The organism is Stenotrophomonas sp. YJH_SMC_64, assembly GCF_059371375.1.
On record NZ_JCAFUN010000019.1, the window covers coordinates 1 to 91,027 of the forward strand.

Annotated in this window: 87 protein-coding genes, 4 tRNA genes and 1 pseudogene; 43 read left to right on the plus strand and 49 right to left on the minus strand. The window is 67.4% G+C overall.

Features of this window, described 5'->3' with window-relative positions; translation table 11 throughout:
• The 6 genes from AC5P9L_RS18765 to AC5P9L_RS18790 form a co-directional block, all read right to left on the minus strand.
• Nucleotides 1-315, minus strand: a 315-nt coding sequence (locus tag AC5P9L_RS18765) for a GTP-binding protein (protein ID WP_258010329.1), incomplete at its 3' end; no start/stop codon positions are given.
• Nucleotides 316-356: 41 nt separating this feature from the next.
• Nucleotides 357-432: transfer RNA gene (locus AC5P9L_RS18770), tRNA-Thr, on the minus strand.
• Nucleotides 433-481: 49 nt separating this feature from the next.
• A tRNA-Gly gene (locus AC5P9L_RS18775) sits at nt 482-555 on the minus strand.
• Between the two features lie 24 nt (nt 556-579).
• Nucleotides 580-665: transfer RNA gene (locus AC5P9L_RS18780), tRNA-Tyr, on the minus strand.
• A 137-nt stretch (nt 666-802) separates the two neighbouring features.
• Complete coding sequence (locus AC5P9L_RS18785; protein ID WP_024957319.1) at nt 803-1,819, minus strand: isoaspartyl peptidase/L-asparaginase family protein; 1,017 nt, start codon at nt 1,817-1,819, stop codon at nt 803-805.
• Nucleotides 1,820-1,924: 105 nt separating this feature from the next.
• Nucleotides 1,925-2,944 carry a cyanophycinase gene (locus tag AC5P9L_RS18790; RefSeq protein ID WP_012479232.1) on the minus strand — a complete coding sequence of 340 codons (1,020 nt, stop codon included), beginning with the start codon at nt 2,942-2,944 and terminating at the stop codon, nt 1,925-1,927.
• Between the two features lie 170 nt (nt 2,945-3,114).
• Between AC5P9L_RS18790 and AC5P9L_RS18795 the strand changes: the two genes are divergently transcribed.
• On the plus strand, nt 3,115-5,853 hold the full coding sequence (locus tag AC5P9L_RS18795; protein WP_065183691.1) for a TonB-dependent receptor plug domain-containing protein: 2,739 nt from the start codon (nt 3,115-3,117) through the stop codon (nt 5,851-5,853).
• A gap of 604 nt (nt 5,854-6,457) precedes the next feature.
• On the opposite strand, the gene ychF is transcribed toward AC5P9L_RS18795, so the two are convergent.
• The 8 genes from ychF to AC5P9L_RS18835 form a co-directional block, all read right to left on the minus strand.
• Entirely contained in the window at nt 6,458-7,549 is a 1,092-nt protein-coding gene (gene ychF / locus AC5P9L_RS18800; RefSeq protein ID WP_005408193.1) for a redox-regulated ATPase YchF, read from the minus strand.
• A gap of 100 nt (nt 7,550-7,649) precedes the next feature.
• The gene (gene pth, locus AC5P9L_RS18805) at nt 7,650-8,228 is read right to left on the minus strand and encodes an aminoacyl-tRNA hydrolase (RefSeq protein WP_005408192.1); all 579 of its coding nucleotides are present in this window, start codon (nt 8,226-8,228) and stop codon (nt 7,650-7,652) included.
• Between the two features lie 48 nt (nt 8,229-8,276).
• On the minus strand, nt 8,277-8,894 hold the full coding sequence (locus tag AC5P9L_RS18810) for a 50S ribosomal protein L25/general stress protein Ctc (protein WP_005408191.1): 618 nt from the start codon (nt 8,892-8,894) through the stop codon (nt 8,277-8,279).
• A gap of 109 nt (nt 8,895-9,003) precedes the next feature.
• A complete protein-coding gene (locus AC5P9L_RS18815) occupies nt 9,004-9,963 on the minus strand; it encodes a ribose-phosphate diphosphokinase (RefSeq protein WP_005415400.1) in 960 nt (319 codons plus the stop codon).
• A 140-nt stretch (nt 9,964-10,103) separates the two neighbouring features.
• Nucleotides 10,104-10,180: transfer RNA gene (locus tag AC5P9L_RS18820), tRNA-Gln, on the minus strand.
• Between the two features lie 11 nt (nt 10,181-10,191).
• Nucleotides 10,192-11,061 carry a 4-(cytidine 5'-diphospho)-2-C-methyl-D-erythritol kinase gene (gene ispE / locus AC5P9L_RS18825; protein WP_005408190.1) on the minus strand — a complete coding sequence of 290 codons (870 nt, stop codon included), beginning with the start codon at nt 11,059-11,061 and terminating at the stop codon, nt 10,192-10,194.
• The gene (gene lolB / locus AC5P9L_RS18830; RefSeq protein WP_227416036.1) at nt 11,058-11,717 is read right to left on the minus strand and encodes a lipoprotein insertase outer membrane protein LolB; all 660 of its coding nucleotides are present in this window, start codon (nt 11,715-11,717) and stop codon (nt 11,058-11,060) included. The genes ispE and lolB overlap by 4 nt, the downstream gene beginning before the upstream one ends.
• Nucleotides 11,714-13,399 carry a tetratricopeptide repeat protein gene (locus AC5P9L_RS18835; protein ID WP_197569482.1) on the minus strand — a complete coding sequence of 562 codons (1,686 nt, stop codon included), beginning with the start codon at nt 13,397-13,399 and terminating at the stop codon, nt 11,714-11,716. Before AC5P9L_RS18835 ends, lolB begins: the two co-directional genes overlap by 4 nt.
• 63 nt (nt 13,400-13,462) lie before the next feature.
• Here AC5P9L_RS18835 and hemA point away from each other — a divergent pair, with 63 nt between their 5' ends.
• From hemA to ppk2, 4 genes are all read left to right on the plus strand, one after another.
• Entirely contained in the window at nt 13,463-14,746 is a 1,284-nt protein-coding gene (gene hemA / locus AC5P9L_RS18840) for a glutamyl-tRNA reductase (RefSeq protein WP_005408187.1), read from the plus strand.
• Entirely contained in the window at nt 14,724-15,806 is a 1,083-nt protein-coding gene (prfA, locus tag AC5P9L_RS18845; RefSeq protein ID WP_024957328.1) for a peptide chain release factor 1, read from the plus strand. The genes hemA and prfA overlap by 23 nt, the downstream gene beginning before the upstream one ends.
• A 5-nt stretch (nt 15,807-15,811) precedes the next feature.
• Nucleotides 15,812-17,524 (plus strand): O-linked N-acetylglucosamine transferase, SPINDLY family protein, encoded by a 1,713-nt coding sequence (locus AC5P9L_RS18850; protein WP_165710206.1) that lies wholly within the window; start codon nt 15,812-15,814, stop codon nt 17,522-17,524.
• 190 nt (nt 17,525-17,714) lie between these two features.
• The gene (gene ppk2, locus AC5P9L_RS18855; RefSeq protein ID WP_005408184.1) at nt 17,715-18,497 is read left to right on the plus strand and encodes a polyphosphate kinase 2; all 783 of its coding nucleotides are present in this window, start codon (nt 17,715-17,717) and stop codon (nt 18,495-18,497) included.
• Between the two features lie 575 nt (nt 18,498-19,072).
• Here the strand turns inward: ppk2 and AC5P9L_RS18860 are convergent.
• The gene (locus tag AC5P9L_RS18860) at nt 19,073-19,642 is read right to left on the minus strand and encodes a TlpA family protein disulfide reductase (protein WP_111193810.1); all 570 of its coding nucleotides are present in this window, start codon (nt 19,640-19,642) and stop codon (nt 19,073-19,075) included.
• Nucleotides 19,639-20,913 carry a YihY family inner membrane protein gene (locus AC5P9L_RS18865; RefSeq protein ID WP_005408182.1) on the minus strand — a complete coding sequence of 425 codons (1,275 nt, stop codon included), beginning with the start codon at nt 20,911-20,913 and terminating at the stop codon, nt 19,639-19,641. The genes AC5P9L_RS18860 and AC5P9L_RS18865 overlap by 4 nt, the downstream gene beginning before the upstream one ends.
• Nucleotides 20,914-20,990: 77 nt before the next feature.
• Here AC5P9L_RS18865 and wrbA point away from each other — a divergent pair, with 77 nt between their 5' ends.
• The 3 genes from wrbA (at nt 20,991) to AC5P9L_RS18880 (ending at nt 22,481) form a co-directional block, all read left to right on the plus strand.
• Nucleotides 20,991-21,584 (plus strand): NAD(P)H:quinone oxidoreductase, encoded by a 594-nt coding sequence (gene wrbA / locus AC5P9L_RS18870; RefSeq protein WP_005408181.1) that lies wholly within the window; start codon nt 20,991-20,993, stop codon nt 21,582-21,584.
• Nucleotides 21,581-21,916, plus strand: coding sequence for a DUF2069 domain-containing protein (locus AC5P9L_RS18875; protein WP_005408180.1), 336 nt, complete (start codon nt 21,581-21,583; stop codon nt 21,914-21,916). The genes wrbA and AC5P9L_RS18875 overlap by 4 nt, the downstream gene beginning before the upstream one ends.
• 79 nt (nt 21,917-21,995) lie before the next feature.
• Nucleotides 21,996-22,481, plus strand: a complete 486-nt coding sequence (locus AC5P9L_RS18880; RefSeq protein WP_010481766.1) for an asparaginase domain-containing protein — start codon at nt 21,996-21,998, stop codon at nt 22,479-22,481.
• 120 nt (nt 22,482-22,601) lie between these two features.
• Here AC5P9L_RS18880 and AC5P9L_RS18885 read toward each other — a convergent pair whose 3' ends face one another.
• The 3 genes from AC5P9L_RS18885 to sufT form a co-directional block, all read right to left on the minus strand.
• Nucleotides 22,602-24,344, minus strand: a complete 1,743-nt coding sequence (locus AC5P9L_RS18885) for a S8 family peptidase (RefSeq protein WP_165710205.1) — start codon at nt 24,342-24,344, stop codon at nt 22,602-22,604.
• A 452-nt stretch (nt 24,345-24,796) separates the two neighbouring features.
• Nucleotides 24,797-25,891 (minus strand): branched-chain amino acid aminotransferase, encoded by a 1,095-nt coding sequence (locus AC5P9L_RS18890; RefSeq protein ID WP_005412326.1) that lies wholly within the window; start codon nt 25,889-25,891, stop codon nt 24,797-24,799.
• A gap of 59 nt (nt 25,892-25,950) precedes the next feature.
• On the minus strand, nt 25,951-26,502 hold the full coding sequence (gene sufT / locus AC5P9L_RS18895) for a putative Fe-S cluster assembly protein SufT (protein ID WP_012479222.1): 552 nt from the start codon (nt 26,500-26,502) through the stop codon (nt 25,951-25,953).
• A 122-nt stretch (nt 26,503-26,624) separates the two neighbouring features.
• Here sufT and AC5P9L_RS18900 point away from each other — a divergent pair, with 122 nt between their 5' ends.
• Nucleotides 26,625-27,044, plus strand: a complete 420-nt coding sequence (locus AC5P9L_RS18900; RefSeq protein WP_012479221.1) for a hypothetical protein — start codon at nt 26,625-26,627, stop codon at nt 27,042-27,044.
• Nucleotides 27,045-27,334: 290 nt separating this feature from the next.
• Here AC5P9L_RS18900 and AC5P9L_RS18905 read toward each other — a convergent pair whose 3' ends face one another.
• Both AC5P9L_RS18905 and AC5P9L_RS18910 read right to left on the minus strand, forming a co-directional pair.
• Nucleotides 27,335-28,795 carry an NAD(P)(+) transhydrogenase (Re/Si-specific) subunit beta gene (locus tag AC5P9L_RS18905; RefSeq protein ID WP_032130084.1) on the minus strand — a complete coding sequence of 487 codons (1,461 nt, stop codon included), beginning with the start codon at nt 28,793-28,795 and terminating at the stop codon, nt 27,335-27,337.
• Nucleotides 28,792-29,112: an NAD(P) transhydrogenase subunit alpha part 2 gene (locus tag AC5P9L_RS18910; protein ID WP_005408173.1), complete on the minus strand. Its 321-nt coding sequence runs from the start codon at nt 29,110-29,112 to the stop codon at nt 28,792-28,794. The genes AC5P9L_RS18905 and AC5P9L_RS18910 overlap by 4 nt, the downstream gene beginning before the upstream one ends.
• A gap of 98 nt (nt 29,113-29,210) precedes the next feature.
• Between AC5P9L_RS18910 and AC5P9L_RS18915 the strand changes: the two genes are divergently transcribed.
• From AC5P9L_RS18915 to AC5P9L_RS18925, 3 genes are read left to right on the plus strand one after another with little or no spacing between them, the layout of a single operon-like run.
• A complete protein-coding gene (locus AC5P9L_RS18915; protein WP_262101800.1) occupies nt 29,211-29,795 on the plus strand; it encodes an RNA polymerase sigma factor in 585 nt (194 codons plus the stop codon).
• Nucleotides 29,792-30,118: a hypothetical protein gene (locus AC5P9L_RS18920; protein WP_032130086.1), complete on the plus strand. Its 327-nt coding sequence runs from the start codon at nt 29,792-29,794 to the stop codon at nt 30,116-30,118. The genes AC5P9L_RS18915 and AC5P9L_RS18920 overlap by 4 nt, the downstream gene beginning before the upstream one ends.
• 3 nt (nt 30,119-30,121) lie before the next feature.
• Nucleotides 30,122-30,583: a DUF3106 domain-containing protein gene (locus tag AC5P9L_RS18925; RefSeq protein ID WP_111205160.1), complete on the plus strand. Its 462-nt coding sequence runs from the start codon at nt 30,122-30,124 to the stop codon at nt 30,581-30,583.
• 179 nt (nt 30,584-30,762) lie between these two features.
• Here AC5P9L_RS18925 and AC5P9L_RS18930 read toward each other — a convergent pair whose 3' ends face one another.
• Nucleotides 30,763-31,842: an NAD(P) transhydrogenase subunit alpha gene (locus tag AC5P9L_RS18930; protein ID WP_012479216.1), complete on the minus strand. Its 1,080-nt coding sequence runs from the start codon at nt 31,840-31,842 to the stop codon at nt 30,763-30,765.
• Between the two features lie 51 nt (nt 31,843-31,893).
• A complete protein-coding gene (gene pacR, locus AC5P9L_RS18935; protein WP_012479215.1) occupies nt 31,894-34,215 on the minus strand; it encodes a PacR family protein in 2,322 nt (773 codons plus the stop codon).
• Between the two features lie 331 nt (nt 34,216-34,546).
• Between pacR and AC5P9L_RS18940 the strand changes: the two genes are divergently transcribed.
• Genes AC5P9L_RS18940 through AC5P9L_RS18955 form a run of 4 tightly spaced genes read left to right on the plus strand, consistent with a single transcriptional unit; the run spans nt 34,547 to nt 37,401 of the window.
• Nucleotides 34,547-35,128: a nitroreductase family protein gene (locus AC5P9L_RS18940; protein ID WP_005412319.1), complete on the plus strand. Its 582-nt coding sequence runs from the start codon at nt 34,547-34,549 to the stop codon at nt 35,126-35,128.
• Nucleotides 35,125-36,060: a 5'-3' exonuclease gene (locus AC5P9L_RS18945; protein ID WP_005408166.1), complete on the plus strand. Its 936-nt coding sequence runs from the start codon at nt 35,125-35,127 to the stop codon at nt 36,058-36,060. The genes AC5P9L_RS18940 and AC5P9L_RS18945 overlap by 4 nt, the downstream gene beginning before the upstream one ends.
• Complete coding sequence (locus AC5P9L_RS18950) at nt 36,057-36,611, plus strand: NUDIX hydrolase (protein WP_062607743.1); 555 nt, start codon at nt 36,057-36,059, stop codon at nt 36,609-36,611. The genes AC5P9L_RS18945 and AC5P9L_RS18950 overlap by 4 nt, the downstream gene beginning before the upstream one ends.
• Nucleotides 36,604-37,401 (plus strand): N-formylglutamate amidohydrolase, encoded by a 798-nt coding sequence (locus AC5P9L_RS18955; protein ID WP_062607744.1) that lies wholly within the window; start codon nt 36,604-36,606, stop codon nt 37,399-37,401. The genes AC5P9L_RS18950 and AC5P9L_RS18955 overlap by 8 nt, the downstream gene beginning before the upstream one ends.
• A gap of 135 nt (nt 37,402-37,536) precedes the next feature.
• On the opposite strand, the gene AC5P9L_RS18960 is transcribed toward AC5P9L_RS18955, so the two are convergent.
• Nucleotides 37,537-38,955, minus strand: a complete 1,419-nt coding sequence (locus tag AC5P9L_RS18960; protein WP_005408163.1) for an MFS transporter — start codon at nt 38,953-38,955, stop codon at nt 37,537-37,539.
• Nucleotides 38,956-39,045: 90 nt separating this feature from the next.
• On the opposite strand from AC5P9L_RS18960, the gene AC5P9L_RS18965 reads away from it, so the two are divergent.
• Nucleotides 39,046-39,945, plus strand: a complete 900-nt coding sequence (locus tag AC5P9L_RS18965) for a LysR family transcriptional regulator (protein WP_495230691.1) — start codon at nt 39,046-39,048, stop codon at nt 39,943-39,945.
• A 173-nt stretch (nt 39,946-40,118) separates the two neighbouring features.
• On the opposite strand, the gene pip is transcribed toward AC5P9L_RS18965, so the two are convergent.
• Complete coding sequence (gene pip / locus AC5P9L_RS18970; protein ID WP_014646006.1) at nt 40,119-41,060, minus strand: prolyl aminopeptidase; 942 nt, start codon at nt 41,058-41,060, stop codon at nt 40,119-40,121.
• A 48-nt stretch (nt 41,061-41,108) separates the two neighbouring features.
• Nucleotides 41,109-41,966 carry a peptide chain release factor N(5)-glutamine methyltransferase gene (gene prmC, locus AC5P9L_RS18975; protein ID WP_043033785.1) on the minus strand — a complete coding sequence of 286 codons (858 nt, stop codon included), beginning with the start codon at nt 41,964-41,966 and terminating at the stop codon, nt 41,109-41,111.
• 354 nt (nt 41,967-42,320) lie between these two features.
• Between prmC and ahpC the strand changes: the two genes are divergently transcribed.
• From ahpC to AC5P9L_RS19000, 5 genes are all read left to right on the plus strand, one after another.
• Entirely contained in the window at nt 42,321-42,884 is a 564-nt protein-coding gene (gene ahpC, locus AC5P9L_RS18980) for an alkyl hydroperoxide reductase subunit C (RefSeq protein WP_005408159.1), read from the plus strand.
• A 223-nt stretch (nt 42,885-43,107) separates the two neighbouring features.
• Entirely contained in the window at nt 43,108-44,700 is a 1,593-nt protein-coding gene (ahpF, locus tag AC5P9L_RS18985; protein WP_495230692.1) for an alkyl hydroperoxide reductase subunit F, read from the plus strand.
• Nucleotides 44,701-44,785: 85 nt separating this feature from the next.
• Nucleotides 44,786-45,748: a LysR substrate-binding domain-containing protein gene (locus AC5P9L_RS18990; protein ID WP_005412310.1), complete on the plus strand. Its 963-nt coding sequence runs from the start codon at nt 44,786-44,788 to the stop codon at nt 45,746-45,748.
• A gap of 123 nt (nt 45,749-45,871) precedes the next feature.
• Nucleotides 45,872-46,276: a nucleoside diphosphate kinase regulator gene (rnk, locus tag AC5P9L_RS18995; RefSeq protein WP_005408156.1), complete on the plus strand. Its 405-nt coding sequence runs from the start codon at nt 45,872-45,874 to the stop codon at nt 46,274-46,276.
• Nucleotides 46,277-46,326: 50 nt separating this feature from the next.
• Nucleotides 46,327-47,283, plus strand: a complete 957-nt coding sequence (locus AC5P9L_RS19000; RefSeq protein ID WP_005408155.1) for a transaldolase — start codon at nt 46,327-46,329, stop codon at nt 47,281-47,283.
• A gap of 671 nt (nt 47,284-47,954) precedes the next feature.
• Here AC5P9L_RS19000 and msrA read toward each other — a convergent pair.
• Together msrA and AC5P9L_RS19010 are read right to left on the minus strand one after the other, a co-directional pair.
• Entirely contained in the window at nt 47,955-48,620 is a 666-nt protein-coding gene (gene msrA, locus AC5P9L_RS19005; protein WP_049418682.1) for a peptide-methionine (S)-S-oxide reductase MsrA, read from the minus strand.
• Nucleotides 48,621-48,650: 30 nt separating this feature from the next.
• Nucleotides 48,651-48,914 (minus strand): putative signal transducing protein, encoded by a 264-nt coding sequence (locus AC5P9L_RS19010; RefSeq protein WP_005408153.1) that lies wholly within the window; start codon nt 48,912-48,914, stop codon nt 48,651-48,653.
• Between the two features lie 259 nt (nt 48,915-49,173).
• Here AC5P9L_RS19010 and AC5P9L_RS19015 point away from each other — a divergent pair, with 259 nt between their 5' ends.
• From AC5P9L_RS19015 to AC5P9L_RS19040, 6 genes are all read left to right on the plus strand, one after another.
• Complete coding sequence (locus AC5P9L_RS19015) at nt 49,174-50,922, plus strand: glutamine--tRNA ligase/YqeY domain fusion protein (protein ID WP_012479204.1); 1,749 nt, start codon at nt 49,174-49,176, stop codon at nt 50,920-50,922.
• A gap of 43 nt (nt 50,923-50,965) precedes the next feature.
• Nucleotides 50,966-51,619: a hypothetical protein gene (locus AC5P9L_RS19020; protein WP_262101802.1), complete on the plus strand. Its 654-nt coding sequence runs from the start codon at nt 50,966-50,968 to the stop codon at nt 51,617-51,619.
• A gap of 51 nt (nt 51,620-51,670) precedes the next feature.
• Nucleotides 51,671-52,393, plus strand: a complete 723-nt coding sequence (locus AC5P9L_RS19025; protein WP_262101797.1) for a DUF6348 family protein — start codon at nt 51,671-51,673, stop codon at nt 52,391-52,393.
• A 97-nt stretch (nt 52,394-52,490) separates the two neighbouring features.
• The gene (locus tag AC5P9L_RS19030) at nt 52,491-53,051 is read left to right on the plus strand and encodes a nucleoside deaminase (protein WP_004154307.1); all 561 of its coding nucleotides are present in this window, start codon (nt 52,491-52,493) and stop codon (nt 53,049-53,051) included.
• Nucleotides 53,035-54,102 carry a 23S rRNA (cytidine(2498)-2'-O)-methyltransferase RlmM gene (gene rlmM, locus AC5P9L_RS19035; RefSeq protein ID WP_005408149.1) on the plus strand — a complete coding sequence of 356 codons (1,068 nt, stop codon included), beginning with the start codon at nt 53,035-53,037 and terminating at the stop codon, nt 54,100-54,102. The genes AC5P9L_RS19030 and rlmM overlap by 17 nt, the downstream gene beginning before the upstream one ends.
• A 51-nt stretch (nt 54,103-54,153) precedes the next feature.
• Nucleotides 54,154-54,549, plus strand: coding sequence for an EF-hand domain-containing protein (locus tag AC5P9L_RS19040; RefSeq protein WP_005408148.1), 396 nt, complete (start codon nt 54,154-54,156; stop codon nt 54,547-54,549).
• A 143-nt stretch (nt 54,550-54,692) separates the two neighbouring features.
• On the opposite strand, the gene AC5P9L_RS19045 is transcribed toward AC5P9L_RS19040, so the two are convergent.
• Entirely contained in the window at nt 54,693-55,874 is a 1,182-nt protein-coding gene (locus tag AC5P9L_RS19045; RefSeq protein ID WP_262101796.1) for a UbiH/UbiF family hydroxylase, read from the minus strand.
• Entirely contained in the window at nt 55,871-57,079 is a 1,209-nt protein-coding gene (gene ubiH / locus AC5P9L_RS19050) for a 2-octaprenyl-6-methoxyphenyl hydroxylase (RefSeq protein WP_005412303.1), read from the minus strand. The genes AC5P9L_RS19045 and ubiH overlap by 4 nt, the downstream gene beginning before the upstream one ends.
• 106 nt (nt 57,080-57,185) lie before the next feature.
• Here ubiH and AC5P9L_RS19055 point away from each other — a divergent pair, with 106 nt between their 5' ends.
• The 10 genes from AC5P9L_RS19055 (at nt 57,186) to AC5P9L_RS19100 (ending at nt 67,093) form a co-directional block, all read left to right on the plus strand.
• Nucleotides 57,186-57,770, plus strand: coding sequence for a hypothetical protein (locus AC5P9L_RS19055; RefSeq protein WP_005408145.1), 585 nt, complete (start codon nt 57,186-57,188; stop codon nt 57,768-57,770).
• An 8-nt stretch (nt 57,771-57,778) separates the two neighbouring features.
• Entirely contained in the window at nt 57,779-58,333 is a 555-nt protein-coding gene (locus tag AC5P9L_RS19060; RefSeq protein ID WP_227415930.1) for a cob(I)yrinic acid a,c-diamide adenosyltransferase, read from the plus strand.
• Nucleotides 58,334-58,342: 9 nt separating this feature from the next.
• A complete protein-coding gene (locus AC5P9L_RS19065; protein WP_227415929.1) occupies nt 58,343-59,281 on the plus strand; it encodes a histone deacetylase family protein in 939 nt (312 codons plus the stop codon).
• Between the two features lie 89 nt (nt 59,282-59,370).
• Nucleotides 59,371-61,872, plus strand: a complete 2,502-nt coding sequence (gene lptD / locus AC5P9L_RS19070; RefSeq protein WP_080052387.1) for an LPS-assembly protein LptD — start codon at nt 59,371-59,373, stop codon at nt 61,870-61,872.
• Entirely contained in the window at nt 61,869-63,212 is a 1,344-nt protein-coding gene (locus AC5P9L_RS19075; RefSeq protein WP_005408141.1) for a peptidylprolyl isomerase, read from the plus strand. The genes lptD and AC5P9L_RS19075 overlap by 4 nt, the downstream gene beginning before the upstream one ends.
• 3 nt (nt 63,213-63,215) lie before the next feature.
• Entirely contained in the window at nt 63,216-64,196 is a 981-nt protein-coding gene (pdxA, locus tag AC5P9L_RS19080; protein WP_005408140.1) for a 4-hydroxythreonine-4-phosphate dehydrogenase PdxA, read from the plus strand.
• Nucleotides 64,193-64,996, plus strand: a complete 804-nt coding sequence (rsmA, locus tag AC5P9L_RS19085) for a 16S rRNA (adenine(1518)-N(6)/adenine(1519)-N(6))-dimethyltransferase RsmA (protein WP_180856194.1) — start codon at nt 64,193-64,195, stop codon at nt 64,994-64,996. Before pdxA ends, rsmA begins: the two co-directional genes overlap by 4 nt.
• A 13-nt stretch (nt 64,997-65,009) precedes the next feature.
• Nucleotides 65,010-65,393: a Co2+/Mg2+ efflux facilitator ApaG/CorD gene (gene apaG / locus AC5P9L_RS19090; RefSeq protein ID WP_005412297.1), complete on the plus strand. Its 384-nt coding sequence runs from the start codon at nt 65,010-65,012 to the stop codon at nt 65,391-65,393.
• Nucleotides 65,394-65,408: 15 nt separating this feature from the next.
• Nucleotides 65,409-66,434, plus strand: a complete 1,026-nt coding sequence (locus AC5P9L_RS19095; protein ID WP_111189399.1) for a symmetrical bis(5'-nucleosyl)-tetraphosphatase — start codon at nt 65,409-65,411, stop codon at nt 66,432-66,434.
• Entirely contained in the window at nt 66,431-67,093 is a 663-nt protein-coding gene (locus AC5P9L_RS19100) for a DUF1287 domain-containing protein (protein ID WP_062607764.1), read from the plus strand. Before AC5P9L_RS19095 ends, AC5P9L_RS19100 begins: the two co-directional genes overlap by 4 nt.
• Nucleotides 67,094-67,218: 125 nt before the next feature.
• Here AC5P9L_RS19100 and AC5P9L_RS19105 read toward each other — a convergent pair whose 3' ends face one another.
• The 9 genes from AC5P9L_RS19105 to AC5P9L_RS19145 all read right to left on the minus strand — a co-directional run bounded on the left by AC5P9L_RS19105 (nt 67,219) and on the right by AC5P9L_RS19145 (nt 74,571).
• On the minus strand, nt 67,219-67,710 hold the full coding sequence (locus AC5P9L_RS19105; RefSeq protein ID WP_024958640.1) for a dihydrofolate reductase: 492 nt from the start codon (nt 67,708-67,710) through the stop codon (nt 67,219-67,221).
• 5 nt (nt 67,711-67,715) lie between these two features.
• A complete protein-coding gene (locus AC5P9L_RS19110; protein ID WP_012479193.1) occupies nt 67,716-68,510 on the minus strand; it encodes a thymidylate synthase in 795 nt (264 codons plus the stop codon).
• Complete coding sequence (gene lgt / locus AC5P9L_RS19115; RefSeq protein WP_012479192.1) at nt 68,507-69,394, minus strand: prolipoprotein diacylglyceryl transferase; 888 nt, start codon at nt 69,392-69,394, stop codon at nt 68,507-68,509. The genes AC5P9L_RS19110 and lgt overlap by 4 nt, the downstream gene beginning before the upstream one ends.
• 51 nt (nt 69,395-69,445) lie before the next feature.
• Complete coding sequence (locus AC5P9L_RS19120) at nt 69,446-69,940, minus strand: TPM domain-containing protein (protein ID WP_032966445.1); 495 nt, start codon at nt 69,938-69,940, stop codon at nt 69,446-69,448.
• A complete protein-coding gene (locus tag AC5P9L_RS19125) occupies nt 69,940-70,827 on the minus strand; it encodes a TPM domain-containing protein (protein ID WP_100443153.1) in 888 nt (295 codons plus the stop codon). Before AC5P9L_RS19125 ends, AC5P9L_RS19120 begins: the two co-directional genes overlap by 1 nt.
• A gap of 3 nt (nt 70,828-70,830) precedes the next feature.
• Complete coding sequence (locus AC5P9L_RS19130; protein ID WP_065183608.1) at nt 70,831-71,451, minus strand: LemA family protein; 621 nt, start codon at nt 71,449-71,451, stop codon at nt 70,831-70,833.
• Nucleotides 71,452-72,007: 556 nt separating this feature from the next.
• Nucleotides 72,008-73,168: an MFS transporter gene (locus tag AC5P9L_RS19135; protein WP_012479186.1), complete on the minus strand. Its 1,161-nt coding sequence runs from the start codon at nt 73,166-73,168 to the stop codon at nt 72,008-72,010.
• Nucleotides 73,169-73,392: 224 nt separating this feature from the next.
• Nucleotides 73,393-74,142, minus strand: a complete 750-nt coding sequence (locus tag AC5P9L_RS19140) for a TerC family protein (protein ID WP_005408127.1) — start codon at nt 74,140-74,142, stop codon at nt 73,393-73,395.
• Between the two features lie 33 nt (nt 74,143-74,175).
• Nucleotides 74,176-74,571 (minus strand): diacylglycerol kinase, encoded by a 396-nt coding sequence (locus AC5P9L_RS19145; RefSeq protein WP_005408126.1) that lies wholly within the window; start codon nt 74,569-74,571, stop codon nt 74,176-74,178.
• A 212-nt stretch (nt 74,572-74,783) separates the two neighbouring features.
• Between AC5P9L_RS19145 and AC5P9L_RS19150 the strand changes: the two genes are divergently transcribed.
• Entirely contained in the window at nt 74,784-75,485 is a 702-nt protein-coding gene (locus AC5P9L_RS19150) for an SGNH/GDSL hydrolase family protein (protein WP_099523284.1), read from the plus strand.
• A gap of 311 nt (nt 75,486-75,796) precedes the next feature.
• Here AC5P9L_RS19150 and AC5P9L_RS19155 read toward each other — a convergent pair whose 3' ends face one another.
• From AC5P9L_RS19155 to AC5P9L_RS19165, 3 genes are all read right to left on the minus strand, one after another.
• On the minus strand, nt 75,797-77,068 hold the full coding sequence (locus tag AC5P9L_RS19155) for a sensor histidine kinase (protein ID WP_005412286.1): 1,272 nt from the start codon (nt 77,066-77,068) through the stop codon (nt 75,797-75,799).
• A 156-nt stretch (nt 77,069-77,224) separates the two neighbouring features.
• Nucleotides 77,225-77,938 carry a response regulator transcription factor gene (locus AC5P9L_RS19160; protein ID WP_002811889.1) on the minus strand — a complete coding sequence of 238 codons (714 nt, stop codon included), beginning with the start codon at nt 77,936-77,938 and terminating at the stop codon, nt 77,225-77,227.
• A gap of 87 nt (nt 77,939-78,025) precedes the next feature.
• The gene (locus AC5P9L_RS19165) at nt 78,026-78,670 is read right to left on the minus strand and encodes an arylesterase (protein WP_043035719.1); all 645 of its coding nucleotides are present in this window, start codon (nt 78,668-78,670) and stop codon (nt 78,026-78,028) included.
• 81 nt (nt 78,671-78,751) lie between these two features.
• Here AC5P9L_RS19165 and AC5P9L_RS19170 point away from each other — a divergent pair, with 81 nt between their 5' ends.
• Both AC5P9L_RS19170 and AC5P9L_RS19175 read left to right on the plus strand, forming a co-directional pair.
• Nucleotides 78,752-79,399 (plus strand): ABC transporter ATP-binding protein, encoded by a 648-nt coding sequence (locus tag AC5P9L_RS19170; RefSeq protein WP_060381120.1) that lies wholly within the window; start codon nt 78,752-78,754, stop codon nt 79,397-79,399.
• Nucleotides 79,396-81,912, plus strand: a complete 2,517-nt coding sequence (locus AC5P9L_RS19175; RefSeq protein ID WP_087802801.1) for an ABC transporter permease — start codon at nt 79,396-79,398, stop codon at nt 81,910-81,912. The genes AC5P9L_RS19170 and AC5P9L_RS19175 overlap by 4 nt, the downstream gene beginning before the upstream one ends.
• A gap of 78 nt (nt 81,913-81,990) precedes the next feature.
• On the opposite strand, the gene AC5P9L_RS19180 is transcribed toward AC5P9L_RS19175, so the two are convergent.
• The 6 genes from AC5P9L_RS19180 to AC5P9L_RS19205 all read right to left on the minus strand — a co-directional run bounded on the left by AC5P9L_RS19180 (nt 81,991) and on the right by AC5P9L_RS19205 (nt 88,408).
• On the minus strand, nt 81,991-82,407 hold the full coding sequence (locus AC5P9L_RS19180) for a hypothetical protein (RefSeq protein ID WP_087802802.1): 417 nt from the start codon (nt 82,405-82,407) through the stop codon (nt 81,991-81,993).
• A gap of 529 nt (nt 82,408-82,936) precedes the next feature.
• Nucleotides 82,937-83,863: a DUF6607 family protein gene (locus tag AC5P9L_RS19185; protein ID WP_049397451.1), complete on the minus strand. Its 927-nt coding sequence runs from the start codon at nt 83,861-83,863 to the stop codon at nt 82,937-82,939.
• Between the two features lie 73 nt (nt 83,864-83,936).
• On the minus strand, nt 83,937-84,536 hold the full coding sequence (locus AC5P9L_RS19190; protein ID WP_005408118.1) for a ChuX/HutX family heme-like substrate-binding protein: 600 nt from the start codon (nt 84,534-84,536) through the stop codon (nt 83,937-83,939).
• A gap of 4 nt (nt 84,537-84,540) precedes the next feature.
• Nucleotides 84,541-86,784, minus strand: a complete 2,244-nt coding sequence (locus AC5P9L_RS19195; protein WP_278252950.1) for a TonB-dependent hemoglobin/transferrin/lactoferrin family receptor — start codon at nt 86,782-86,784, stop codon at nt 84,541-84,543.
• Nucleotides 86,785-86,937: 153 nt separating this feature from the next.
• Nucleotides 86,938-87,132 carry a hemin uptake protein HemP gene (gene hemP / locus AC5P9L_RS19200; RefSeq protein WP_005412278.1) on the minus strand — a complete coding sequence of 65 codons (195 nt, stop codon included), beginning with the start codon at nt 87,130-87,132 and terminating at the stop codon, nt 86,938-86,940.
• Nucleotides 87,133-87,436: 304 nt separating this feature from the next.
• On the minus strand, nt 87,437-88,408 hold the full coding sequence (locus AC5P9L_RS19205; RefSeq protein ID WP_024957304.1) for an aldo/keto reductase: 972 nt from the start codon (nt 88,406-88,408) through the stop codon (nt 87,437-87,439).
• Nucleotides 88,409-88,601: 193 nt separating this feature from the next.
• Between AC5P9L_RS19205 and AC5P9L_RS19210 the strand changes: the two genes are divergently transcribed.
• The gene (locus AC5P9L_RS19210; RefSeq protein WP_005408115.1) at nt 88,602-89,900 is read left to right on the plus strand and encodes a NupC/NupG family nucleoside CNT transporter; all 1,299 of its coding nucleotides are present in this window, start codon (nt 88,602-88,604) and stop codon (nt 89,898-89,900) included.
• 25 nt (nt 89,901-89,925) lie between these two features.
• Nucleotides 89,926-90,891: a ribokinase gene (locus tag AC5P9L_RS19215; protein ID WP_005408114.1), complete on the plus strand. Its 966-nt coding sequence runs from the start codon at nt 89,926-89,928 to the stop codon at nt 90,889-90,891.
• Between the two features lie 11 nt (nt 90,892-90,902).
• Here AC5P9L_RS19215 and AC5P9L_RS19220 read toward each other — a convergent pair.
• Nucleotides 90,903-91,027, minus strand: a pseudogene (locus tag AC5P9L_RS19220) (IS110 family transposase); the annotation flags it as partial.

Sequence of the window (91,027 nt, forward strand, 5' to 3'; positions counted from 1 at the left end):
CACCAGGATCGCGCCGTCCATCTGGGCGGCACCGGTGATCATGTTCTTGACGTAGTCAGCATGGCCCGGGCAATCGACGTGGGCGTAGTGACGGACCGGGGATTCGTATTCGACGTGCGCGGTCGAGATCGTGATACCACGAGCCTTTTCTTCCGGAGCGGCGTCGATCGAGGAGTAGTCCTTGAACTCGCCACCGAAGCGCTCGGCACCGATCTTGGTCAGTGCGGCGGTCAGCGTGGTCTTGCCGTGGTCGACGTGACCGATGGTGCCGACGTTGACGTGCGGCTTGGTGCGCTCGAACTTACCCTTGGCCATGGCTGCTTATCTCGAATTCGTCTGAGAGGTGATGCTTAAGATGGTGCTCACGAAAGGAATCGAACCTTCGACCTCTTCCTTACCAAGGAAGTGCTCTACCGACTGAGCTACGTGAGCCGAGTTTTGCATTATGACATGAACTCGATAATATTCAAAGTTCATTCAATGGAGCGGGAGACGGGAATCGAACCCGCACCATCAGCTTGGAAGGCTGAGGTTCTACCATTGAACTACTCCCGCGCCGGGAATGTCACAACGTGAAACTGGTGGAGGGAGGTGGATTCGAACCACCGAAGGCGTAAGCCAGCAGATTTACAGTCTGCCCCCGTTGGCCGCTTGGGTATCCCTCCTTACCACCCCATTCCGTTGCCGCCGAAGCGTTGCGGTGTGTGGTGGTGAGCCGCTTATTCTGCTGATGGGACGGGGGGCTGTCAACGCTTTTTTCCATTTTTTTCACACGCTGTCGCAAACCCATTGATACGCAAGGTTATTGCCCGGGAACCGGCAGGGTCTCGTTGGCGAAAATTGCGACATGAGGGACGCCGTCGCCGCCGATCCAGCCCCGATACATGCCCTGGGTGTTGAACGGCGTGGCCATTTTTCCGTCTGCGCCGAGCACGATCGCACCGCCGTCGCCGCCCATCTGCGGAATCGTCTCGTTGATCACGCCCTTGCCGGCCTGCTCCGGGCTCTGCCCCTGGTAGCGCATGCGCGCGCAGATCTCGTGCGCGGCCGCAGTGCGGATGTAGTACTCGCCCCACCCGGTGCCGGACACCGCGCAGCGTGCGTCGGCCCAGGTGCCGGCACCGATGATCGGCGAGTCACCGACCCGGCCGTAACGCTTGTTGGTCATGCCCCCGGTGGAGGTGCCGGCGGCCAGATGCCCCTGCGCGTCCAATGCGACCGCACCAACGGTACCGAAGTGCTTTGCAGTCTCCAGGTCAGCATGCGCCTGGCCGCTGGCCTCTTCCTTCAGCGCGCGCTGCAGCTGCTGCCAGCGCTTCTCTGTACGGAAGTAGGAGGGATCGACCAGAGGAATGCCCTGCTCGGCCGCGAAGGCTTCGGCGCCCTGCCCGACCATCATCACGTGGCGGGATTTCTGCATCACGGTCTGCGCCAGCAGGATCGGGTTGCGCACCCGCTGCACGCCCGCCACCGCGCCCGCCGCCTGGTTCGCGCCATCCATGACCGCCGCATCCAGCTCGTTGTGGCCGTCGTGGGTGAACACCGCGCCCTTGCCGGCGTTGAAGGTGGGATCGTCCTCCAGCACGGTGATCGCGGCGGTGACTGCGGCCAGCGCGGGGCGCCCCGCCGCCAGTTCCGCATGGCCCTTCAGCAGTGCCGCCCGCAGCGCGTCACGTGCGGCCTTTTCCTCGGCCGGCGACAGGTCCTTGCGCTCGACGCCGGCGCCGCCGTGGATGACCAGCAGCGGTGAAGCGGCCGGTGCGGCCTGGGCAAGCATGGGCAGGGACAGCAGCGCAGACAGCGCCAGGCGCAGTTTCATCGGATACGTCTCCAGCAGTAGCGGGGAATGGATTGCAGGGTAGTGCCGGCCGCTGGCCGGCGGGGGGCGTATCAGGGAAGGTGGGTTGCCGGCGAGCGGCCGGCACTACCGAAGCGTGAACTCAAGCTCACCGTCGCTGACGTCGGCCACGGCCTGATAGTCGGCCTCGGCCTGGACGTCATCCAGGCGCATGCGGCTGCCGCTGGCGACCACCGTTACCGGCACCGCGCGGAAGCGCAGCGGCTCGCCCTCGACCAGGCGGTCGGCATCGCGGCCAGGGTTGACCACCCAGACCTTGCCCTCGCCGTCAGCACTGTAGACCTGCGCCTGGCCATCAGGCTCCACGCACAGGGCGGTGTCCTCGTCGACGCCGATGCCGACGATGTCGGGGTCGCCACTGTCCTGTGCGGCACGCGCCACGAACACGATCAGGCGACCGAGCCGGTCGCGCTTGTCGAAGTGGGTGTCGGTGACCACGCGCTGCAGGTAGGGCATCTGCAGGAAGCCGCTGTCCATGGTCACCGCGCTGCCCATCGGGTCCGCCAGGGCGCCGGCAGAGGTGATGCTGCCGCCGTCCATCGCGCCGTAGGCATAGCCACCGAGGATGGCGAGCCCCGCACTGGTACCGGCAATCGGCTTGCCAGCGCGCACGTGGGCGTTCAGCGCGCGGTTGAGCGCAGTGCCCTTCCAGAAGCGGATGTAGCGCGACTGGTCACCACCGGCAATGAAGATGGCATCAGCTGCGGCAACCACGCGCAGCACGGCCGGATCGTCGGCGCCGCGGCGGCTGTCGAACACCAGCGTCTGCACTGCGGTGGTACCGCCGATCTCGCGGTACAGGCGGTCCTGCAGCTCATCACTGCCAGAAGCGCGCAGGATCAGCACACGGCCATTGCCAGCCTGCTTCAGCCACCAGTGGAAGGCCTCCGGCACCCATTCGCCACCGCCCATCAGCATCATGGCCGGTGCGCGCGGACCGGGCCGGGGCGCGTCGAGATCGCCGGCTTCGTAGTAGGCGAAGCCCGGGCCCTGCAGGTCCTGCGCAAGGGCGACCAACGGCACGGCCAAGACCAGCAGCGCCAGCCAGGCGAAGGGGGCACGCAGGGTCCGATGGAGGCGTCGCATCTTGATCTCCCTGAACAAAATCGACTTGCAAGCGTTTCCACTCTTTGCCAGATAGGGACCCAGTAGTCAAGGACATGAAAAAGGCGTTAAATGCGCGCGCCCGTTCCGGAAATCTGAATGGGGGACAGGGCCCCTCCTCTGCGGGCCGGCTTCATTTCCGAGAATTCCTCATGCGTAGAAAGGCGATGGCGTGGTCGATCCAGCTGGCGTTGATGGGCGTGGCTGCTTCCGCGGCGGCCCAGGCACCGGCTTCCTCCCCGGTTCAACAACTGGATGCGGTGCAGGTCACCGGTTCGCGCATTCCGCGCGCCCAGGTGGAAGGCCCCGCCCCGATCACGGTGATCAACGCCGAACAGATCCGCTCCAGCGGCTTCACCAGCGTGCCGGACGTGCTGCGTGCAATGACCCAGAACGGCGGTGAGACCCAGAGCCAGCAGTCTTCCAGCGGCGCCGACTTCTCGCCGGGCGCCCAGCAGGTGGACCTGCGCGGCCTGGGCCCGAACCACACGCTGGTGCTGGTCAATGGCCGCCGCATCGCCGACTTCCCGATGCCGTTCAAGGGCCGCAGCAACTTCACCGATGTCTCCAACATCCCGCTGGGGATGATCGAGCGCATCGAAGTGCTGACCGGCAGCGCCTCGGCCATCTACGGCTCGGACGCGATCGCCGGCGTGGTCAACTTCATCCTGAAGAAGAAGGCCGACGGCACCACGATCGACATGCGCATGGGCACCACCAGCGAAGGCGGTGGCGAGTCGTTCGACATGAGCCTGGCCAGCGGCTTCAGCCGCGGCAACTTCAACGCCGTGTACAGCGTCGAGCTGCAGTCGCAGACCCCGCTGTGGGCCTATGAGCGCGACATCCAGGATTCGACCCAGGACGGCCCCACCGAGGGCTCGCGCATCGCCCGCCGCGCTTACCTGCGTACGGACTACAACGACGACTACCTGGATCCGGGCGCGGCCACCTGCGAAGCGCTGGCCGGGCAGAACCAGGGCAGCACCTACCGCGCCTACCGCCCGCGCTACGGTTACTACTGCGGCAGCGACAGCTCGATCGGCTACGGCACCATCCTCAGCAAGCGCCGCGGCGCCAATGGCTACGCCTCGCTGAGCTACGACTTCGACAACGGCCAGCAATGGTTCGCCGATGTGCAGCTGGGCTACCACACGATGTCGCTGATGCGCGACGTCACCAAGTGGGGCCGCATGGACGCCAATGGCGATGAGTCGGGCTACTTCAACAACCAGGCCACCGGCGAGATCGAGTTCTGGCAGCGCCAGTTCTCACCCGAGGAAATGGGGGGCCTGCGCAATGCGATGGTGCGCAGCACGCAGAAGACCTTCAGCGTGACCACCGGCTTCAAGGGCAATCTGGCCGGCAACTGGGACTACGAAGCGGCGCTGAGCCATTCGCAGTACCAGTCGCGGATCAGCTGGGCGCAGATCATCGCCTCCAAGGCGAATGACCTGTTCCTGGGCCCGCAGCTGGGCGTGGACGACGACGGTTTCCCGATCTACAACGCGGACCCGTCGCGGCTGTACCGGCCGCTGACCCGCGCCGAGTACGATTCGATTGCCGCACGCACTACCTATTCGCCGAAGTCGCGCACGGAGACGGCTGCATTCACGCTGACCAATTCCGCGCTGTTCGGCCTGCCGGGCGGTGATGCCGGGTTCGCCGCGACCGTGGAAGTGGGCCAGCAGGCCTATGCGCTGAATCCCGATCCGCTGGCCACCCAGTACTACTACTACAGCTGGAAGGATTCGGACGGCCAGGGCTCGCGCAACCGCTGGGCGACCGCCGCCGAGCTGCGCATGCCGCTGCACGAGACGGTCAACCTGAGCGTGGCCGGCCGCTACGACCAGTACCGCTATTCCGGCCACACCATCGGCAAGGCGACCTGGAGCGGCGGTCTGGAATGGCGCCCGATCGACACGCTGCTGGTACGCGGTTCGTATGGCACCGCGTTCCGCGCGCCGGACCTGCACTACGTGTTCGCCGGACCGGGCAACGACGAGACCACCGCCGAAGACCTGTACAGCTGCCGCGCCGATGGCGCCAGCGACTGTTCCGACTACGAGCGCAACCTGATCCGCAGCCGCACCGGCAACCGCCAGCTCGACCCGGAAACCAGCACCTCTTGGAGCGCAGGCTTCGTCTGGTCGCCGGCGATCGGCCTGGACCTGTCGGTGGACTGGTTCGACATCGACATGCGCAAGCAGGTGCAGGACATGGATGTGCGCACCCTCCTGGCCAACGAAGCGAACTGCCGGCTCGGCAGTGCCGACATCAATTCGCCGACCTGCGTGGACGCGCTCGACCGCATCACCCGTACCAGCGACGGCCGCCTGTACGGCGTGCGCGTGGCGCCGATCAACGTCGCCCGCGAGTCGACCTCCGGCATCGACGTCGGCCTGCGCTACCGCCTGCAGACCGGTATCGGCGACTTCATCCTCAATGGCACCCACACCTGGGTGAAGAAGCACGATTTCCAGCGCTACCCCGGCGATCCGACCCTGGACCAGTTCGCGGTCAACAGCGGATTCGACATCCCGCGCACCAAGACCAGCCTGAGCGTGACCTGGGAGAAGGACGCGTGGTCGGCCACGGTCTACGGTTCGCGCCTGGGCAAGCTGCCGACCTCGGACAACTACGACCAGTCGTTCGACTGGGAAAGCGGTGACAGCCCCTACGTGAAGGCGACCTACCGCTACAACGCCTCGGTGCAGTATCGCTTCGACGACCATTCGCGCCTGTCGCTGTCGGTGGTCAACGTGTTCAACAAGATGCCGCCGAAGGATGCCACCTACACCGCGTATCCGTACTACGACGTGTCCTGGTTCGACAGCGTCGGCCGCACCATCAACCTGCAGTACACCCACAAGTTCGGTGGCAGCGCGCTGTAAGGCACACCGTATTGCAGATCGTGGACAACAAGGCCCGCCACTGGCGGGCCTTGTTGTTCATGCACACTGCACCCGGTAGATGCCCACCTTGGTGGGCATTCGTTGCCGCGCACCCGCCTTGGGTTTTCCACACCGCACGTGGAAAGCGATGGGGGTTTGGTGTGGACAAGTCCCTGCGAGCCACGCATTGCAATGGTTTCGAAGGGTGGCAATTTTTTGTCCAGACAGAATCCGGGTTTTCCACATGCGCCGTGGAAAGCGATGGGAACTAGGTGTGGACAAGTAGGTGGGAGTGTTGCCACGCAAGCGTTTCGAAGCATGGCGAAAATTTATCCACACTGCGCGGGCAATCCCTGCAGAGCCGAGCCCACGCTCGGCTCCTGCTGGCATCAGCCGAGCATGGGCTCGGCTCTGCAGCGATACGGAGGGTTTTCCACACCGCGCGTGGAAAGTGGTGGGGGTTTGGTGTGGACAAGTACTTGCGAGCCGTGTGCCGCAGGCGCTTCAGGGCATGATCAATTTTTGTCCACGCGTGCAACCGATGCCGGAAATGCGAACGCCCCGCACAGGGCGGGGCGTCCGGGGTCGATCCGATGCCGCTGGATCAGACGTTGAAGCGGAAGTGCAGGATGTCGCCTTCCTGCACGCGGTATTCCTTGCCTTCCAGGCGCAGGCGACCGGCTTCCTTGGCGCCGGCTTCGCCCTTGTACTTGATGAAGTCGTCATACGCGATGGTTTCGGCGCGGATGAAGCCCTTCTCGAAGTCGGTGTGGATGACGGCGGCAGCCTGCGGGGCGGTGGCGCCCTTGCGTACGGTCCACGCGCGGACTTCCTTCACGCCAGCGGTGAAGTAGGTCTGCAGGCCGAGCAGGCTGTAGGCCGCGTTGATCACGCGGTTCAGGCCCGGCTCGCTCAGGCCCAGGTCGGCCAGGAAGGTATCGCGGTCTTCGTCATCGAGCTGGGACAGCTCTTCCTCGATCGCGGCCGACACCGGCACCACCTGCGCGCCCTCGGCGGCGGCGTGCGCGCGCACAGCTTCCAGGTGCGGGTTGTTCTCGAAACCGTCTTCCAGCACGTTGGCAATGTACATCACCGGCTTCAGGGTCAGCAGGAACAGGTCGCGCACCAGCGCCTTCTCTTCCTCGTCCAGACCGACCGAGCGACCGGCCTTGCCGTCCGACAGCGCAGCCTGCAGCTTGGCCAGCACCGGCTTGCGCGCCGCTGCGTCCTTGTCGCCGCCCTTGGCCGCACGCTCGGCACGGTTCAGCGCCTTCTCGACACTGTCCAGGTCAGCCAGCGCCAGCTCGGTGTCGATGGTTTCGATGTCCGAGATCGGATCGACCTTGCCGGCCACGTGCACGATGTCGCCGTGCTCGAAGCAGCGCACCACGTGGGTGATCGCGTCGACTTCGCGGATGTGCGCCAGGAACTTGTTGCCCAGGCCTTCACCGCTGGCGGCACCGGCCACCAGGCCGGCGATGTCGACGAACTCAACCGCGGTCGGGATGACCTTCTGCGGGTTGATGATGCCCGCCAGCTCGTTCAGGCGCGGGTCCGGCACCGGCACGATGCCGACGTTCGGCTCGATGGTGCAGAACGGGAAGTTCGCCGCGGCGATACCCGCCTTGGTCAGCGCATTGAACAGGGTCGACTTGCCGACGTTGGGCAGGCCGACGATGCCGCATTTGATACCCATGGGTGACAGCTCTCTGGGGTGAAAGTGATTGGGGAAACAGCGGCCTGGGCGCTGCTTTTCCAATCATTCTCCGTACCGACCAACGGTCGGTACCTACCGCTTATTTCGGGGTGTGCAGCCGCTTCATCGCTTCGCTGAAATCGCCCTGTACCGCCAGCGGCATCACGTCGATCGCATCGTCGATGGCGCGTGCGATCAGCACGTCGTCCTCCTTGGACGGGCGCCCCAGCACCCAACCCACTACGCGGTCCTTGTGGCCGGGATGGCCGATGCCCACGCGCAGGCGATGGAACTTGCCGTGGCCGAGCAGGCGGATGGTGTCGCGCAGGCCGTTCTGGCCGCCGTGGCCACCGTCGAACTTCAGCCGCGCCACGCCGGGCGCCAGGTCCAGTTCGTCATGGGCCAGCAGGGTCTCTTCCGGTTCGATCTTCCAGAACCGCTGTGCGGCGGTGACCGACTTGCCGCTGAGGTTCATGAAGGTGGCGGGCTTGAGCAGCCACACCGTCTGCCCGGCGATCTCGACCTTGGCGGTCTCACCGAACAGCTTGCTGTCCACATTCCATCGCGCACCGGCTTTCTCCGCCAGGGCCTCAACGAAATGAAACCCGGCATTGTGCCGGGTCCGGGCGTGTTCCGATCCGGGATTGCCCAGACCGACGATCAGTCGCAGTCCTGCCATGGTTCCTTCCAGTACGGTGCCTGCCCGGAGGCAGGCACCGTAACGGTATTACTCGGCGGCAGCCGCTTCTTCGTCAGCCTCGTCGGCCTTGCCGGCCTTGGCGGTGACGATGGCGTCGTCGTGGTCCTTGCCCAGCGCCAGAGCCGGGATTTCCACGCCCTTCGGCAGCTTGATGTCGGACAGGTACACCACGTCACCGGCCTTCAGCTCGCCCAGGTCGACTTCGATCGACTCCGGCAGGTCCTTCGGCAGGCAGGTGATGGTCACTTCCTTCAGTTCGTGGGTGACCACGACGTCGGCAGCCTTGCCGGCCGGCGAGGTGTCTTCGTTGACGAAGTGCAGCGGGACCGAAGCGGTCAGGGCTTCGTTCTCGTTCACGCGCTGGAAGTCCAGGTGCATGATCAGCTGCTTGTACGGGTGGCGCTGCATGTCACGCAGCAGGACCTTCTGCACCTGGCCATCCAGGTTCAGGTCCAGGATCGAGGCATAGAACCACTCGTTCTGCTGGGCCAGCCAGATTTCGTTGTGGTCCAGGCTGATGGCGACCGGCTCGGCGTTGCCGCCGTACACGATGGCCGGGATCACACCGGCGTGACGCAGGCGGCGGCTCGCACCCTTACGCTGCAGTTCACGCTTGGTGACCTTGATTTCATGGGTCTTCGACATTTTCGACTACTCAGGTTGTTGCCGCGCCCTGCGGCGTGGCGGTTGAAGATGCTTCCGCGACCAGAAGCATCCGGGTATGCCCCCGCCGTTGCCGGCAGGGGCGAAAAACTCAGTCGACGTACAGCGAGCTGACCGACTCGCCGAAGGCGATGCGACGCATCGTTTCGGCCAGCATTTCCGCCACGCTCAGCTGGCGGATCTTGCTGCACACCCGCGCCGCGTCCTTCAGCGGGATGGTGTCGGTCACCACCAGCTCGTCGAGCTGGGAATTGGTGATGTTGTCCACCGCCGGGCCCGACAGCACCGCGTGGGTGCAGTAGGCGGCAACCTTGAGCGCACCGCGCGCCTTCAGGGCAGCGGCAGCGGCGCACAGGGTGCCGGCGGTATCGACGATGTCATCGACCATCACGCAGGTCTTGCCTTCGACGTCACCGATGATGTTCATCACGGTGGAGACGTTGGCGCGCGGGCGGCGCTTGTCGATGATCGCCAGGTCGGCATCATCCAGGCGCTTGGCCACCGCACGGGCGCGGACCACGCCGCCCACGTCCGGCGAGACAACAATCAGGTTCTCGGTGCCGTAGGCGCGCCAGATGTCGGCCAGCAGCAGCGGGGACGCGTACACGTTGTCCACCGGAATATCGAAGAAGCCCTGGATCTGGTCGGCGTGCAGGTCAACGGTCAGCACGCGATCAGCGCCAGCGGTGCTGAACATCTTCGCCGCCAGCTTGGCGGTGATCGGCACGCGCGAGGAACGCATGCGGCGATCCTGGCGCGAGTAGCCGAAGTACGGCACCACGGCGGTCACGCTGGCCACCGATGCGCGCTTGAGCGCGTCGATCAGCACCAGCAGTTCCATCAGGTTTTCCGCGCTCGGCGCGCAGGTCGGCTGGATCACGAACACGTCCTGCTTGCGGACGTTCTCTTCGATCTCCACCTGCACTTCACCATCGGAGAAGTGCGAGACCAGCGCCTTGCCCGGGCGAACCCCCAGTTCCTTGCAGATGTTCTGCGCCAGACGTTTGTTGGCGTTGCCGGAAAAGACCAGCAGGTTCGGGGACTCTTGCATCATGATTGTCTCGGGCGGGGACGAGTGGCGGGGATCCGGAGTCGGCAAGGACCCCGATGGACCCTTGCTGCTGACAACACCGCGGTTGTTTCCACGTCCCGCGCGGGCGATGCGCTGGAAGGCGCGGACACAGCCGCTATTGGCAGGGGCGGTAGGATTCGAACCTACGAATGCCAGGATCAAAACCTGGTGCCTTGGGCCTCTTGGCGACGCCCCTGCATTGATAAATCAGTGTTGCTCGAGTGCATCCAGCAGTGGCGAACGCGCAACGCCCGCTGCCACCCTTGCCCGCAACTCCTTCGGCAACTTCGACCGTCCCTGCTCTGCGGCAGACTGCGATGCGAACTCGACGAAACAACCACTTCCCGAACCGGTCAGCCGCGCCGTGCCGATATCGCTCAACGCGGCGAACGCTGCCTCGACGGCAGGCTCACGGCGGCGCAGCACCGGTTCGAACGCGTTCCCGACCAAGGTCCCGGAAGCGAAGTCCTCTATTTTCGCCACTGGGCTGCCGCGCGTCAAATCCGGGTCTGCGAACAGAGCCGGGGTGGGAACATGAACACCCGGTTCAACCACCACATACCAGGCCGGCTCCAGCACGATCGGCTGCAGGCGCTCACCCACCCCTTCGGCCCAGGCATTGCGCCCGCGCACGAACACCGGCACGTCAGCGCCCAGGCGCAGGCCCAGCGCAGCAAGCGCGTCCTCGTCCAGACCGGCACGCCAGAGCCGGTTCAGCACCACCAGTACGGTGGCCGCGTCGGACGAACCGCCGCCAAAGCCACCACCTGCAGGAACGTGTTTTTCGACGATGATGTCCGCGCCTTGCACGATATTGGCCGCATCTTTCAGAAGCCGCGCGGCGCGGACCGCCAGGTCATCCGCCTCGGCCACGCCAGCCAGCCCCTCGCCCTGCCGGCGCACCTGGCCGTCTTCGCGCAGGCGCAGACCGATGCGGTCGCCCCAGTCCAGCAGGCGGAACACGGTCTGCAGCTCGTGGTAACCATCGGCACGGCGGCCGGTGATGTGCAGGAACAGGTTCAGCTTGGCCGGGGCCGGCCACCAGGACCAGCCCGTGTCATCGCGCCCGGCACTCATGGGGTGCCCTGCCCCCATTGGTCGACCAGCAGGCGCACCTTGGCGTCGCCATTGCTGGCCTCGATCCGGCGCGGCAGCGCCGGGCGCCCGGCCTCGGCCGGGTACCAGTCCAGGTACTGCACCTGCCAGCCCATCTGCTGCATGCGACGCGGCCGGCCTTCACCATCACGCTCGACCTTCTCCGGACCGGCAGCATCACCGGCCACCAGGCCACGGATCCACGCCGGCAGCTGGTTGACCGGGATGTCCCAGCCGGTCGCCTCCAGCAGCAGTTGCTGGGCGTCCTCGCCGGCACGCGGCCCACCGGCCAGTCCCTCCAGGCGACCGGCTTCGGAATGGGTATCGCCGGTCAGCTTCCAGCTCTGCCGGGTCACCGGCGCGCTCAGCTCGACCACATAGCGGCGTCCTTCCTGCTTCCAGTCGATGCGTCCGCTGCCGCCATCCTTGCCCTTGCTGACTGCGACCCGGCCCTGGAAAGCCCAGTCCGGCTGTGCCTGCAGCGCGGCCACGCGCGCCGCCTCGGCCTGCGCCGCTTCGGCCGAAACAACCTCGACCACCGCCGGCGCCGGGGTCTTCTGCGTGCCCACGCTGGTACAGGCGGTCAGCGCCAGGGCCGCGGTTGCCAACAGCAGCGGCCGGATCAGGGAAACACTCATGGATTGAATTTCTCGCGGGCGCGCAGCAGCGCGCGGTTTTCAGGGTCGAGCTTGGCCGCTTCGTCGAAGAAATGGCGGGCCTCGTCATGCTTGCCCAGCACCCACAACACTTCGCCGACATGGGCGGCGATCTCGGGGTCCTTGGCCAGGGTCCAGGCACGGCGCAGCTGCACCAGTGCTTCTTCCTTGCGGCCCAGGCGGTACAGCACCCAGCCATAGCTGTCGACGATGGCAGCGTTGTCCGGTTCGGCCACGCGGGCGCGGTCGATCAGCTCCAGCGCTTCCTGCAGGCGACCGGTGCGATCAGCCAGGGTGTAACCCAGCGCGTTCAATGCCGGCACGTTCTCCGGGTCGGTCACCAGGATCTTGCGCAGGTCGGCCTCGGCGCGCGGGATCTCGTCGCGGCGTTCCCAGGTGAGCGCACGGGCGTACAGCAGGCCGTTGTCATCCGGGTAGGCGGCCAGGCCACGGGCCAGCGCATCCAGCTCCCCGGCACTGTCGTCAGCACGCTGGCGCAGTTCGGCCTCCAGCAGGTAGGCATCGCGGCGCACATCGTCGTCGACCACCGCATCGGACTGGATCGCGTGCACTTCATCCAATGCCTGCGGCAGGCGCCCGGCCAGGGCCTGGGCGTTGGCCGCGCGCAGGCGCGCCTCGCTCAGTTCATCGCCACCGGGCACGCTGTGGTACCACTGCACCGCCTCGGGATAACGCTTCAGGTATTCGGCGATCTTGCCCAGCAGCAGGCGCTGCGCCGGGTCCGGCTTGGCCGCCTGCCGCGACAGTTCGTTGTATAGGTTGGACAGCGCCGCCTTGTCGCCCTGCTTGGCCAGCAGCGAGGCGCGCATGCCCCAGGTCTGCACGTCCTGCGGGCCGAACGCCAGCACGCGCTCGGCGGCGGACGGCTGGCCGAGGCTGTCGTAGGCGATGGCCACTGCATTGCGCAGTTCCGGGTCCTGTCGGGTCTTCGGCTCCACATCGTGCAGCAGCGACAGCGCCTTGCCGGTCTCCCCGGCCTGCTGCAGCTGGCTGGCGCGCAGCAGCGCCACACGCGGTTCTTCGGGGAAGCGCTTGACCACTTCATCGATCATGCGCCGCGCCAGCTCGGGCTTGTCCATGCGCAGGGCAAGGCGTCCGAACTCCTGCCACGCCTCGATCTTCGGCGGAATGGCGTTGGCGTCGACCAGCTCGCCCAGCACCTGCGCCGGCACTGCCGGGTCGCGGCCGCCGCCGATCAGGGCGGCCAGGGCGAACTTCCAGCCACGTTCATCCGGGTCGGCCAGCAAGGCCTGCAGATCGCCACGCGCTGCCTTCACATCGCCCTGGCGCATGGCCAGCGCGGCAGCGGCACTGCGCATGGTCAACGAGCTGGGCGCGCGCTGCTGCCAAAGGGCCAGGCCCTTGGCGGCGCTGGCGTCATCGTTGGCGAGCATGGAAATCCGGGTCGCGCGCTCGGCCAGGCCGGCGTCGCCGTCGGTCTGCTGGGCGGCCTGCAGGTACCAGCGGGCCGCCTCGGCCAGCTTGCCAGCCTGCAGCGCGAACTCACCGGCCATCACCGGTTCCAGCGCCAGTTCCTCAGTGGCCGGGGCCCGTACGGAGGCCTTGGCCGGCACCGCCGCCAGGGCCTGGCTGCAGGCCAGGGACAGCAGCAGAACACTGGGGATGCGAATCAATGCGGGCATCGTCGGCATCGGGGCCTTAAAATGTCGTCCAATGGCCAGCAGCTTATCGCAAGCAACTGAACAATGACCCTGTGGGTGCTCGGACTGAATCACCAGACCGCACCGGTGGAGCTGCGCGAGCGCGCGGCCTTCGCCGGTGAGGCGTTGCCGCGCGCGCTCGGTTCGCTGCGCGATACTCCGCAGATCGCCGAGGCGGTGCTGCTGTCCACCTGCAACCGCACCGAGCTGTATGCCGTGGCCGATTCGGCACAGGCACTGGACCAGTGGCTGCAGGCCCAGGCCGGCGACCTGCAGGGCTACCTGTACCAGCATGCCGATGCAGAAGCCGTACGCCACCTGTTCCGGGTCGCCACCGGCCTGGACTCGATGGTGCTGGGCGAACCGCAGATCCTCGGCCAGGTGAAGGACGCATGGTCGACCGCGCGTGACCACGGCCTGCTCGGCCAGCGCCTGGACCGCCTGTTCCAGCAGACCTTCTCGGTGGCCAAGCGTGCGCGCACCGATACCCAGGTCGGCGCCAACCCGGTATCGGTGGCGTCGGCGGCGGTGCGCCTGGCGCAGAACGCGTTCGCGCGGCTGGACGATTCCACCGTGCTGCTGGTCGGTGCCGGCGAGACCATCGAACTGGCTGCACGGCACCTGAGCGAAGGCAAGGTACGCCGGCTGCTGATCGCCAACCGCACCCTCGCCCACGCGCAGGAACTTGCCAGCCGCCATGGTGGCGTAGCCTTGCCACTGACCGAACTGGACCGCCACCTGGGCGAGGCGGACGTGGTGTTCTCGGCCACCGCTGCGCGCGAACCGGTGATCCACCGCGAGATGGTGGCCAAGGCCCTGCGCGCGCGCCGGCACAAGCCGATGCTGCTGTTCGACCTGGCCGTGCCGCGTGACATCGAGGCGGAGGTCGGCACGCTCAACGACGCCTTCCTCTACACCGTCGACGACCTGGAGCGCGCGGTGGAAGACAACCGCCGCGGACGCCGCGAGGCGGCCGCCGAGGCCGAGGCGATCATCGACCTTCAGGTATCGCGTTTTATCGAGACCCAGCAGGCCAGCGCCCACCAGGCGCCGCTACGACAGCTGCGTGCGTTCGGCGAGGCCACCCGCACTGAACTGCTGGAACGCGCGCGCCAGCAGCTGGCCAACGGCAAGCCGGCCGACGAAGTGCTGGAACTGCTGGCGCACGGCCTGACCAATCGATTGCTGCATCCTCCTACCGCTGCCCTGCGCGCTGCCGCACTGAGCGGCGATGCCGACCTGACCCGCGCCGCCGAGCGCCTGTTCCCGGCTACGCCGGGTTACCGCCACCCACCCGTGAGACCCGATGACGCCGACCCTGCGCCGTAAGCTGGAAGCGCTGGCCGAGCGCCGCGAAGAACTGGAACGCCTGCTCGCCGAACCCGACGTGGTCGCCGACAACACCCGTTTCCGCGACCTTTCGCGCGAATTCGCCCAACTTGAACCGGTTGCCACTGCACTGGCCGATGAAGCACGTGCCAAGGCCGATCTGGCCGCCGCCGAAGGCATGCGCGCCGACCCCGACCTGCGCGAGCTGGCCGACGAGGAAATCGCCGCCGCGCAGGCGCGCCTGCTGGAACTGGAGCAGGAACTGGCGCTGCTGCTGGTACCGCGCGACCCGCGCGACGAAGGCAACCTGTTCCTGGAAGTGCGCGCGGGTACCGGCGGCGATGAAGCGGCGATCTTCGCCGGCGACCTGTTCCGCATGTACGCCCGCTATGCCGAGCGCCAGGGCTGGAAGGTCGAGATCGAATCGGACAATCCCGGCGAGCACGGTGGCTACAAGGAAGTGGTGGCACGGGTGGTCGGCCGTGGTGCGTTCTCGCGCCTGAAGTTCGAATCGGGCACGCACCGTGTGCAGCGCGTGCCGGCCACCGAATCGCAGGGCCGCATCCATACCTCGGCGGCCACCGTGGCGATCATCCCGGAGGCCGACGAAGTCGATGACATCGTCATCAACCCGGCCGACCTGAAGGTGGATACGTTCCGCTCCTCCGGCGCCGGTGGCCAGCACGTCAACAAGACCGAGTCGGCGATCCGCATCACCCACGTACCGACCGGCGTGGTGGTGGAATGCCAGACCGAACGCAGCCAGCACGCCAACCGCGACAAGGCGATGAAGCGCCTGAAAGCGCAGCTGCTCGACGCCGAGCGCCAACGCCAGGACGCGGCGCAGGCCGAGTCGAGGCGCCTGCAGGTCGGCAGTGGTGATCGCAGCCAGCGCATCCGCACCTACAACTTCCCGCAGGGGCGCATCACCGATCACCGCGTGGAGGGCCTGACCCTGTACGACCTGCCCAACATCCTGGCCGGCGACCTCGATCCGCTGCTGCAGCGGCTCAGCCACGAACACCAGGTCGACGCCCTGGCCCAGCTGTCGGCAGGCTGAGCACGATGTCGGCCTGGCAGCAGCGACAGCAACTGCAGCAAGCGATCGCCCGCCAGCCCGACGACTTCGTCGCCTGGGTGATGCTGGCCGACGTGGAACTGGAAGCCGGCGACATCGCTGCCGGCGAACAGGCCGCGCGACGTGCGCTGCAGCTGCGCCCGAATCACCCCGAAGCGCTGGCACGGCTGGGCCGCGTGGCGTGGATGGCCGGTGCACATGGCGATGCGGCCAAGCTGCTCGGCCAGGCCTCGGCATTGGCACCGCAGCATCCCGGCATTGCGCTGTGGCTGGGCCATGCACTGGAAGATGCCGATGATGCCGAAGGCGCGTCGGCGGCCTATCGACGCGCGCATGGGCTGATGCCGGCCGAGCCGTACATCGCCGCCCAGCGCCTGGCCTGGCAGCGTCGCCTGTGCGATTGGCAGGACCTGGACACGCTGGCGGCACAGGTGCGCGCCGCCGTTGCCAGCAGCCAGGGCGTGGTCGAGCCGTTCGCCTTCCTCAGCGAGGACGCCAGCGCTGCCGAACAGTTGGCCTGCGCGCACACCCGTGCGCTGGCCGTGACTGCCTCGGTGCGGCCATTGCCGCCGGCAACGGTGCGCCCGCACGGCCCGCTGCGCGTCGGCTTCCTCTCCAATGGGTTCGGCGCACATCCGACCGGATTGCTGACCGTGGCGCTGTTCGAGCAGCTGCGTCGCGACCCCGCACTGCAACTGCATCTGTTCGCGCTGAACCGCGACGACGGCAGCCGCATCCGCCAGCGGCTGCAGGCAGCGGCGCAGCTGCATGATGTGGCTGGCCTGCGACACACCGATACCGCCGCACGCATCCGCGCACAGGGCATCGACCTGCTGTTCGACCTGCGCGGCTGGGGCGGTGGCGGCACGCCGGAAGTGTTGGCGATGCGCCCTGCCGCGCTGCAGTTGAACTGGCTGGCCTATCCGGGCACGTCGGGGGCGCCGTGGATGGACGCGGTGGTCGGCGATGCCTTCGCCCTGCCGCCGGCACTGGAGCCGTGCTACAGCGAACGCGTGCTGCGCCTGCCACGAGCCTTCCAGCCGTCAGACAATACGCGCGTGCTGGAGCCTGCGCCGACCCGTGCGGACTGCGGACTGCCCGCGCAGGGCGTGGTGTTCTGCTGTTTCAACAACAGCTACAAGCTCAACCCGCGCAGCATGGGCCGTGCCTTCGCAGTGCTGCAGGCAGTGCCCGGCAGCGTACTGTGGCTGCTGTCCGGACCGGGCCAGGCGGACGCCCGCCTGCGCACGGCCGCGCAGGCTGCCGGCCTGGACCCGGCGCGCCTGGTGTTCATGGCCAAGCTGCCGCATCCGCAGTACCTGGCCCGTTACCCGCTGGCCGACCTGTTCCTCGACACGCATCCGTACAACGCGCACACCACCGCCTCCGATGCGCTGTGGGCCGGCTGCCCGGTGCTTACCTGCCCGGGTGACACCTTCGCCGCGCGCGTGGCCGGCAGCCTCAACCACCATCTGGGAATGGCACGGATGAATGTCGCCGACGATGCGGCGTTCATCACCACCGCCAGCGCGCTGGGCAACGACCCTGCAGCACTGGCGGCGTTGCGCGCTGAACTGGCACAGGCGCGCGAGCGCAGCGGGCTGTTCGACATGGACGGGTTTGCCCGCGATCTGTCGGCGTTGGTGCAGCAGCTGGCGCGCGAACACGGCTGGCTGGGAACAACCGAACCGACGGGGTAATGTCGGCTGGGTAATGTCGATTGGATGACGTCGACTGGGTAGAGTCGACTGCTGGTCGACTGCCCTCGGCAGGAAGCCGAAAACCCCGCGCTGCGCGCGATAGTCGACTGACCGTCGACTCTACCCGGCGTCGACATCGCCTGGGCAGCCCCTGCGCTACGCTCGGGCTTCCTCCCCGCGTGGTGTGACGATGGCCAAGCTCAAGCGCAAGGACTACGACGAACTGCTGCTGCCGCTGCAGCTGGAACTGACCGCCATGGCGCGCTGGGTGCAGCACAGCGGACAGCGCCTGCTGGTGCTGTTCGAAGGGCGCGACACGGCAGGCAAAGGCGGCGCGATCCAGGCCATCAGCCAGCACCTCAACCCGCGCCAGTGCCGGGTGGTGGCGCTGCCCAAGCCCACCGACCGCGAAGCCACGCAGTGGTACTTCCAGCGCTACGCCTCGCACTTGCCCGCCGCCGGCGAGATCGTTCTGATGGACCGCAGCTGGTACAACCGCGCAGGCGTCGAACGGGTGATGGGCTACTGCAGCGAGACCGAGTACCAGCAGTTCCTGCGCCAGGCGCCGGTGTTCGAACAGCTGCTGGTGGACGACGGCATCCTGCTGTTCAAGTACTGGCTGTGCGTGGACCAGGAGCAGCAGGAGAAGCGCTTCGCCGAGCGCCATCTCGATCCGCTGAAGGGCTGGAAGCTCTCCCCGGTGGACCTGAAATCCCGCAGCAAGTACAGCGCCTACACCGAGGCGCGCGAGGCGATGCTGCGCGCGACCCATCGCGAGGCGGCACCGTGGACGTTGGTGGATTTCAACGACCAGCGGCTGGGCCGGCTGACGCTGGTGCGCAACCTGCTGGACCGGTTGCCGGACACGCGCGTGGATGCACCGTTGCCGGAGCTGCCGAAGCTGAAGGGCAAGCTGCATCGCGAGCACTACGATGTGCTGAAGCCGATCGAGGACTTCCCGGTCGAGGATTAGGGTGGGTCGGCAGGGCCTGCGGCCCTGCACCTGCAGAGGCAACGACAACAGCCGGCTCTGGGAGTTTTGCTTGTTGGCTGGGGTGGTGTGGGTTGGCAGGACACGCCGTAAACCCATCCATGGGGGCTCGATGGCGCCATCCATGGCGCCAACGTTCCTGCCAACCCACACCGCCCCATCCCCGACGGATTTCCGGTGACGGAGGTAGATCCACGCCATGCGTGGATGAATCTCCATTGAAATCGATTATTTCGACAATTGAACGAAGAGCATCCACGCATGGCGTGGATCTACGTGTCGACCAAGGTCGACACCCATCAAGAGCAGGCCATGCATTCCGACAGATCGCGGAGAACTGTCGAAGGCGGGGTGGGTCCGGTGGCGGGGGCGTGAGCCGCATGGATGCGGCGACCGAGCTTACATGGACGTACTTGCAGCGCCCCCCGCCACCGGACCCACCCCGCCTACCCACGGGAAACCCCGCTTGGGCTGTTGCTTTTGCTGTTGCTGGGGTTGCCGGCCAGCGGCCGGCACTACCGCGGGTGCAGGGCCGCAGGCCCTGCCGCCCAACCCCATTACTTGGCAGCAGCGATCTGCTTTTCGATGTCGGCGGCCGTCACCGGGCCGAGGAAGGTGTGCGCCAGCTTGCCCTGTGGATCCAGCAGGTGCGTCAGCGGCAGGCCGCGCGGAGTGGCGAAATCGGCCGGCGGATCGAACGGGTCCACGATCACGATCGGATAGGTCACCGGATGCTTGGTCAGGAACGACTGCATTTCCGGCACTTCGATGTCCTCGTAGGCCAGGCCGACCACTTCGATGTTGCTGCGCATCGCATGCAGCGCCGACAGCTCGGGCATCTCCTTGCGGCAGGGCGCACACCAGGTCGCCCAGAAGTTCACCACCACCCACTTGCCGCGGTGCGCGGCCAGGTCGTAGTCGCTGCCATCCACCGCCTTCATCTTCAGCGTCGGGAATTCGGCGGTGGTGCGCTCGGCCGGGGCTTCCTCGACCGGTGCCGGTGCGGTCGGCGTCGGTGCCTGCGCCGGCGGTTGGCTGCTGGCCGGCGTCGGCTCCTGGGCCGGCTTGCAGGCCGACAGTGCCAGCAGCAGGGCCAGCGGGAGCAGCAACGGGGTCTTGCGGGTCATGGCATGTCTCCAGAGTCGGTATAGATATCGCTGACCTTGCGCTTCAGGCGTTCACGCAGGGGCAGTCGCAGATCATCCAGCGCCGCCAATGCGGCACGGCCCAGGCTGTCGTCGCGATACGGCAGATGCTGCTCGGCTACCGGAATGCGCAACTGGGTACATTCGTAAAGATCGGCAAGGCTGACCTGGTCCAGGTCGCGCGAGAGCAGCCATTCGCCACGTTCATCGCGGCGCAGCAGGCCGATCTCCTGCAGGTTGCAGGCCAGGTCCTGCAGCAGCGAATCGGTCAGCATCGGCTCCAGCCGCAGGATTTCATCGTCGGCCAGGCCCTTGCCCTTGGCACGGGCGTGGTGGAAGCGGCCGAGCAGGCGCAGCAGGCCATAGAACTCGTAGCCCTGCGGCAGGCGCAGTTCCACCGGCTGGTAGCGGAAGGCCGCCATCGACGAAGACAACGACGCGCCCAGCAGCACCGCCACCCAGCACAGGTAGATCCACAGCAGCAGGATCGGCACGAAGGCCACCGTGCCATACAGCTTCTGGTAGGACTGGAAGCTGCCCAGGTAGGCGCCGATACCCCACTTCACCAGCTCCAGGATCACCGCGGCCAGAATGGCGCCAGGCACTGCATGCCGCCACTTCACCGTGTGGTGCGGCACCACCCGGAACATCAGCGTGATGCAGACGAACTCGATCAGGATCGGCGCCAGCCGCAGTGCCAGTTCGGCCAGCCAGCGGCCCTCCTGGGTGCCGAACAGCGGCATCGCGAACACCCGCGCCGACACCGCCAGCGAAGCCGCCGCGAGCATCGCGCCCAGCGTCAGTACAGTCCAGTACACCAGGAAGCGGGTCAGCTTGGGCCGGGTCGAGCCGACCCGCCAGATCTGGTTGAAGGTTTCTTCAACACTGTTGAGCGTGATCAGCAGCGACACCACCAGCGCGATGAAGCCGGCGGCGGTGAGCTGGCCGGCACTGGCCGAGAACTGCCGCAGGTAGCCCTCGGCCGCGCGCGCGGCGTTGGGCACGAAGTTGGAGAAGACGTAATCGCTGAGCTGGTCGCTCCAGCGGTCGAAGACGGGGAAGGCCGACAGCACGCCGAACACCACGATGGCCAGCGGTACCAGCGCGAACACCGTGGTGTAGGCCAGCGCCGCCGCTGCCTGGAACAGGCGGTCGTCGAGGAAGCGATGCCACAGGAAGCGGCCGAAACTGATGGCCCGTGCGCGATCCCGCGCGCGCTCCATCCACAGGTTGAGCGTATCCAAAGGTTCCATCGGTGGAAGGGTACCCGATGCGGAATGCTGGCAGGATAGCCATACTGGCGACCACACGACGAGGAGAAGCGGGCACGATGGGCGAGATTCTGGTGCTGTACTACAGCCGGGGCGGTTCGGTGGCACGGCTGGCGCGCCAGATCGCGCGGGGCATTGGCGAAGTGCCGGGCATGAGCGCGCGCCTGCGCACGGTGCCGCCAGTGGCCGCCGTGACCCAGACCGCGCAGCCGCCGGTACCCGACGACGGCGCCCCCTATGTGAGCGTGCAGGACCTGGTGGAATGCCAGGGCCTGCTGCTCGGCAGCCCCACCCGCTTCGGCAACATGGCAGCCCCGGTCAAGCACTTCCTGGATGGACTGGGCGCCGAATGGGTCAATGGCACCCTGTCCGGCAAGCCGGCCGGCGTGTTCACCTCCACCGCCTCGATGCACGGCGGCCAGGAATCGACCCTGCTGTCGATGCAGGTGCCGCTGCTGCACCACGGCTGCGTGATCGTCGGCATCCCGTTCACCGAACCGGCGTTGAGCCACACCACCAGCGGCGGCACGCCCTATGGCGCCAGCCACGTGGCCGGTGCCGCCGACGATCCGCAGCCGACCGACGACGAGGCCGTGCTGGCCCGCGCGCTGGGCCGCCGGGTGGCCGACATCGCGCAGCGGTTGGCCCGATGAGCCGCCCGCCGCGCACGGTCCTGCTGCTGGCCCTGATGGGGCTGGCCGCGCTGTTCGCCGGCTGGTTCATCAATGACAAGCACTGGCTGGCCACCCAGCTGGTGTTCACCGCGCCGCCGCTGGCGCTGGCCTTTGCGCTGCGTCTGGGCTGGCGCAAGGCCGGGTTCTGGGCCTCGGTGCTGGCGCTGGGCTGGTTCAGCCACGGCGTGATGAGCGCCTGGAGCCACCCGGAAACACGCTGGCTGGCGCTGATCGAAATCGCCCTCGCCCTGCTGGTGATCTTCAGCGCCAGCCTGCCGGGGCTGCGCGCCCGCTTCGGCAAGCGACGCTGACGCTGCGCCCGCCGGGCCGTATCATCTGTGTCCCTGGCCCCGCGCCGCTGTACCTGTCCTGGTTTCGCGCATGCACATGATGGAAGAGCTCCTGGTCGTCACCACCGGTGGCACGATCGACAAGATCTACTTCGACGACAAGTCGGACTACCAGATCGGCGACCCCCAGATCGGCATGATCCTGCGCGAGCTGGGCGTGACGTTCCGCTTCAACGTGATTCCGATCCTGCGCAAGGATTCGCTGCACATCAACGATGAAGACCGCGAACTGATCCGCGCCACCATCGCCGCGCAGCCGACCCGCCACGTGCTGGTGACCCACGGCACCGACTCGATGGTGCAGACCGGCAAGGTGCTGGCGACGATCCCGGACAAGACCATCGTGATGACCGGCGCGCTCAGCCCGGCGCGGTTCCGTGGGTCGGATGCGGAGTTCAACATCGGCTGCGCGATCGGTGCGGTGCAGTCGCTGCCGAGCGGCGTATACATCGCCATGAACGGTCGTATCTTCGATCCGCAGCACGTGCGCAAGAACGTGGCCGCCAACCGCTTCGAGTCGGTCTGAGGAACAGCGTGCCGACCAAGGTCGGCACGCACCAAAGCGCTGCCCTTGCAAGGCCGGTACCTACCCAAAGAAGAACGCCCCGGCCTGAGCCGGGGCGTGCCCATGGAGAGGGGCTTGGGCTCAGTACTGGGCGTTGAGGGTCAGGCCCGAGAAGGTGCTGTAGGCCTTCACCCGCACATACCAGGTGCCGGCGGCAGGACTGTTGATGGTGCAGATCTCGCTGTTGCCGCTCAGGTACGGACGGCAGGTGTAGGTGGTATCGGTCGGGGCACTGCCTTGGCGCACATACAGGTCGGCATCACCGCTGCCGCCACTGATCGCGACGCGCAGCTGGGTGCTGCCGGCCGGAACCGCGACGGTGTAGTTCAGCTCGGCACCGGTCGCAGCGCCCAGGCCGGTCACCGGTACGTTGTTCTGCAGCACGTTGCCACCCGGGTTCGGGTTGCCGCCACCATTGATCGCTGCGGCCACGGCGGCATTGGCGTCGATGATGCCGGCGCCGCAACCACCCGAGCAGGCGCCCGGCAGCGGACGTGCCGTGCTCTTGATGATGCTCTCGACCTGCGCCGGGCTCAGCGGGCTCGGAGCGACCGACTGCATCAGCGCGACCACGCCGGCCACGTGCGGCGCCGCCATCGAGGTGCCGTTGTACGACGCGTAGGTCGCGCTGCCCGGCGTGGTGGTGCCGGTGTTGAGGGTGGACAGGATGCTCTGGCCCGGTGCCGAGATGTCGATGCCGGTACCGTAGTTGGAGAAGCTGGCACGTGCACCGGCTGAGGTGGTCGCCGCCACCGCGATCACGTTCGGGCAGTTGGCCGGCACCGACGAGGACACGTTGGTGTTGCTGTTGCCGGCGGCGACCACCACGGTGGTGCCACGGCCGACCGCGCCGTTGATCGCGTTCTGGTAGGTGGTCGAGCAGCTGCCACCGCCGCCCAGCGAGAGGTTGATGACTTCGGCCGGATTGGCGTTGGCCGGTACGCCGCTGACGGTGCCACCGGACGCCCACACGATCGCATCGGCGATGTCGGAGGTGTAGCCGCCGCACTTGCCGAGCACGCGCACCGGCACGACCTTGGCATTGAACGCGGTACCTGCCACGCCGGTACTGTTGTTGGTCACCGCCGCCACGGTGCCGGCAACGTGGGTGCCGTGCCAGCTGGAGTTGGAGGCCGGGATGCCCGAGCCACACTCGTTGGCGCCGTACCAGTCGCCTTCGTCGTTCGGATTGTTGTCGCGGCCGCCGCCATCACGCGCCATCGCGGCGTCGCTGATGAAGTCATAGCCCGGCAGGATGTTGGCGTTGAGATCGGCATGGTTGGTGATGCCGGTATCGATCACGGCCACCACCACGCCGGTGCCGGTGGCCTTGTCCCAGGCCGGCCGGATGTTGATGCCGGCATTTGAGGTGCCGAAGCCCCATTGCTCGCTGAAGCGGGTGTCGTTCGGGGTCAGCGTCGCGCGCATGATCTGGTCGACTTCGACGTATTCCACGTTCGGGTCGGCGGCCAGCTTGCGCATCAGCAGTTCGGATTCGGCCTGGTCGAGCGGACGGTCGGTCTTGACCAGGGTCGGGCCGACGGCCAGCTTGCGGACCTGCTGCAGGCCCAGCGCGCGGCCCTGGCTGCTGGCCAGGCCGGCGGCGGCCGTCTTCAGCGACGAAGCCAGCGCAGTAGTGTTGGCCACGGCGGCGCTGCCGTCGCGGTACTTGACGATGAAGCGCTGGTGCGTCGGCGCGGACTGCAGGCCGCTGAGCTGGACATCACCGGCCAGCGCAGGCGTGGCCAGCAGCAGCGATGACAGAACGGACGCACCAAGGACCACCCACACTCGACGCACACGCGGTTGCGTTACCTGGGACATCGTATTTCCCTTTCTTGTGGTGTGAATGCCGGAATCGGCAGAAGCACCGGCCCGAACCCTGGGCTGGCTTGCATTGGCGAGGTTCGAAGTCCGGTGAGTCAGCGGATCCCCCTAACGATCCGCCGTGCAGATGACGCTAATGGCCGAAACCGGACACCACAAGATTTTCAGCGTCTTTTCAGCAAGATGAAATGTTCGTTCTGAGACTTTTCGGGTCGAGGGTTTGTGAAGGTGAAGGAACCTTCTCGTGTCCTGCACAGACCTGACTGGGCCGTCACGTGTCCTGGGATGACTATGCCGACATCGGCGTTCGCTGATTCGGGGTCAGATCCCTTTTCCCATGGAAAAGGGATCTGACCGCAGGCCCCACAACGCAGAAAGCCCGTCACGGGGACGGGCTTTCCGGAAGCGCCGCCGAGCGCGGGCTCGACGCTACAGTTCAGCGTGGGCGATCAGCCCAGCTTGACCAGCCAGTTGTGGCGGTCCGGCAAGCGGCCGTACTGGATGTCGGTCAGTTCCTTGCGCAACGACATGGTCACTTCGCCGGCCGGCGCGTTGATGTCGCCCACCGAGAAGCCCTCGCCCTTCAGCTGGCCGATCGGGGTGACCACCGCCGCGGTGCCGCAGGCGAACACTTCGCTGATCGCGCCGGAGGCCACGCCGTCCTTCCACTCGTCGATGCTGACCTTGCGCTCTTCGACCTTCATGCCACGGTCGCGGGCCAGCTGCAGGATGCTCTCGCGGGTGATGCCCTCGAGGATGCTGCCCGACAGTTCCGGGGTCACCAGCGTGCCGTCCTTGTAGACCAGGAACACGTTCATGCCACCCAGCTCTTCCAGGTACTTGCCTTCGACCGGGTCGAGGAACAGCACCTGCGAGCAGCCCTGTGCCTGCGCCTTCTGCTGCGGCAGCAGCGAAGCAGCATAGTTGCCACCGCACTTGGCGGCACCGGTGCCGCCCTTGGCCGCACGCGCGTATTCGGTGGACAGCCAGATCGACACCGGGGCAACGCCCTTGGCGAAGTACGGGCCGGCCGGGCTGGCGATGACGTAGTAGCCGGCCTTGTGCGCGCCACGCACGCCGAGGAAGGCTTCGTCGCCGATCATGAACGGACGGAAGTACAGGCTGGACTCATCGGCCGACGGCACCCAGTCACTGTCGACGGCGATCAGCTGCTTCAGCGATTCGACGAAGATCTCCACCGGCAGTTCCGGCAGCGCCAGGCGCTGCGCCGAACGCTGCAGGCGACGGCCGTTGGCATCCGGACGGAAAGTCCAGATCGAGCCATCGGCATGGCGGTAGGCCTTGATGCCTTCGAAGATTTCCTGGCCGTAGTGCAGCACGGCCGCGGCCGGATCCAGCTGCAACGGGCCGTAGGCACGCACGTTGGCGTTGTGCCAGCCGGCATCCTTGTCCCAGCGCACTTCCACCATGTGATCGGTGAAGTGCAGGCCGAAGCCCGGCTTCTCCAGGATCTTGGCGCGCTCTTCAGCGCTGCGCGGGTGGTCCGAACGGGTAACGGCGAAGCTGGGGATGGACTGGGACACCGGAGGATTCCTGTTCTGGTTGCGGGTAGTGCCGGGCCCGCGTCACTGCGGGCCCTGGGTCAAAGCATGCCGGTCTCGAGCCGGGCCGCCTCGGACATCATGTGCTGGTTCCACGGCGGGTCGAACACCAGGTCGACGTCGGCCTCGGCCACCGTCGGGATCATTTCAAGCTTGCTGCGCACGTCGTCGACCAGGATGTCGCCCATCCCACAACCCGGTGCGGTCAGGGTCATCTTCACGTCGATCTCGCGCTGGCCTTCGTCCAGGTGCTTGATCTCGACCTCGTAGACCAGGCCCAGTTCGACGATGTTCACCGGAATTTCCGGGTCGAAGCAGGTGCGCAGCTGCTGCCACACCAGCTGTTCCACCTGTTCATCAGTGGCGTCGGCCGGCAGTTCCAGCGGTGCCGGTGCCTCCTTGCCGATGGCGTCGCCGTCCTTGCCGGCGATGCGGAACAGGTTGCCCTCGACGAACACCGAATAACTGCCGCCCAGCGCCTGGGTGATGTACCCATAGCTGCCGGCGGGCAGGGTCACGGTATCGCCCTGCGGGACCATCACGGCCTCGCAATCGCGCTCGAAGTGGACAGGTTCGCTGCTACGGGAATACATGGGGACCGATATGGGGCCGTGGCCGGGGCCACGCAAGACGGCATTCTAGCCCAGCCGCTCCGGCACCGCCGGTGCACCGCCGCAAACCACAGTATCCTGTGGGTGATCTTCAGGGAGCTTCGATGTCCTCCAATGCCGCGCGTGCCAGGGCCGTGACCTGGCTCTGGCCCATCATGCTGTTGCTGGGCCTGGTTGTTGCTCCCCTTGCCTGGATGGTGCTGGCGCTGATGACCGGCCGGCAGGTCGGCTGGATGGCGGTACTGACCGCCCTGGAACTGGTGTTCATGCTGCGCATGGGTACGCTCGGCCCGGGCCGGCTGCGCATCGTGCTGGTCGTGGTGGGCACCCTGCTGGTGGCCGCCGTGGCCAACTGGACCATCGCCAGCGCCTGGATGGGCGGCTCGATCGGGCTGGACCTGTGGGACGCCACGATGCGGATGGGCCCGCACCTGGCCTGGACCCTGATCACCCTGGCCAATGGCGCGGTGGAGTGGCTGTGGCTGGCCGTGGCCGTGGCCGTAGGCGCCTGGCTGGCGCGCTGAGCGCGCCGGTTGCCACGCCCGCCGGGGACATGCAGGTAGATCCACGCATGCGTGGATGGGATGGTAGTGCCGGCCGCTGGCCGGCAAACGCGTGCGGACCAGGGCCCGCACCCACCCGATGTAGCCGCCACACGTGGATGCGGTAGTGCCGGCCGCTGGCCGGCAAACGCGTGCGGACCAGGCCCCGCACCTACCCGATGCAGCGGCCACGCGTGGATGCGGTAGTGCCGGCCGCTGGCCGGCAAAGGGGTCAAAGCCCATTCCTGCGGAAAGGGATCCGCCCCCGGTCCTCAATGCCCGCCGTCGAGCGCCTTCAGTTCGCTCACCAGCGAGGCCGCCGCTTCCGCACCATCGCCGTACAGCATGCGGGTGTTGTCGGCGTAGAACAGCGCATTCTCGATGCCGGCAAAACCGGTGCCCTTGCCGCGCTTGATCACCACCACGTTGCGCGCGTTGACCACATCCAGCACCGGCATGCCGTAGATCGGGCTGGCCGGGTCGGTACGTGCCACCGGATTGACCACGTCGTTGGCACCGATCACCAGCACCACATCGGTGTTGGCAAATTCCGGGTTGATGTCGTCCATGTCGGCGATCAGGTCGTAGGGCACACCCGCTTCGGCCAGCAGCACGTTCATGTGCCCAGGCATGCGCCCAGCCACCGGGTGGATCGCGAACTTCACCTTCACCCCGCGCTGGCCCAACCGCTGCGCCAGCTCCCAGATCTTGTGCTGGGCCTGCGCCACCGCCATGCCATAACCGGGCACGATCACCACGCGTTCGGCGTAGGCCATCATCGCCGCGACGTCCGACGCTTCAATCGGCTTCTGCGCGCCAGTGATCGCCTGCGCTTCGCCGCCGGCACCGCCGCCGAAGTTGGAGAACAACACGTTGCGGATCGGCCGGTTCATCGCCTTGGCCATCAGCCGGGTCAGCAGGATGCCCGCCGCGCCGACCATCATGCCGGCGATGATCAGCGCCTCGTTGCCCAGCACATAGCCTTCGAACGACACCGCCAGGCCGGTGAACGCGTTGTACAGCGAGATCACCACCGGCATGTCGGCGCCACCGATCGGCAGCGTCATCAGCACGCCCAGTGCCAGTGCCAGCACGAAGAACGCGACGATCGCCCAGGTGTTGAGCGTGCTGGCCGCGATGATCGCCAGCACCACCACCGCCAGTGCCACCAGCAGGTTCATCACCTGCTGGCCCGGCCAGGTCACCCGCTTGTCCAGGCGGCCATCGAGCTTGGCCCAGGCAATCACCGAGCCGGACAGCGACACCGCACCGATGGCCGCGCCGACCACCGCCAGCAGCAGCACCATGCCCGAGGGTTGGCGGGCAGCGAGGTCGGCCAGCGCCTGTGCGCTCCAGTGGCTGGTATCACGGTTGGCGAGGAAGGCGTAGCGCAGCAGTTCCACTGCACCGATGGCCGCGGCCGAGCCGCCGCCCATGCCGTTGTACAGCGCCACCATCTGCGGCATGTCGGTGATGGCAACCTTGCCGGCCGACCACCAGGCCAGGCCCGCGCCCAGCAGCAGCGCCACCAGGATCAGCGGCACGTTATGCAGTTCGGGCAGGAAGAACGTCGCCACCGTGGCCAGCAGCATGCCCAGCCCGGCCCAGCGGATGCCGCTGCGCGCGGTCAGCGGCGAGGCCATGCGCTGCAGGCCCAGCAGGAACAGCGTGGCGGCGACGAGGTAGCTGGCCTTGACCAGCCAATCGAGCAGTTCGACGGTGCTGATGTTCAAGCCTGCGGCTCCTTCGGCTCGTCCTTGCCGCCCTTGGGCGCGCTCGGCTTGAACATTTCCAGCATGCGCGCGGTGACCACGTAGCCACCGGCGGCGTTGCCAGCACCAAGCACCACGGCGAGGAAGCCCAGAGCTTTCTCCAGCGGTGTCTGCGCGTGCCCCAGCACCACCATTGCACCGATCAGCACGATGCCGTGGATGAAGTTGGAGCCCGACATCAGCGGGGTATGCAGGATCACCGGCACCCGCGAAATGATCACGTGGCCGGCGATGGCTGCCAGCATGAAGATGTACAGCGCTACGAACCCGTCACTCACCGGCAACGCTCCTGCTCTGTCTTCGTCGTCCCATCATAACCATGGGCTGAACCCGGTGCGCGCCCGGCGTCAACCGAAGCCGCGCTCACGCGTTGTCGATGGTGACCCCGAGCGAGGAACCGTACCCTGTGCTGGTGAGCAGCCCCGTCCCCCCGAGCGCCGAGACCGATGCCCTGCCGGCGTCGCTGGAGGCGTTCCTGGCCAGTGCTGGCCCGCGCGCGTTCCGCTTCGCCGAGGCCGGCCTGCGCCAGCGCGAAGACGCCATGGACGCGGTGCAGGACGCGCTGCTGCGCATGCTGGACTACGCCGACAAGCCGGCTGCCGAATGGGCCCCGCTGTTCTGGAGCATCCTGCGCCGGCGCGTGATCGACGTGCAGCGCCGGCGCCGCTTCCGACTGCCGTTCTGGCGCGACAACCAGGACGCCGACGGCGGCGAGATCGACTGGGCCGACCCCGGCCCGGACCCGGCACAGGCGCACGAACAGCGCCAGCAGTACCAACAGCTGGTGGACGCGTTGCGCCGCCTGCCCGCCCGCCAGCGCGAGGCCTTCACCCTGCGCGTGCTGCAGGACCTGGACGGGGCCACCACCGCCCGCGCCATGGGCTGCAGCGAAGGCGCGGTAAAAACCCATCTGGCACGCGCCCGCCAGGCGCTGCAGGATTATCTGGAGACCCACCCGTGAACCGCTCCCTGCCTTCCGATGACACCCTGCGCAGCCTGCACGCGCAGTCGCTGCACGCGCTGTCGCCGGCAACGCTGGCCCGGCTGCGCCAGGCTCGCCACGGCGCCACGGCCGCCCATCGCGGGCGCTGGCGCTGGTGGCTGGCCAGTGCCTGTTCACTGGTGGTGGCACTGGGTATCGGCCTGCAGTTCACCGGCCACGGCACCCTGACGGGCCCTGCGCCGGCACCTGTGCTTGCCTCGGCGGAAGACAACAGCGCGCTCTACGACGAAAATCCCGATCTGTACCTGTGGCTGGGCGATACCGACCTGGCGATGGAGTGAATCATGTCCCGACTGCACACCCTGCCCCTGCTGATGACCCTGTTGCTGCTGCCGGCCCTCCCGGCGCTGGCGCAGAGCGCCGCGCCCGCCCCTGCGGCACGCCCTGCGCCGGCCACGCCGCTGCCGGCCTGGGAACAGTTGAGCGAAGCGCAGCGGGAATCGCTGCTGGCGCCACTGCGCGACCGCTGGAACAGCGCCGATGCCGGCCAGCGCCAGCGCATGCTCTCGCATGGCCAGCGCTGGCAGACGATGAGCCCGGAGGAGCGCGACAAGGCCCGCCGTGGCCTGCGCCGCTTCGAGCACATGAGCCCGGAACAGCGTGAGCAGGCCCGGGCCCTGTTCGGCCAGATGCGGGAACTGCCGCCCGCGCAGCGCGACGCACTGCGCGAGCGCTGGTCGCAGATGACGCCGGAACAGCGCAAGGACTGGGTGCGCGAGAACCCGCCGCCGGCGAAGCCGCGCTGAAACGCCGCGGGGAACGGGGTCAGAGCCCTTTGCTGAGGCAAAGGGATCCGACCCCTGGCAGATTCCGGGGAACGGGGTCAGAGCCCTTTGCTGAGGCAAAGGGATCCGACCCCTGGCAGATTCCGGGAACCAGGGTCAGAGCCCTTTGCCAGAGGCAAAGGGATCTGACCCCATGTCGTTCACGCCTGCCAGCGTGTCTTCGCCAGCAGCTCGTCTTCCCAGTCGAAACCAAGCTGCCCTTCGCGCACGAACAGCGCGACGAAGTTGAGCAGGTTGCGCGCATACATCTCGCTGGCCTGGGTGGCGCCGCGGCTGGCAAGGCCCAGCGGGCCATCGATGGTCACGCCCTGATGCTCGATGCACTGCCCCGGTTGGGTCAGTGCGCAGTTGCCGCCGCTCTCGGCAGCCAGGTCCACGATCACGCTGCCGGTGGCCATGCCCTCCACCATCGCGGCAGTCACGATCGTCGGCGCCGGTCGCCCCGGTACCGCTGCGGTGCAGATCACCACATCCACGCTGCGCAGGTGGTCGGCCAGGCGGCGCTGCTGCTCGGCACGCTCTTCATCGGTCAACGCGCGCGCGTACCCGCCTTCGCCCGCCGCGCTCACCCCCAGGTCGAGGAAGCGCGCGCCCAGCGACTGGATCTGCTCGCGGGTTTCCGGACGCACGTCGAAACCTTCCACCTGTGCACCGAGACGCCGGGCAGTGGCAATGGCCTGCAGCCCCGCCACGCCGGCACCGATCACCAGCACCTTGGCCGGACGCACGGTGCCGGCAGCGGTGGTCAACATCGGGAAGAAACGTGGTGCGCGTTCGGCGGCGATCAGCGCGGCCTTGTAACCGGCCATGCCGGCCTGCGAACTGAGCACGTCCATGGCCTGCGCACGGGTGGTGCGCGGCAGCTGCTGCAGCGGGAACAGGTGCAGGCGGTCATCGGCAGCCAGTGCCGCCAGGCCCGGATCACTGGCCGGGGTCAACAGGCCAACCACGGTGGCACCCGGCTTGAGCTGTTCAAGCACCGCCGCCGGCGGCGCCTGCACGCACAACAGGATGTCGATTTCGGCCCAGCGCCCGGCGTCGAATGCGCGGGCACCGGCGTCGTCATAGGCTGCATCGGTGAAACCTGCGGCCAGACCGGCACCGGCCTCGTACCAGACGGTAATGCCGAGGGCGCCGAGCTTGCGCGCGGTTTCCGGCGTCAGCGCCACGCGCCGTTCGCCCGGCGCGGTCTCCTTGATCCCCAGCAACGCCACGGCCATGCAGGTCCCCGCTGATCGGTGAGTTTTCCCGATCCTAGCAGGCGGCTCCACTCAGTGCAGCGTGGCGCTGCCCGGGTCCAGCCGATCGATCACACCCTGCATCGCGCTGTCGAACGCACCGTCATCCACATGGGCGCGCAGACGTCCCAGCCGCACCATCACCGCCAGTTCCTCCGGCGAGGCCACGCAGAAGCGCACGCCGCGACGGTTGACGAACAGCAGGCGCGAGGAAATCGGGCTGACCCAGGACAGCTTGCCGGCCTGCACCTTGCCGTCCTTGTCGACGAAGTCCAGCCAGTTGCCGATCTCCATGCGACGGAAGCGATCGGCGTCGGCATTGTCGAAATCATCGGCATCGATCTGCCCGCCCAGCTCGACCGCCGGCGATTCGGCCACCGGCGGGGTCGGTAGTGCCACCTGCGGCAGTTCCGGCAGCGCGCGTTGCAGTTCCGGCCGCGATTCGGCAATGCCCTGCAGGGTGTCATGCAGGGCATCGATGGCACCGGTGGCGGCGTCGCCATGCACGCCCACGCTGGCGAACACCTTGGCCAGCACCGGCTGCCAGGCCTGCAGCCACGGCTTGCCGACAATCTGGCGGCGGGCCTCGGCCACTTCCTCCAGCAGCCCGTCGCCCAGGCTCAGCGCTTCGGCCACCGATGCGCCCTCCTCGCCCTCGCGCAGCAGCGCCAGGGTCAGGTGGTGCTGCCATGGCTGGCGCAGGAATTCAGCGATGGCCGGCGGCAGGGTGGCATCACCAATGCGGCGGTCCAGCTCGGCACCGGCACGGGTACGGGCCATTTCCAGCTTTTCCTGGCCACGCTGCGTTTCGGCGGCGCGACGCTCGGCGATTTCCACGCGGCGACGATGCTGCACGAGGAACTCGCGGAATTCTTCTTCCAGGGTCAGGAAGATCGCCAGGTTCTCGTTGAACTCGGCGACCAGGCGCTCGATGATCTCCTCGACCTTGGCCATCAGCATGCGCTCGGCCTGGCTTTCGCCGGTGTTGCCTTCGCAGGCCTCGGCCAGCGAGTTGAGCAGCTTGCGCGCCGGATGGGTCTTCTGCACGAACATGCGACGGTCGAGCATGGCGACCTTGACGAACGGCACCACCAGGCGGCCGATCAACTCGCGCGAGCGGCCTTCCAGTTCGCGCTCGTCCAGCATCACGTCGAACAGCATGCCCACCAGGTCGATCGCATCCTCGTCCTGCGGGTCCAGCCGGGTCTGGCCCGGGTCGACACCGAGACGGGTGGCGCTGGACAGCACTTCGCTCTTCAACCGCTGCGCGAGTGATTCGCCGTCCTCGCCGATCGCTGCACGCAGGGTCGCACTGGGCGTGGCCTGCAGCAGCGACAGCACCGACATCATCTCGCGCTGGCTGAGCGGACGCTGCTGGCCGATCGCCACCTGTGCGGCCGACGTCGCGTCCTCGCGCACGTGGCGGGTCTGCTGCAGCAGTTCGTGCAGCGCCTCCAGCAGCATGCCCTGCTGGCCCGCATGGGCCTCGCCGGTGCCGCTGCCTTCGGCGCCCAGGTGCTGCTGCATGTGGCCACGCCGCTCGGACCAGCGTGCGGCAAAGCGCTGCGCCCAGGCCGGCGCGGCCTGCTCGTCATCACCGAATTCGCCGTCCAGGCCCGAGCCCGGGCGCTGCTCCACCAGGTCATCCAGGCCCGAGGCCATGCGCGGGTCGGGCGCGGCCGACGGCGGACGCCGCGGCGCCCCCATCTGCGACATCACCCCGGCCGCGGCCAGTTGCTCGTCCAGCTTCTCGTAGATGCGACCCACCGGCGCGCGCAGGTCACGCTCGCACAGCTTGATCAGCACCAGGTGCACTTCCGGGGCCAGTTCACAGCCGGCAAAGGCTTCGTGGATGGCCACGCCCAGGTGTTCGGGGCTGATGGGATTATGGTCGGCATCCAGTTCGGCGCCACCGACCAGACGGCCCAGGCGACGGTCGAGCCGCGCCAGCACCGGCTTGAAGTCACGCAGCAGCACCGTGGCGAAATTGCGCACCGCCAGCCGCGACTCCAGCACGTGCTCGGCCAGCAGGCTCAGGCCATCCTCGGCTGGGCCGGACAGCGTCGATTCGGCCGACATGGGCTCACCACTGGCCAGCGCATCCCAGGCCCGCTGCAGGTGGCCAGAGAAGGCACCGGCAATGTCCTCGCGGCGGCGGCGCAGTTCGCGCATCGCATCCAGGAACAGCAGCTGCGACGAACCGGCATTGCCGGCCCGGTCGAACAGGGCATCGTCGAAGCGCGCCAGTGCCGCGCCAAAGGCCTGGCACAGCGCGGGCAGGACCATGTCCCGGGCACGCTGGAGCTGGGCCGGGTCACGACCCGGCGATCCCATCGGTGTGGGCGCGCTCATCATTCGGGAAGGCTCCCCACCTTCTCTGGTACGACAGACAACGTGGACATCGCGACGACCGGCACACCCCATGTACCGGTACGTCGATGGTAGGCCGGCCAGCCCGTCACGGACAGTGAAACAGTCCTCACTTCAAACCTCATGACCGGCGGCCCGGCAAGGTAGATATCGTAAGCCGTGCAAGGCCTGCGAGGCGAGGGGAAGCGGCCGCCCGTTTCCCGCCAGTGGCATGACGTTCATCACAATTTGGTATTCAAAGGCCAGACGCGACACAGACGGTGTCTTTGACCACCCCGACTATAATCAAACCTTCGTGATGACCGGTTCAGACTCCATGCCCGACCCCGCCGCCCTGCTCGCCCTGGATGCCCGCCGCTCTGTGCCTTCGCGGCAACTGGCCGAGCCCGGCCCGGACCCGGCCACCCTGCAGCGGATGCTGGCTTCGGCAGTGCGCGTGCCCGATCACGGCAAGCGCGTACCGTTCCGCTTCCTGAAGATCGCCGGCGATGCACGTCACACTCTGGGCGACTTCCTGGCCGAGCGCAGCCGCCAACGCGACCCGCATGCGGGCGAGGCCGTGTTCGAGAAGGATCGCCAGCGTTTCAGCCATGCGCCGCTGGTGATCGTGGTGGTGGCCAGCCCGCGCCCGGACCCGAAGGTCCCCGAGCAGGAGCAGCTGATGACCGCCGGCTGCGTCTGCTTCGCCCTGCTGCAGGCCGCACAGGCGCTGGGCTTCGGCGCGCAGTGGCTGACCGCCTGGATGGCCTTCGACCCCGCCGTGCACGCCTACCTGGGCCTGGCCGAGGGCGAAGGCATCGCCGGTTTCATCCATATCGGCACGCCGAAGGCCGCTGTGCCCGAGCGCGAGCGTCCGGACCCTGCCACCCTGCTGCGCGACTGGACGCCTCCGGCATGACCCTGCCGGTACCACCGCCGTCGCTGTACCTGGTCGACGCCAGCATCTATGTGTTCCGCGCGTGGCACTCCCTGCCCGACCAGTTCCAGGACGCGCAGGGCTGGCCGACCAATGCCGTGCACGGCTTCGCCCGCTTCCTGCTGGACCTGCTCGAGCGCGAACGCCCGCGTCACATCGCCATCGCCTTCGACGAAGCGCTGGACAGTGGCTTCCGCCACCGCCTGTACCCCGCCTACAAGGCCAACCGCGACCCGGCGCCGGAGGCGCTCAAGCGCCAGTTCGTGCACTGCAAGGCGCTGTGCGCAGCATTGGGCCTCGCCGTTCTGGCCCACCATGAATACGAGGCTGACGACCTGATCGGAAGCGCCCTGCATGTGCATCGTGGCAGCCACCGCGGCGTGATCATCTCCGCCGACAAGGACCTGTCGCAGCTGCTGCTGGATCACGACGAGCAGTGGGACTACGCACGCAACCAGCGCTGGAACGTGGCCGGAGTGAAGGCGCGGCACGGCGTGCACGCGCACCAGATCGCCGACTACCTGGCGCTGTGCGGCGATGCGGTGGACAACATTCCCGGCATCAGTGGCGTCGGCAGCAAGTCCGCCGCCGTGCTGCTGGCCCATTTCGGCAGCATGGATGCGCTGTACGAACGCCTGGACGAAGTGCCGTTCCTGCGCCTGCGCGGCGCCGCCCAGATGGCGGTGCGCCTGCGCGAGCAGCGCGAGCACGCCCAGCTCTGGCGCCAGCTGACCACCATCGCGCTGGACGCGCCACTGGAAGGCAGCCAGCCCGGCCTGTTGCGCCAGGCGGCCGATCCCGAGCTGCTCGGCGGCCTGTGCCAGACCCTGCGCTTCGGCCCGATGACCCGCCGCCGGCTGTTCGATGCCGCCGGCGTGCCCGATATTCTTCCCACCCACAGCGAGCCCGCATGAGCCAGCGCAACACCGAAGCCCCGCGTGTCGTCTATGAAGGCAAGTACCAGCGCATGCTGGTGCGCGGCACCTGGGAATACAGCGAACGTACCCACGCCGGTGGCCTGGCCGCGATCATCATCGCCGTCACCCCCGAGGACAACGTGCTGTTCGTAGAGCAGTTCCGCGTGCCGCTGCAGGCACCCACCATCGAGATGCCGGCCGGCCTGGTCGGCGACATCCACGCCGGCGAATCGATCGAAGTCTCGGCCGTGCGCGAACTGGAAGAAGAAACCGGCTGGACCGCCGATCACGCCGAAGTGCTGCTGATCGGCCCGACCTCTTCCGGCGCCAGCAGCGAGAAGATCGCTTTCGTGCGCGCTACCGGCCTGCGCCGCGTTGGCGAGGGCGGTGGTGACGACAGCGAAGACATCATCGTGCACGAGATTCCGCGCAGTGAGGCAGCGGCCTGGCTGGTGCAGAAGATGGGCGAAGGCTACGAGCTGGACGCCAAGCTCTGGGCCGGGCTGTGGATGATCGAGCATCACCTGGACGGACGCCCGCGTGGCTGACGCCGACCTGCACGCGCTGCCGGCGCTGCTCGGCGCCGACGACCCGGCGATCCATACGATCCACCGGCCTCAGGGTGCCTCGCCGTACCTGATGCTGGCCGATCATGCCGGCCAGCAGGTGCCGCGTGCCCTCGCAGGCCTGGGCTTGCCGCAGGCCGAACTGGACCGCCATATCGGCTGGGACATCGGCATTGCCGGCACCACCCGCGCACTGGCCGAACGGCTGGATGCCTGGGCCATCGAACAGACCTATTCGCGGCTGCTGATCGACTGCAACCGCCCGCTGGCCTCGCCGACGCTGATTCCGGAGGTGAGCGACCACACCGTGGTGCCGGGCAATGCCGGGCTGTCGGCGGCACAGCGGCAGCAGCGTATCGATGCGATCCACGCGCCCTACCACGCGCGCATCGACGCGGAACTGGATGCGCGCCGAGATGCCGGCCGCCCCACCCTGCTGGTGATGATGCACAGCTTCACTCCGGCGATGAACGGCGCGCAGCGACCGTGGCATGCCGGCGTGCTGTACCACCAGGACACGCGCTTCGCCCATGCCTTGCTGCAGGCACTGCGCGAGGAAGGCGACCTGGTGGTTGGTGACAATGAACCGTATTCGGTGAGCAGCACCAGCGACTACGCAGTGCCGGTGCATGGCGAAGGCCGCGGGCTGGTGCACGTGGAACTGGAAATCCGCCAGGACCTGATTGCCGATGTGGCTGGGCAGCAGGCGTGGGCGGAGCGGCTGGCGCGGATCTTCAGCGCATTGCAGCCGCAGTTGCTGGCGTTCGGTTGAACGCGCGTGGATCCATTCCGGATCGGTAGTGCCGGCCGCTGGCCGGCAACCTCAGGGTAGTTGGATCATTGCATTGCCGGCCAGCGGCCGGCACTACCGCAGGCGTGGCACATCCACCCACGGCAGCGCCTTCAATCATGCATCGCTGACCGGGCAGACGGTGGCGGCCGATTCGACCGGCGCCGGGCGCAGGCCCAGCGCGATCACCACGCCGAGCGCGGCGAACAACGCGGCGCCGTACTGTGCATTGACCATGCCTTGCAGGGCGTCGGCACTGGTTGCGGCCTGCGTGCCGCGCGCGGCGTTGGCCACCATCACCAGCACCGCCAGTCCCAACGCGCCGCCGATCTGCTGGGCGGTGGCCGCCATGCCGGACGCGACGCCTTGCTGCGGACCCGGCACGCCCTGCCCGGCCACGATCCACATCGCTGTCCAGCTCATGCCCTGGCCGATGCTGAGCACCACGATGCCCGGCAGCAGCGGCCAGTAGCTGGCACCGTGCGGCATCGCCAGTGCCACCGCGGCAATGCCGATGGCACCGGCGGCGAAGCCCCAGGCCAGTACCTGCCTTGGCGAACGGCGCCGCAGCATGCGTTCGGCAATACGGATGCCGAAGGTGCACACCAACGTCGGCAGCAGGAAGGCCATGCCGGCCTGCAGCGGGCTCCAGCCATAGCCATCCTGGAAGTAGAGCGCCAGGAAGTAGTACTGCACGCCATAGCTGCTCATGAAGGCGAAGGTCAGGCCGAGTGCCGCGCGCAGGCCCGACAGGCGCAACAGCGAAAACTGCATCAGCGGGTCACGGCTGCGTTTTTCGATCTGTACGAACACCGTCAACAGCACGGCTGAAAGCAGCAGGCAGATCAGCGTGGCCGGTGCCGTCCAGCCCCACTCCGGCCCTTGAACCAGGGTAGTGACCAGCAGGCTGCCGCCGGCGGTGACGGTCAGGCAACCGGCCAGATCGAAGGAGCGGCCGCGCACCCTTGGACCATCGGACGGCAACCACGCACCGGCTGCGACCGCGCACGCCGTGGCCAGCGGCACGATCACCGCCAGCACCGCCGGCCAGCCGAACGCCTGGGTCAGCACTCCACCGAGCAGCGTGCCCAGCGCCAGGCCGACCGCACTGGCCATGCTCCAGATCGCCAGCGCGCGGTTGCGCACCGGGCCTTCGGCGTACAGCGTGTTGATCAGTGCCAGCGTGGCGGGGAACAGCAGGGCCGCACCGACGCCCTGCGCGGCGCGCGCGATGATCAACAAGGTGGCATTCGGCGCCAACGCACCGAGCAGCGACGCCAGTGCGAACAGCAGCATGCCCAGCCGGTAGAAACGGCGACGGCCAATCAGGTCGGCGGCGCGGCCACCCAGCAGCAGGCTGCCACCGAACGCCACGGTGTAGGCACTGACCACCCACTGCAGCTGCTGCGCGTTGATCTGCAGCGCGCGGCCCATGTCATGGAGGGCGACGAAGATGATGGTGGCGTCCAGGGCGATGATCAGCTGCGCGGTGGCCAGCAGGGTCAACGCCCAGCGCGGGTATTTGAGGGGAGGCATCGGCGGTCTGGATCGATGGGGGAGCGCAGTCTCATTGATGCGGGCCAATCAATAAACCCCTGCCCGACCATATCTGTCATGATTTTCGGCATGAATGGATCCTCGTTGGACCTCAATGCCGTGCGCATGCTGGTGCAGGTGGCCGAGGCACGCAGCTTCACCGTCGCTGCCGGGCAGCTGGGCCTGAGCCAGTCCGGCCTGTCGCGCGCGATCGGGCGGCTGGACGCCACGCTGGGGGTAAAGCTGCTGCAGCGGAACACCCGCAACGTGGCGTTGACCCCGGATGGCCGCCAGTTCGTGGAACAGGTGGCACCGCTGCTGGCCGGCCTGGACGATGCCGAGCGGCAACTGGCCGACCGCCCGTGCACGCCCTCGGGTACGTTGAAGATCAGTGCGCCGTCGATGTTCGGGCGCAAGGTGCTGGTGCCGATGCTGGCGCCATTACTGGAACAGCATCCGCAACTGCAGGTGGAAGCCGTGCTCAGCGACCGCCTGGTCGATCTGGTCGAGGAAGGCTTCGATGCCGCGCTGCGCACCGGCGTCATCGCCGACCAGCGCATCGTCGCGCGGCCATTGCGGCCGCTGCGCTGGGTGACGGTGGCCAGCCCCGCGTATCTGGCCCGCTGTGGCGCACCGGACGATGTGGCCGCGCTGCAGGATCACGCCTGCCTGGCGGTGCGCAACCTGCGCAGTGGCCGGCTGGTGGACTGGCAGTTCCTGCAGGACGGGCAACTGCGCGAGTTCACGCCGCCGACGCGGATGGTGTTCGACAGCGGCGATCCGCTGGTGGAAGCGGCCATCGCCGGCATCGGCATCGTGCAGGTGATGGATTTCGCGGTGGCCGATGCCTTGGCCGACGGCCGCCTGCAGCGCGTGCTGCAGCCGTTCGAGGGCCGCAGCCGCGCGCTGTCACTGATCTACCCGCCGTCGCGCCAGCATTCGCCGAAGCTGCAGGTGCTGGCCGACGCATTGCTGGCCGGGGATTGGTAGCGCCGGCCGCTGGCCGGCGCCTGCAGGAATCCACCCGTTTCAGGTTTGCCGGCGAGCGGCCGGCACTACCAGTCTGTGGTCGATCCACGCCATGCGTGGATGAGGGTGGGTAGCGCCGCGCATGACCCGGCGCTACCGGTGCGGCGTTGCCGGCCAGCGGCCGGCACTACCGATCAGGCGAAGCTATCGGTAGCGCGTACCAGCGCGTCCACGTTCTCGGCCTCGAACGCCGAATGGCCCGAGGCCGGGGTGATTTCCAGCTTCGCCTTCGGCCAGACCTTGGTCAGGTCCCAGGCGTTGGCCAGCGGGCAGACCACGTCGTAGCGGCCGTGCACGATCACGCCGGGGATGTCGGCGATGCGGTGCGCGTCGCGCAGCAGTTGGTCTTCCACCTCGAAGAAGCCGCCGTTGACGAAGTAGTGGTTCTCGATACGGGCGAACGCCAGCGCGAAATGCGGGTCTTCGTGGCTGTTGATGAAGTCGTCATCGACATGCAGGAAGCTGGTCGCGCCTTCCCACACCGCCCAGGCCTTGGCCGCTTCCAGGCGGGTGGTCTCGTCGTCGCTGGTCAGGCGGCGGTGGAAGGCCGAGATCAGGTCATGGCGCTCCACCGACGGGATCGGCTTCAGGTAATGCTCCCACGCATCCGGGAACAGGCGGTTGGCGCCTTCCTGGTAGAACCATTCCAGTTCCCAGCGACGCAGCATGAAGATGCCGCGCAGGACCAGTTCGGTCACGCGCTGCGGATGGGTTTCGGCATAGGCCAGCGCCAGGGTCGAACCCCAGCTGCCACCGAACACCTGCCATCGATCGACCTTGAGGTGTTCGCGCAGCTTCTCGATATCGGCAACAAGGTCCCAGGTGGTGTTGTCCACCAGATCGGCGTGCGGGGTGGAACGGCCGGCACCGCGCTGGTCGAACAGGATGATGCGGTACTTGGACGGGTCGTGGAACTGGCGCATCTTGTCGCTGCAGCCACCGCCCGGGCCACCGTGCAGCATCACCACCGGCTTGCCGTCCGGGTTGCCGCACTGCTCGAAGTACAGCGTGTGGCGGTCGTCGACCTTCAGGGTGCCGACGTCATAGGGGGTGATGGCGGGGTACAGCGTACGCATGCTTGCAGCTCCAGGGTGATGCCCTGCCGGGGCAGGAGAACCTCCATTCTAGGCCGGACGCCGGCCCAGGGTGATGCGGTCGCGCTGCTCCAGATCCTGCACGGTCTGCACCTCGGCAAACCCCGCCGCGTCGAACAGCGCGCGGATCGCCTCGCCCTGGTCCCAACCGTGCTCGATCAGCAGCCAGCCGCCGGGCAGCAGGTGGGCCTGGCCACCGTCGACGATGCGGCGGATGTCGTCCAGGCCATCCGGACCCGAGGCCAGTGCGGTGGCCGGCTCGAAGCGCAGGTCACCCTGCTCCAGATGCGGATCGTCGCTGGCGATGTACGGCGGGTTGCTGGCAATCAGATCAAAACGCGCGCCCTGCAGCGGCGCATACCAGTCGTGCCCGCCTTCGGCGAAGCGGACGTTGCGCAGATCATGGCGGGCGGCATTGCGCGCGGCCACGGCCAGCGCGCCCGGGCTGGCGTCGGTGGCCAGCACCTGCGCCTGCGGCCGTTCGCTGGCCAGTGCCAGTGCAATCGCACCACTGCCGGTGCCCAGGTCGGCCAGCTGCAGCGACTGGTCTGGCGACAGGCGCTCCAGTGCCAGCTCGACCAGCAGCTCGGTTTCCGGACGCGGGATCAGCGTGGCCGGGTCGACCTCCAGGTCCAGCGTCCAGAATCCGCGACGGCCGGTCAGGTAGGCCACCGGCTCACCGGCCACGCGGCGGGCCAGCAACGCCTCGAAGGCGGCCTGGTCATTGGCGGCCAACGGATCGGTGGCGTGCGCGAACAACCAACTGCGCGGGCGGTCCAGTACATGCAGCAGCAGCAGTTCAGCCTCGTGGCGGGCTTCGATGCCGCCGAGACGGGCACTGGCCTCGGCCACGATCTGGCGCAGGGAGGGTTCGGTTTGGAAAGACATTCCGCAATTGTAGAGCCGTGCCCATGCTCGGCTGCTTCTGGAACAGCGGAACATGGGCTCGGTTCCAGAGATCCGCAGTCGAGCGTGGCTCGACACTACAAAAAGCTGCAATCCGTTCAGGTTCTGCCGGAGGGAATAAGGAGGGGCTATCGGCCCCTTTCCGCGCCTCCGGGAGATTTCCCTTGTCACACAGCCAGTTGCAGGATGGGAGCGGAAAGGTTCAGTGCCTGCTCATGACCGAATGATAGACTCCATCTATCAAATAGATGCAATCAATGGATTGTTCTTATCGCCAGCGAGTCGGTAACCTAGCTCCTGTCGATTCACCCACTCCCCTTCACCAGAGGAAAAACGATGTCCCTGATCAACACCCAGATCCAGCCGTTCGAAGCCAACGCTTACCACAATGGCGAGTTCATCAAGGTTTCCGACGCCAGCCTGAAGGGCCAGTGGTCCGTCCTGATCTTCATGCCGGCCGCCTTCACCTTCAACTGCCCGACCGAGATCGAAGACGCGGCTGACCATTACGCCGAGTTCAAGAAGGCTGGCGCCGAGGTCTACATCGTCACCACCGATACCCACTTCTCGCACAAGGTGTGGCACGAAACCTCGCCGGCCGTCGGCAAGGCCCAGTTCCCGCTGGTCGGCGACCCGACCCACCAGCTGACCAACGCCTTCGGCGTGCACATTCCGGAAGAAGGCCTGGCGCTGCGCGGCACCTTCATCATCAACCCGGAAGGCGTGATCAAGACCCTGGAGATCCACTCCAACGAGATCGCCCGTGACGTTTCCGAGACCCTGCGCAAGCTGAAGGCTGCCCAGTTCACCGCCGCCAACCCGAACCAGGTCTGCCCGGCCAAGTGGAAGGAAGGCGAGAAGACCCTGACCCCGTCGCTGGACCTGGTCGGCAAGATCTAACGCAGTACCGGCCTTCCGTGGCCCCACGCCACGGCGCGCCCTTCATCCCCATGCCGGTGCCCTACCGGCGTGGGGGTGAACCCAAGACAGCCAACGCTCGCCCGCCTTGGCCAGCCAGCCCCTTCCACGGTCGCTGTCTTGGGTTCACCCCTACCCCCAGCTGGTCCGCTACCTTGTACAGCGGTGCCACGCCCCCTGTTTGCCTGAAGCCAGGAGAAGACCGATGTTGGACGCCAACCTGCAGTCGCAGCTGAAGACCTATCTGGAGCGCGTGACCCGCCCGATCCAGATCACCGCGCACGCCGACGACGGCGCCAAGTCGCAGGAGATGCTGGAACTGCTGCGGACCCTGGAAAGCCTGTCGGACAAGATCTCGCTGCAGGTGCTGCGCGATGGCCAGGGCCGCGTGCCGTCCTTCGACCTGGGCCCCCCGGGGCAAGACATCCACCTGACCTTCGCCGGCCTGCCGATGGGCCATGAGTTCACCTCGCTGGTGCTGGCGCTGCTGCAGGTGGGCGGTCATCCGTCCAAGGCCACCGCCGAGCTGATCGAGCAGGTGCAGAACCTGGAAGGCGAGTACAGGTTCGAAACCTACTTCTCGCTGTCCTGCCAGAACTGCCCGGACGTGGTGCAGGCGCTGAACCTGGCGGCGGTGCTCAACCCGCGCATCCAGCACGTGGCCATCGACGGTGCCCTGTTCCAGGACGAAGTCGAGAAGCGCGAGATCATGTCGGTGCCGACCGTGTACCTCAACGGCGAAGTGTTCGACCAGGGCCGCATGACCCTCGAGCAGATCGTGGCCAAGCTGGACACCAATGCCAGCAAGCGCGATGCCGAGAAGATCGCCGCCAAGGACGCCTTCGACGTGCTGGTGGTGGGCGGTGGCCCGGCCGGTGCTGCAGCGGCGATCTACGCCGCACGCAAGGGCATCCGCACCGGCATCGCCGCCGAGCGTTTCGGTGGCCAGGTGCTGGACACCATGGCGATCGAGAACTTCATTTCGGTGAAGGAGACCGAAGGCCCGAAGCTGGCCACGGCACTGGAACAGCACGTGCGCGAGTACGAGGTGGACATCATGAACCTGCAGCGCGCCAGTGCGCTGGTGCCGGCCGGCGAAGACGGCCTGGTGCAGGTGCAGCTGGAGAACGGCGCGGTGCTGAAGTCGCGCTCGGTGATCCTGTCCACCGGCGCGCGCTGGCGGCAGATGAACGTGCCGGGCGAAGACCAGTACCGCAACAAGGGCGTGGCCTACTGCCCGCACTGCGATGGCCCGCTGTTCAAGGGCAAGCGCGTGGCGGTGATCGGCGGCGGCAACTCCGGCGTGGAAGCGGCCATCGATCTGGCCGGCATCGTGTCGCATGTAACCCTGCTGGAGTTCGATTCCAGCCTGCGCGCCGATGAAGTGCTGCAGAAGAAGCTGCGCAGCCTGGCCAATGTCACCGTGCTGACCAGCGCACAGACCACCGAAGTGCTGGGTGACGGCAGCCGTGTCACCGGCCTGGTCTACAAGGACCGCGTCGGCGGCGACGCCCACCGCGTCGAGCTGGAAGGCATCTTCGTGCAGATCGGCCTGCTGCCCAACACCGAGTGGCTGAAGGATGTGGTGGCGCTGTCGCCGCGTGGCGAGGTCGTCATCGACGACCGCGGCCAGACCAACCTGCCGGGTGTGTTCGCTGCTGGCGATTGCACGACGGTACCCTACAAGCAGATCATCATTGCCATGGGCGCCGGTTCGACCGCCGCACTGAGCGCGTTCGACCACCTGATCCGCTCGTCGGTGAGCAACAGCAGCGGTGCCGTTGCTGAAGCGGCCTGATCCACCGTTCCCAGATCACCGGGAACATTGTCTGCCTGTCGGGTAACCATGCCGTCAGCCGGTCCGTTACCCCTGGGGTGTAAGGATGAACCTACGTGATCTGAAGTACCTGGTAGCCCTGGCCGACCACAAGCATTTCGGCCGGGCTGCCGCCTCCTGCTTTGTCAGCCAGCCCACGCTGTCCACCCAGATCCGCAAGCTGGAAGAGGAACTGGGCCTGCCGCTGGTGGAACGCGCACCGCGCAAGGTGATGCTGACCCCGGCCGGCCAGGAAGCGGCGGCACGGGCACGGGTGATCGTGTCCGAAGTGGAGCAGCTGAAGGAAGCGGCGCGACGCAGCCGCGACCCGGAAGCCGGGACGGTGCGCCTGGGGATCTTCCCGACCCTCGGTCCGTACCTGCTGCCGCATGTGATCCCACGCATCCGCGAGCGCTTCCCGGAGCTGGAACTGCTGCTGGTCGAGGAAAAGAGCGATGTGCTGCTGGACCGCCTGCGCGAAGGCAAGCTGGACGCCGCGCTGCTGGCGCTGCCGGTAATCGACGACCAGCTGCACGCCGAGTTCCTGTTCGAGGAACCGTTCCTGCTGGCGGTGTCCGGGCGCCACCCGCTGGCCCGCCGCGAACACCTGGATGTGCAGGAACTGGCCACGCAGAAGCTGCTGCTGCTGGAAGATGGCCACTGCCTGCGCGACCAGGCGCTGGAAGTGTGCCGCCTGTTCGGCGCCAACGAGAAGTCCGAGTTCCGCGCCACCAGCCTGGAGACGCTGCGGCAGATGGTTGCCGCCGACGTCGGCATCACCCTGCTGCCCAGCCTGTCGGTGCAGCCGCCGGTGCCGCGATCGAACAACATCCGCCTGCTCGACTTCACCGGCGAGGGCCGTCCCAGCCGTCGCATCGCCATGATCTGGCGCCGCAGCTCGGCCATGAACGACTTCCTGATGGAACTGGCCGACCAGTTCAAGCGCCTGCCGCAGGCGCTGTTCACCCTTGATGCGGTGAATGCCACCGGCGAAGCGACTGCTCTGCCCGGCCCCGCCCTGAACGGCTGAACCCCCACAGCACCGGCCTGGAATCGGCAGGAGTCGATTCCGGCCGCATTTGTCCCCACAATACAGACAGGCGGCGCCAGCAGGTGCCGCCTTTTGCATGGCTTTCAACCAAGGAGCTTCACCATGAGTACCGCCAGCGGCCTGCCGCCGTCGATCACCGTTTCCACCTTCGACATGGACCGCCTGGACGCCATGCTCGAATCCCCTGCGCTGAGCCAGACGCCTGCCGCGCTCGCGCTTGCTGAAGAACTCAACCGGGCCACCGTGCTGGCACCGGACCAGATTCCCGAAGGCATCGTCATGATGCATTCGCGCGTGGAGTGCGAAGATGAAGTGTCGGGCGAGAAGCACGTCCTGACCCTGGTCTTCCCCCGCGAAGCCAACGTCGATGAAGGCAAGGTTTCCGTGCTGGCCCCGGTCGGCAGTGCCCTGCTCGGCCTTTCGATCGGCCAGAGCATCGACTGGAACGCGCCCGGCGGCCGCAAGCTGCGCCTGCGCGTGACCGCGGTCCACAACGACCGCCCCTGATTACCGCTGCGCACCGCGCGCGATTCGATCCCCCTGCACCAGGAGCCGTAATGAGTACCCCGTCCAAACTGTCCCAGCTGCGCGAACTGTCCGTGGTCGTTGCCGATACCGGTGACTACGAGGCGATCAAGCGCCTGCAGCCGGTGGACTGCACCACCAATCCGACCCTGGTGAAGAAGGCGCTGGACCTGCCGGTCTACGCCGAGCTGATCGAACGCGAACTGGCCTGGGGCCGCCAGCAAAGTGGCGACCGCGAAGCCGTGGTGCACGCCGTGGCCGACCGCCTGACCATCGGCGTCGGCGCGCTGCTGAGCACGCTGGTGCCGGGCCGCGTGTCCACCGAAGTGGACGCCGACCAGGCCCACGACACCGCCGCCACCGTGGCCAAGGCCCGCCAGTTCATCCAGATGTACGCCGATGCCGGCGTGCCGCGCGAGAAGATCCTGATCAAGATCGCCGCGACCTGGGAAGGCGTGGAAGCCGCGCGCATCCTGCAGGCCGAGGGCATCGACTGCAACCTGACCCTGATCTTCAACCCGACCCAGGCGCTGGCCTGCAGCGAAGCCGGCGCGTTCCTGATCTCGCCGTTCGTCGGTCGTATCCTCGATTGGTACGTGGCCAACGGCCAGACCCCGGCCACCATCGACGAAGACCCGGGCGTGAAGTTCGTGCGTGGCGTGTATGCCGAATTCAAGCGCCGCGGTTCGCCGACGGTGGTGATGGGTGCCTCGTTCCGTTCGACCGCGCAGATCGAAGCGCTGGCCGGCTGCGACCGCCTGACGATTTCGCCGGACCTGCTGGAGAAGCTGGACGCTGACCACGGCGAGCTGCCGCGCAAGCTGGTGGCCGGTGCAGCGGACGGCGCGGCGGTGACCCCGATCGATGCGGCGAAGTTCGCGGCGGACCTGGCGGCCGATCCGATGGCCACCGAGAAGCTGGCGACCGGCATCGAGGCGTTTGCCAAGGATCTGGAAGCACTGCGCGAGCGGATCCGCGCGGCACTGTGATACCGGCCAACGGCTGAGCCCCTCGTGGCGGGTCGGTTGGTCGCGAAAGGCATGAAGCAACAGCCGTGCTGGGTCGGGCGGGTTGGGTTCGCGGGAGACGCCGTGAATCCATCCCTGGAGGCTTGGCCGCCGCATCCATGCGGCGGACACTCCCGCGAACCCAACCCGCCCGCCCTCTGACAGTTTCCTGTGGCCGCCCGCCACGGAAGAAAGAAAGAAGAGCAACAGCGGGTCGCGCGCTTCGCTTGCTCGGAGCCGAGCATGGCTATGCCGGTCGTCCTGACCGGCACCCTCCGGGCCGTCGCGCAAGCGACGTTGGCAGCGGCTCCTGCCGCTGCCTTCGGCTCTACAGAAAGCACTGCAGAACCAAACAAAAAGGACGCGGCGAACGCCGCGTCCTTTTTGTTTTTCTTCAGTTCGTCAGTAACCAATGCTCTCGCCCACCGTCACCGGGAAACTGTCGAAGGTGGGACGGGTGCAGATGGCGGGACCGTCCACGGCATGGATGCCGTGGCCGAGCCCCCAAGGACGGGTTTACGGCGTGTCCCGCCATCTGCACCCGTCCCGCCAAACTCACAGCAAACCAGAGCCGCTTGGCTTTGGCTTTGGCTTTGGCTTTGGCCTTGGCTTTCAGCCGTTGACGTTGCCCGCCGCAGGCGGACCACCGCGCGTCAGCGCGGCGCCTCCACATCCAACCCGATCGGGCAGCTCACGCCGGTGCCGCCGATGCCGCAGTAGCCGTTCGGATTCTTCGCCAAGTACTGCTGGTGATAGTCCTCGGCGTAGTAGTACGCCGGTGCCGGGTACACGATCTCGGTGGTGATCGGGCCGTAGCCGGCCGCATCCAGCTGCGCCTGGTAGGCCTCGCGGCTGGCCAGCGCGGCCTTGTACTGGGCTTCGTCGGTGGCGTGGATCGCCGAGCGGTACTGGGTGCCGGTGTCGTTGCCCTGGCGCATGCCCTGGGTCGGGTCGTGGCTCTCCCAGAACAGCTGCAGCAGGCGCTCCAGGCTCACCACCGCCGGGTCGAACACCACCTGCACCACTTCGGTGTGGCCGGTCAGGCCCGAACAGACCTCTTCATAGGTCGGGTTCGGGGTGATGCCCCCGGCATAGCCCACCGAGGTGCTGTACACGCCCGGTTCGGTCCAGAACTTGCGCTCGGCGCCCCAGAAGCAGCCCAGCGCGAAACGGATCTGCTGCAGGCCGGCAAAACGGTCCTTCAGCGGATGGCTGTTCACGAAGTGCTGGTTGCTGTGCAGCGGCAGCGGCTGGTCACGCCCCGGCAGCGCCTCTTCCGGGCGTGGCAGGCGCTGCTTGAAGGCGCCGATGCCGAGGATGCCCTGGCCAATTCCCAACATGATGCGCTCCTACGCCGGAAGTCCGGCTATGTCGTCTGCATCTGAAATGGGGGCGTCCGGCGCGTGGCCCAAGTCCAGCGCCGCCACGATGTCCTCGGCCTGCGGGCGTGCCGCATCGGGGATTCCCACCCGCAGCACACCGAACAGCGGCAGCTCGCCCATGCCGCCCAGCAGCTGCTCGCCAAACACGAAGGCCGGGATGCCGGCATCTTCCAGCGCGTGCTTGACCAGGTGGGCGTCGAACAGGTTGTCGGCCTTGTACACGATGTGCATGCGGCGGCTCCGTGGGACAGGGTTCCAGCATACGCCCGGGGGCTGAATGGTAGTGGTGACGGCGCATGACCGTTCTGCCGGCCAGCGGCCGGCACTACCCATCCACCTTCCGGTAGCGCCGGCAGCGGGCCGACGGAATGTGGATCGCCGTGCAGTTGGGTAGTGCCGACCGCTGGCCGGCATCCCCACACCCCACCGGGCAGCCCTGCCCCGTACGCGCTAGACTGTTGGTCTTTCTGCCCTTTTTCGCCCCAGACTCATGTCCGAGCACACCCCCGCCAGCCCCGAGACCCCCGCCGACAGCCACGAGAAGCGCGATTTCATCCGCCAGATCGTGCGCGAGGACCTGGCCAGCGGAAAGCACCAGGCGATCAAGACCCGCTTCCCGCCGGAGCCGAACGGCTACCTGCACATCGGCCATGCCAAGTCGATCTGCCTGAACTTCGGCATCGCCGGCGAATTCAGCGGCGTCTGCAACCTGCGCTTCGACGACACCAACCCGGCCAAGGAAGACCCGGAATACGTGGCTGCGATCCAGGACGACGTGCGCTGGCTGGGCTTCGAGTGGAACGAGCTGCGCCACGCCTCGGACTACTTCCAGGCCTATTACCTGGCCGCCGAAAAGCTGATCGAGCAGGGCAAGGCCTATGTCTGCGACCTGTCGGCCGAGGAAGTGCGCGCCTACCGCGGCACCCTCACCGAGCCGGGCCGCCCGTCGCCGTGGCGCGACCGCAGCGTCGAGGAAAACCTCGACCTGTTCCGCCGCATGCGCGCCGGTGAGTTCCCGGATGGCGCGCGCACCCTTCGCGCGAAGATCGACATGGCCAGCGGCAACATCAACCTGCGCGATCCGGCGCTGTACCGCATCAAGCACGTCGAGCACCAGAACACCGGCAACGCGTGGCCGATCTACCCGATGTACGACTTCGCCCACGCGCTGGGTGATTCGATCGAGGGCATCACCCACTCGCTGTGCACGCTGGAGTTCGAAGACCACCGCCCGCTGTACGACTGGTGCGTGGACAACGTCGATTTCGCCCATGACGATGCGCTGACCCAGCCGCTGGTCGATGCCGGCCTGCCGCGCGAAGCCGCCAAGCCGCGCCAGATCGAGTTCTCGCGCCTGAACATCAACTACACGGTGATGAGCAAGCGCAAGCTGATGGCGCTGGTCACCGAGCAGCTGGTGGACGGCTGGGAAGACCCGCGCATGCCGACCCTGCAGGGCCTGCGTCGCCGTGGCTACACCCCGGCCGCAATGCGCCTGTTCGCCGAGCGCGTGGGCATCAGCAAGCAGAACTCGCTGATCGACTTCAGCGTGCTGGAAGGCGCGTTGCGCGAAGACCTGGACAGTGCAGCGCCGCGCCGCATGGCAGTGATCGATCCGGTCAAGCTGGTGCTGACCAACCTGCCGGAAGGCCATGAAGAACAGCTGACCTTCAGCAACCACCCGAAGGACGAGAGCTTCGGCAGCCGCGACGTGCCGTTCGCACGCGAAGTGTGGATTGACCGCGAGGACTTCGCCGAAGTGCCGCCGAAGGGCTGGAAGCGCCTGGTGCCGGGTGGCGAAGTGCGCCTGCGCGGCGCCGGCATCATCCGCTGCGACGAAGTGATCAAGGATGCCGGCGGCACCATCACCGAGCTGCGCGGCTGGCTGGATCCGGAATCGCGTCCGGGCATGGAAGGCGCCAACCGCAAGGTCAAGGGCACCATCCACTGGGTCAGCGCCGTGCATGGCGTGCCGGCCGAGATCCGCCTGTACGACCGCCTGTTCTCGGTGCCGAACCCGGATGATGAATCGGAAGGCAAGACCTACCGCGATTACCTCAATCCGGAATCGCGCCGCACCGTCACCGGCTATGTCGAGCCGGCCGCGGCCAGCGCCGCGCCGGAGCAGTCGTTCCAGTTCGAACGTACCGGCTACTTCGTCGCCGACCGCCGCGACCACACCGAAGCCAAGCCGGTGTTCAACCGCAGCGTGACCCTGCGCGATACCTGGTCGGCCTGAGGACCTGCGCGGGCGCCAGCACGGCGCCCGCATGACCACGACGATGATCACCGCCCTGTCCGCCCTGCTCTGGTTCATCTCGCAGCATCCGCTGCTGACGTTCTTTTCGGCGATGGTGCTGGCCGGGCTGGTCTCGTGGTGGCGGCGCTTTCCGGGCTACGCCATCGTGGTGTTCCCGCTGGCGATGCTCAACATGTTCCTCGGCCATTTCCTCAACGCCACCTTCCTCAACGTGGTGGGCGAGCGTGGTGAAGCGGTGATCGTCAAGGCCGAGCGAACCAGCTCCACGCTCAACGAGCAGTACATCTGGCGCTACGAAGGGGTGCTGCGTACCGCCGAGGGCCGCGACGTGGACGTGGTGTTCCACACCAACACCGCTTCGCTGTGGCCGCTGGAAAACGCCATCCGTATCCCGGCGCGCGACCAGCCGTTCGTGGTCAAGTACACGCCGGGCTTCCCACGCAACTTCGTCATCCTCACCAATGAATCCCCGCACGGCGTCGCCCAGGCCCGGGCCAGCGCGCGCGAGCGGGTGGAGGTGGCGGCACGCAAGCTGCATTTCAGCCCGGGCAATGCCGATTTCCGCGCGGACTATCGCCGCGAGCTGGAAAGCTGGCTGCGCGACCACGGCAACGATCCGCAGCAGCAATCCGACGCGCAGCGATATCGCGCCGAACTCGACGCGCTCGACCGCTAGATGCCCAGGCCCTGCCTGGATGTTCCACCCCATCCACCCCACAGGCCTGACATGACCACGACCTCCGCCGCTCTCCTCCCGCTGCTGCAGCAGGTCCTTCAGGACGCGGGCGTCGCCAGCCACGTCGACGGCAACGCGCTGCTGCTGGACAGCGGCCTGCGCCTGACCCCGCATGCAATGGCCGCACACGCGCGCGACAACGGTGGTTGGCAGACCTCCACCGTCATCGAAAGCCAGCATCCGCGGTTATTCGCCGATGGCCTGTTCGAGTACCAGCACGCAAATGGTGCCGATGAGCAGGCATCGCTGTTGTCCGGCTTCCAGACCTGGGTGCGGGTAGACCTGGCGACCCTGCAGACTGCGATCGGCGCCGAAGATGCACAGGGCCTGCCGATGATGGGCCTGACCTATCCGGCCGGTGACAATGGCGAGGAACACGAGCGCACTGTAGTGCTGGGGCCGTTGGCGCACTACCGTGCACAGGAAGTGGATGCCTCCACCTGCAGCGAAGACGATCATGGCTCCTGCCCCTGCTGCCTGTTCACCCGCAGCATGGAGGCCTTCGACGAGCTGCTGAAAGCCCGCCAATTCCTCGCCATCCGCCTGTTCGCCTCGCGCGATGCCGACGGCCTGTGCGAGGCCGATTGCCGGGTCAACGGCCACGACTTCGCCGCCGCCCTGCCCCTGCTGCGCGCCTACGCGGCCAGCTGGCCGCAGGCCGGGCTGGAGTTCCGCAAGCAGTACGTGGTGATCCGCACCGGCTCGCCAGGCTGACCCACGCCCACACCCGATACAGGCCCGTGCGGCTACACTGCGCGCCGGTTCCCCAAGCAACCGCACTTTTTCCCATCCCACACGAGGCACCCCCGCGATGCTGTACGCGCAAGTCCACCTGACCCTTCCCGCCTGGATCCACGACCAGATCGACCTGGATCGTCGATATCCGGGCGATGAGGCCAAGGTCGCGCTGGCGATCGAGCTGTCGCGGCTGAACGTCGAGCACGCCAGTGGCGGCCCATTCGGCGCGGTGGTGTTCGGCCCGGATGACAAGGTCATTGCCGCCGGCGTGAACCGGGTGATGCCGCATGCGACCTCGCTGGCGCACGCCGAGAACATGGCCTACATGCTGGCCCAGCAGCGCCTGCAGACCCCGCGCCTGAACGCGGTGCTGTCGCCGGTCACCCTGGCCACCAGTTCGCAGCCGTGCTGCCAGTGCTATGGCGCTACCGTGTGGGCCGGCATCGACCGCCTGCTGATCGGTGCCAACTCGGCCGACGTCGAAGAGCTGACCCCGTTCGATGAAGGCCCGCTGCCGGCCGACTGGGTGGGTGAACTCAACAAGCGCGGCATCGAAGTGGTGCAGGGCCTGAACCGCGACGCCGCGCGCAGCGTGCTGCGTGCCTATGGGGAAAGCGATGGCGCCCGTTACTGAGACCGGCATCGGCCTGCTGTGCCTGTGCCGGCAGGGCTTCGAGCCCGAGTTGGCCGGCGAGCTGCAGTTCCGTGCCGGCGAAGCCGGTTTCGCCGGTTATGCGCGTACCCAGCGCAATGACGGCTATGTGCTTTTCATGTGCGACGAAGCTGCGGCACTGGCTCCGCGCCTGCGCTGGCGCGAGCTGATTTTCGCGCGGCAGAAGCTGGTGGTGCTGGCCGAGCTGCCGCAGCTGGACCCGGCCGACCGTATTACCCCGATGCTCGACGTGCTGGCCGATGCGCCGCGCTTCGGCGACCTGTGGGTGGAACACCCGGACTCGGACGCCGGCAAGCCGCTGTCCGGGTTGGCCCGCGCCTTCGGCAACGCACTGCGCCCGGCGCTGCGCAAGGCCGGCAAGCTGACTGACAAGCCGAACAACCGCCTGCCGCGCCTGCACGTGGTGTTCGTCGACGGCACCCACGCCTTCGTCTGCGTGGCCGACCCGGCCGACAGCGCGCCGTGGGCACTGGGCATCCCGCGCCTGAAGCTGCTGCCCGAAGCACCCTCGCGTTCGGCGCTGAAGCTGGACGAAGCACTGCTGACCCTGCTGACACCGGAAGAACGCGAAGCACTGGCCAAGCCCGGCATGCGTGCGGCCGACCTGGGCGCCGCCCCCGGCGGCTGGACCTGGGTGCTGACCCGCCAGCACATGCACGTGTTGAGCATCGACAACGGCCCGCTGCGCCAGCACGTGCTGGACACCGGCCTGGTCGAGCACCTGCGCGCCGATGGCTTCCACTGGCATCCGGAACAGCCGCTGGACTGGATGGTCTGTGACATGGTCGAGCAGCCGCGCCGCGTGGCCGAACGCATGGCCACCTGGTTCCGCGAAGGCTGGTGCCGGCACGCGATCTTCAACCTGAAGCTGCCGATGAAGAAGCGCTGGGACGAAACCCGCCTGTGCCTGGACCTGTTCCAGGACCAGGCCGGCAAGCCGCTGGTGGTGCGTGCCAAGCAGCTCTATCACGACCGTGAGGAGATCACCGTACTGGCGTCGCCACTGCGCTGACGCCATCACGTCCGCCGGGCATACCCCGGCGCTGCAGAGGAAGGAGCATCCATGCGACATCGAACGATTCCGCTGCTGATCACCCTGCTGGCCGCCGCACCAGCGGTGGCCCAGCAATTGCCGCACACCCCGGCACAAAGCCAGCCGCTGGGCCCCACCGGCGGCGCGATCCGCCAGCAACCGCTGGATGCGGGCCGGGTCAGCGGCAGCGTCGAGATTCCGCAACCGGCCGGCGAGGCGCAGGTGACCGTGCGTTCGCTGGAACCGAGCAGCGTGGTTGGCCAGTACCGCATCCACTTCGCTGCGCTGGATGTGAACGGCGATGGCTTCATCAGCCGCGAGGAAGCGCAGGCGAATCCGGCGCTGGCCGATGAGTTCAATGCGTTGGACGTGAAGCGTCGCGGCAAGCTGGATCGTGCCGACCTGGCCGGCTGGCTGGTCGACTGAAAAAGGGGACGGAGGGGATTAAGTCGTTTGTGGCACAAACGACTTAATCCCCTCCGTCCCCTTTTTTGATCCAGCGCGATCTTCATCCACGCATGGCGTGGATCTACTGACGTCGGGCACCCACCAGAGCGGTTTGCATTCTGCTACACCCCGGCGGCGCGCTTCCAGAATGCCTGCACCAGCGGCGGCCATTTGCCGACGCAGCCCAGCGCCCGGCCGCGGGCCAGGGTCAGGTGCAATTCGTCGTTGGAGAACAGGCGGTTGATCGCATCGAAGCTGTAGGCGGCGATGTGGTTGTCGCTGCGCCGTTCGCGTGCCCAGCGCTGCAGGCGCTGCGGCGACAGCCGCGGCTGGCCACGGCGCTCGGCCGACGGCGCCAGCCACTGCTGCAGGGCGGCCACATCGCGCAGGCCCAGGTTCACGCCCTGCCCGGCCAGCGGATGCACCACGTGCGCAGCATCACCCAATGCCAGCACACGGCCGGCCACGTAGTGACGTGCCAGCTGGCGGCGCAGCGGGAAGGCTGCGCGCGGTGATGCCAGCCGCAGCTCACCCAGCCGCGCCGCGAAGGCGCGGGTCAGTTCGCGGTTGAAGCTGTCTTCGTCCAGCGCCAGCACGCGCGCGGCCTCGTCCTCGGGCAGGGTCCAGACGATCGAGCTGCGGCGCTCGGCCACCGGCAGCAGCGCCAGCGGCCCGCTCGGCAGGAAACGCTGCCAGGCAGTGGCCTGGTTGGGAAGATCGCTGTCCACGTAGGCCACCACGCCACGCTGGTGGTAGTCATGCTTTTCAACCTCGATCCCGGCCAGTTGGCGCAGGGTCGATTCGGCGCCGTCGGCGGCCACCGCCAACGCCGCTTCCAGGCGACGACCGTCATCCAGGCGCAGGCGCACGCCGTCGTCGTCCTGCTCCAGCGCTTCCACCCGCGCCGGGCAGTGCAGCTGCACGCCCGCCGCCGGCAACGCCGCCCACAGCCGATCCTGCAGCAGGCCGTTCTCGACGATGTAGCCCAGTTCACGACGGCCGAAGCGATCGGCATCGAACAGCAGATCTTCGCCACCGGCCGCATCCCACACCTGCATGCGCCGGTAGGGCCAGGCGCGGGCCTGCACGATCGCCGGCCACACGCCCAGGCGGTTCAACAGTTGTACGTTGTCAGCAGCGAAGGCGAACACGCGGAGGTCAGGCTGTGCGGCCTGCCACGGCGCGGGCTCACGACCTTCCACCAGCGCAACCGACAGGCCGGCATCGGCCAGCGCCAGCGCGCACGCGGCACCGACCACGCCACCACCGACGATGGCCACATCAAGGCGCATGCGCCGGCTCATGCGGCTTCTCCGCGGCACAGGCGCGGCACTTCGCCGCGGAAGCCCATCGCGCCACCGACCAGCATCGACTGCACCGATGCGCGTTGCGCGGCCACCAGGCCGAGGCTGCGCAGCGGCCGCATCAGCGGCGCCGGGTTGCTGGTCAGGCGCGCCAGGCCGCCGGAGAACGCCACCGTCTGCCGGCGATCTTCCTCGCGGCGCGCGACATAGGCCTGCAGCAGTGCATCACTGCCGGCATCTTCATGCGCATCCTCCAGCAGCTCGGCCAGGGTCAGCGCATCGCGCAGGCCCAGGTTGAAGCCCTGTGCACCCAGCGGATGAATGGTCTGCGCGGCATTGCCCAGCAGCACCGTGCGCTCACCGGCCAGCGCGCGCGCCAGCACCTGGATGAGCGGGTAGGCGCTGCGCGGGCCGGACTCGAGCAGGCGGCCGGCACGCCAGCCGATCGCGTTCTGCAGGCGTTGCAGCCAGGCGGCATCGTCCAGTGCCATCACCGCATCGGCCTGGTCGCGCGCAACACCATGCACGGTGCCGAAGTGACGATCGCCGCGCGGCAGCAGGGCCGTCGGGCCGGTATCGGTGAAACGCTCCCACGCGGTGCCATCCGGCGCGCGCTGGCTGCGTACACGGGCCACGAACAGGGTCTGCTGGAAATCATGGCGGTCGACCTCGATGCCCAGTGCACCACGCACGCCACTGGTCGTACCGTCGGCACCCACCACCAGCCGTGCCAGCAATACGCGCTCGCCGGCCTCATCGGCGACCCGCACCTGGCGGTAGCCGTCGACCACTTCACCCAGGCCCAGGAACCGCATCGGCCGGTAACGGCGCAGCCGCGGCAGCTCCTGAAGCCGCGCTTCCAGCGCCTGGCCGAAGTCGCGGGCGACCACCACCTGGCCGAACCAAGGCCGGTCGTAATCGGCCGCTTCCAGCTGCACACGGCCGAAATCGCCGGCACGGCTGACGTGGATGCGCCGGATCGGGCCCGGTGCCATCGCCAGCTTCTGCATCACCCCCAGCGCGGTCAGCGCATTGACGGTGGCAGCGGCGAAACTGAGATTGCGCTGGTCGAACACCGCCGGCAGCTCGCCGGCCGGGCTGGCCTCGAGCAGGCCCACGTCGCGGCCGAGGCGGTCCAGGGCAATGGCCAGGCTGGCGCCGACCAGGCCACCACCGACAATCAGCACGTCATGTCGTTCACTCATGCGTTCATGATACGCGCTCGCCCCGTCTGTACGCCGAACGGCCGGTCCTGCGCCAACCCGCGCGGCGGGCTAGAATGAAACCTGAATCCGCTCCGGGCCCGCCACCATGTCCGACACTGCCAACCGCGCCTTCGTCCTGTCCGTGCTCGTTCTGGTGCTGGCAGCGACCCGTGTCAATCACTTCGCGGCGATCCCCGATGCCTCATGGGCGGTGTTCTTCATCGGTGGCTTCTACCTGGCCCGCTGGACGCGCTGGGCGTTCCCGCTGCTGATGGTGTTCGCGGTGCTGGTGGACTGGATCGTGATCCGCAGCAGCGGCCTGGACTTCTGGCAGCACTACTGCGTGTCGCCGGGCTACTGGCTGCTGCTGCCGGCCTATTTCTCGCTGTGGGCCGGCGGCATGCTGCTGGGCCGCAACTACCAGAGCGCGCGCTGGCCGGTACTGGCCAAGGGCGCGCTGCTGCTGGTCGCCTCGGTGGCGGTCTGTCACCTGCTGGCGCAGGGCGGCTTCTACTGGACCAGCAGCAACGTGGCCGAGCCGACCCTGGCCGGCTGGGCACAGAACTACGCTCAGTGGTTCGGCCCCTACCTGCGCACCACGGCGATCTACGTGGCGCTGGCCGCCGCCCTGCAGCTGGCCGTGGAGCAGGTGTTGAAGCTCCAGCAGGCCCGCCGCGACATCCGCCACTGAGCCGCGACATGGGTCATCGCCTCTCGCGCATCTACACCCGCACCGGCGACGACGGCAGTACCGGCCTCGGTGACGGCCAGCGCGTGCCCAAGGATGACGCCCGGGTGGCGTCCTACGGCACCGTCGACGAGGCCAATGCCGCGCTCGGCCTGCTGCTGGCCGTGCCCCTGCCCGAGGATGTGCGCGCGCTGGTGGTGCATCTGCAGCACCAGCTGTTCGACCTGGGCGCCGAACTGTGCATCCCCGGCCACGCCGCGATCCACGCCGCCGATGTCTCGGCCCTGGAACAGCAGCTGGACCATTACAACGCCGACCTGCCGATGCTGAAGGAATTCATCCTGCCGGCCGGCGGCGAAGCCGCCGCGCGCTGCCATCTGGCCCGCACCATCGTCCGCCGCGCCGAGCGCGAAACGGTCACCCTGGACCGCCACGAGGCCGTGCGCAGCGAGGCGTTGCAGTACCTGAACAGGTTGTCGGACCTGTTGTTCGTGCTGGCCCGGGTGCTGGCCCGCGCCGACGGCCAGGGCGAAGCGCTGTGGCAACCACAGCAGCGCCAGCGCTGAGCCTGCACGATGCTGGTCTACACCCATCCGTCCTGCCTGCTGCACGACCCTGGTCCGGGCCATCCCGAGTGCCCGCAACGCCTGCAGCATGTGCTGGACGCGCTGCACATCGCGTTCCCCGGCCAGCTGGAGTGGCGCGAAGCGCCACCGGCCAAGTTCGGTGAACTGACCCGGGTCCACGACAGCGCCCTGCTCGACTTCGTGCTGCAACCGCAGACCGCACCGCTGCGCCAGCTGGACATGGACACCTGGACCTCACCCGGCTCGGCCAGCGCCGCCGTGCACGCCGCCGGTGCCGGCGTGGCCGCGGTCGATGCGGTGATGCTGGGCGACGACCCGCTGGCCTTCTGCGCGGTACGCCCGCCGGGCCACCACGCCACCAGCAGCACGGCGATGGGCTTCTGCCTGCTCAACAACATCGCCATCGCCGCCGCCTATGCCCGCGACCGCCACGGCCTGGAACGGATCGCGGTGGTCGACTTCGACGTCCACCACGGCAACGGCACCCAGGACATCTTCCAGCACGACGCCCGGGTCTCGTACTACAGCACCCACCAGGCCGGGCTGTTCCCCAATTCCGGCCTGCGCCGTGACCGCGGTGCCGGCAACCTGATGAACATCCTGCTGCCGCCGGGCAGCGGTGGCTTCCGCTTCCGCAATGTCTGGGCCGACGAGATGCTGCCGGCCATCGACGACTTCCGCCCGCAGCTGCTGCTGATCTCGGCCGGCTTCGACGCCCACCTGCGTGATCCGCAGGCGGACCTGATGCTGGAGACCGACGATTTCGCCTGGATCACCGGTGAACTGCACGCGCTGGCACGCCGTCACGCGGCCGGCCGGATGGTCTCGATGCTGGAGGGTGGCTACGACCTGCAGGCCCTGGCCGAGTGCAGCGTGGCCCATGTCCAGACCCTGCTCACGCCGTCCGTGGGCACCTCCGCCGGATGAACCCGAACCGGCAGGCTCCGGCGTCCTTCATTGCCCCTATGCAAGGGATGGGGCAAGCTACCGTCCGTTTTCGCCCGAATCCGAACCGCGTGCGCCGAGCCCTCCGCCTGCTTCCCCTGCCTCTGAGCATCGCCATCAGCCTGCCGGCGATGGCCGATGAAAAGCCGCTCAACTGGGGCCTGTGCCCGGCCACCGACGTCATTCCCGCGTTCACTGACGCCCCCACCCCGGTTCCGGCCCAGGACAAGGCTGCCGCCGCGGCCGCCCGCGAGCAGCAGCCGACCGACATCGAGGGTGACCAGCTGCTGGGCACCACCACCGTGCCGCAGTACGAGGGCAACGTGGCGCTGCGCCGGGGTGACCAGTTCGTCGGTACCGACAAGCTCAGCTTCGACACCGAGACCGGCAACTACATCGCCGACGGCAATGTCCGCTACCAGGACGGGTCGATCCGGATGGTCGCCAAGCGTGCCGAAGGCAACCAGGAAAGCGATACCCACAAGATCTCCGACATCAAGTACCAGCTGGTGTCGCGCCGGGGCAACGGCGATGCCGAGTCGGTCGACCTGCAGGGTGCGGTCGGCCAGATGCACCGCTCCACCTACACCACCTGCGACCCCTCGCAGCCGGTGTGGAAGCTGTCGGCGCCGCAGATCGAAGTGGACAACGACGAGGGCTTCGGCACCGCGCGCAACGCCGTGCTGCGCATCGGCAAGGTGCCGGTGCTGTGGGCGCCGTACTTCAAGTTCCCGATCGATGACCGCCGCAAGACCGGCCTGCTGTTCCCGCAGCTGGGCATGTCCGGGCGCAACGGCTTCGACTACGCCCAGCCGATCTACTTCAACCTGGCGCCGAACTACGACGACACGCTGACCCCGCGCTACATGAGCCGGCGCGGCCTGCTGCTCGACAACGAGTTCCGCTACCTCTACAACGGCGGCCGCGGCGAGGTGTTGACCTCGTTCATGCCCAACGACCGCCTGCGTGACCGTGACCGCGGCCGGGTGATGTTCACCGGCTACCACAACGTGGACAGCCACTGGCAGGCCCGCGCCAACCTGGCCTGGGTCAGCGACGAGCGCTATGTCGAGGATTTCGCCAACCGCCTGGTGGGGGTGACCGCCTCCAACCTGCAGAGCACGGTGGGCCTGTATGGCACCGGCACGAACTGGACGGCCGGCATCATGGCCGACCGCTGGCAGCTGACCGACTACACGCTCGACGAGCGCGCCCTGCCCTACAACCGCCAGCCGCGCCTGTACTTCAACTGGGACAAGCCGGTCCGGCCCTGGCTGGAAGCCGGCATCTACGCCGAAGCGGTGCGCTTCACCCACGACGACATCAACTTCAAGAACGCCGTCGGCACCGGTAAGGATCTGCAGTACACCCGCAACGGAGTGCAGTGGACCGACGGCGTCGGTGTCAGCGGCGGTTCGCGATTGGACGTGAAGCCGTATGTGTCGTTCCCGATCAGCGGCGCGGCCTGGTATGTGACCCCGACCCTGGCCTACCGTTACACCGCCTATCAGCTGGACCGTGGCCTGGTGGATGGTGTGAGAGGCATCCAGGCCCAGATCCTGAGTTCGCAGGGCATCGACCCGAACACGGCCACGCCCGAGCAGCTGCGCGGCAATACCTCGCCCAGCCGCAGCCTGCCGATCGGCAGCATCGACGCCGGCCTGTTCTTCGACCGCGAAACCAGCATCCGCGGCAAGTCGTTCCTGCAGACCCTGGAACCGCGCCTGTTCTACCTGCGCACGCCGTACCGCAACCAGGACGAGCTGCCGATCTTCGACACCCGTGACTTCACCTTCAGCTGGGGCCAGCTGTTCCGCGACTCGCGCTACACCGGCGCCGACCGCCAGAACGACGCCAACCAGCTGACCCTGGCGGTGAGCACCCGGTTCATCGACCAGACCACCGGCAAGGAACGTTTCTCGGCCTCGATCGGCCAGATCCAGTACTTCGATGAGTCGCGGGTGACCACCACCCCAGGTGGTGCTCCGGTGGAAAAGGGCAAGTCGGCCTGGATCGCCGACGGCAACTACATGATCAACGACCGCTGGACCCTGGGCGCCACCTACCAGTGGGACCCGAAGTACAAGCGCGAGGATCTGGCCAGCGTCCGTGCCCGTTACCTGATGCCCAACGACGGCGTGGTCAACCTGAGCTACCGCTACCGCATCAATGCCGGTGCTCTGCCCGGTGCCAACAAGCATGACCGCACCCTGCTGGAGCAGGCCGACCTGTCGTTCCTGTACCCGCTGAATGCGCGTTGGAGCCTGGTCGGCCGCTATTACTACTCGCTGCAGGACAAGGAGCCGCTGGAAATCATCGGCGGTGTCCAGTGGGACAGCTGCTGCCTGGCCGTGCGTGTGGTCGGCCGCCGCTATGTCCGCAATCGCGAAGGCGAGATGAACAACTCCATCCAGGTGGAGTTCGTCCTGAAGGGCCTGAGCTCCATCGGCCAGGACACGGACCGCACTCTGCGCCGTGCTATCCTCGGCTATAACCGCGACGACCTCTATCTCGTGCCGCCCAGCAACACCGGGGCGACCCGTGATGACTACGATCCGAATCTGATCCCATGACCAAGCGCTTCCCCGTTCTACTCGCCTCGCTGCTGGCGGTGTCCAGCGTGTCCGCCCCCCTGCAGGTGCTTGCCCAGGAGGCGCAGCCGCTCGACCGCATCGCCGCCGTCGTCGATGAGGACGTGATCCTGCAGAGCGAGCTCCAGCGTGCGATCGCCAACATCAAGGCGCAGTACGCCGGGCGGGAAAACCAGCTGCCGCCGGAAGACGTGCTCAGCCGCCAGGTGCTCGAGCGCCTGGTGCTGGTCAAGCTGCAGGTGGCCCGCGCCCAGGGCAGCGGCATCCGTGTCAGCGACCAGGAGCTGAACCAGGCGATGAACTCCATCGCCCAGCAGAACGGTTCGAACCTGGACGCCCTGCGCCAGCGCCTGGCCCACGACGGCATCGATTTCAACGATTTCCGCGCATCGGTGCGTGATGAGATCACCGTGCAGCGCCTGCGCCAGAGCTTCGCGCAGAGCCGCATCAGCGTCAGCGAGGGTGAAGTCGATGCCGCGCTGAAGCAGCAGGCCACGGTAGGCAACCAGTACCACCTGGCGCACATCCTGGTCGCGTTGCCGGACGGCGCCAACGCCGACCAGATCGCCACCGGCCAGAAGAAGGCCGATGGCGTCAAGGCCCTGCTGGACAAGGGCGAGCTGGACTTCAACGCGGCGGCCGTGCGCTATTCCGACAGCCCCAACGCGCTGGAAGGCGGCGACCTGGGCTGGCGCAGCCTGGATGAAATCCCGCAGGCCTTCGCGCAGATGATGGAAAAGATGAAGCCCGGCGAAGTGGTCGGCCCGATCCGTGGCCCCAGCGGCTTCCAGCTGTTGAAGCTGGTGGAAGTGCGTGATGCCAGCGCCACCGCTGGCGCCAGCACCGTCACCGAGTACCACGGTCGCCACATCCTGGTGCGCGTGGACGATCATCAGACCGACGCGGCCGCCAAAGCCAAGATCGATACCCTGCGTGCCCGCATTGCCGGTGGCGCGGACTTCGAAACCGTGGCCAAGGAGTCCTCCGAGGACAACAACAGCAAGGGCCAGGGCGGCGATCTGGGCTGGTTCCCGGCCGATGCGTTCGGTCCGGCCTTTGGCCAGCAGGTGGCCGCCATCCAGGACGGCGGCGTCAGCCAGCCGTTCCGCACCGATGCCGGTTGGCACATCCTGCAGCGCGTGGCCACTCGCCAGACTGACGTGACCAACGACAACCAGCGTGCCCAGGTCCGCGAGACCATTGGCCGCCGCAAGCTGGAAGACGAGTACAACCGCTTCCTGCAGGAACTTCGTGGCGAAGCCTACGTCAGCTTCCGCAGTGGCGACCGCGCGGAAAACACCGCCACGCCGCCGCAGTCCTGATCGATGCGCCCCGAGCTCGCTCTGGTACCGGGCGAGCCCGCCGGGATCGGCCCGGAGCTGTGCGTCCGCCTCGTCCAGCAGCCGCGTGAAGATTGCCGGCTGCTGGCCTTCGCCGACCCGGACACCCTGCGCGCGGCCGCGGCCGCGCTGAACCTGCCGCTGCAACTGTTGCCCGAGGGTGCCGAAGCGCGCGTCCCCGGCGACCTGCGCCTGCGCGTGGTGGCCAATGCCACCCCGAGCCGTTTCGGCCAGGCCGATCCGGCCAATGCCGGCGCGGTCATCGGCGCCCTGCTCGGTGCCGGCCAGGCCTGCCTGTCAGGCGAACTGCACGGCGTGGTGACCGGCCCGGTGCACAAGGCCGTCATCAACGAAGGCGGCATCGCCTACAGCGGCACCACCGAACTGCTGGCCGACCAGGCTGGGGTGAAGGTGGTGATGATGCTGGCCAACCACATCGTGCGCGTGGCCCTGGCCACCACCCACCTGCCACTGCGCGAGGTGGCCGACGCGATTACCGCGCCCAGCCTGGAACACACCCTTCGCACCGTGCACGCCGCGCTGCGCCGCGAGTTCGGCCTGCCCGCGCCACGCATCGCCGTGCTCGGCCTGAACCCGCACGCCGGCGAAGACGGCCATCTGGGCCGCGAGGAACTGGACCTGGTCATCCCGCTGCTGCAGCGCCTGCGCGCGGAGGGCATGGACCTGATCGGGCCGCTGCCAGCCGATACCGCCTTCCTGCCGGCCAAGCTGGCCGGCTTCGACACCGTGCTGGCGATGTACCACGACCAGGGCCTGCCGGTGCTGAAGTACTCGGGCTTCGAGCAGGCGGTGAACCTGACCCTGGGCCTGCCCTACCCACGCGTTGCAGTGGACCACGGCACCGCGCTGGACCTTGCCGGCCGTGGCGTTGCCGATCCTTCCAGCCTGCAGGCGGCAACGACGTTGTGTGCGCAGCTTGCGCGGCAACGTACACTGAGCGCATGAATTCCCCGCATTCCCCCTCCGGCCCGGTGTTCACCGCCCCGGCCAAGAAGCAGCTTGGCCAGCATTTCCTGGCCGACCGCCACTACATCGACAAGATCGTGATGGCGGTCAACCCGAAAGACGGTGACCGCCTGGTCGAGATCGGTCCCGGCCAGGGCGCGATCACGCTGCCGCTGCTGCGCGTGCATCCGAAACTGACGGTGATCGAGTTCGACCGTGACCTGATCGCGCCGCTGACCGCCGCCGTCGAGCCGCTGGGCGAGCTGACCATCGTCCACCGCGACGTGCTGCGCGTGGACTTCACCGAGCTGGCCGCCGGCCAGCCGATCCGCCTGGTCGGCAACCTGCCCTACAACATCTCCTCGCCGATCCTGTTCCATGCACTGGAACATGCCGCGGTGATCCGCGACATGCATTTCATGCTGCAGAAGGAAGTGGTCGACCGCATGGCCGCCGGCCCCGGCAGCAAGGTGTACGGCCGGCTCAGCGTGATGCTGCAGGCCTACTGCCAGGTGACCTCGCTGTTCGTGGTGCCGCCGGGCGCGTTCCGGCCGCCGCCGAAGGTCGATTCGGCCGTGGTGCGGCTGGTGCCGCGTGACCCGGCCACGATCAACATCAACGACCACAAGCGTTTCGCCGAGGTGGTCAAGGCCGCCTTCGGGCAGCGCCGCAAGACCCTGCGCAACGCCCTGAACAACGTGGTGTCCGCCGAACAGTTCGTTGCCGCCGGCGTGCGTCCCGATGCCCGCGCCGAACAGCTGGACGTGGCCGAATTCATCGCTTTGGCCAATGCCTCCTGATTACACTGCCGGTATGGAAGACGCTGACGTTTACGCCATCTCCGTCGAAGTCGCACCGCGCTTCCTCGACGATCAATCCGCGCCGGAAGACGGACGCTATGCGTTCGCCTACACGATCCGCATCCACAACCAGGGGCGTGTTGCCGCGCGCCTGGTCGCACGCCACTGGCGCATCACCGATGCCAACGGCCGCGTCGAGCATGTCGATGGCGACGGGGTGATCGGCGAGCAGCCACGCCTGCGTCCCGGTGAAGACTTCCATTACACGTCCGGTGTCATGCTGGGGACCGATCACGGGACCATGCAGGGCCACTACGACATGGTCGCCGACGACGGCACCGAATTCGCCGCGCCGGTCGCACCTTTCGTGCTGGCCATCCCGCGTACCCTGCACTGACACGGAGGCCGGACGATGAGTGTGTGGGCGATCGGCGACCTGCAGGGCTGCTATGACGTCACCCAGCGGCTGCTGGAGAAGATCCGCTTCGACCCGGCGCAGGACACCCTGTGGTTCTGCGGCGACCTGGTCAACCGCGGTGGCCAGTCGCTGGAAACGCTGCGGCTGGTGCATTCGCTGCGCGAGCACAGCGTGGTGGTGCTGGGCAACCATGACCTTTCGCTGCTGGCCGTCGGTGCACGCACCGAAGAGGAACAGCGCAAGGTCAACCCGGACCTGCTGCGCATCGTGCAGGCTGAGGACCGCGACGAACTGCTGGACTGGCTGCGCCTGCAGAAGCTGGTGCACGTGGACCGCGAACTGGGCTGGATGATGGTGCACGCCGGCCTGGCGCCGAAGTGGACCACGCAGATGGCCGAAAAGCATGCCGCCGAGGTCGAGGCGCAACTGCACGGTGCCGGCTACCGCAAGCTGTTCCGCAACATGTACGGCGACAAGCCGAGCTGGGCACCGAACCTGTCCGGCTACGACCGTTCACGCGCGATCATCAATGTGCTCACCCGCATGCGCTACTGCACCCCGCGCGGGCGCATCGGCATCGAGGACAAGGGCACGCCGGGCACGCAGGAACAGGGACTGTACCCCTGGTTCGAAGTGCCGGGCCGGGTCGAGCGCGACCTGAAGATCGTCTGCGGCCACTGGTCGGCGCTGGGCCTGACCATCACCCAGGGCGTGCATGCCATCGACACCGGCGCAGTCTGGGGCGGCAAGCTGACCGCGATCCAGCTCGATACCGACGAACTGCGCGTGGTGCAGGTGCCGGGCCGCGATGTCCCCGCACCCGTGCCCAACGCACGCCCGCCAGCGCGACCGGCGCACGAGCGCCCGGCGGCATCGGCGCAGGGCAAGGAACAGGGCGGCGGCAACACCCCGGCCGCCAACCCGGGCAACCGCGGCCCACGCCGTCGTCGGCGCCGTGGCGGCGGTGGGGGTGGTGGCTCTGCGGGCCCCGGCAGCAACAGTCCCCCGCCGCAGGCATGACACGGCGCGGTGGGGCACCATGGACGGTGCTGCTGCTGACGGTGGCCCTGGCCAGCGGCTGCCAGCCCCCTTCGGCCCCGGCCCCCGCCGACGGCGGAAACGCCGGCCTCACGCCATCGCAACCGCAGGCGCCTTCGCCGCCGCTGGTGGCAGCGGCGCGCGCACAGGTCGGCGTCACCACCCGCTACGACCCTACCTATCAGGTGCTGGCCTATCCCGGCGGCGACGTTCCGGTTGATCGCGGCGTGTGCACCGACGTGGTGGTGCGTGCCCTGCGCAGCCAGGGCCTGGACCTGCAGGCGCGCGTGCATGAAGACATGCGCGGCAATTTCAGTGCCTATCCCGCGATCTGGGGCCTGTCACGGCCGGACCGCAACATCGATCATCGCCGTGTGCCGAACCTGATGCGCTGGTTCGAACGGCAGGGCTGGCAGCAACCGATCACGGCCGCCGCCACCGACTATGCGGCCGGCGACATCGTCGCCTGGAAGCTCAACGGCAACGGGCTGCTGCACGTGGGCATCGTCTCCGACCGGCGGCTGGCCAATGGCACGCCGCTGGTGCTGCACAACATCGCGCGCGGCACGCGCGAAGAGAACCTGTTGTTCCAGCACGCCATCATCGGGCATTACCGGATGCCGCAGCGACAGCCCAGGTAGAGTCGACTGTCAGTCGACTATCGCGCGCAGCGCGGGTTTTTCGGGTGACCGCCGAGAGCAGTCGACTAACAGTCGACTCTACCCCGTCGACATCCCCGTCGGTGTTTTCGTTGGTATTTGCGCGATCAGCGGCGCACGTAGTGCGCGAAGCGGAACGCGTAGGCATGGCGTTCGTCGGCCGGGTGCGGCTCGCTGCTCACTTCCCGCCAGTCCTGCATGTCGACTTCGGGGAAATGGGTATCAGCGGGGATTTCGGCATCCACCCAGGTCAGGTACAGGTCACTGGCCTGGTCCAGCAGCTGGTGGAAGATCTCGCCGCCGCCGATGATGCACAGCTCGCTGGCGCCCTCGCCTTCGGCAATCGCCTTCGCCTCGTCCAGCGACGCCACCGCGCGCATGCCCTCGAACGGCACCTGGCCGCTGCGGGTCAGCACCAGGTTGGTCCGTCCCGGCAGCACGCGGCCGATCGATTCGGCCGTCTTGCGGCCCATCAGGATCGGCTTGCCCAGGGTGAGCGCCTTGAAGTGCTTGAAATCATCCGGCAGGTGCCAGGGCATGGCATTGCCCTGACCGATGCCACGGTTGCGATCCAGCGCCACGATCATCGACAGCTTCATCGCGCTCATACCGCCACCGGCGCCTTGATGGCCGGGTGCGGATCGTAGCCGTCGATGCGGATGTCGTCGAACTGGAAGCCGAACAGATCGGTCACCTCCGGGTTCAACCACAGCTTGGGCAGCGCGCGCGGTTCACGCGACAGCTGCTCGCGCGCCTGCTCGAAGTGATTCGAATACAGGTGCGCATCGCCCAGCGTATGCACGAAATCACCTACGCCCAGGCCGGTGGCCTGCGCCACCATGTGGGTCAGCAGCGCGTAGCTGGCGATGTTGAACGGCACGCCGAGGAAGATGTCGCCGCTGCGCTGGTACAGCTGGCAGCTGAGCTTGCCGTCCACCACGTAGAACTGGAACAGGTTGTGGCACGGCATCAGCGCCATCTGCGAGAGCTCGCCCACGTTCCAGGCGCTGACTACCAGCCGGCGCGAATCGGGGTTGCGCTTGATCTCGTCGACCAGCCACTGCATCTGATCGATCTCACGGCCATCGGCGGTGGCCCAGCTGCGCCACTGCTTGCCGTACACCGGGCCGAGATCGCCGTTCTCGTCGGCCCACTCGTCCCAGATCCGCACCTGGTTGTCCTTCAGGTAGCCGATGTTGGTGTCGCCCTTCAGGAACCACAGCAGCTCGTGGATGATCGAGCGCAGGTGCAGCTTCTTGGTGGTGACCAGCGGGAAGCCGTCGGCCAGGTTGAAACGCATCTGCCAGCCGAACACGCTGCGGGTACCGGTGCCGGTGCGGTCGCTCTTCTCGGCGCCGTGCTCGAGCACATGCGAGAGCAGGTCCAGGTAAGCCTTCATGCCTTGCCCCCGGCAGTCACCGGCAGCTGCGGCTGCAGTACCGGCGCACGGCGCGACATCACCAGCAGCACCAGGCCGAAGGCAATCAGCGGCAGGCTGAGGATCTGGCCACGGGTCAGCCAGTCGAAGGCCACGTAGACGCCGTTGTCGGGCATGCGCACGAACTCCACCGCGAAGCGGAACAGTCCGTACATCAGCGCGAACAGACCGCCCACCAGGTAACGGTGGCGCGGCTTGGCCGACACGGCCCACAGCACCACGAACATCACCAGGCCTTCCAGGAAGGCTTCATACAGCTGCGACGGATGGCGCGCGAACTGGTTCAGCGCGCCGGTGGCGAACTGCGCCTGCAGGGTCGCGTGGTCCAGCTGGTTCAGCGGTGCCGGCAGGCCGGACGGGAACACCACGCCCCAGGTACCGTCGGTGTACTTGCCCCACAGCTCGGCACCGATGAAGTTGCCGATGCGCCCGAAGCCCAGGCCCAGCGGCACCAGCGGCGCCATGAAATCCATGGTGTCGAAGAAATGCAGCTTGTGCTTGCGCGACCACCACCAGCAGGCGCCCAGCACGCCCAGCAGGCCGCCGTGGAAACTCATGCCGCCATCCCACACCTTGAACAGCAGCAGCGGGTTGTGCAGGAAATCGCCCAGCGCGTAGAACAGCATGTAGCCGATACGCCCGCCCAGCACCACGCCGAGCATGGCGTAGAACAGCAGGTCGGAGAAACCATTGGCGTCGACGCCCGGCAGGCGGCCGGCGGCGATGCGCTTGCGTCCCAGCAGCCAGGCGGCGGTGAAGCCCAGCAGGTACATGATGCCGTACCAATGCACCTTGATCGGCCCCAGCGAGAGGGCGATGGGGTCGATGTCGTGGAAATAGATCATGGAAGGTGCCTTGCGGTTGAACGCCTATTCTCGGGCCAGTGCCGCCCCGGCTCAACCAAGGAGCTGGGGCGAGTTCGGCAACGCGTCGTCGTTCGACCGGGTCGAGGCCGGAAAGTGCCCTTCGATCAGGCTGGAAACCTCGTCGATGGCATCCTGCAGCGCTTCCACCGGATGGGAGCCACGCAGGCCCTCGCGCAGGTGGGTGCAGACCCGCTGCCATTGTGCCGGGCTGACCCGGCCCTGCAGGCCACGGTCGGCGACGATCTCGATGGCGTGGTCGGCCAGCAGCAGGTAGATCAGCACACCGTTGTTGTGGGTGGTATCCCAGGTGCGCAGGCGCGCGAAGGCATGTTCGGCGGCCTGGCGCGGGGTGACCTTGTGCCACAGCGCGGCCAGCGGCAGGTCCGCTTCCACCGCGAACATCACCTGGCCACCGTGGCGCTGCTCACCGGCTGCGATGGCCTCGGTGATCGCCTGCAGCGTGGCCGGCGGGAACGCGCGCCGTACCGACGGCGAAAATACATGACGACACAGTCGTTGGATCATCACCAGCCCCCCGAAGCACCACCACCGCCGGAGCGGCCACCGCCGCCGCCCCAACCGCCGCCGCCGCCGAATCCACCGCCCCCGCCGAAGCCGCCTCCGCCGCCCCAGCTGCCACCGCCCCAGCCACCGCCACCGGCAAAGCGGCCCGGGTGACCGGAGAGCATGGCAACAATCAGGCCCACGACGCCAGCCAGGCCACTGGCGAGTAGTGTGGAGGTGAACAGGAATGCCGCCAGCGCCGCACCGGCACCGCCGAGCAGGCCACGCAGCGGACGCGGCACGCGCGAGAAGATCCCGCGCAGGATGCTGCCGGCGAACACACCGATGAACAGCGCCAGGAACCAGGTATCGCCACCGCCGCTGGGCTCACGCCCGCGATGGCCGCTGACCGGCGCCGGCAGCGCTTCCCCGTCGATCAGCTTGACCAGCACCGCCGTGGCGTCGGTGATGCCACCGGCGTAGTCGCCGCTGCGGAAGCGCGGCACCAGGTACTCCTGGATGACCCGGTTGGCGATGGCATCGGGAATCGCTCCCTCCAGACCATAACCGGGTTCAATGCGCACGCGCCGGTCGTCCTTGGCCACCACCAGCAGCACCCCGTCGTCCACGCCCTTGCGGCCGATCTGCCATTGATCGAAGACCCGCGTGGTGTACTGCGCGATGTCCTCCGGCTGGGTGGTGGGCACCACCAGCACCTGCAGCTGGCTGCCCTTGAGCTGCTGCAGCTCAATCGCCTGCTGCACCAGCGCCTGCTTCTGCGCGGCATCCAGCGTGCCGGTGGTGTCGACCACCGGCGAATCCAGCGCCGGAACCGGCGCCAGCTGCTGGGCGTGCGATGCCAGCGGCAGCCATAGCAGCAGGGCCAGGAGCGCAGTGGCCAGGCGCATGGGTCAGTGGCCCGGCTGCGGTGCCGGCTGCTGCTGCGGCGCGCTGCCGAAATCGACCGCCGGCGCGTTGGAGATCTGCGCTTCGTTTTCCACGGTGAAGTTCGGTTTGGTCTTGTAACCGAAGAGCTTGGCGGTGATCACCTGCGGGAACGAGCGGATGTAGGTGTTGTAGTCCTGCACCTGCTGGATGTAGCGGCCGCGGGCGACGGTGATGCGGTTTTCAGTGCCTTCCAGCTGGGCCTGCAGGTCGCGGAAGTTCTGGTCCGACTTCAGCACCGGGTAATTCTCGGTGACCACCAGCAGCCGCGACAGTGCGCTGCCGAGTTCACCCTGGGCCTGCTGGAACTGCTTGAGCGAGGCTTCGTCGTCGGCGTTGACGTTGATCTGGCCAACACGCGAGCGGGCGTTGGTGACTTCGGTCAGCACGCGCTCTTCCTGGCTGGCGAAGCCCTTCACGGTCTGCACCAGGTTGGGCACCAGATCGGCGCGGCGCTTGTACTGGTTGAGCACTTCGGACCAGCTGGCCTTGACCGCTTCATCCTTCTGCTGGATGGCGTTGTAGCCGCAGCCGGACAGCAGGGAGGCCAGCAGCATCAGGGGCAGGACACGGGTGAACAGGCGCATGGCGGAGGTTCCGGGTGGACTGGGCACCGAGCATGCCACGGTTCGGGTGAAAGACCGGCCATCGGGCGCCGCCCCCTCCGCGGTGGTTGGCGAGGCGGTGGTTGGCGAGGAAGCGTTATCGGGGTCGACCGGGAGGGTGGGTTGGCTGGGGGGCGCTGCAAGTACGTCCATGTAAGCTCGATCGCCGCATCCATGCGGCTCACGCCCCCAGCCAACCCACCCTCCCGGCCACGGACAATTTCCTGGGCACCGCGGGAAGATCAAAAGAAAAAAATCAAAAGCAAAACGCGGTTCTTCAGGCATTCGTGTCGACCAAGGTCGACACCTACCAGAGCGGGACGCCGTTCCGGCAGACCGCGGGAAATTGTCGAAGGCGGGGTGGGTCCGGTGGCGGGGGTGTCCGCGGCATGGATGCCGCGGCCAAGCCCCCAGGGACGGGTTTACGGCGTCCCCCGCCACCGGACCCACCCCGCCACCCCACGGGTAACCAGCTTTTGACGTTGACGTTGATTGCAGCGGGTGCAGGGCTGCAAGCCCTGCCGGAAACCCTCTCCCCTCAGCAGGCCTCAGCCACCGCAGTGCGCGGACGCCCCAGCCACGCCAGCAGCAGCCCCGATGCCGCCAGCAGGCCACCGGCCACCGGAATCGCCGCGTAACCCAAACCCGAGCTGATCACCGCACCCCCCAGCGCGGCACCCACCGCATTGCCCAGGTTGAACGCACCCACGTTGATCGATGACGCCAGGCCCGGCGCCTCGCTCGCCGCCTGCATCACCCGGATCTGCAGCGGCGGCACGATGGCGAAGGTCGCCGCGCCGAACAGCAGCACGCCCAGCGCCGCAGTGGCGTGGTGCATGAAGGCCAGCGGCAGCACGAACATCAGCACGGCCAGGACCGCCAGCAGGATGCGGGTCGCGCCATCAAGCGACCAGTCGGCCATGCGCCCACCGATGCCATTGCCAAACGTGAAGCCGATACCGATCAGGGCCAGCGACATCGCGATGAAGGTGTTGGAGGCGCCGGTCAGTTCGGTCAGCACCGGCGCCACGTAGGTGTACAGAGTGAACATCGCGCCCGCGCCGAGCACCGTGGTGCCCATCGCCAGCAGTACCTGCGGCTGCAGGATGGCCTTCAGTTCGCGGCGCACGTCCGGGCGCGGCCCCGGTGCAGATGCCGGCAGCGCGAAGCCGAGCGCGGTGATCGCAATCAGGCCCAGCACTGCAGTACCGGCGAAGGACAGGCGCCAGCCCAGTTGCTGGCCCACCCAGGTCGCCAGCGGCACGCCACCGATATTGGCGATGGTCAGGCCCATGAACATGGTGGCCACGGCGGCGGCCTGCTTGTCCTTCGGCACCAGGCTGGCGGCAACCACCGCACCGATGCCGAAGAAGGCACCGTGGTTGAGGCTGGTGACCAGGCGCGACAGCAACAGCAGGCCGTAGTTCGGGGCCAGTGCCGAGAGCAGGTTGCCGACCACGAAGATCGACATCAGCAGCATCAGCGCAGTGCGCTTGCCGAACCGTCCCATCAGCAGGGTCATCACCGGTGCGCCCAGCATCACGCCCACGGCGTAAGCGGTGATCAGCATGCCGGCAGTGGGAATGCCCACGCCCACGCCGTCGGCGATGACGGGCAGCAGGCCCATCGGCGCAAACTCGGTGGTTCCGATGGCGAAGGCGCCGACGGCAAGCGCCAGCAAGGCGGCTCTGGAATTCATGGGGGGGGTCCTGGGGGAGGGATTCGGGAGTGCGTAGCCTGCGCGCTTTGATGTGGCGGATTAAGCCTCGCCCCGGGAAAACACTGTTGATCCTGGTTCACAAGTGGGGCACGGAAACCCGCTACAAGTGCAAAAACCGCAGCGCCGTAGCAGAGCCGTGCCCCCACAAACGCAGAACCCCCGGCCGGGCCGGGGGGTCTGAGGGACTTACATGCCAGAGGCGCTTACCAGTTGCCGGCGCCCGGCACGTTGTGCTCGCGGGCGCGACGGCGCATCAGCAGGTTCAGCCATTCCACCAGCACCGAGAAGCCCATCGCGGCGTAGATGTAGGGCTTGGGCACGTGCACGTCCAGGCCGTCCAGGATCAGCACCGCACCGATCATCAGGATGAAGGCCAGCGCCAGCATCTTCACGGTCGGGTTGGCGTCGATGAAGCGGCCCAGCGGGTTGGCGGCCAGCAGCATCACCAACACCGACAGCAGAATGGCGGCGACCATGACCGGGATGTGGTCGGCGATGCCAACCGCGGTGATCACCGAGTCCAGAGAGAACACGATGTCGATCACCGCGATCTGCGCGATCACGTAGCCGAACACGGCCGAGGCCTTGGTGGTGCTCGGATCTTCATCCTCGCCGCCGCTGATCAGTTCCTTGATCTCCATGCAGCCCTTGATGATCAGGAACAGGCCACCGACGATCAGCACCAGGTCACGGATGGAGATGCCCATGCCGGCCACCGTGAACAGGTTGGCCGCCATGTGCGCCAGATACGCCAGCGACACCAGCAGACCGATACGGGTGATGCAGGCCACGGCGATACCGAGCTTGCGTGCGAACGGGCGACGCTCTTCCGGCAGCTTGCTGACCGCGATGGAAATGAACACCAGGTTGTCGATGCCGAGCACGATTTCCAGCGCGCTGAGCGTGAACAGGGTTACCCAGGCATTGGGGTCGGCGAGGAACTCAAAGGACATGGAATCTCTTCAAGGCAGTGGGGGAATGGGGTTTCAGCCGTAGCTGCCGGCCAGCGCGTGTGGAACCACGACCAGGGCCCAGCACAACAGCACGTTCATCATCAGCACGAACACCGCCGCCGAGCCCATGTCCTTGGCGCGGCCAGCCAACTCGTGGATTTCGCTGCCGTAACGTTCGATCACCGCCTCGATCGCCGAGTTGGCCAGTTCCATCGCCAGCACCAGCAGCATCGAACCGATCATCAGCGCACGCTCGACCGGCGTCTGCCCCAGCCAGACCGCGACCGGCGCCAGCAGGATCAGCAGGTAGACCTCCAGCCGGAACGACGATTCGTGCAGCCAGGCGGCGCGCAGGCCCTGCCAGGACCAGCGGGCGGCCTGGAAGATGCGGCGCGGGCCGCGCGGCAGATGGCCGAACTGATCAGCCACGGGTGGAACATCCAGCAACAGGGGCGCGGCGCAGCGACCGCTCAGACGCACGGCAGGGAATCATGGGTGCACAGGAATAGGCAGATGGCCGCCATTTTGCCACAAGGCCGCCAGCCGCATCCCGGCGCCGGCCCGGTGAATGGACCGCCAGGGGCAAGCCCCGGCCCGCCCCAGCTTCTATGATGGCGTTCCCTTCCCTGCTGGAGCGCCTGATGTCCCGTCGCCGTACCTGCCTGCTGATGCTGGGCCTGCTGACCGCCGCACCGCTGGCCCAGGCCCTGGGCCCGACCACGTCGCCCCGGGTACCCGAACAGGTCTCCAACGTGGCCTGGGCCGGCGACATGGCCCGGTTCGCCAGCGCCGACCAGGCCAACCCGCCGCCCCGCGGTGGCATCGAATTCATCGGCAGCTCCTCCATCCGCTTCTGGGAGAGCCTGGCCACCGACTTCCCCGGCCAGCCTGTATTCAACCGCGGTTTCGGCGGCTCGGAAGTGCGTGACAGCACCTGGTATGCCGGCCAGATCGTGGTGCCGTATGCGCCGTGCAAGGTGTTCTTCTACGCCGGTGACAACGACCTCAACAGCGGCCGCACCCCGACCCAGGTGCGCGACGACGTGGTCGCCTTCGTGCAGCGCGTGCATCGCGACCTGCCGAAGACCAAGGTCGAGTACCTGTCGATCAAGCCGAGCCCGTCGCGGGCGCACCTGCTGCCGGCGATCAACGAGGCCAACACGCTGATCAAGGCCGCGCTGGCCAAGCTGCCCAACACCGGCTTCACCGATATCTACACGCCGATGCTGGGCGCGGATGGCCAGCCGGATGCGAAGCTGTTCCGCGAAGACATGCTGCACATGACCCCGGCCGGGTATGCGATCTGGACCAGGGCGCTGGCGCCGAAGGTCAACTGCAACTGAGCAACCCCATCCACGCATGGCGTGGATGTACTGCGGATCGCGGGAAACTGTCGAAGGCGGGGCGGTGTGGGTTTGCAGGACCGTTGGCGCCATGGATGGCGCCATCGAGCCCCCATGGGTGAGGGCGCTTTGCTTGCGAAGCACTGCTTCGCAAGCGCCCGAACGCACAGCCGCCAGCGGCTGGGCCGGACCCCGGAGGGGGGTTTACGGCGTGTCCTGCAAACCCACACCGCCCCGCCATTCCACGGAATGCCCGCTTTTGATGTTGATGTTGCCTCGGCGGGTGCCGGGCGCAGCCCGGCAAAATCCCTCTACCGGAAGATCACCGTTGCCTCGGTGCCCTGGCCCGGCTCGCTGGCCAGGCTGACCTTCCAGCCGAAGCGATCACACAGCCTGCGTACGATCGACAGGCCCAGGCCGGTACCCTGCGGCCGGCTGGGTTCGGCGCGATAGAACGGCTCGAACGCCCGTGACAGCGCTTCGGGGGACATGCCGATGCCGGTATCGTGCACCACCACCCGATCGTTGTGCACATGCACGTCGATGCGCCCCTCGTCGGTGTAGCTGCATGCATTGCGCACCAGGTTGCTGACCACCACCTGCAGCACCCGCGGCGGCGCATGCAGCTGCACCGGGCCATCGCTGTGCAGGTGCACCGACACCGGGCGAGCCCCCAGCAGTTCGTTGGCGTTGTCCACTTCATAGCGGACGATGTCGTTGACGTCGAACAGCTCGATCTGCGGTTCGACGTCTGCCTCGCGGGCCAGGATCAGGAACGCATCGATCACCGCTTCCATGTCGCGGCCAGCCCGCTGGATGCGCTGCAGGCTGCGGCGCAGGCGAGGCTGCAGGCTTTCATCACCCAGTGCCATGTCGCTGGCAACGCGGATGACGGTCAGCGGCGTGCGCAGTTCATGGCTGGCATCGCGGGTGAAGTTGCGCTCGCGTGCCACGTGCGCGCTGACCCGGTTGGCCAGCGAGTGCAACGCGGCCGCCAGCTGCCGGGTCTCGCCCTGCATGTCCGCCGGCAGCTTGTTGGGCTCCAGGTCGGCCGCTTCCGGATGCCCCGGGTCCCAGCGCGAGACGCGCCGAGCCAGCCAGTTCACCGGCGACACCAGGCGCTTGGACGCGCGGTAGGTCACCCAGCTGGCGCCATACACCGCCAACAGGGTCAGCAGCACCGGCACGATGCCGAACCAGAACGCCAGCATCTCTGCGCGCGAGCGCAGGAACACCAGGTACAGGCGGCCAGCCGGGCGCACATCAACCAGCACCAGCTGGTCGTCCTTGGGCAGTTCGTGGAAGCCGGGCTCCAGATTGCGCAGGTTGGCCGGCAACGACAGTGCCGACTGCCCGCTTTCCAGCAGGTAGCCGCGGATGTTCTGGGTATTGGGCGGTGGCTGCACCGGGGACGCTTCGTGCAGCGTCCAGTAGTACGCCGCCTCTTCGCGCAGGGCAGCGCCCACCAGGCTGTGCTTGATCACCAGCGAGACCAGCCACGCACCCAGCAGGATGCCCAGGCTGGCCAACACTGCCTGCAGGATGAAGGCGATACGGATCTTGCGCGGCAGGCCGTGCGGCATTGCGGAGTCCCGGTCAGAGCGCTGCGATTATAGGCAGCGCGCCACGCCGTGCGGGTGCATGGGCGATGACCGGCGGCAGTGCCGACCGGTCATGCCCTGCCCTCGTACGTGGCCACAACCCGGCCGGGCCTGCTGCTGCACCGGCGAGTATCCTGCTCAGGCCATCGGCTGGGCGATGTCGGCAATGCGGTAGCCGGCACTCTGCACGGTGTGCAGCAGCGGACGGTCGAACGGCTTGTCGATGATCTTGCGCAGGTTGTACAGGTGGCTGCGCAGGGTGTCCGAATCCGGCAGGCCATTGCCCCAGATCTCGCGCTCGATCTCCTGGCGGGTGACCACGCGCGGCGATTCGCGCATCAGGATGGTCAGCAGGCGCAGGCCGATCGGCGAAAGCTGCAGCTCGGTGCCGGCACGGGTCGCACGCATGCTGACCGGATCGAGCACCAGGTCGGCCACCTTCAGCACTTCCGAACCGACCTGGCGACGTTCGCGACGGATCAGCGCGCGCAGGCGGGCTTCCAGCTCCTGGATCGCGAACGGCTTGGTCAGGTAGTCATCGGCACCGAAACCCAGGCCGGTGAGCTTGTCGTCCAGCGTGTCGCGTGCCGTGAGCATCAGCACCGGGGTGGACTTGCGCGCATCGTTGCGCAGGCGACGGCACACTTCGATGCCATCCAGGCGCGGCAACATCAAGTCGAGCACCACGACGTCATAGCTGTTCTCCGCCGCGAGGCGGTAGCCATCCAGGCCGTCCTGTGCATAGTCGACTTCGAAGCCGCGACCTTCCAGGTATTCCCCGATCATCTCGGAGATGTTGCGGTTGTCTTCGACCACCAGCACCAAGCCGGAGGTCTCCTTCGTCTGACGCATGTGATTCCCTCTAACTTCAGCTTTGTGAAACATGCCGGATCGACGGTGGACGCGATGTGAAGTTCCGTCAAGAGGTAAACAAACGGTTCAGAGCAGCGGCCTCAGCAGCGGCCAGACGTTGTCCAGCACCTTTGGCTGCGCCTGTGCGGTCGGGTGCAGGCCGTCGGCCTGCATCATGCCCGGCTGCAGGGCCACCCCCTCCAGCAGGAAGGGCAGCAGCGGCACCTTGTACTGCGTGGCCAGCGCCCTGTAGGCCGCCGCCAGGCGCTGGCGATAGGCCGGCCCGTAGTTGGGCGGCACGTCAATGCCCAGCAGCAGCACTTTCGCGCCGGCCTTCTGGCTGGCCTGCACCATCTTTCCCAGGTTGTCCTGCACCTGCGCCGGGGTCAGCCCGCGCAGTGCATCGTTGCCGCCAAGGGCGATCACTACCACGGTCGGCTTTTCCTTCGCCAGCAGGGCCGGCAGGCGGGTGAGTGCGCCGGCGGTGGTCTCGCCGCTCATGCTGGCGTTGGCGATGCGCGCCGGGGTTTTCGACTGCTGCCTGACCCGCTGCTGCAGCAGGCTGACCCAGCCGGCGTCGGCAGGGATATTGTGGGCAGCACTGAGGCTGTCGCCGAGCACCAGCACGGTGCCGGCCGGACCTTTGGCACAGGCCAGCCCCGGCAACAGCAGGAACCCTAGCAGCAGCACCATCATCGCGCCGGCTCGCCGGCTCCATCCCGTCTTGCGCATTGGAGTCTCCTCATCGACAGCCTGTCCCCCCGCAGCGCGCCCGTCGCCATCGCCATCGCCGTCGACCAGGTCGGCAAGTCCGTGCAGGGCCCGGAGGGTGAAGTCCACATACTGGACAACATCACCCTGACGGTCCATGAAGGCACCAGCGTGGCCATCGTCGGCGCCTCCGGTTCCGGCAAGACCACCCTGCTTGGCCTGCTGGCCGGGCTGGACCTGCCCAGTCGCGGCCGCATCGCGCTGGCTGGCCAGGACCTGTCGGCGCTGGACGAGGAGGCCCGCGCCCAGCTGCGCGCGCGTGAGATCGGCTTCGTGTTCCAGAGTTTCCACCTGCTGCCGGCGCTGACCGCCGCCGAGAATGTCGCGCTGCCGCTGGAACTGGCCGGGCGCGAAGACCGGGCGCGGGTCGATGAAGTGCTGGCCCAGGTCGGGCTGGCCCATCGCGCCCGCCACTATCCGCGCCAGTTGTCGGGCGGCGAGCAACAACGTGTGGCATTGGCACGTGCGTTCGTCACCCGCCCGCGCATCCTGTTCGCCGACGAACCAACCGGCTCGCTGGACCACGCCACCGGCCAGCACATCAGCGACCTGCTGTTCGAACTCAACGCCGGCAGCGGCACCACCCTGGTGCTGGTCACCCACGACCTGCGCCTGGCCCAGCGTTGCCAGTACATCCACCGCATCGACGACGGCCGCCTGCTGCCGGTCGAGCGCGGGGCGCAGGCATGAACCTGCTGCGGCACGCGTGGCGCGCACTGCGCCGCGAGGCGCTGGCCGGCGACCTGCTGACCGTGTTCGCCGCACTGGTGCTGGGCGTGGCGGTGATGACCGCGGTCGGCACGCTGGTGAACCGGGTCAACCTGGCACTGACCGGCAGCGCGGCGGAGATGCTCGGCGGCGACCTCGGCATCGCCGGGCGCGATGGCCCGCCGCAGGCATTCGCCGACGAGGCGCAGCGGCGTGGACTGGCCTTCACCCGCATCGCCAGCTTCGGCAGCGTGCTGTTCAACGGTGATGCCAGCCAGATGGCCAGCATCAAGGCGGTGCAGGCGGGCTATCCGCTGCGTGGCACGCTGCGGGTGCGCAGCACGCCCGGTGGCGCGCTGATCGCCAACGCCGGCATGCCGCCCAAGGGCCAGGCCTATGCCGACCCGCGCCTGCTGCAGGGGCTGGGACTGAAGGCCGGCGATGATCTCGAATTCGGCGCCGGCACGCTGCGCATCGCCGGCATCATCGAGGCCGAGCCGGATGCCGGCGGCGACCTGCTGACGCTCTCCCCCACGCTGCTGGTCAACCGCGCCGATGTGGAAGGCACAGGCCTGCTCGGCCCCGGCAGCCGCATCAACTACCGGCTGATGTTCGCCGGCTCCGCCGACCAGGTTGCCGCGTTGCGCCAGTGGCTGCTGCCACAGGTGAAAGGCCTTCGCCTGCTGAGCGTGGACGACACCCAGCGCGGCGTGCGCCAGGCCTTTGATCTTGCCGGGCGCTTCCTCGGCCTGAGCGCGCTGCTGGCGGTATTGCTGGCCGGCGTGGCGACCGCGCTGGCGGCCAACCGTTTTGCCCTGCGCCGCATCGACCAGGTGGCGATCCTGCGCTGCCTGGGCGCGCGCCAGCGCGACATCCTGCTTGGCCTGGCGCTGCAGCTGCTGATGCTGGCGGTGCCGGCCTGTGCGCTCGGCATCGGCCTGGGCATGGCCGCGCAGGAAGGCCTGGTGCAGGTACTGGGCAGCCTGGTGCCGCAGCGCCTGCCGCTGCCGGAAGCGATGCCGGCGCTGACCGGCGCCGGCATCGGCCTGTTGCTGCTGTTCGGCTTCGGCCTGCCGCCGCTGCTGCGCCTACGCGGGGTGCCGCCGATGCGCGTGCTCAACCGCTCCTTCGCCGCCCTGCCCCCGGCCTCGCTGCTGGCCTACGTAGCGGCGCTGGCGGCCAGCCTGCTGCTGGCGGTGCAGGTGACCGGTGATCTCAAGCTGGCGCTGTGGGTGCTGGGCGGCCTGGCCGCGTTGGCGGTGGCGGCCGGCGTGGTCGGTTTCGTGCTGCTGCAGCTGCTGCGCGGCCTGCAGCACCGTCTGCACGGCCACTGGCGGCTGGGCCTGGCGGCGCTGACCCGGCGCCGGATGCTGGCGGTGATGCAGCTGGTCGGGCTGTCGCTGTCGCTGTGCGCGCTGTTGCTGCTGGCGGTGACCGGCCCCGGCCTGCTGCAGCAGTGGCGCGAGCGACTGCCTGCGGACACGCCGAACTACTTCCTGATCAACATCCAGCCCGAACAGCGCGACAGCGTGCTGGCCGCGCTGCGTGGACTGGGCGCCAACGACGCCAGCATCGAACCGATGGCCACCGGCCGCCTGATCGCGATCAACGGCAAGCCGCCGTTGCGCGTGGATCGCGAGCCCGGTCAGGACGGACAAGCGGCACAGGGCGAAGGTCAGCGCGATGATGACGACGAGAACCGGCCGTTGAACTTCAGCTGGCGCAGCAGCTTCCCGCCGGCCAACACGCTGATGAACGGCACCTTCTGGACGCCCGACAGCACGGCATCGGAGGCGTCGGTTGAGATCGGCTGGGCCAAGCGCTACGGCGTGTATCCGGGCGACCGCATCACCATTGCAGTAGGCGAGCAGGAGCGCGAGTTCACCGTGACCAGTGTGCGCAAGGCCGACTGGAACACCTTCCGGCCGAACTTCTTCGTGCTGCTGAACCCGAACGCGGTGGGCGATACACCGCACAACCTGCTGTCGGCATTCCACCTGCCGGCCGGCAAGGCAGCCGGACTGGGCGAGCTGGTGCGCGCGCAGCCCAACCTGTCGCTGCTGGACGTGGACGCGGTGATCTCGCAGGTGCGCGATGTGATGGAGCGGGTGGCACAGGCGGTGCAGCTGGTGATGGTGTTCAGCCTGCTGGCCGGCGTGCTGGTGCTGCTGGCCGCGCTGCAGGCCACGGCGGGCGAGCGTCGCTACGACAGCGCGGTGCTGCGCACGCTGGGCGCGACCCGGCGCCAGCTGCGCGGTGCGGTGTTCGTGGAGTTCGGCGCACTGGGGACGCTGGCCGCGTTGCTCGCGGTGGGCGCGGCGGCCGCCATCGGCGTGGCAGTCTCGCAGAAGGTGTTCGAGCTGCCATTGCTGCCGCCGTGGCCGGGCCTGCTGATCGGCGGCGTGGTCGGCATCGGGCTGAGCCTGCTGGCAGGCTGGTGGGGTACGCGGGCGATCCTGCATACGCCGCCGGCATTGGCGCTGCGCGAGGCCTGAGGCGGCCGTGACACGCTGCGGGTGGGGCCGGCTGTACGCTGCGCGCTCCACCTAAGCGCATCCACACATGGCGTGGGTCTACTGACGAGTGGCCGGGATGATGGACGCCTGTTGCTGGGCCCAGGCCACGGTCGTGCTCATCGCGCGCTGCACGCCCAGAAGCGTTATGAACAGGCAGAGCTCGTCCTTCTCCTCGTTATCCCCTACCCGCTTACGGACTTCGCTGTATTCAGGCGGGCTGTCAAAAATGACGATACGAACGATGTTGCCGCTGGGCAGGTGCTTGGCGGAGAAGATCGGGTTGGCATCGCGATCCTTAGTGCCATCGACGAAGAACGTGTTGTAGTGCGGGCTGCGGAAGTCTTCAATGCGCAGGCTTGCCGCGTTGATTCCCGTCATGAAGTGGTCGTGGATATGCTGCTCAAGACGATCGTAGACCTGCGGATCGGACAGATAGGTATCGAACATCTGGCGTTCTGGAACGACCATCAGCAAGCCTCATTTCCAGGCGTTGGATTTGCAGAGACACCAACCACGTCGTAATCCCCCGGCCAGGCCAGCACCTTCGAACACGGAGACTACGGCGTGGACTTCAGCCGAGGCGCTTCTGCCGCATTCGTGCCGGCGCCGGTTTCCAAACGCGATTCGCGGAACCCGAATTGTAGAAGTCGTCAAGGAGCAGCACGCCCTTCCGCGTGCAGCTCGAAATCGGCAAGGCTGGATGCCAGGAACATCTTCGCGCCGGCTGGGCGGCAGAGGTCGGAGAGTTTCATTGACCACGATGACAAATGGGTGCGTGGGCCGCCACCCTACCGCATCCGCAAGAGCCAGCAAGCGGCCTTGGGGCAAAGTGAGGCTAAATGCGTCATATTTTTGCGCGCAATACCCCATTCCGTCCGGTGCCACGCGCGGACGCCGCGTCAGTCGCCGCGGAAAGCGTGCCGAGCAAGCTCGGCACCTACCAAAAGCACATGACGGCGTTCCCAGTATTCAAGGAACAAGCACATCCACGCATGGCGTGGATCTACTGGGCCTTTTCCACGTACTTGGCGAACACTTCGTCGATCTGCTTGTCCTTCACCTTCTTGCCGGACTGGATCTCTTCGGCCTGGGTGAACAGCGGAATGATCATCGCCATACCGTCGATCCTGGTCTTCAGGTGCACGCCCGGGGCCTGGGTCAGGAAACCATCCCAGCGCTGGCGCACCTTGGCCCAGTAGCCGGCGGTGGCCTTCCAGTAGTTGCGCGCCGGGGTGAAGTCGACCTCGGTGGTCTTCACGTAGTCGTTGAAGCCGAACTCGCGTGCGATCTCCACCTGGCTGCCATCGGCGTTGCGCTGCACCTTGGTGTTGAACTGTTCGTGGGTCCAGCCGTTCGGGGTCAGCGTATGGCGGTTGACCACAGCCAGCGCGTTGTAGTCGCTGCGCTTGGTGTACTCACGGCGCGGCAGCGGGCGCCAGCTCAGATCGCTGGTCCAGCTCGGCACGTTGTTGGTGTAGGTCCAGGTGCCGGTGCCGCAGTAGCGCGGTGCGTCGCTCACTTCGTACACGCACTGGGTCCAGGCGCCCTGGTTCACCGCCGACGGAATACTGCGCACCTTCCAGGTCTGGTCGGCGCTGAACTCGAAACGGTTCGGTGCTTCGTACACCCAGTCCTGGCGCCAGTGCTTGGTGATGTGGCCGCTCTTTTCATCCAGCAGCAGGTGCTGCAGCACGATGCGCTTCGGGGTGTCCTCGACCACGATGACCACTTCACTGCCGCCGCTGCGCATCGCCGGTGCACGCTCGTAGCCCGGCTTCAGCAGCACGGTCTCGTCGAAGGCGAAGTCCACGGTGTACTCACCCTGCATGGCGAGGATGCTGTCGTGGTCGCGGGCGATATCGGAGGGCTGCGCGCTGGCCACGCCGCTGGCGGCGAGCAGCAGCATGGCGCTGGCTGTCTGGAGCTTCATCGGGGTCTTCCATCGGGGTTGCAGATTCATTGAGGGGCCATCCGTGGCCAACGGGCGTTCCATCAGGAGAGGGTCACAGGCGGATCAGCGGCAGGTCGCCGGGAATCTGGGGCGCCGGACGCCGGGCGGCGTCGGCACAGCAGCAGTCGTCGATCGCCAGCTCGCCTTCAGCACCTTCCAGGCGTGCGATGCGGCGCGCGGTGGCCGCGCCCAGCGAGGACAGGGTCGACAGACTGGCGGCCAGCGTGCGTCCGTCGTCGGCGGCATGCAAGCGCAGCGCGCACAGGCGCCAGCGCTGGCCGCCAAGATGGCCGGCCAGGCGCCGCCACAGGCGTTCGCCAACGCTCGCCTCGCTGTCGTGTTCCGGTCCCGGCGGCAGCGCCGCGACCAGACGGTCCCAGGCCAGGAAATCGCTGTCGGGCAGCAGGTACAGGCGCCACACGCAGCGGCCGCGTCCATCAAGGAAGCACAGGCTTTCGCGCAGGCCCTCGCTGTCCACGCCCTGGCAGGCGTGTACGCGTACGGCCTGGCGCCAGCCGCCCAGCTCGTTGCCGTCGGCGTGGTACAGGCACAACACGGTGCCGAGCGTGGCCAGCTGTGCCGGGGTCGGCCAGGCCGCGCTGTTCGGCGCGGCGATGGAGTCATTCCTGCGTGCGGACAAGGCTCGGCTCATGAGATCACCAGGAAACGGCAAGGCTGGCGGAGAAGGTGCGGCCCGGGCTGCTGAAACGATCGCTCAGTGCGCGATCGGTGATCAGGCTCGGGGTGATCGACGACCATTCGATGTAGCGCTTGTCGGCCAGGTTGAACACGCCGACATTGAAGGTGGCACCCGGCGCGAAGTTCCAGTGCGCCATCAGGTCCAGCACGCCGTAGCCGGCCGGCTGGTAGACGAACGGCGCCGGTGCGTTCGGATTGGTCTGCGCCGCAGGCGGCGGCAGGCGCTTCTTGCGCTGCACGAAGGTACCGGCCAGTTCGACGCCCCAGGTATCGGTGTCGTACATCAGGCCCAGCGTGCCACGCAGCGGATCGACCGAGGCCAGCGGTTCGTCATCGGTCCGGTTGTCACCACGCGACCATGCCAACGCACTGCGCAGCGCCCAGCCCTTCAGTGCCGGGCTCAGTTCGCCGAATTCGATGCCGGCCTTCATTTCCGCGCCATAGATGCGCGCGTCGGCGATGTTCTGCGACTGGAACACGGTCAAACCCTGTGCGTTGCGACCGGTATCGACGTTGGACTGGATGAAATCCTTGTAGTCGTTGTAGTAGCCGCTGACGCTGACGTACGCCGCCGGCGCAATGAAGCGCAGGCCCAGTTCGTAGCCGTCGCTGGTTTCCGGCTTCAGATCCGGGTTGGCGATGGCGGTATAGCGGAAGGCGACGTTGGTCAGGCCGATGTTGACGTCGTTGTACGGCGGCGAACGGAAGCCACGCGCATAACCGGCGAACAGCGACCATTCGTCGGTGAAGCGCCAGACCATGCCCAGCTTCGGCGACACGCTGGTCTTCTTCAGCTGCGCCACGGCCGTGGTCGGGTTGTCTTCGGCGAAGATGCTGTCCACTTCCGGCTTCAGCTCGTAGCGGTCCACGCGCACGCCCGGCACCAGCGACAGCCTGCCATCGGCAAAGCGCATCTCATCCTGTGCATACAGGCCCAGCTCGGTGGTCTTGCTGATCGGGAAGTCACGCACCGGGAAGGTGTCCGGCAGCACCGTGTTGCTGACCACGCCAGCCTTGCTGACCTGATAGCCGTCGCGCTTCTGCCGTATCTCGGTACGGGTGCCTTCGAAACCGTAGGTCAATGCGTGCTCGACGCTGCCGGTGGCGAACGCCTTGTTGAACTGCGCCTGCAGGCCATAGGCATGCTGGTCGAAGGAGAACACGCGGTGGCGGCGGGTGCCGTCGGTGCGGGTCTCGTCGGTCTGCTGCCGGGTTTCGCTGTTCTGCGCGTACACCTGCCAATGCAGGCTGTCGGCGAACGGCTGGTCCAGCGCATCCATCTCGTGGGCGAAGGACACGCGGTTGCGCTTCTGGGTGTCGTGGGACTTCATGCCAGTGGCCGCAGCCATCGCGCCGGGGCGCGGTGCAACGCTGGCAATCGCCGACAACACATTGGTGTCGGTGGTGTCTTCGTTGCCTTCCACGGTCAGGCGGAAGCGCTGGTCTTCGCTCGGTGCATAGACCAGCTTGCTGAGCAGGCTGCGGCCGTCGCGATCCTGCGGATTGGCCGCGGTGCGGGTGTCGTTGTCGCTGCGTACCGTGCCCTTGTTGTCCGTTTCCTGGCCCTGGTGGTGGTTGACGTTGACCAGGCCGCTCCAGTGGTCGCCACCAAAGGCGGCCGTGGCACCGCCGAGCAGGCCCTTCCACTCACCGTCGTAGCCGAACTTCAGGCCGAAGTAGCTGTTCTTGCCGCCCTTGAGGTAGTCGGCCGGGTCCTTGGTCACGAACGCGACCACGCCACCGAGTGCATCGGAGCCGTACAGCGAGCTGGCCGGGCCACGCACGATCTCGACGCGCTTGAGCGTATCGAGGTCGGTGAAGTTGCGGTTGGAACTGGCGAACGAACCGATGTCGAACCGGGTCGGCATGACGATGCCGTCGGTCTGGATGCGCACGCGGTTGCCGTCCAGGCCACGGATGCGGAAACCATCCAGGCCGAAGCGGGTCGCGCTGCGGGTGACCGACAGGCCCGGCTCGTAGCGCACCAGATCCTTGATGTCCTGCACCAGGTGCCGGTCCATCTGCTCACGGTCGATGACATCCACCGTGGCCGCCACGTCGCTCAGCGCCCGCTCGGTGCGGGTGGCGGTGACCTGCACCCGATCGAATTCGCGCGCATCGGGGGCAGCAGTGGCAGCAGCGTGGGCGGACAGCGGCAGCGCCATCCAGACAGCAAGGCAAAGGGCGGTATGGCGGGTCATCGGGTTCGTTCGGTCAGGCAGGGGAACCCCCGGTTACCGGCGCACCCGGAAGGTGCACGCGGTAGACCGAGGGGGAGAGAGCGGGAGCGGACGGGTCGCCCACCCTGTCGGCGCTGCCGGCAGGAGGGAGGGAGGCGGGCGACCAGACCGCGATTACTTGGTCAGGATCAGCTTGTCGTTGCTGGTGTGCCGCAGGCGATAGAAGCGGTCGCCGTGCTGGATCAGGATTTCACGACGGCCCTTGAGCAGGGCTTCGCTGTCGATGACCTCTTCCGGCGGAACGACGCGGACCGGACGATCGCGGAGGGTCAGTGTTTCGGGGCGCAGCAGTACAGGTTGAGCATTCATGAGCATCTGGACTCGTGCGAGGGACGAGTTAAATGATAATGATTCTCAGTTGACAATCAACAACCATTCTCAATTTGATTGATGGGATTAATGATCGAATTCCGTAATCCGATAGATCGCATCAATTAAATGGCGACGCAGGTGTGTAGAGTCGACTGTTGGTCGACTGCTGTTGCTCGAAGCAGTCGGTTATTCGAAGCAGTCGACTGACAGGCGACTCTACCGTTCCCGTTCGCGTTCCCGTCCCGTTCCCTCGGCCGAACCGGCCCGAGCGAGGCCCCCGAGGCCCGGTCGGCCCCGGGGTTCAGGCGAAGACGGCTTCGACCTGCGCCCAGCCGGCCGCGTCGACCTGCTCCAGCACGTCCAGTGCCTGCAGGTTCTGCAGCAGTTGGCTGACCCGGCTGGCGCCGAGGATCACGCTGGAAACGTTCGGGTTGCGCAGGCACCAGGCGATGGCCAGCGTGGCCGGGGCGTGGCCCAGCGCGCGTGCCACCTCGCTGAAGCGCCGCACCTGGCCCAGGCGGGCACCGGCGTCGGCCCCCAGCACCAGGTCCTGCAACCATTCCATGCCTTCCCGCCCCAGCCGTGCATCGGCCGGAATACCCTGGTCGTACTTGCCGGTGAGCAGGCCCGACGCCAGCGGCGAGAAGATGGTGGTACCCAGGCCGGCACCGGCATACAGCGGCGCGTACTCGACCTCGACCCGCTCGCGGTGCAGCAGGTTGTACTGCGGCTGCTCCATCGACGGGCCCTGCAGGTTGCGCGCCTCGGCGATGTCCAGCGCCTGCTGGATCTGCACCGCCGACCACTCCGAGGTGCCCCAGTAGAGGATCTTGCCCTGCCGCACCAGGGTGTCCATCGCATGCACGGTCTCGGCGATCGGCGCGTCCGGATCCGGGCGATGGCAGTAGTAAAGGTCCAGGTAGTCCACCCGCAGGCGCTTGAGTGCAGCGTGGCAGGCGTCGGTCACGTGCTTGCGCGACAGCCCGCGCTGGGTCGGCCGCGGGTCCTTGGCGCTGCCGAAAAACACCTTGCTGGACACGCAGAAACCGTCGCGCGGCAGGCGCAGGTCGGCGATCACGTCACCCATGACCTGTTCGGCACGGCCGTTGGCATAGCCCTCGGCGTTGTCGAAGAAGTTGACACCATGATCCCAGGCGGCGGCCACCAGGTTGCGGGCCTCATCACGCGGGATCTGGTCACCGAAGGTCACCCAGGCGCCGAAGGAAAGGGCGGAAATCGGCAGGCCGGTGGAGCCCAGGCGACGGTATTGCATGCGAATCTCCTGCTGCGGGCCCGCATCCGGGCCGGGATCGACCCCCATTCTACCTGCCGCCGCCAGCCGCAAGCCCTTGCCGTTGCTGGCCTGATCGGTACCGTTGGCCGCGCGCACGCTGCTTTTTCTTGCCCCGGCCCCTGCCCTGCACTAGGCTTCCCGTTTTTCGCGACGCCCCAGGGGAGTCACTCACATGGTCGAAGGTTTGGGCAGGATCGGCTTCGGCCTGTTCGGGTTGGCGGTGCTGATCGGCATCACCTGGTTGTTTTCCAATAACAAGCGCGCGGTTGACTGGAAGCTGGTTGCCACCGGTATCACCCTGCAGATCGCCTTCGCGGCGCTGGTGATCCTGGTGCCGGGCGGGCGCGACGTGTTCGACGCGCTGGGCCACGGCTTCGTCAAGGTGCTGAGCTTCGTCAACGAGGGTTCCGGTTTCATCTTCGGCTCGTTGATGGACACCAAGAATTACGGCTTCATCTTCGCCTTCCAGGTGCTGCCGACCATCATCTTCTTCTCGGCGCTGATGGGGGTGATGTACCACCTGAACATCATGCAGGCGATCGTGCGCGTGATGGCGTGGGCGATCACCAAGGTCATGCGTGTATCCGGTGCGGAAACCACCAGCGTCTGCGCCAGCGTCTTCATCGGCCAGACCGAGGCGCCGCTGACCGTGCGCCCGTACATCGCCAGGATGACCCAGTCCGAGCTGCTGACCATGATGATCGGCGGCATGGCACACATCGCCGGCGGCGTGCTGGCGGCCTACGTGGGCATGCTTGGCGGCGGCGACCCAGCGCAGCAGGCCTTCTACGCCAAGCATCTGCTGGCGGCCAGCATCATGGCCGCGCCGGCCACCCTGGTCGTGGCCAAGCTGCTGATCCCGGAAACCGGCACCCCGCTCACCCGCGGCACGGTGAAGATGGAAGTCGAAAAGACCTCCAGCAACATCATCGACGCGGCTGCGGCCGGCGCCGGCGACGGCCTGAAGCTGGCGCTGAACATCGGCGCGATGCTGCTGGCCTTCATCGCCCTGATCGCGCTGCTGAACGCCCCGCTGACCTGGATCGGTGAAGTGACCGGCCTGGCTGCGCAGATCGGCAAGCCGACCAACCTGTCGACCATCTTCGGCTACCTGCTGGCCCCGATCGCCTGGGTGATCGGTACGCCGTGGGCCGATGCCACCACCGTCGGTTCGCTGATCGGCCAGAAGGTCGTGATCAACGAGTTCGTGGCCTACACCGAGCTGTCGCAGATCGTGAACGGCCAGGTGGCTGGCGTCAGCCTGTCCAGCGAAGGTCGCCTGATCGCGACCTACGCGCTGTGCGGCTTCGCCAACTTCAGCTCGATCGCGATCCAGATCGGCGGCATCGGTGGCCTGGCCCCGGAACGTCGCCACGACCTGGCCAAGTTCGGCCTGCGCGCGGTGCTGGGCGGTACCATTGCCACCTTCATGACGGCGACCATCGCCGGCGTGCTGACGCACTTCAGTTGAACCCTTGGTTGAGAAAAGATTCCCTATGAGCAGCAGTGTCGTTGTCGTCGGTTCCTTCAATGTCGATCACGTGTGGCGGTGCGAGTCGCTGCCGGCACCGGGCGCGACCATTGCCGGCCGCTACAGCACCGGCCCCGGTGGCAAGGGCTTCAACCAGGCCGTGGCGGCCTGCCGCGCCGGTGCCGAGACGCACTTCGTGTGCGCGCTGGGCGACGACGCCGGTGGCGCCACCGCGCGCGAACTGGCGGCGCAGGATGGTTTCGGCCTCATCGCCGAAGCCAGCAGCGAACCGACCGGCACCGCCGGCATCTACGTCGATGCCCGTGGCCGCAACACCATCGTGATCGGCCCGGGTGCCAACGCTGCGCTGAGCACCGACTTCCTGCAACAGCAGCAGGCCCTGTTGACCGGCGCCAGGGTGGTGCTGGTGCAGCTGGAATCGCCGGTGCAGACCATCGAAGCGGCACTGGCCACGGCCCGCGAGGCCGGCGTCACCACCGTGCTCAACACCGCACCGGCCGATGCCCCCTCGACCATCGGCCTGCTCAAGCTGGCCGATGTGATCACCCCGAACGAGACCGAGTTCGCTGCCCTGCTCGGCCGCCATGTCGGTGAGCGGGTGGATGCCAACGACGTCGCCGCGCTGGATGGCGCCAGCCTGCACGCGCTGTGCCGCAAGCTGGTCGGCAACGGTACCGTGGTGGTCACCCTGGGTTCGGTGGGCGTGTTCGTGTCGCATGCCGACGAGAACCTGCGCGGCGATACCCAGCCGTACTACCGCGTGGGCGCCGAACAGGTACAGGCCATCGACACCACCGGTGCCGGTGACGCCTTCAACGGTGCGCTGGCCGCGTCGCTGGCGCAGGTGGCCGACGCCCCGTTCGCCCGCCACGTGCGCTTCGCCAACCAGTTCGCCGGTCGCTCGACCGAGAAGGAAGGCGCTGCAGCGGCGATGCCGCGCTTCACCCCGGCCGACGCCGAAGCAAAGTAGCAACTGTCTTGTCAGGGGCAGCCGAGGGCCACCTCGGCGTCTCGCTTACGGGCGTTGAGGATCACCAGCATTTTGCGCATGACCGCCACGAGCGCCACCTTGCTCGCTTTGCCCTTGGCCTTCAGGCCAGCGTAAA

Coding starts and splice junctions, on each gene's coding strand:
- AC5P9L_RS18785 (WP_024957319.1), bottom strand. CDS start 1,819: ATGAAACTGCGCCTGGCGCTGTCTGCGCTGCTGTCCCTGCCCATGCTT.
- AC5P9L_RS18790 (WP_012479232.1), bottom strand. CDS start 2,944: ATGCGACGCCTCCATCGGACCCTGCGTGCCCCCTTCGCCTGGCTGGCG.
- AC5P9L_RS18795 (WP_065183691.1), top strand. CDS start 3,115: ATGCGTAGAAAGGCGATGGCGTGGTCGATCCAGCTGGCGTTGATGGGC.
- ychF (WP_005408193.1), bottom strand. CDS start 7,549: ATGGGTATCAAATGCGGCATCGTCGGCCTGCCCAACGTCGGCAAGTCG.
- pth (WP_005408192.1), bottom strand. CDS start 8,228: ATGGCAGGACTGCGACTGATCGTCGGTCTGGGCAATCCCGGATCGGAA.
- AC5P9L_RS18810 (WP_005408191.1), bottom strand. CDS start 8,894: ATGTCGAAGACCCATGAAATCAAGGTCACCAAGCGTGAACTGCAGCGT.
- AC5P9L_RS18815 (WP_005415400.1), bottom strand. CDS start 9,963: ATGCAAGAGTCCCCGAACCTGCTGGTCTTTTCCGGCAACGCCAACAAA.
- ispE (WP_005408190.1), bottom strand. CDS start 11,061: ATGAGTGCCGGGCGCGATGACACGGGCTGGTCCTGGTGGCCGGCCCCG.
- lolB (WP_227416036.1), bottom strand. CDS start 11,717: ATGAGTGTTTCCCTGATCCGGCCGCTGCTGTTGGCAACCGCGGCCCTG.
- AC5P9L_RS18835 (WP_197569482.1), bottom strand. CDS start 13,399: ATGCCCGCATTGATTCGCATCCCCAGTGTTCTGCTGCTGTCCCTGGCC.
- hemA (WP_005408187.1), top strand. CDS start 13,463: ATGACCCTGTGGGTGCTCGGACTGAATCACCAGACCGCACCGGTGGAG.
- prfA (WP_024957328.1), top strand. CDS start 14,724: ATGACGCCGACCCTGCGCCGTAAGCTGGAAGCGCTGGCCGAGCGCCGC.
- AC5P9L_RS18850 (WP_165710206.1), top strand. CDS start 15,812: ATGTCGGCCTGGCAGCAGCGACAGCAACTGCAGCAAGCGATCGCCCGC.
- ppk2 (WP_005408184.1), top strand. CDS start 17,715: ATGGCCAAGCTCAAGCGCAAGGACTACGACGAACTGCTGCTGCCGCTG.
- AC5P9L_RS18860 (WP_111193810.1), bottom strand. CDS start 19,642: ATGACCCGCAAGACCCCGTTGCTGCTCCCGCTGGCCCTGCTGCTGGCA.
- AC5P9L_RS18865 (WP_005408182.1), bottom strand. CDS start 20,913: ATGGAACCTTTGGATACGCTCAACCTGTGGATGGAGCGCGCGCGGGAT.
- wrbA (WP_005408181.1), top strand. CDS start 20,991: ATGGGCGAGATTCTGGTGCTGTACTACAGCCGGGGCGGTTCGGTGGCA.
- AC5P9L_RS18875 (WP_005408180.1), top strand. CDS start 21,581: ATGAGCCGCCCGCCGCGCACGGTCCTGCTGCTGGCCCTGATGGGGCTG.
- AC5P9L_RS18880 (WP_010481766.1), top strand. CDS start 21,996: ATGGAAGAGCTCCTGGTCGTCACCACCGGTGGCACGATCGACAAGATC.
- AC5P9L_RS18885 (WP_165710205.1), bottom strand. CDS start 24,344: ATGTCCCAGGTAACGCAACCGCGTGTGCGTCGAGTGTGGGTGGTCCTT.
- sufT (WP_012479222.1), bottom strand. CDS start 26,502: ATGTATTCCCGTAGCAGCGAACCTGTCCACTTCGAGCGCGATTGCGAG.
- AC5P9L_RS18900 (WP_012479221.1), top strand. CDS start 26,625: ATGTCCTCCAATGCCGCGCGTGCCAGGGCCGTGACCTGGCTCTGGCCC.
- AC5P9L_RS18915 (WP_262101800.1), top strand. CDS start 29,211: ATGGTGACCCCGAGCGAGGAACCGTACCCTGTGCTGGTGAGCAGCCCC.
- AC5P9L_RS18925 (WP_111205160.1), top strand. CDS start 30,122: ATGTCCCGACTGCACACCCTGCCCCTGCTGATGACCCTGTTGCTGCTG.
- AC5P9L_RS18930 (WP_012479216.1), bottom strand. CDS start 31,842: ATGGCCGTGGCGTTGCTGGGGATCAAGGAGACCGCGCCGGGCGAACGG.
- pacR (WP_012479215.1), bottom strand. CDS start 34,215: ATGATGAGCGCGCCCACACCGATGGGATCGCCGGGTCGTGACCCGGCC.
- AC5P9L_RS18940 (WP_005412319.1), top strand. CDS start 34,547: ATGCCCGACCCCGCCGCCCTGCTCGCCCTGGATGCCCGCCGCTCTGTG.
- AC5P9L_RS18945 (WP_005408166.1), top strand. CDS start 35,125: ATGACCCTGCCGGTACCACCGCCGTCGCTGTACCTGGTCGACGCCAGC.
- AC5P9L_RS18950 (WP_062607743.1), top strand. CDS start 36,057: ATGAGCCAGCGCAACACCGAAGCCCCGCGTGTCGTCTATGAAGGCAAG.
- AC5P9L_RS18960 (WP_005408163.1), bottom strand. CDS start 38,955: ATGCCTCCCCTCAAATACCCGCGCTGGGCGTTGACCCTGCTGGCCACC.
- AC5P9L_RS18965 (WP_495230691.1), top strand. CDS start 39,046: ATGAATGGATCCTCGTTGGACCTCAATGCCGTGCGCATGCTGGTGCAG.
- pip (WP_014646006.1), bottom strand. CDS start 41,060: ATGCGTACGCTGTACCCCGCCATCACCCCCTATGACGTCGGCACCCTG.
- prmC (WP_043033785.1), bottom strand. CDS start 41,966: ATGTCTTTCCAAACCGAACCCTCCCTGCGCCAGATCGTGGCCGAGGCC.
- ahpC (WP_005408159.1), top strand. CDS start 42,321: ATGTCCCTGATCAACACCCAGATCCAGCCGTTCGAAGCCAACGCTTAC.
- ahpF (WP_495230692.1), top strand. CDS start 43,108: ATGTTGGACGCCAACCTGCAGTCGCAGCTGAAGACCTATCTGGAGCGC.
- AC5P9L_RS18990 (WP_005412310.1), top strand. CDS start 44,786: ATGAACCTACGTGATCTGAAGTACCTGGTAGCCCTGGCCGACCACAAG.
- rnk (WP_005408156.1), top strand. CDS start 45,872: ATGAGTACCGCCAGCGGCCTGCCGCCGTCGATCACCGTTTCCACCTTC.
- AC5P9L_RS19000 (WP_005408155.1), top strand. CDS start 46,327: ATGAGTACCCCGTCCAAACTGTCCCAGCTGCGCGAACTGTCCGTGGTC.
- AC5P9L_RS19010 (WP_005408153.1), bottom strand. CDS start 48,914: ATGCACATCGTGTACAAGGCCGACAACCTGTTCGACGCCCACCTGGTC.
- AC5P9L_RS19015 (WP_012479204.1), top strand. CDS start 49,174: ATGTCCGAGCACACCCCCGCCAGCCCCGAGACCCCCGCCGACAGCCAC.
- AC5P9L_RS19020 (WP_262101802.1), top strand. CDS start 50,966: ATGATCACCGCCCTGTCCGCCCTGCTCTGGTTCATCTCGCAGCATCCG.
- AC5P9L_RS19025 (WP_262101797.1), top strand. CDS start 51,671: ATGACCACGACCTCCGCCGCTCTCCTCCCGCTGCTGCAGCAGGTCCTT.
- AC5P9L_RS19030 (WP_004154307.1), top strand. CDS start 52,491: ATGCTGTACGCGCAAGTCCACCTGACCCTTCCCGCCTGGATCCACGAC.
- rlmM (WP_005408149.1), top strand. CDS start 53,035: ATGGCGCCCGTTACTGAGACCGGCATCGGCCTGCTGTGCCTGTGCCGG.
- AC5P9L_RS19040 (WP_005408148.1), top strand. CDS start 54,154: ATGCGACATCGAACGATTCCGCTGCTGATCACCCTGCTGGCCGCCGCA.
- AC5P9L_RS19045 (WP_262101796.1), bottom strand. CDS start 55,874: ATGAGCCGGCGCATGCGCCTTGATGTGGCCATCGTCGGTGGTGGCGTG.
- ubiH (WP_005412303.1), bottom strand. CDS start 57,079: ATGAGTGAACGACATGACGTGCTGATTGTCGGTGGTGGCCTGGTCGGC.
- AC5P9L_RS19055 (WP_005408145.1), top strand. CDS start 57,186: ATGTCCGACACTGCCAACCGCGCCTTCGTCCTGTCCGTGCTCGTTCTG.
- AC5P9L_RS19060 (WP_227415930.1), top strand. CDS start 57,779: ATGGGTCATCGCCTCTCGCGCATCTACACCCGCACCGGCGACGACGGC.
- AC5P9L_RS19065 (WP_227415929.1), top strand. CDS start 58,343: ATGCTGGTCTACACCCATCCGTCCTGCCTGCTGCACGACCCTGGTCCG.
- AC5P9L_RS19075 (WP_005408141.1), top strand. CDS start 61,869: ATGACCAAGCGCTTCCCCGTTCTACTCGCCTCGCTGCTGGCGGTGTCC.
- pdxA (WP_005408140.1), top strand. CDS start 63,216: ATGCGCCCCGAGCTCGCTCTGGTACCGGGCGAGCCCGCCGGGATCGGC.
- rsmA (WP_180856194.1), top strand. CDS start 64,193: ATGAATTCCCCGCATTCCCCCTCCGGCCCGGTGTTCACCGCCCCGGCC.
- apaG (WP_005412297.1), top strand. CDS start 65,010: ATGGAAGACGCTGACGTTTACGCCATCTCCGTCGAAGTCGCACCGCGC.
- AC5P9L_RS19095 (WP_111189399.1), top strand. CDS start 65,409: ATGAGTGTGTGGGCGATCGGCGACCTGCAGGGCTGCTATGACGTCACC.
- AC5P9L_RS19100 (WP_062607764.1), top strand. CDS start 66,431: ATGACACGGCGCGGTGGGGCACCATGGACGGTGCTGCTGCTGACGGTG.
- AC5P9L_RS19105 (WP_024958640.1), bottom strand. CDS start 67,710: ATGAAGCTGTCGATGATCGTGGCGCTGGATCGCAACCGTGGCATCGGT.
- AC5P9L_RS19110 (WP_012479193.1), bottom strand. CDS start 68,510: ATGAAGGCTTACCTGGACCTGCTCTCGCATGTGCTCGAGCACGGCGCC.
- lgt (WP_012479192.1), bottom strand. CDS start 69,394: ATGATCTATTTCCACGACATCGACCCCATCGCCCTCTCGCTGGGGCCG.
- AC5P9L_RS19120 (WP_032966445.1), bottom strand. CDS start 69,940: ATGATCCAACGACTGTGTCGTCATGTATTTTCGCCGTCGGTACGGCGC.
- AC5P9L_RS19125 (WP_100443153.1), bottom strand. CDS start 70,827: ATGCGCCTGGCCACTGCGCTCCTGGCCCTGCTGCTATGGCTGCCGCTG.
- AC5P9L_RS19130 (WP_065183608.1), bottom strand. CDS start 71,451: ATGCGCCTGTTCACCCGTGTCCTGCCCCTGATGCTGCTGGCCTCCCTG.
- AC5P9L_RS19135 (WP_012479186.1), bottom strand. CDS start 73,168: ATGAATTCCAGAGCCGCCTTGCTGGCGCTTGCCGTCGGCGCCTTCGCC.
- AC5P9L_RS19140 (WP_005408127.1), bottom strand. CDS start 74,142: ATGTCCTTTGAGTTCCTCGCCGACCCCAATGCCTGGGTAACCCTGTTC.
- AC5P9L_RS19150 (WP_099523284.1), top strand. CDS start 74,784: ATGTCCCGTCGCCGTACCTGCCTGCTGATGCTGGGCCTGCTGACCGCC.
- AC5P9L_RS19155 (WP_005412286.1), bottom strand. CDS start 77,068: ATGCCGCACGGCCTGCCGCGCAAGATCCGTATCGCCTTCATCCTGCAG.
- AC5P9L_RS19160 (WP_002811889.1), bottom strand. CDS start 77,938: ATGCGTCAGACGAAGGAGACCTCCGGCTTGGTGCTGGTGGTCGAAGAC.
- AC5P9L_RS19165 (WP_043035719.1), bottom strand. CDS start 78,670: ATGCGCAAGACGGGATGGAGCCGGCGAGCCGGCGCGATGATGGTGCTG.
- AC5P9L_RS19175 (WP_087802801.1), top strand. CDS start 79,396: ATGAACCTGCTGCGGCACGCGTGGCGCGCACTGCGCCGCGAGGCGCTG.
- AC5P9L_RS19185 (WP_049397451.1), bottom strand. CDS start 83,863: ATGAAGCTCCAGACAGCCAGCGCCATGCTGCTGCTCGCCGCCAGCGGC.
- AC5P9L_RS19190 (WP_005408118.1), bottom strand. CDS start 84,536: ATGAGCCGAGCCTTGTCCGCACGCAGGAATGACTCCATCGCCGCGCCG.
- AC5P9L_RS19195 (WP_278252950.1), bottom strand. CDS start 86,784: ATGACCCGCCATACCGCCCTTTGCCTTGCTGTCTGGATGGCGCTGCCG.
- hemP (WP_005412278.1), bottom strand. CDS start 87,132: ATGAATGCTCAACCTGTACTGCTGCGCCCCGAAACACTGACCCTCCGC.
- AC5P9L_RS19205 (WP_024957304.1), bottom strand. CDS start 88,408: ATGCAATACCGTCGCCTGGGCTCCACCGGCCTGCCGATTTCCGCCCTT.
- AC5P9L_RS19210 (WP_005408115.1), top strand. CDS start 88,602: ATGGTCGAAGGTTTGGGCAGGATCGGCTTCGGCCTGTTCGGGTTGGCG.
- AC5P9L_RS19215 (WP_005408114.1), top strand. CDS start 89,926: ATGAGCAGCAGTGTCGTTGTCGTCGGTTCCTTCAATGTCGATCACGTG.